Raw genomic sequence first — 111,415 nt, 5'->3', positions numbered from 1 at the left:
TCTATTGAAGGTGATATTAGATTATTGAGGGTAAATACAAATGACTAAACCTCGAGAGATATCCATTTCAAACACATATCGGGGCATAAATGTGTTACAATCACTAACTTTATACTTCATTTAAATTGGCTCAGTTACAGCAGGCCATTATTCCAGTCTAATCCATTGCCTGCCGCAGGCTTATGTGCAGATGCATCCAAGACACGCCGTGAACACATCCCTGTGGGCTCTGCGAAAACAAATAACATCCATGTTAAACGGCCAGTTAGGCATCCATGCCTCTCGCTTAGAGCGTTTCACACTGTGAAACTTCGCCATGTTTTGGTCATATTTGTTCCCTACAAATAATGACATTCCCTCCATCCTTGGCAGTCAGAAGCTCGCTGCTGCATCTACACTGGAATTATTCTCTCTTCGATTTGACTTTATTTGTTGCAATTAAAAAGCTAAAAATACCAAGAATCTAATCAGCTAAAAGACTCAATATGAATTGAGGTCATCGAGAAAAGCCGTGAGCTTGGCATGGATGCCAAGCTAGCTTTCGCGGTGCATGGATGCACCATCGGAAGCGCTAGCATTTTTGAATAAGACCGAAGCAGTCTACAAACGAAGTCAGAAGCTGGATCAATCCCCGTCGAAAATCATGCGTTTTTCAGCATTTTTCGTTGGGGTGCTGAGGGGTTGTTAAGGGCTTCTTTTGTAAAATGTGTGCGCTTTCCCCCTTGACTCTGCTCTTTGCAAAAGAAGGGGCGAAGCGCCACGACGTTAATCCAAACGGAGTTTGGAAATTAAGTGAAATCCAGCGTTATAAATCTGCTGTGAACTCAGTACCGCGACGTTGATTTATTCAAAATGGCTATGGGGCATAAACGCTTTAGCAAGCTAATATCTGCCATCAAAAGTAAGTTAGAAAGTTACTATCTAGCTTGAAAGAGATCTTGCTCTAAGAAGTCTAAACAACTGCTATAGTTAAGTTTACTGACTGATATATAGGTGACATGATGAAGTTAAAATTAATGATGTTAATAAGCGCTGTGCTTTTGTTCCTTGCTAGTCCTTCCTATGCTAAGGATGGTTATCAGATATCCACCTCAACTAGCGGCACCTTTATTAAAGCGTATCCACTGGATAATAATCAAACGGTCGTGATTGCAGAAGGGCGGCTTGAACCACGATCAATTGGTACTATGAGCATTAAATTATATGCTGACTTAAATGTGGGAGATTTTATTGATGGGCTGATTATTGCCCGAGATGGCACCATATTGTCGGTGGCTATTGAGTCTGAACCGCTTCGCAAAATAACCATTACCACAGTAACTGCAGGTAGCGGTAATTATGAAAACACGCAGCTGGTTTGTATCAATAATGACAGCTTGTCATTATGCTAATAGGGCATTTACGGCCTTTATTCCTATGTTGTATTCAATGAATGAATGAATAAATAACCAAAAAGCCACTTAAAGTGGCTTTTATTGTGTGGAGAGATAGATTTTAGCAGCCTTGTTAATTTAACAAGTCAAAGGCACACTAGCCAATAAGCCTCTAACTCATCCAGTAAAGCCCTAAGCTTGCTAAACAGGCGAGTAATACACTGGCTTCAAAAATAATTTTACTGCTTAACAGCTTGGTTTTACCTTCTTTCAAATTGGCAATCAATTCGTTTTGCTTGTACACCCGACAGGTAAGCTGTTCAGTTTGGGGATCAATAAGCAACTGCAACATGCAAGGTTTGCCATTTTGTAGCTTAATTTGGTGAGTACTACGTTGACCAAAGTTAATTTTGCTTGAAACCACTTTGTCGTTAACTAATACTCGCTCAACACCACTCCAGTCACTGGCATGCAACTCAATTTTCTCTTGATTCAGCTGATATGTAAAACTTGTCATGACCTACTCCTTGGCTGCTAAAGCTACCTTAAGATAAGCAGACAAATATGACGTTTTCCAGTTTATCAGATGAACTATTTTTGAATCTTAGACTATGTACTTGTTGAGATAAGGAAAATATTTTCTATTTCAAAAGCTGACAATACTTGTATATTCGGCGTAATACAGGGGGCCACACTTGAGATTGGTAATGATTTTAACCTCAAGGGGCGAATAAGTGGAGAGTGATATACCTGCAATCACTAGATGCCTTTTTAAGCGGCGCTGCAGCCTAAATGACAATAATGAGATAGCAGATCTCGCCAGCTTACGATTCCAATAAGCTGTTGGTTTTTAAGTACTGGTAAACAAGTTATACCTTCAGTTAGTAATATTTGTGAGGCTTGTTCAATTGTTATCTCTGGCCCTATGGTGATCGGATGGTGTGACATTACCTGATGAACTCGTTTTTGCAGTGTATCAATGTCGCGGGTTAACTCGGCAGCTGTGCCTAAATTGGGACTTATGGCGTTAAATAAATCTTTTCGTGATAAAACACCTGCAACTTGATTATGCTCATCCTTCACCACTAAATGATGAAATGGCATATTATCAAAAATGTTTTTAGCGATAGTTATTCTGTCATCCATTTCAACAGTGACAACTCGAGGACTCATTACATGTTCAATTGTTTTCATCGCTTCCTCCCATTCCTTTATTAAGTTATATCAGACAATTGCAGCGACAACAAATATCAAATTAAGATACAGTTTATGAGGTTAAATTCAGCTACTTTGAGGTGTACAGTTCAAAGCTTTCAAAGCTTATTTCTGAGTTATCGCTGAGTTAACAGCTGAGTTTAAACAGGAATTGAAAGATAAATTTAAAATTGATTCAAGATGGGTATAAAGTTAATTTATTGACCTGTCAGAAGTCGGAAACAAAAAGAGCACCTTAAATAGGTGCTCTTTAGCAATTAATGTGCGTTTAAGTATTTTTACTTAATCGGCTGCTATTAAATCAACTGCGCTAACAGTTACTTTGCGCCATTAATAATGGCACGTGCCATATCATCAGCAACATCGCCTGTGGTGCGGTTTTCTGCATCAGCTTGGCTAAATATTTTTAGAAGCGTGTTGTAGATTTCTTCAACTTTTTGAGTTGATTTAGCTGCATCATAGTCACTTTCAAACGAAACATTAATGATACCGCCAGCATTAATGACATAGTCAGGGGCGTATAAAATTCCCATGTCTTTTAATGTTTCACCATGGCGTACTTCTGCTAATTGGTTATTGGCACAACCTGCAACAATCGTTGCTTTTAATAACGGGATAGTCGTGTCATTGATAGTGGCACCTAAAGCACATGGCGCATACACATCAACATCTTGAGTATAAATGTCTTGTGGAGCAACCACTGTCGCGCCAAATTCAGTCGCCACTTTATCAAGTGATGCTTGATGAATATCAGTTACGATTAATTCAGCGCCTTCTTCATGCAGGTGTTTACATAAGTAATATCCCACATGACCCACACCTTGAACTGAAATTTTAAGGCCTTTTAAGCTATCAAGACCACGTTGATGTTTTACCGCTGCTTTAATGCCAAGGTAGGTACCTAAAGCAGTATAAGGTGAAGGATCACCACTTTTACCTTCAAGGCCTGCCATGTATGGGGTTTCTTCATGAGCAATCATGATATCGGCTGTGGTTACGCCAACATCTTCCGCTGAAAAATATTTACCGCCAAGTGTATGAATACAGCGGCCAAAAGCGCGGAATAACGCTTCACGATCTGTAGTTTTAGGATCGGCAAGGATCACTGACTTACCGCCACCCATGGTTAATCCAGCAAGTGCATTTTTATAAGTCATACCACGTGAAAGACGTAATACGTCAGTCAGTGCTTCATCATCTGAATCGTAGTTCCACATACGACACCCGCCAACTGCTGGCCCAAGGTTAGTATTGTGAATGGCAATAATTGCTTTTAAGCCACTTTCTTTGTCGTTACAAAACACGACCTGTTCGTGTTCATCAAACGAGACATGATTAAATAGAGCCACTTGTGATCTCCGCTGTGCGATTTATTAGTCGTCAACCACTGCTGATTAACGACGGCTTATGATATTTATTGCAGAACGATAGCATTTAGCGATACTCTCAACAAAGTTAGATTCATTTAATTTTGTGATCTACGTGGCAATTTTGCTTGCCACTTTACGTAAACGTAAACTTTTTAATCGTTTCGTAACATTTTGAGCTGAAAATGAGTGCAATTGTTGAATTAATGATGACAACAAATAACAATAAAATAGGAAGGTAGTATGAGTGAATCAGTGGCTGAGCCGACAACTGCGCAACAAGATCCTGAGCAATTAAGACAGGAATGGGTAAAAACACAATTTCAAAAAGCGAACCGATTTCTCGCTGAAAAAGGTGTAATACCATCAAAAGTCATTGCTGATGAAAGCCGTTATTTAGTGCCTTATTTAGCGATTTGGAAAATGGAGTCCAAGCAGCCAACTAAGCAAACATTTTGGGTGATGTCTGGTGATTTACCGTCTGATTATGTTGATGTTAAAGTTGCTGCAACTGCCCGCGATGCGATTCGTCATTTTTCAATGATGTGGCAACTTAAAGCAGAAAACCTACATAAGTCAGGGGTGACCCGAGATGAAACTCAATTGAAGTTTGCTAACTTATTAGTGTCTCGTGCTGAAAGTCTTTATAAGATGCATGGTGATGAAAAACTATGGGCTGATCAAGCCTAGCAGCTATATTTTAAAACGCCGTAATTAGCTGTTTTTAATAAAAATAACAAAGGCACTTGATAGTGCCTTTTTTGTTGCCTAATCTGCAGTAAATAATTCACGCTATAGAAAGTGGCTTATCTACTACTTACTATTTAGATGACGCAGCATTAGGTTTTGGTTTACCTGTGCCATTGATAGCTTTTGATCTTCAAGTAACACGATTAAGTGATACATTAGATCTGAAGCTTCATTGATCAATTCTTCTTTATCATTAGTGGCTGCCGCTAGTGCTGTTTCTAAACCTTCTTCACCGACTTTTTGGGCAATTCGTTTGGTGCCACGCTCAAATAAAGATGCGGTATAACTTGATTCGGCGCTTTGGCCTTTGCGAGAAATAATCACATTGGTTAAGTTATCGATAAAGCTATGGGCATTACCATCTTCCCAGCAGCTTTCTGTGCCGGTATGACAAGTTGGGCCATTAGGGATGACTTGCACAAGCAAGCTGTCTTTATCGCAATCTTGATCGATGGCGACTAAATCTAGGGTATTGCCTGAGGTTTCACCTTTTGTCCACAAGCGCTGTTTTGAGCGACTAAAAAAGGTGACTTTGCCTGTTTCAAGGGTTTTAGCCAGTGCTGCTGGGTCCATATAACCTAGCATCAAGACTTTACCGGTAAGGTGGTTTTGCACTACAGCAGGAATTAAGTTTTGTTGTTTTTCCCAATCTAACTTACTGCCATCAAAGGTAATTTGTGTTGTCATAGTGTTCTCTGTTGTTTTGTAAGTTATAGCCTGATCGCGATCTTGTGCTGGGCTAGGTATTGTTTTAATTCATTGATATCAATAATGCCTTTATGAAACACACTCGCTGCAAGGGCGGCATCGACATTCGCTTGTTCAAACACCTCTTTGAAATGTGCCATGGTGCCAGCACCGCCGGATGCTATTAATGGTACATCACATATGGCTCTGACGATGCTCAGTTGTGTAATGTCGTAACCACCGCGCACACCATCTTGGTTCATTACATTTAAAACAATTTCACCACAGCCACGCTTTTGTACTTCTTCAACCCAATCTTGGGTGTACCATTGGGTGTCTTTAGTGGCGGCTTCATCACCAGTAAATTGCTTTACTTTATAGCTGTTTGAGTCGGCGTCATAAAATGAATCAATGCCAATCACAATACATTGACGGCCAAACTCATCTTGAAGCCTTGATATCAAGCTAGGATCTGTAAGCGCTGGCGAGTTGATGGAGATTTTATCTGCGCCATAGGCCAGCATTTGCCGAGCTTGCTCAATGGTTTTAATGCCGCCAGCGACGCAAAACGGAATATCAATTTGCGCAGCAACCCGGCTAACCCAGGATTTATCTATGACCCGTTCATGGGCACTGGCGGTAATATCGTAAAAGACTAATTCATCGGCGCCTTCTTGGGCGTAACGCGCAGCAAGGGGCTCAATATCACCGATAATTTCATGATTACGAAATTGCACTCCTTTGACCACTTGGCCATCGCGCACATCAAGGCAAGGTACTAGGCGTTTGGCCAACATGTTATTGCCTCCTCAACGGTAAAGTTTTGAATAAGTAGTGCTTTACCTATGATAATACCATCGGCGTTACTGTCTCTCACCGCAGCGACATCATCAAGTGAGGCAATGCCACCTGATGCTTGCCAGTTGATGTCAGGGTAGGTGGTTGCTAGCTCTTGATAAAGCTCATTGTTAGCACCTTGAAGGGTACCATCACGGCTAATATCAGTGACTAAAGCATGTTTAAGGCCAACGGTTTTAAATTCACTGACTAAGGATTCAAGTGATTTCCCGCCACCAGTTTGCCAACCAGAGACTGCAACAATTTTCTCGCCTTGCTGGTTAATATTGACATCAAGTGCTAAACAAATGGCTTCGCTACCGTATTTTAGCAACCAGCTTTTAACTAATGCTGGTTCTTTAACTGCGAGAGAGCCAATAACGACTCGTTTAACTCCTAGCTCAAGCAGCTCTTTAACTTGCTGTTCGCTGCGAATACCGCCGCCAACTTGTATGTCGGTGCTCAGGCCCGCTACTAATTCACCAATGAGTGCTATTTGGCGTTTTTCAGGGTCTTTCGCACCAGTTAAATCAACAATGTGTAATAGCTTTGCGCCTTGGTCTTGGTATGACTGTAATTGTGCTAATGGGCTTAAATTAAAAGTGGTTTGCTGGGCATAGTCACCTTGGTACAAACGCACTACTTGGCCATCAATTAAATCGATTGCTGGAATGATCATGCTGGTTTCCCCATATTTAGGAAATTTTGTAATATTTTGGCGCCGACATTGGCGCTTTTTTCTGGGTGAAACTGGACCCCAAAGAAATTGTCTTTGCCAATGGCGGCGCTAAACTTTTCACCGTATTCTGATGTCGCGATGGTGTATTTATTTATCGGTGCCTTAAAGCTATGGACAAAGTACACGTAACTGCCATCTTCTATCCCTTCAAATAGCGGATGATCTGACACGCTTATTTGGTTCCAGCCCATATGAGGTAGTGGTAGTCCTTTACTATCAAGATGATCAATTTGTGTTGGGATTAAACCAAGGCAAGTAATATCATTGTCACTGCGGCCTGCTTCTGAGCGGCCACCGTGTTCGATAGACTTGTCAGCCATCATTTGCATGCCAAGACAAACACCCATAACCGGTTGCTTGAGCTGTTTAATAACCTCAGTTAAATCACGATTATTGAGGGCATCCATAGCAGCGCCAGCTGTTCCTACGCCAGGCAGTACTACTCTGGTGGCAGCTTTGATAACCTCATGATCACGTGACACGATAACGTCGGCATTTAAGCGTTCAAAGGCAAAGCGCACCGAGCTTAAATTGGCGCAGCCAGTGTCTAAAATCACAGTAGTGTCAGTATTCATACTCACTCCTTACAGGACGCCTTTACTTGATGGCAAAATATCACCTTCAACTTTCACGGCTTGACGAAGGGTGCGGCCCAGCACTTTAAATAAAGCTTCCACTTTGTGGTGATCATTGTCGCCCGTGGTGCTGATATGCAAGGTGCATCGAAGGCCATCAGCAAATGAGCGGAAGAAATGCGGTACCATTTCTGTGGCCATCTCACCGACCATTTCACGCTCAAAATCAGCATTGAATTTGATAAAAGGACGACCTGATATATCCATTAAACACTCACCACTGGCTTCATCCATAGGCAGACTGAAACCAAAACGGGCTATACCACGCTTATCACCTAATGCTTGGCGCAGTGCATCGCCAATGGCAAGGGCGGTGTCTTCTACGCTGTGGTGATCATCAATTTCTAAATCGCCATCAACAGTGACGTCCATTTTGAAATTACCGTGGGTTTGTATTTGATCAAGCATGTGGTCAAAAAAGCCAATGCCGGTGTTGATAACGCCTTTACTGGTGTCATCTAGGTTCACATTGACTCTAATGTCAGTTTCTTTGGTGGTTCTAACCACTTCTGATGTGCGGCCTTTATTGAGCAGTGCATCGGTAATAGCTAACCAATCTAAGCCATCGCGCTGATATTGAAAGCTGGCAATACCCATGGCATTAGCCAGTTCAATATCTGTGTGGCGATCGCCAATAACAGCAGAGGTCGTAAAGTCCACTTTACCTTGGGTTAAGTAATCTTTGACTAAGCCAAGCTTGGGTTTACGACAACTGCAATTGTCAGCATCAAAATGAGGACAGATAACCACATCATCAAATATCACCCCTTGGCTCGAAAAAATGTCCATCATCATGTTATGTGGTGCATCAAAATCAGCTTGTGGAAATGAGTCTGTGCCTAAACCATCTTGATTAGACACCATGACTAAGCGATAGCCCGCTTTTTGTAGCTTAAGCAGAGAAGGGATAACCTGTGGCTCAAACACCAATTTGTCTAAACGATCGAGCTGTTTATCTACTGCTGGTTCTTCAACTAAAGTACCGTCTCGGTCGATAAAGAGTATTTTCTGTTTCATCTTACTTCCTTCAATTTTTATCATTCTGTTTCGCAGGACGTTAACGTCTTAATTTAATGCGTTATGAGTAGCTATTTATCCAGCGATTATATTTTTAATAGGGGTTGAGCGTTTTTTGTATTTAGTTTAAGAGTGAGTTTTTAGCGTTCTGAACATAGTGATTAATCTATCGGTATCGGCTGGTGAGCTAAAACTAAAACGAATACGCGAAGCAAGTCTGTTGTCTTTGTAGGCTCTTGCGACAATGCCCGCTTGTTTTAGTGCGACGGCGACCCGTTCTACATCCTCAAATTCCGCTAAGATGAAATTGCCATTGGCAGGTAATACCTTGGCGCCAAACTCAGTTAAGGTTGCGGATAATCTATTACCTTGCACTTTTAGTGCTTCAACCTGTTGTTGCATCAAGGAGATACCATTTGCGGATAAGGCTTTTTCTGCCACTTGTTGAACAGGTAAAGGCACCGGATAGGGCGCGATGACTCGCATGATTAAATCAATGATGTCGGTATTTGCCATTAAGAACCCACAACGTGCGCCAGCCAGTGCAAAGGCTTTTGATAATGTTCTTAACACCACTAAATTAGGGTACTTAGGGAGCAGGTCTGCAACAGAATATTGGGCTGAAAATTCAATGTAGGCTTCGTCAATCACCACAATGGCATTAGGCATAGCAGCAATAGCGGCTTCAATGGTGTCTTTATCCATGATGGTGCCAGTGGGGTTATTCGGATTACAAATAAACACCAGTTTGGCATTCTCGACTTGCTGGGCAAAAGCATCAGGTAACTGATAATCTTTGGTCAGCGATAAGTTGGTGATGCCAATATTGAATGTTTTAGCACTGATGGCATACATGCCATAAGTGGGGCCAAAGCACGCAATACTATCAACCGCAGGAACACAAAATGCTCTTATTAATAATTCGATAGCTTCATCAGCCCCGCGGCAAGTGACAATTTTATCTGCGCTCACTTTTGAGTATTCAGCATAAGCATTAATCAAACTTGCTGGCTGGCATTCAGGGTAACGGTTGAGCTTATCAAGTTCATTATTGTTAAATGGCGACTCGTTAGCGTTTATCCATACATCACCTTGACCGCCAATACGCCTTGCACTTTCGTAAGGCGTTAACTCAAGCAGTTCTGGTCGTGCAAGTCTGGCTGCTATTGGCGTATTCATCGAATTAGTCATCATCCTAATCTCACTTCACTTTTATTTCACAGGCTGTTTAAACGTATGGCAACGGCTTGCTTATGGGCATCGAGTAATTCATTTTCAGCCAATACCATCACTGTCTCACCCAAGCTTTGTAATCCTTGGGCGCTCAGTTCTTGTACGGTAAAGCGGCGGCTAAAATCTGCAAGGGATAAGCTTGATACAGAGCGGCTATAACCGTATGTCGGCAGTACATGGTTAGTGCCGCTAGCATAATCACCAACAGATTCAGGGGTATAAGCACCCAGAAACACGCTACCTGCGCCGCGAACTTGTTTTAGAACTGCACGTGGGTTGTTGGTTTGAATGATTAAATGCTCCGGCCCATATAAATTAGACACTAAAGCCGCTTGCTCAATATCATTCACAATAATACTGCGACTACAGCTCAGTGCTTGAGCTGCTATATCACTGCGCGATAAGGTCTTTAATTGAGACTCAAGCGCCATATTAACTTTTTCAGCTAACGCCATAGACTCAGTAACTAACATAACTTGTGAATCAGGGCCGTGTTCAGCTTGTGATAATAAATCTGCCGCAACAAACGCAGGCTCAGCGTCTTTGTCGGCAATCACTAATACCTCTGATGGACCTGCTGGCATATCAATAGATACACTGCAGCGACCATCTTGGGATACTAAACGTTTTGCTTCAGTCACAAAGCGATTACCAGGGCCGAAGATTTTGTCTACTTGAGGAATACTTTCAGTGCCAAAGGCGAGGGCGGCAATTGCTTGTGCGCCGCCAACTTGATAAATCTCAGTGATGCCGCATACTTTTGCTGCGTAAACAATGGCATCATTAATTGGTGGCGGGCTAACTAAAACCCGTTGTTGGCATCCAGCAATTTTTGCCGGCAGCGCTAGCATCATTACAGTGGAAATCAACGGCGCACTGCCGCCTGGAATATACAAACCCACATTTTCAATAGCTTCAGAGCGAAGCTCGCAGCGGATCCCTGGCTGAGTTTCAACATCAATAGGGCTAAAGGTTTGTGCCTGATGAAAGCGTTCAATATTTTCTGAGGCCACGGCAATGGCTTGCTTCACCTCATCAGATACGCGGGCGCAGGCGGCATTAACTTGCTGCTCAGTTAACCCTAAGGTGTCGACTTCAACGCCATCAAACTTTTGATTAAAGAGCGTTAACGCTTGATCGCCGTCTTTAACCACAGCATTAATTATGTCGCGCACGGTTTGCTCAACACTATAATCACCAATTAATGGCGAGCGAGCTAAGGCTTGTTGCTGCGCCTTAGCATCAAGCTTGGTCCATTTAAGAATTTGCATTTGCTGCTTCACATTTGCCATAAAGGCTACCCCGCCATTTTTTCAATTGGCATAACTAGAATTGAACTTGCCCCTAAGGCGGTTAATTCTTCCATCGTGTCCCAGAATAAATCTTCAGTGCTGACAGCGTGAACAGCAACTCGATTGCTATCATCGTTTAATGGCAGCACAGTTGGGTTTTCAGCGCCCGGTAATAAAGCCACAATTTGATCTAATGTTTCAGTTGGCGCGTGTAGCAGGATATATTTACTTTCGCGAGCGCGAACCACACCATTCATGCGTGATAATATTTTATCGATAAGTGCTTGTTTAGCAGGCACTTGCTCTTGTGCTGATTGGATAATACAAGCCATTGAACGGTAGATAACGTCAGTTTCGTATAAGCCGTTGGCTTCAAGGGTGGCACCAGTTGAAACCAAGTCACAGATCCCGTCAGAAAGGCCTGCACGTGGTGCGACTTCAACTGAACCTTTAAGCATACAGTCACTGTAATTAATGCCTTTTTCTTGCATATAACGACGTAGCAGGTTGGGATAAGAAGTGGCAATACGTAAACCTTCTAAAGAAGTGGCATCTTGGTAGCTAAATTCATTAGGCACCGCCAGTGATAAACGACAAGCACCAAAATCAAGTTCGCGTAATTTAACGCAATCTGATGGTTTACCCAGTGATTGACGCTCTATTTGTTCTTCTTCTAGAACATTCTCGCCAATAATCCCTAAATCAACCACACCATCCATAACTAGACCCGGAATATCATCATCACGTACCCGCAATAAATCGATTGGCATGTTGTCAGCGTGCACAATCAAGCGCTGCTCATTAACATTGAATTTAACGCCACAGCTTTTTAATAGCTTTTGAGACTCTTTTGAAAGTCGGCCAGATTTTTGGATTGCGATACGTAGTCTGTTATTTTCGCTCATAATGAAGCCTCTAATAAAATTGATATAAAAAACAAATATTTAAAACCTAAAACTAAAAAACCCCTGAAATTTCTTTCAGGGGTTTGGGTATTTTGTCCACCGCCTGAAGGAAATAGTCCTTCGGCAGTTAGCATCCGAAGGCTACCGCATATGGTGATGATGATGATTTGTATTGATTCGGATGAACATAATAAATTCTCTTTAAATTAACGTATGTAATTTTTTTACAACCTATTTTGCGACAGACTGTAATTTGTGTACAAACACGTTAACCGCTTTTAAGTTTGTTTGCAATACAGAATAAACACATATTTTGTATTTTTTTGAAATAAAAAATATATCTTATATCAGGCTGATGATTACATGGTTTTTAGGCGTTTATTTGTCCAGTTTGTATATACAAGTTAATGATAAACATTAGTTTATGTAAAGCTAAGGATTTTATCGATATTTAAAAAGGGCTGTAAAATAGTGAGCCTAGATTACTGTTCGAATAGCAACTTTAAATTGATAAATTGATAAATTGATAGGCAAAGATTGTTACCCAAGCGATTAAAATAGATAATAAGCCACATATAAGTTGCTTACTATCAATGCTGAAAGAGTCAAATGTGACCACTCGATTACAAAAAGAAGTACAACTGGCTTTTTCGCCAACTGGCGCATTAGCGAGAGGGATCCATTCCTATCGCCCAAGACAAAGCCAATACGATATGGCGCTGGCGGTGAGCGATGCTATAGATCAAAAGCATAATGTGATCCTTGAGGCTGGTACTGGGGTGGGTAAAACATACGCCTATCTGATCCCGGCGTTATTAAGTGGCAAACAAATTATCATCAGCACTGGCAGTAAAAACCTTCAAGAGCAGTTATTTTTTAAAGACTTACCTTTATTACTGAAGATGTTTTCAGTAGCGCCCAAAACCGCCTTATTAAAAGGCCGTAGTAATTACTTATGCCAATTAAAATTGGACAAAAACTTACAACATATTAGCCAGATGCCACCGAAAGTGGTTGATGAACTCATTAAAATTAATCAATGGGCCAGTGTGACCAAAGATGGTGATATTGGTAACTTGACCGCTGTGGCTGAAAACTCAGCCACCATTGCCACAGTAACCAGCACCAAAGAAACTTGTACCGGTAAACGTTGCAGTTTTTATGATGATTGTTTCAATCGTAAAGCCAAAATAAAAGCACAAGATGCCAAAGTTGTGGTGGTGAATCATCACTTGTTTTTTGCCGATCGTTTATTAAAAGACACTGGCTTTGCCGAGTTATTGCCCGATGCTGATGTGGTCGTTTTTGATGAGGCACATTTGGTGCCTGATGTTTGTATTAATTATTTCGGCCAACAAATTCCAACCAGAGAGCTAGACAGATTACTTCATCGTATCATTGAGGTCTATCACAACGAGCTGCGCGATACCATTCAGCTTGAGCAATTAAGTCAACGTTGTTTAATCAAATTGGCTTCGTGGCAAAATGATTTGATTGATGCTGATGTTTCTGACTGGCGACAGGTTATTTCCAATAAATCACTTGCGAGTTCATCTTGGGAATTGTTGAAAGAATTCAATTTATTAACACAGGTTATTACCGAACACGTCGGACGAAGTGAATCTTTAGATGACATTGTAGTGAAGTTATCGACACTGGTGGCTAATCTTTATAGTTACTTTGAATGCAATGACAGTAATGCAGCTTATAGTGTTGAGCCCAGCGGGCAGCATACTATGCTACGGATCTCGCCGATTAATATTGCTAAACAATGTCAGCAATTATTTGATAAGCAAACCCAGTGGATCTTTACCTCGGCGACCTTGCAGGTTAATCGCCAGTTAACGCATTTTGCGGATGAAATGGGTTTATCGAAAGCCAAGCAAATGATTTTAGATAGCCCATTTGATTACCCCAATCAAGCCATGTTTTGCGTGCCGCGCCATTTAGCGAAATCAGGCCAGTCTGCAGCTAATGTTAATCAGCTGGTGGATGTTTGTATTCAAGCCATTAATGCGGCCCAAGGGCGAACGTTTATTTTATTTACCAGTCACCAGATGTTGCAGCAAGTGGCTATCGCATTACAAAGGCGAGTGCAATACCCCTTGTTAGTGCAAGGCTCGGCCAGTAAACAAAGTCTGTTAAACAAGTTCAGGCAACTCGGTAATGGGGTATTACTTGGCACCAGCAGTTTTTGGGAAGGTGTCGATGTAAGAGGGCGGCTACTTAGCTGTGTGATTATTGATAAGCTGCCGTTTGTTTCACCTGATGATACCTTGTACCGCGCCCGTGCAGCTAATGCTGAACGCAGTAATAAAGATCCCTTTGCCAGTATATCTTTGCCCCAAGCGGTGATCAGTTTAAAGCAGGGTGTAGGAAGGTTAATTCGAGATGAGAAAGATCGCGGGGTGTTAATATTGTGCGACAATCGCATCGTAAACAAAGCTTATGGTGAAGCTTTTATTAACTCGTTACCGCCAATGCATCGCACCCGAGATTTAGATAAAGCGTTAAGCTTTTTAAAAAGCATCCCATAAGTTATTATACTGCAGTTGATGATTTAGCTGACTCAGTGCCGATACAATGCCTTGCAGGCTTTAGGTTATTTAGCTAAATCACCATACTCAGCATTAGTTAGCCCAGCATTTTTTCCATAGTTAATGGTAAGGTAAACACGTTTTTACATGACTCAACTTCATACAGATTTAACGATTCTCGCATTAGATACTTGCACTGAATCTTGTTCAGCGGCTTTGTTACATGACAACAAACAGTATAATCGCGTGTTTGATGCACCAAGAGAGCATAGCCAACGTATATTACCTATGGTTGATGAGGTGCTAACCGAAGCCGGCATTAAAATTTCAAATGTAAATTTAATAGCCTATGGTCGTGGACCTGGCAGCTTTACCGGTATTCGTATTTGTACCAGTATGACTCAAGGCCTCGCGCTTGGTCATGATATTCCCGTGATTGGAGTATCAACCTTGGCTGCAATGGCGCAAATGGCCATCGAAACCGAACAAGCTGAACAGATATTTTGTGCCATTGATGCCCGTATGAGTGAAATTTATTGGGGACAATTTATTAATGTCGACGGCATTGCAACGCTAGTGGGGGCTGAGCATGTTTCTAGCCCTGATTCAGTTGACGTTATTTTAGATAAGCAAAAGCCAATGCATATTTGTGGCACTGGTTTTGTAGCCTATCCAGATTTATTAAATGATGTAGCGAAAAAACAGGCGACCCAGATAACATTACCCGACGCATCAGCTATGATTAAGTTAGCTATAAAAGCTCATGAGCAAGGACTTGCGACCTCAGTGGATGAACTTGCACCTGTGTATTTACGTGACAAAGTCACCTGGAAAAAATTACCTGGTCGTGAATAAATAACACCATGAGTTTACAGCAGTGATAGGGAGCTATTGTCAGCTATCACTGATGTAACAGATAAGGCCGATTGGGTTGCCATTGTCAAATGCGCCATAATGGCTTTTTATAATAGGAGTGATAACAATGAATGCTTTTTTACATACTTCAGTTCAGCCTTTATCCTCCTATAATCCCAGCAATATTAATGGGCATAAAAACGTTTCAGCTATCTCAACTAACGCTGTTGTTAAGCTTTCTGCATTACAAAATCAAACTCAACTAACTAATCAAACAGATACGCTTGATGCCGTTAAAGATGACAGCAAACAGTTACCGGCGCTAACTAGCGCAGAATTTGATTCCAAGCTTGATGCTAAATTGCAATACGACAATGACATGGCGTCAGCGACAAGAGATAAGCCATTCAAAGACCATTGTCAGACATTGGCCAGTGCTGGTGCGATACAAGAATATTTAATAAACCAACATTCTGCGCAACGAGAACATATTCAACAAATGGTAGGAATAGATTTATATGCATGATGCGCGACCTAACAAGTTATCCGCTATCCCTTCAAAAGGTCGCTTTTTTCTCGAACTATTATTTGCCTTTTTAATTACCAAACTGCCTTTCATTAGTATTCCATTCAAATGGTTTGAAAGTTATTTCCATGAAATATCTCATGGCATAGCAGCCATCTTATCTGGCGGCATAGTCACTAAAATCCAGTTGTTTCCCAATGGTGCAGGCCTTTGTTTTACTCAAGGCGGTTTTGCGCCATTGATTACTTTTTCTGGCTACCCCGGTGCTGCCTTGTGGGGCTATATGATTTTCTTGCTAGCCACTTGGCGTGCAGGGATCCGCTTTACCTTAGGCATTTTAGGAATAACCGTTATTGGTTCATTAATCCTGTGGGCACGGGATCTACTCACCATCGGCATATTAATTTCACTTGCGGTGGTATTCTTATTACCTCTTAAATTTGATCATAATGCTTTACTTAATAGCCTATTAAGGGTCATGGGATTGATGATTGTCTTAAATGCCATGGCGAGCCCTACGGTACTATTTCGAGTCGTAGGCCAAGGGGATGCAGCTAAACTGTCGCAACTGACTTGGATTCCTGCATGGATATGGGTGATTATGTGGCTGATATTCAGTTGTTTTATGTTATGGATGTGTTGGAAAAGAGTTGACGACAAAAAGCTGCCAATCGGCTAAAGTGATCGACTTAGCAACCTTTGCCGTACCAGTTGCTGATATTTTCGAGACAATTTCTTCAGGGAGAAGACAATGAAACGTACGTTATTATTATCTACCGCTATTGGGCTTAGCGTTTTAGGCTTGTCTGCTGTCACTAACACAGCAATAGCTCATAACCATGGCATGGCTGAAAATACACAGGCTGTTAAGGTTAACCCGCAACTGGCTGCAGCCGTCGCCAGTGATTTCAGAACCGAGAAAAGTAGCGCACGGGATAAATACCGTAACCCATCAGAAACTTTAACATTTTTAGGTATTCAACCTGATGATACCGTGATTGAATTATGGCCTGGCGGTGGCTGGTATGCGCAAATTTTAGCACCATACCTAGCTGATAAAGGCCATTATATTGGTGCGATTTTTGAGACCAACCCAAAAGAAGACACTAAAAGAACCCAGTATTACGCTAAAGCCGGTAAAAAGTTTGAAGCTTGGCTTGCTGAAAACAAAGCGGTATTAGGCAATGCTTCAACAGTTACATTCCAGCCGCCAGCATCATTAGCTTTAGGGGATGATAACAGTGTTGATTATGTACTGACTTTCAGAAACCTACATAATTGGGCTGGGCAAGCGCAATTAGAAAATGCCTTCACTGCATCTTATAAAGTGTTAAAAGAGGGTGGTGTGTTTGGTGTAGTAGAACACAGATCAAACCCTGGAATGTCATTTGAAAGCGGTTATATGGATCAAGCTGAAATGATTACTCTAGCTGAAAAAGTGGGCTTCACTTTAGCGGCAACCTCTGAAATTAATGCTAACCCTAAAGACACCAAAGATTATGAGAAAGGGGTTTGGACTTTACCACCGCGTTTAGCATTAAAAGAGCAAGATAAAGACAAGTATCTTGCTATTGGTGAAAGCGATCGCATGACGCTAAAATTCATCAAAAAAGCTAAGTAATCTTAAGTTAGACATTCAGATAAAAAGAGTCAATTACGTGCTTATGAATGAGTCAATTGAACAATCGCTGCCAGTTGAAGAAGTCGATTTTCAATTGGCTCATATTCGTTTAAGCGCCAAACGCTATGGCTGTAAAAATAAGCCTATTTTATTGGCTTTACATGGCTGGTTAGATAATGCTGATAGCTTTGAACCTTTAGCTAAAGCGTTACATACTCAGGGTATATTAAGCCAATTTCAACTACTCGCTATTGATTGGCCAGGTCACGGTAATTCACAACATAGACCTGGTAGTTATCCACTTCATTGGCTTGATTATATTTATGACTTGGATGAATTAATCAATCAAATAAGCCCTTCATCCCCCCTCAACATCATTGGACACTCTTTAGGTGGTATTATTGCTGCGGCTTATAATGCTTGCTTTGCACACAAAGTCGATAAGCTCATTTTGATTGAAGCATTAGCACCGTTATATGAAAAGCCAACCCATGCCCAAAAGCGGTTGATTAATAGCTTTCAACAGCATAATCGTTTTAATGGCGCTAAATCATCGATGGCAAACATAGCAATAGTTAAGCAAAGCTTTACCCTCGACAGGGCGGTTAATGCCCGTCATCAGTTAACTGGCCTTGATAAAGTATGGTGTGAGTTAATCATTAAACGTAATGTTGAAATTAAACATCAGCAATTATGTTGGAAAAGTGATCCCCGCCTTAAGCTAGACTCACCTTATCGTTTAACCTTTGAACAGGTTGACGCATTAATGAGCATGAGCGATACCCAGTGTTTATTAATATTAGGCGAGCAGGGCTTTAAGCAGTTAAAATTAGCTTTACCTCAAGCATTATCATGGTTTAGTCGCCTATCCCATATACAAATTGAAGGTGATCACCACCTACATATGGGTAGTGCAAAGCTTGTGTCCGATAAAATTAGAACTTTTATTCTAAGTTAGTATCTTGTTGTGGTGAAATCACTAGGATTTTTATTTCATTTATGTGATTATGGTCCGAATTTAAACGGCCGTATGATTTTATGGCTAAACAATAAAAATTAACGCAAACAACTTTGCTGCGACTAACAATAATAAAATTTTACGCTAGTTTTAAAGAGCAGTGATTTTTAGACCTTGCCAATATTGAAGGGCTCCTTCATAGCAATGGGCTAATTAAATAGGAGAAAATTGTGGACCATCCTTGGATTAATAATTTACCAGAAAATGTACCAGCAGAAATTGACTCTGAACAATTTACCTCTTTGGTAGACATGTTTGAAACAGCAGTGTCTAAATATGCTGATCAGCCTGCTTTTATCAACATGGGGGCGACATTAACCTATCGTAAGTTAGAAGAAAGAAGTCGTGCATTTGCTGCCTATTTACAAAACGAACTCAAGCTTGAAAAAGGCGATAGAGTCGCGTTAATGATGCCAAACCTGTTGCAATACCCTATTGCACTGTTTGGTATTTTACGTGCAGGGATGGTAGTGGTAAACGTCAATCCACTTTATACCCCAAGAGAACTTAAACATCAGTTAGTCGACTCTGGCGCTAAGGCTATTGTGGTGGTATCTAATTTTGCCCGCACCCTTGAAGAAGTCGTTGCAGAAACACCGGTAGAATCTGTGATTATCACCGGGCTTGGTGATCAGCTTAGTGCACCTAAACGCACCCTAGTTAACTTTATTGTTAAATATATCAAAAAGATGGTGCCTAAATATGATTTGCCACATGCATTATCTTTCAGACAGTCGCTTACCAAAGGTCGCCGTTTACAATATATCAAGCCTGAGATAACCACTGATGACTTATCATTTTTACAGTACACCGGTGGTACCACAGGTGTTTCTAAAGGCGCAATGCTAACTCACGGCAATGTGGTCAGTAATGTCTTGCAAGCTAATGGTGCCTATTCGCCAGCCTTAAAAAATGGCTCAGAGTTTGTGGTTACCGCTTTACCGCTTTATCACATATTTGCATTAACTGTTAATTGCCTATTGTTTTTACACAAGGGCAGTAAAAACTTACTTATTACTAACCCAAGAGATTTGCCAGCATTTATTGGTGAACTTAAGAAATATCCATTCACAGCCTTAACTGGGGTTAATACCTTATTTAATGCCTTAGTGAATAACGAAGATTTTAAAAGTTTAGATTTTAGCCGCTTAAAGTTCTCAATTGGCGGTGGCATGGCGGTACAAAAAGCGGTGGCTGATAAATGGCAGGCCATTACCAAAACGCGCCTGTTAGAAGGTTATGGTTTAACCGAGGCATCACCACTAGTGACCTGTTGTCCTTATAACCTCGAAGGTTACAATGGCTCAATTGGTTTTCCTGCTCCTTCGACTTTCATTCAAGTCCGAGATGATGACGGTAAGGTATTAGCCCAAGGTGAAACAGGTGAGTTATTTGCTAAAGGCCCTCAGGTAATGAAAGGCTACTGGCAACGCCCAGAAGAAACTGCCAAAGTGATTGATAAAGATGGTTGGTTAGCCACGGGTGATATTGGTTACATGGATGAGCAAGGCTTCTTTTTTATTGTTGACCGTAAAAAAGACATGATTTTAGTTTCTGGCTTTAATGTTTTCCCTAACGAAGTGGAAGACGTGGTGGCATTGCACCCAAAAGTGGTTGAAGTTGCTGCTGTTGGTGTTCCAAATGATGCAAGCGGGGAATTAGTTAAGATTTTTGTCGTTGCAAAAGATAACACTGTGACTGAACGCGATCTCATTAAGCATTGTCGCCAACATTTAACAGGATATAAGGTACCAAAACTGGTAGAATTCAGAGATGAGTTACCCAAATCCAATGTAGGTAAGATTTTACGACGAGAACTTCGAGACGAAGTTAAATCAGCGTAAAGTAAAGCCGGCAATAGCCGGCTTTTTATTAGCTTTATATTGGTTAAAAAGATAAAATTGGAGCGTATTTTGTTATCGTTTGAATATATCAGCGACCCAGAAAGTTTAGCGAAATTAGTAGCACAGTATCAGCAAAGTGAATTACTTGTGCTTGATACCGAATTTGTTAGAACACGAACTTATTACGCAAAGTTAGGGCTTATTCAAGCCTATGATGGTAAGACGCTAGCGTTGATTGATCCCGTTGCCTTAGCTGATTTATCAGCATTTTGGCAGTTATTGTCAGATACGAATATCACTAAACTTGTTCATTCATGCAGTGAAGACTTAGAAGTGTTCGCGCGCTATGGTCAATGTCAGCCAAGTCCCTTATTTGATAGTCAAATTGCAGCGACCTTTACAGGCCTAGGGCATGGTTTAGGTTACGCGAAACTGGTTAATACCTTTTTAGATATCGAAATAGATAAAGGTGAATCACGCACCGACTGGATGAAACGTCCACTGACTGATGCACAACTGCAATACGCTGCAAATGATGTGTTTTACCTTTACAAGCTTTACCCGCAATTGTTAGCGAAAATACAACAATCTAACCGTATGGATTGGCTACTTGAAGAAGGTGAGCGCATGACAGAAGGGCGTTTAACTCCGCCTGATGAAGAGCTTGCTTATTTAAAAGTGAAAAATGCGTTTCAACTATTTCCACAGCAGCTCGCTTACTTAAAAGTATTAGCTACTTGGCGCTTACAAAAAGCGTTGAAAAAAGACTCAGCCCTTGGGTTTATCATTAAAGATCATGCCTTAATTGCATTAGCTAAAAAACAACCTAAGACAGTGATTGAGCTTAATCAGCTAAATGATCTAACAGAGCATGAAAAACGCTTTCACGGTAAAGAACTGATTAAAGTGTTACAAACTGCTGACTTAAACAATCTGCCTGAAGCAGTAGATGTAATCGCTCTGAAAAATGGTTACAAAGCCTCATTTAAAGAAGTGAAAAATATTCTTATTCAAGTGGCTGAGCAACATGACGTTGCTATTGAGTTTATCGGTTCTAAACGTTTAATTCATGAGTTTTTAATGTGGTTGTACAATAAGCAACCTGCAGAAAAACCATTGTTATTAAAAGGCTGGCGCGCCAAGCTAGTAAAAGATGCCCTAGTTGCAATCAAGTTTAGCTAAATAGACACATCAAGTGTAAAAATTGTTGCTACAAAAAAGCCAAGAGTAAACTCTTGGCTTTTCTTTACGCTCTGTGACTAGAGAGTATTTTTTACAAGCTCAGGTACAAACTCAGGCTTATTTACCTTCAGGTAAGGTCACATTTAGTTCTAATACAGATAGGTTTTCATCATTTTGTTCTAATTGAACCGATACCTGATCTTCAGAGATATGTACATATTTTCTAATGACTTCAAGGATCTCTTGTTTCATTTTCGGAAAATAATCTGGCGCGTCACGTTCACCACGTTGGTGCGCAACAATAATTTGTAAACGCTCTTTAGCTGTGACCGCTGTGTTGGTTTTTTTGTTACTTTTAAAGTAGTCGAGTATAGACATAGTTAGCTACCAAATATCCTTTTTAGGAATCCTTTTTTCTCTTCTGTCAGAAATCTAAATGGTACTTCTTCACCAAGTAAACGTTGTACAGTATCAGCATAAGCAAGACCTGCATCACTTTCGTCATCGATAATTACTGGCACACCAGAGTTTGAAGCTTTTAGCACTGCTTGTGACTCAGGAATGACCCCAAGTAATTTAATTGCCAAAATCTCATTCACATCTTCAACACTGAGCATTTCACCTGTTTTAACTCTAGCAGGAGAATAACGTGTTAGTAATAGAAACTCTTGAATAGGTTCTAAATTTTGTTCAGCTCGACGTGAACGGCTTTGCAACATTCCCAAAATACGGTCAGAATCTCGTACTGAACTGACTTCTGGGTTGGTGGTAACAATAGCAATATCAGCAAAATACAATGCCATCATTGCGCCTTGCTCGATTCCTGCCGGTGAGTCACAAACAATATAATCGAAATCTTTGCTTAGCTCTTCTAATACACCACCAACGCCTTCTTTAGTCAGGGCATCTTTATCACGTGTTTGTGACGCGGGTAAAATAAACAGTTTGTCACAACGCTTATCTTTGATTAATGCTTGATTAAGATTGGCTTCACCATTGATCACATTGACAAAGTCGTAAACGACTCGTCGCTCACAACCCATAATTAAATCGAGGTTTCGTAAACCGATATCAAAATCAATGACGACTGTTTTCTTTCCTTTCAAGGCTAAGCCAGTCGCTATTGCTGCGCTTGAGGTTGTTTTACCAACACCGCCTTTTCCTGATGTGACAACAATAATCTGTGCCATGTTGTTATATATCCTTTTAAGTTGCCACTTACTGTGGCAATGATTCAACCATGAGTGTTTCGCCATTTAAGCGAATGCAGCCGCGTTGGTCACTGCAGTTTTGTTGCAAATGCTCAGCTAACCAATACTGCCCAGCAATAGAAACGAGTTCGGGGTCTAATGCATTGGCAATAATAATACTATTAACATCGCCAGACGCCCCGGCCATTGCTTTGCCACGTAATGCACCGTATATATGAATGCTACCATCTGCAATGACTTCTGCGCCATTGCCAACCGCACCAAAAATGACTAAATCAGCATTTTTTGCGTAAATTTGTTGTCCTGAACGGATATTTTGCTTAACTATTTTGGTTTCTTTTAATGGCGCAGGCATACTTTTAGCTTGTTTGCCTGATTTAACCACTGCAAGGCCTAATAGTTTGGCTTGGCTACTAATGCTTTCATTTGCTGATGTTACACCCACTATAATGAGTTTGTTATCAGTAAGAAGTTGTTTTAATGCGGCTAAATTAATGTTTTCTTGCTCAATTGCACTTAAATTTAAGATTAACGGTGCACCAATAAAAAACTGTGGCGCTTGGGATAATTTACTTTCTAAGTCAGCTGCAATAGCGTTGAAATCATGGGTGTTGATATGGAGTACTGAAAGCGTGAAAGAGGTAGCTTTTAACTCGAGACTTTGTGTGGCCATCCAGGCTTTACTCTCCAAAAAATGTCAGTCTAAGAACTGAATTACAATTAATTTAATCATTGTCCATGTTATAGTGTGCGTTGTTTACTATCAAGCAAGAAACAGAGGAATTTAACCCCAAGATGATTTGTACTGTATATAAAAGTAGTCGAAAAGTTGATACCTATTTATTTGTCGAGAAGCGTGACAATTTCGATGCCGTTCCTGAGGCTTTAATGAAAATGTTTGGCGTCCCCAAACTGGTGATGATGGTGCCTTTATTAAAAAGAACTGAACTTGCCATGGCCGACATTGAAAAAGTAAAAGCTGAGCTTGCTGACAAAGGCTACTATTTACAAATACCGCCCCCTGTTGTTAATTTACTGGCAGAGCATCGTAGAAGTTTAGGTTTAAATGACTAGCGATATTTTTTAAAATAGTTATAGTTTGTTTATGATATAATTATATATTTTACTATTCCGGTGCCTGCTAAAACGTGTTAACGTTTAGTTAATAAAAATAAGAATAGCAATGCTGAGTTAATTTAGGACAATTTATGATTTGGAAGATCATTTCATCTGTAATAGTTTATTTATTGGCTGTGAATTTGGTTTTTGCGCAGCAAGATATTAGTTTTGATGATTATTTAGACTCACTTAAAGATAAAGCTATCGCTGCGGGTATTTCCTCAAACACGATCGATGAACATTTCTCAAAAATCAAAGTGTTTAAAAGAGCCACAGTAAAGGGCTCTGAAACCAGTTTGAATCTAGAAAGTTACATACCTAAAAATGTACCTGAAATAACCGTCGTTACCGCAAGAGCCATGTTGAAAGAACAACAAGACGCTATCGTTGCTATTGGCGATCGTTATGGTGTTCAGCCACGTTTTTTAGTTGCGCTATGGGGATTAACCTCAGAGTTTGGTGAGCAACAAGGTAATTTTCCGATTTTATCTGTCACCGCATCCAATGCTTATTCTGGCAATCGTGAGCAATTTTACATTGATGAATTTATTGCTGCTTTACGCATCATTGAATCTAATGATGTTCAATACGAGCAATTAATCGGTTCATCAACTGGCGCTATGGGTCACCTACAATTAATGCCGTCACAGTACTTAGCTTTTTCGCAAGATGGTAATGGCGATGGCAATAAAGATATTTGGAATAATCAGTACGATGCCTTTGCAACTGCAGCATCAATGCTGCAGGCATCCGGTTGGCGTAATGATGAAACCTGGGGGCGTCAAGTTAGCTCAATTGAAGCATTAGCCGTGGAAGATACCGGTATAGACAATGCTAAAACGTTTAATGAATGGCAAGCGCTTGGTGTACGTCGCTATAACGGTAATGATTTGCCCAAGCGTGATGATATGCAAGTTGCTTTGTTAATGCCTGACGGTGAAAAAGGTCGCCAATATCTGGTGTATAATAATTTCAAACTGCTTCAAAAATGGTCTAACAGCGTACATTTTTTATTAACTGTGACTTACCTTTCTGAACGAATCAAAAATCCGCCAATCAATTAGTGGTACAATAGCGGCAATGTTATTCTATTACTATTGAACTATGTCTTTTTGGAATGAAAAAAAACTCGAAGAAATGAGTATCGTGCAGTGGGAATCACTGTGCGATGGTTGTGGAAAATGCTGCTTAAACAAATTAATCGATGATGAAACAGAAGAGTTGTATTACACCAATGCAGCTTGTCATTTGTTAGATGATGAATCTGGCGGTTGTCGACGTTATCCTGAACGCTTCAAATATGTTCCAGCTTGTACGGCCATTACTGCAGATAATGTAGCTGAATTAACATGGCTACCAGATTCTTGTGCTTATAAGCGTTTATACCAAGGCAAAACGCTTCCCAGCTGGCATCCTTTACTGACAGGTTCTAAAGAGGCCATGCATGAAGCTGGCATATCGGTGAAGGGTAAAACCATTAATGAAACCAAAGTACGTGAGCTAGAAGACTATATCGTACTTTGGCCATTAAAAGACGTTGAATAGTCATTTTTTATTTAGCTGGTTTTACTGCAGGAATGATTATTACTGCCAGTACGACTAAATAAACGATAAAAGTGACAACCATCCATTGCGCCATGCTTACTGATAAGAATGTCCAAGGCGAGTCACTGCACATGCCAGTAGGGGAAAACACTGCTGGGAGCCATTTATCCAGTGGCATCCATGTTGGAAATTCAGGGAAAAATGAGCAGGTGGAGAAAGGCGATGGGTCGACCTGTAGTTTATTAAGTTCAAGTGATAACTTTAATCCCCAGGCAGCACTGACTCCCCAAGCTCCGATAGCTATTATTCTGGTTAACCAGAATTTTGGTGCTATCAGCCCCACCATAGCGGCAATAATTAATCCTAAAACCGCCACTCTGACATAAATGCACATGACACATGGGGCTAAATTCATCACGTATTGGAAAAATAGCGCAGCAGCCTCTAGGCCAATTGCTGACATAAGTAATATTAACCAAGCGCTACGTGAACGAGTGAAACTCTGTAAACGATTCAAATCAAACTCCTTTCGATCTTATATTTATTATTAGTATGAAAACTCAACGGGATATAAAAAAGCACCCTCATTAGAGGGTGCTTAATTGATAATGTTCAAATTATTAAACATTAATGCCCGCTTGCAGCGCCAATAACGTCTTTCGCAGTATGATGAATAATGATGTGACTATCATAAAAATACTGGGTCATATCGGTTAAGAAGCCAGATTCAATAGTAACAACACCGACAATTGACAGTACAATCGTATAAGGCAGTGCCATCCAAACCATACGGCCATAGGACAGTCTTACTAATGGTGCTAAAGCAGAGGTCAGTAAGAATAAGAATGCAGCTTGACCGTTAGGGGTCGCAACAGAAGGCAGGTTAGTACCTGTGTTAATCGCCACAGCTAATAAATCAAATTGGTCACGGGTGATTTGGCCACTGATTAATGCTGCTTTTACTTCATTAATATAGACAGTACCCACAAACACGTTATCGCTCACCATCGACAATAAGCCATTAGCAATATAGAACACCACTAACTGGGCGTTACCTTCAAAGCTTAGTGCCCATTGAATAACAGGGGCGAATAAATGTTGATCAATAATCACACCAACCACGGCAAAAAATACCGCAAGTAAGGCTGTGAAAGGTAAGGCCTCTTCAAATGCTTTACCAATCGCATGTTCATCTGTCACGCCATTAAATGCCGTGGTTAAGATGATAACGGATAAACCAATCAAACCAACAGAGGCTAAATGGAAGGCTAAACCTACGACCAACCAAATACCTACAAGAGCCTGAACAACCAGTTTCATCTTATCGGCAGTGGTTCTGTTTGCATCTTCATAGGCAGCATAATCGCTTAAAATTTTATGAACCGCATCTGGCAGTTGTGCGCCATAGCCAAACCATTTAAATTTTTCAACAATGAAGCAAGTGGCTACACCCGCGATTAATACTGGCATGGTAACAGGTGACATACGAATAAAGAATTCACCAAATTGCCAATGAGCTTGGGCTGCAATGATTAAGTTTTGTGGTTCACCGACCATAGTACAAACACCGCCAAGAGCAGTACCTACACCAGAGTGCATTAGTAAGTTTCTTAAGAAACCACGAAAAGCCTCTAACTCTTCATCGCATAACTGTTCACGATCTTCTTTAGTGTGGTCATGATCTGAACTAAAGTCTTTACCTGATGCCACCTTGTGATAAATCGAGTAGAAACCAACGGCTACAGCGATGATAACCGCGATAACTGTTAGGGCATCTAAAAAGGCCGACAGAAAAGCAGAAGCGGTACAAAACATCAATGAAACAACAATTTTTGAACGTACTTTAGTGATCATTTTAGTGAATACAAAAAGTAGCAATTGCTTCATGAAGTAAATACCAGCAACCATGAAGATTAATAATAATAATACTTCTAGGTTAGCTTCTATTTCATGTAGAACTTGTGTGGGGGAGGTCATGCCTATAATTACAGCTTGTATGGCGAGTAAGCCGCCAGGCTGTAATGGATAGCATTTTAGTGCCATTGCAAGGGTAAAAATAAATTCTACTACCAGTACCCAACCTGCGATGAATGGGCTGACATAGAAAAATAATAATGGATTTATAACGAGGAACAACAATATTGCATATTTATACCATCTTGGTGAATTACCCAAGAAGTTATGAAAAAATGCATTACCAGCAGTTGACGGCATAATAGCCTCTCCAGTTGTGATTTTGTGATAGTGAAATTTACTGGAAGGAATTTCGTGACAAATAGAGCGACGTATTTACAGCTGACTTTGAATAAGACGAATTACATTGTTTCTAAACTATCTTGCTCAGTAAACAATTTTTCGTCATAGCCTTTTTTATCAGTCATTTAAACGCATTATATTTGTTAGTTTCAAAATTCGTTAGCTGTATCGCTAACTTACATCCTTTTGTTTGACGCGGTATTTTAGCGCAAACTTCATTGATTGTAATCCAAGAAAATCTATCATTCGACAAATAGCCAACGAATATAACTGCTACGTCACAAACTTATCTGCGATTGGTGAAAAAGTAACCGGTAACAAGGTTAGATCTAGGCTTTAACTGCTATGTATGGTGTGTATTTATATTTCCTCTGGTATGATCTGTCTATTGGTTAACCACGGGATGTTAAAGTTGACAATTATCAATGCAAAGGGTCCTGCAAGTTTTGCAGAAAAATGGATTGTACGTTCCATCTGGGAAAATAAGTTTCCACCGGGGTCGATATTACCCGCAGAGCGTGAACTATCAGAATTAATTGGCGTAACAAGAACAACATTAAGAGAAGTGTTACAACGATTAGCGCGTGATGGTTGGCTCAAAATTCAACATGGCAAACCAACCCAAGTGAATAATTTTTGGGAAACCTCTGGCTTAAATATTTTAGAAACTATTGCTGATTTAAACCCTGAGGGATTCCCGTTATTGGTTGATCAGCTGCTTTCAGCGCGAGCCAATGTGAGTATTATTTATTTTCGCGGCGCCATTAGAAATAACCCAGAAAAAGCTCAAGCGGTATTAGCAAAAATTCATCAGTTAGAAGACACTGCTGAAGCTTATGCTGATTATGATTATGAATTACATCATGCGTTAGCGTTTTCTTCAGGAAACCCGCTCTATGTTCTTATTCTTAATGGTTTCAAGGGATTGTATAGCAGAGTAGGTCGCTATTATTTCTCGAGTGAAGAGGCGCGAGCGATCTCACTAGATTTTTACAAAAAGCTTGAAGTTTTAGCCATTGAGCACAAATACAATGACGTTAATGGGTTGATGAAATCAAATGGCATTAACAGCGGCGTTATGTGGCAAAAGTTGCGTGATGATATGCCTGCAGAGATTGCTATCAGTAATAAATAATAGCTAATTAATACAGTAAAAAACCAACCGCGAGGTTGGTTTTTTTATGGCTTAAGTTTAATGGAACTCAATAGCAGTGATTACATGGTAGTCATCTTAGTTTCTGCTTTAGCTGGGGGGCATTGCGACAACTTAGTTACATTACCAGACTCTTCAAGTTGCTCAATGCTGACATCAAAGCCCCATAAACGGTGTAAATGCTTTAGCACTTCTTCGTGGCTGTGGCTCAGTGGAATACGTTTATTGGGGATGTAGCGTAATGTTAATGATCGATCACCATTAACTTTTACTTGTTGCACTTGGATATTTGGCTCTAGATTTGACAAGTTATATTGCTGTGATAATTTTTCTCTGATTAAGTGGTAACCACTATCATCATGAATAGCTGAAATAGATAAACGGTTACAACTATCATCATCTAACACACTAAAGAGCTTAAAATCTCGCATAACTTTTGGCGACAGGTATTGGCTTATAAAGCTTTCGTCTTTAAAGTTTTCCATTGCAAATGTAACCGTCGTTAACCAGTCGCTTCCGGCTATCTCAGGAAACCAACGTTTGTCTTCTTCAGTAGGGTGCTCACATATACGCCTGATATCAACAAACATGTTAAAGCCCAAAGCATAGGGGTTTATGCCACTATAATGTGGGCTATTGTAAGCTGGCTGAGCGACCACAGCAGTATGACTTTGTAGAAACTCCAACATAAATCTATCTGTCACAGTGCCTTGATCAAACATATGATTCAAAATGGTGTAATGCCAAAAGGTGGCCCAACCTTCGTTCATTACTTGGGTTTGTTTTTGCGGATAAAAATATTGCGCCATTTTCCGCACAATTCGAACGATTTCACGTTGCCAAGGTTCAAGTAATGGGGCGTTCTTTTCGATAAAATATAAGATATTTTCCTGTGGTTCTTCAGGAAATTTAATTTCATTTTCCGGTTTTATGTTATCAGGGTTAACTGGTACGGTTCGCCACAGGTCGTTAACCTGACTCTGTAAGTAACTCTCACGGTCTTTTTGGCGCATTTTTTCTTCTTTAAACGATATTTCAGCAGGGCGTTTATAACGGTCAACACCATAATTCATTAATGCGTGACAAGAGTCGAGGGTTAGCTCAACTTGCTCAACACCGTAAGTTAATTCGCATTCTCGGATGTAGTTTTTAGCAAACACCAAGTAATCAATAATCGAGCTAGCATCGGTCCATGTTTTAAATAAGTAATTATTTTTAAAGAAACTATTATGGCCAAAACAGGCGTGAGCCATCACAAGGGCTTGCATGGTAATGGTATTTTCTTCCATTAGATAAGCAATACACGGATCGGAATTAATCACAATTTCGTAGGCTAATCCCATTTGACCGCGACGGTAACCTTGCTCCGTTTCAATAAAACGTTTGCCAAATGACCAATGGGTGTAACCAATAGGCATACCGATACCTGCATAGGCATCCATCATTTGTTCTGCGGTGATCACTTCAATTTGATTGGGATAACTTTCTAATTTGTAAAAAGCCGCTACTTTTTCAATTTCTGCCATGTAGGTTTCGAGTAGGTCAAAGGTCCAATCAGGGCCATCATCTAAAGGCTGTTTACCATGGGCTTTAGGCTGTGATTTTTCGGCAATATTGGCTGATTGTGCCGTGTTTTGTAGCTCTTCAATGCCAGCACTTTTGTCGTCAGTAGTCGGTTTTGTCATTGTGACTCCTTAGCTAGGCTGCTTTTTGAATAATTCACGGAACACTGGATAAATATCGTCTACTTCTTTGATGTGTTGTACGGCGATATTGCCAAATTGTGCTTGTAAGGTTTCATATTCACGCCAAAGCGTTTGATGCGCTCTACGGGTTATTTCGATGTAACTAAAATAGCGAGATACCGGTAATATTTTCTCAGCAAGGAGTTGCCTACAAGCTGGTGAGTCATCAGCCCAATTATCGCCATCAGAGGCTTGTGCGGCATAAATATTCCACTCATCAGCAGGGTAACGTTTTTGCTGAATTTCATGCATTAAATTTAAGGCACTAGAAACAATGGTACCGCCTGTTTCTTGTGAGTAGAAAAATTCATGTTCGTCTACTTCTTTTGCTTGGGTGTGATGCCGGATGTAGACCACTTCAAGATTTTTATAGGTCTGGGTTAAAAATAAATACAGTAAAATATAAAATCGTTTTGCCATATCTTTGGTGGCTTGATCCATTGAACCTGAAACATCCATTAGGCAAAACATGACTGCTTGGCTAGATGGTTTTTCACGTTTGGAAAAATTATTAAAACGTAAATCGAAACTGTCTATAAAAGGCACGCTATCGATACGCTTTTTAAGATCTTCAATTTGCTGTTTTAAATCCATGATCAACTCAGCTTGGGTGCCGGGGGTATTTTCAAGCTCGTGAAGCTGCTTAATAAGCTCGGCGAGTAATTTCTTTTTACCTGCAGTCATGGCAATGCGTCTAGCCAATGAAGATCGCAGTGAGCGGACAATATTGATATTGGCTGGTACGCCGACATTAGTGTAACCAGCGCGGTATGTTTCAAACTCAACCATTTGCTTGGCGTTAGTTTGCTGTAAATCCGGTAACGCCAAATCTTCAAATAACAGCTCTAAATATTCATCATTTGAGATTTCAAACAAGAATTCATCTTTACCTTCGCCGCTATTAGAGGCTTCACCTTCGCCACTACCTTGTCCGGCTGCGCCGCCTTTGGGGCGCTCAATTTGATCACCTTTATTAAACTGATCGTTACCTGGGTGGACACGCTCTCTCACACCGCCTTGTCCTTGATGAAATGTCGGTTCGCTGATGTCACGTGTTGGGATACTGATTTTCTCGCCTTTATCGATATCTGTAACACTTCTTCTGGTTACGGCTTCACTGACTGATTTTTTGATTTGCTTTTTGTAGCGTTCAATAAAACGTTGCCTGTTGACGGTACTTTTACCTTTTGCATTGAGGCGTCTATCAATAAAATTTGCCATACACAACTCCTAATGGACTTTGCCCTTAACGGTTTTTAGCGCATAAAGGTAAGGGCAAAGTTAGCAATACTTATGACGATTTACGTACCCTCAAGTACCACTCTGAAAGTAATCTGACTTGTTTTTGGGTATAGCCTTTTTCCATCATGCGATTGATAAAGTCATCGTGTTTACGTTGATCATCTGCTGAGGTTTTCGCGTTAAAAGAAATAACCGGTAATAAATCTTCGGTATTGGAGAACATTTTTTTCTCAATCACCACTCTGAGCTTTTCGTAACTGGTCCACAGTGGATTATTACCGTCATTATTGGCTCTAGCACGTAATACAAAGTTGACGATCTCATTACGAAAATCCTTAGGGTTACTGATACCAGCTGGTTTTTCGATTTTTTCTAATTCAGCATTTAGCGCTGAGCGGTCAAATAATTGGCCAGTTTCTGGATCTCTAAACTCCTGATCTTGAATCCAAAAGTCTGCATAAGTGACGTATCTATCAAAGATGTTCTGACCATATTCTGAATAAGACTCTAAGTATGCGGTTTGGATTTCTTTACCGATAAATTCAACATACTTAGGAATGAGATAACCTTTTAAAAACTCGAGGTACTTTTCACTTAACTCTGCAGGGAATTGTTCCTGTTCGATTTGCTTTTCAAGTACATAAAATAGATGTACTGGGTTTGCAGCAATTTCAGTATCGTCAAAGTTAAACACTCTAGATAATATCTTGAATGCAAAACGAGTTGATAACCCCTGCATTCCTTCATCGACACCGGCATAATCACGATACTCTTGGTACGACTTGGCTTTAGGGTCAGTATCTTTTAACGTTTCACCATTGTAGACGCGCATTTTTGAGTAAATAGAGGAGTTCTCAGGTACTTTTAAGCGTGACAGAATACTGAACTGAGCTAAAGTTTCTAGGGTGCCAGGGGCACAAGGCGCTTTGGATAGTTCTGAGTTTGACAGTAATTTTTGATAAATTTCCATCTCTTCAGAGACCCGTAAACAGTAGGGCACTTTTACGATGTAAACTCGGTCTAAAAATGCCTCATTGTTTTTATTATTTCTAAAAGTGGTCCACTCAGACTCATTGGAGTGAGCTAAAATCATACCGTTATATGGCAAGGCAGATAAGCCCTCTGTACCGTTGTAATTACCTTCTTGTGTGGCTGTAAGCAGTGGATGCAACACCTTAATTGGAGCCTTAAACATTTCCACAAACTCCATCACCCCTTGGTTCGCACGGCATAATGCGCCCGAGTAGGCATAAGCGTCAGCGTCATCTTGTGAAAAATGCTCTAACTGACGAATATCAACTTTACCCACCAATGCTGAAATATCTTGGTTATTCTCATCACCGGGTTCGGTTTTAGCGATAGCGGTTTGATCTAAGATCGAAGGGTAAACCTTAACTACTTTAAATTTAGTAATGTCCCCACCAAATTCATGTAAACGTTTTACTGCCCATGGTGACATGATGGTTTTAATATAACGTGGTGGAATCGCATACTCGTTAGTTAGCAGCTCAGCATCTTCATCGGGATCAAATAAGCATAAAGGGTGATCGTTAACGGGGCTGCGAACGCCATTGGCACTTAAGATGTAAATAGGCACCTTTTGCATTAAGGCTTTGAGTTTTTCTGCTAATGATGATTTACCACCACCTACTGGTCCTAACAGATAGAGGATTTGTTTTGATTCCTCTAGACCTTGGGCAGAATGTTTAAGGTAAGAGACAATTTGTTCAATGGACTCTTCCATGCCATAAAAATCAGTAAAGCTTGGATAGTAAGAAATTAATCTATTTGAAAAAATTCTACTGAGTTTAGGATCTTTTGAAGTATCGATGGTTTTAGATTCACCGATGGCCATTAACATCCGTTCGGCCGCCGACACATAAGCACTTCTGTCTTCCTTACAGATTTCAAGAAACTGCTGCAGTGAGTATTCTTCGTCTAGTTTTTGCTCATAACGTTGTTGGTAATGTTCGAATATGCCCATAAGAAACCCCTTTAAACTAAGGTGAAAGTACTTGAGTGACAGCGCATTTATGGTGTTAAGCCGATTTTAATTTAAACAAAATAGTAGTGCTTTTTAATGGCCGTTAGATAAAGTCTAGGTCAGGGATTTGAGATTAGCGAATAGGGAATTGTAAAAAATTCTAATAAAAACAAAGATAAAACGTTGCAAATGCAACTGTTGCAAATGTAGTTGGTCGGTTTGAGCAGTAACGATAAAACAGAAACACTAAACATGAACCAATAAAAAAGGAGCTAATTAGCTCCTTTTATTCATCTCATTGTAAACTTGTTAGCATTTAGCCAGCGAAGTTTGCGTTAACGAATTCCCAGTTAACTAATTCCCAGAAAGCAGCTAGGTAGTTAGGGCGAACGTTACGGTAATCGATGTAATAAGCGTGTTCCCAAACATCAACAGTCATCAATGGTGTTACTGACTCGTCAGTTAAAGGAGTCGCAGCATTGCTTGTGTTAACAATAGCCACAGAACCGTCAGCATTTTTAACTAACCAAGTCCAAGCACTACCAAAGTTGTTTACTGCAGAATCAGTAAATTTCGCTTTGAATTCTTCAAATGAGCCGAAAGCTGCATTAATTGCTTCAGCGATAGCACCCGTTGGAGCACCGCCAGCATTAGGCGCTAGACAGTTCCAGTAAAAAGTGTGGTTCCAAATCTGAGCTGCATTGTTGAATACGCCACCAGTTGAAGTTTTTACAACTTCTTCTAAGGTTTTGTTTTCAAATTCAGTACCTGCAACAAGACCATTAAGCTTAACAACATAAGTGTTGTGATGCTTACCGTAATGGAATTCGATAGTTTCTTCAGAAATATGTGGTACAAGTGCGTTCTTAGCATATGGTAATGCTGGTAATTCGAAAGCCATTAGTATCTCTCCATGGACTTAGGTTATCGTTTTATATACCTTTTGGTATGACATGCTCACCCTGACATTGTACTTAAAATTTTTGTGATGTGAATCATTGTTTGATGAAATATGTCGATACAGTCAATCGAAAAAATCATTTTCTAACAAAACCCTACAAACTGTGGGATTTTGTTATGATGAAAGCTGGCGTACAATAGCCTTAGATTATTAAGTAGCACTTAGGAATAAAAATGGAAACAGTAGACAAAATTAAGCAGCAAATTAGTGAAAACCCTATCATTGTTTATATGAAAGGCTCTCCAAAATTACCAAGCTGTGGTTTTTCATCTCAAGTCGCGCAAGTGATGATCAACTGTGGTGAGCAGTTTGCTTTCGTAGACATTTTACAGCATCCAGATATCCGTGCTGAATTACCAAAATTCGCTAATTGGCCGACATTCCCACAGTTGTGGATTGAAGGTGAGCTTATCGGTGGTTGCGATATCATCACTGAGATGTACCAAAAAGGTGAGTTACAGCCAATGATCACCGCAACAGCTGATAAGTTCCGCACTGAAGAAGACGCTGAATAAGTCATTTTTTGTTGCGCCTGTAAGCGTTAGCTTCGAATTTTTCAAAGCTTAAACGCAAAATAGATGAACTTTTAAAGTAAAAACCCTTAATTTGCTTAAATTAAGGGTTTTTTGTTGCCTACAATAGTAATATGGAATTAAAACTTAATCGGCTTGAGGCTCTTTTGGCATAGGTAAGACTAAATTCATTACAATCGCCACTAAGCCACATAGGCTAATGCCTGTCAGGCTAAACTCACCAATACCAAAAGCCATTCCCCCAATACCGAACACTAAAGTCACCCCAACAATGCTGAGATTACGTGGCTCATTTAAATCTACCTGATTTCTAATTAAGGTATTTAAGCCAACTGCGGCGATGGAGCCAAATAATAAACACATAATGCCGCCCATAACGGGTAACGGAATTGTTTGCATCAATGCGCCTAATTTACCAATAAACGCTAACGTGATCGCCGTGATAGCAGTCCAAGTCATTATTCGCGGGTCAAAGTTTTTTGTCAGTGTTACTGCGCCAGTGACTTCACTGTAGGTAGTGTTTGGTGGTCCGCCTAGTGCTGAGGCCGCAATGGTGGCCACGCCATCACCCGTTAACGTACGGTGTAGCCCAGGCTTTTTAAAGTAATCCTTACCTGTCACATTTGAAATCGCTAATAAGTCGCCAATATGCTCAACGGCTGGCGCTATGGCTACGGGGATCATAAACAGTATCGCTTGCCAGTGAAATTCAGGGGCAACAAATTTGGGAACAGAAAGCCAACTTGCCTGCGCAACTGGACTAAAATCAACAATACCGAACGCCAAGCTAAAGCCGTAACCCACCAAAATACCGGCAAGGATCGGCATTAGCTTAAGCACACCTTTGGCAAAAACGGCAATTAACACAGTGGTCGCTAATGACATTAGCGCGATAAATAGTGCAATTTCTTGTTCTACAATAACGCTACTACCGTCACCTGTTTTACCCAGCGCCATGTTAACGGCCATAGGCGCAAGGCCCAAACCGATAATGATAATGACAGGCCCAACAACAACCGGAGGTAAAAGCTTATGAATAAAGCCACTCCCTTTGACCTTGACCATCAAACCTAACAGCACATAAACGAAACCTGCCACCATGAGTCCACCCATTGTGGCGGGAATGCCCCATGTTTGTACCCCATACATAATTGGCGCTATAAACGCGAATGATGAGGCTAAAAAAATAGGCACTTGGCGCTTAGTGATGATTTGAAATAACAATGTGCCAAATCCGGCAGTGAATAGGGCGACACTTGTATCAAGCCCACTTAACAATGGCATTAATACTAAGGCACCAAATGCAACAAACAGCATTTGTGCGCCCTGTAAGGGTATGAACAAGCGTTTCATATAAATCCTATGTTTATTATAAATGAGAGTTTCGAATTTAAGATAAGTGAAATTGCTAATAATGTCTGTATTTTAGATCATCTTTAACAGCCTTTTGCTGCAAATTACAGCACTGTAATGTAATTTTAGAAGTAAAATTAATATGCTACACTTCGAACACTTTTCTTAGATTGCGTTTACTTTGCCATGTTAAAACTTTTAATTCAGTTCATTGTTATTGGTTGTGTGTTTGCCCTAAACAGCTTTGCTGTTATTGCTGCTGAAATCGCTTTACTCGATGAAGCTGATGTTGTGGTAACTTCTCGAGCCACAAATGAACGACAAGTTGCCTTAAAACAAGCGCTATCCACTGTATTTATAAAGAATTCGGGCTTAACTTCAGTGCTTGAACACCCATTGATTAAAAGTCATATTAACAAGCCTGAATCCTTACTGACTCAATACGGCTACAGCCAAGTGGATGATGAGTTAGTGTTAAAGGCAAACTTTGATCATAAACGTATTATTTCGGCCCTTCGTGAAGCAGAATTACCAGTGTGGGGCCGCCAACGCCCATCAACTTTGTTATGGATGTCTATCGAAAATGCTGGCGATAGAGCTATTTTAGCGGATGCAGCTGAATCTGATATTAGAACGCAAATCGATTTAGATGCCAATAATAAAGGCATTCCAATCCTGTTACCTGTGATGGATTTAGACGATGTGATGCAAGTTAATGTCTCTGATGTACGAGGCATGTTTGCCGATGTGGTTGCCAATGCATCAAAACGCTACCAAGCGGACTATTTTGCCATGGCCGATATTGATCAAGTGGGCGGTTTTGTGCGCTTTAATGTAGCTTTATTTGATAAAGGCAATGCTAGCGGTGTTATGCAGCCTTTAATTAACCACCAAGCAGAAGTCGCGGATTACGAGCAAGCAACAGATGAAATCTTATCAAGGTTAGCGGGATATTTTGTTAGCCAATATGCCTTCGCTGACTCAGGAAACAGCGCCCAAACTAAGTTAACCTTAGTAGGGGTTCAAACTATGGCGCAATTAGTTGACATTGAAGCTTACTTAACCCAATTAAGTGCGATTAAGTCAGTGAGATTAAGCCAGTTTAAAGCTGATACCGTTACTTACAACTTATCGTTATTTGGTGATGCCAGCGATTTAGAAAAATTACTGAGTATTAATAAAAGACTGACGCAAATTGATACTGTTAACACAGTGGTTCCACCCAATTTAAACGCTGGGCAAGAAAACAGTATCAATAATGTTGATCCTAATCTAGATTCTGAAACAACAGTGTCATTAATCTATCAATGGCATTAGATTGAGTGTGTTATACTAACTGTCGCTTGTATTAATTATTAGAGAATTTTTGAGTGACCCAAAACTCACCAAAACAATTATCGTTACCAGTTTATTTACCTGATGATGAAACATTTCAGAGTTATTACCCTGCAGTAGGTAACGATGAGTTAATCCAAAAGCTACAGGCTGCCGCTGAAGGCAGCCTTGCTTCTAGTTTGTATTTATATGGTCCGGTAAAGTCTGGCCGTACTCACTTAATGCACGCAGCTTGTGCGCACGCGAACGATTTAGAGCGCCGTACTTTATATATCCCACTTGGCATTCATGCCAGTATTTCTCCTGAGCTATTTGAAGGTATTGAGTCGTTACAACTAATTTGTATCGATGATATTGATGCCATTGCAGGACACCCAATATGGGAAGAGGCGCTGTTCCATTTATACAATCGTATTGAAGAGCAGCAAGATTGTCGCTTGATTGTAAGTGGCACCTCATCACCAACTGAAGCTGGTTTTGCATTACCTGATTTAATTTCACGGATGCAGTGGGGCTTGATATATCAATTACAACCCATGGCAGACGAAGAAAAGTTAGTGGCATTACAGCGGCGTGCAGCGATGCGTGGTTTGCAGCTTTCTGATGAGGTGGGGCGCTTTCTGTTAACTCGCATGGCTCGAGACTTACGTACCTTATTCGATGTGCTTGATAAGCTAGATAAAGCTTCTATGGTACATCAACGTAAATTGACGATTCCTTTCATTAAAGAAATGCTGCGATTGTAAGTGACAATTTTTTATAATTGAGTTTTACGCTTTTATGAAAGCTTACAATCTAAAATAAAAAACCACCGATTAAGGTGGTTTTTTATTGGTAGTCACAAAAAATTGGTTAATTTCTGATTTGGTTAACGCGAGGGTATAGGCATATCTCTGTGCTCACGACCCACTTGTATTGCAGGCCTATTATCTGATGTCACAGCGTTAGCGTCTGAACTGATGTTTGACATTGTGCTGGCTCTAGACATGTTTCTTGACAGGCTGGGTGATATATCGACATTATCAAACCAATCTTGGCCGGCAATCATGTTTATTGGCGCAGGTAAGCCATTTAATAACGATTCACCATCTACTTCAGGCATCATTTGATTAATAACAAATGCAGCTCGGGTTGAGAGTTCGTCTGCGCCAATGCGGCCTCGCTGCCCCCAATCTACGATTAAGTTATCGGTATCTGTGACTGCCACATCCCTTTGAATTTGATAACGATGACTCATAAAGGCTTCTTCAAACAACATTGCGGCGTCTTCACGAGTCGACGAGTAGTTATAAAAATCATTAGCATAATCGGTCAAAAAGAAGCTAGTGACATCACTAGGTACATAGGCTTTTTGAGTTGCGTCAGCGGTTTCACCTAAAAAGCTGACGGCGGCTAAACCATACATTTCAGCGCTGGTTAATGGCTCAATATTCTGCAATTGATCAGATACCAGTGAATTGCTATTTGCTCTACGATAGAAGTCATCAATTAAAGTCGGGCCTTGTAACTGGCTATGGGTCGAACGCGGGAAAAAGTCATTAGCGTGAGCTAATTCGTGATACATCAAACTGGCTAAGCGCGGTGTAAGATCTGCAATAGTGCGCGATTGACGGATTGCCCGATCATAACTAATAGATACATAGTCATTATTTTTCACATAACGCCACGGCATAATAAATTTTAAATCGTTACCAAAGTCACTACGATAATCAGGTGCTTCATTGATGGTGTCTCTTTCCGTCGGGCTTAACCATAAATACTCAGGGTCGAGGTAAATAGCGCCCGTAGCCACCCAGTAAAATGATGGTCTAATATCATAGCTAATGACAACTGCGCTTACTGATTGTAATAACTTGATAAAATCACTGTTAGGATCCGATTGAGTTAAAAATTGCTCAAAGTTTCGGCCCATCCAGTCATGGGAAACAACCACTCTATCCATGACATCTGCAATGGTTTCTGAGTCTAGTTGTTGGCCAATTAACGGTAAGTCATTTAGCTGGCAAGTTTGGTTTAATTGATTAGAGTAAACACACCGCTGCGCGTTAATTGCATAAGGTGATGCACTGTTATAGGCATAGGTTTTAGCGATGGGGCTATCAAAGTAGGGCGAGGTGATGGCGTTTTGTTTCGTCACTAATACAAAGACTTCATCGGTTAAGGTTTCACCGGCAAAGTCTGCGGTCACTTTAAGGCCAACAAAGGTATCTTCTGCAATATTATCTGGTGCGGTAAATAGTGGCCTTTCTGCATTGGTTAAATCAAGGCTAATTTGTTGGTCTGAAAAATAACACCATTGTATGTTAGATGGCACTTGGTTGTTGATCTGACCAAGGCGCAGGCTGACATCATTACCTGCAACAACTTGATGATCGCTATAGACATTTAACTGTTGCGACATTTGCGCAGCACTGATGGAAATTTTGTCGCTGTAAGAAATTTGGCCACTGGTTGCCTCGACAGTGAAGCTATAGTCTGCAGCTTCAGGAATATAAAATGCCAGCACTGGGCTGTTTTCTGAGCTGATATCTAATGCAGGTCCTGCAGTTTGTTGCCAGTTAAACTGGTAGTCGTTGCTGTTTTGGTTACTGACCCCAACAGTAATACTGGCGGATTGATTGACGTAATATTGCTGTTCAACATTAAAATTCAATTCTGTGCCATTATTAACGGTTGTTAAACCGGAGCTGGTTTCGCAGACATTGATGGGCAATGTGGTTTCAGGGTCTCCTGGCGAAGATGAGTCAGAGCTACCGCCACAGGCTGACAGAAAAGTCACTGAGGCGAGTATAGCTGTAATAGCCATGTTATTTTTCATACACAATCTCCGTTGCTTTTGCATTCTAATCTAAAAATGTTATCAAAAATCAATATAGCATGGAGTCTTGCTTGCAAAAAGAACGGTGAAACTATTTGGTAACCTTTTCTTTACTTGTTACTTACTTATCTTTTTATCTACTTGTCACTTACTAGGTGCTTGGTTATGGCGAAGTGATTTGCTGTTTTTAAATAAAAAAGCGCCCAAAGGCGCTTAAGTAATTTAGTTTATAAGTAGCAAGCTTATATTATTGGTCTTTGGACTTTTTCTTTAAACCTAAGCCTAGTTCTCTACCACGTAGGCGGGCATAAAAAGGAAAAGCGACTAACAGTGCGCTAATAAGTACAGATTCAATAAGCGCAAAATATAATGCATCTTCTGTGACATACAGCAGGGTTAGTCCATGTAAAAGGTATAAGCATAAAATGAAACTTGCCCAGGCATAAGTGTATGGCTTACCCGTTAATATCCCTTTAATGGGCAGTAACAAAGGGGCTATCCATAACAAATTAAAGGCTAATGAATATTCACCTGTCATGCCTTGCTGGATAAACCAGCCAGTAAGCAACATTAATAATGAGACATAGCCCACACGGCATAGTTGAAATAAGGTATGTGTTGTCATGGTTATTCTCACAAAATGGCTAACACATTTTCAGGTGGTCGACCTACTGCAGCTTTGCCGTTTGCAATAGCAATAGCAATAGGGCGCTCAATTAATTTAGGGGTGTTAATCATGGCGTTGATTAATTGCTCATCGGTTAAATTAACATCCGCAAGGTTTTGTTCTTTGTATTCGGTTTCTTTAGTGCGCATTAGCTCTCTTGGACTGATTGCTAACATGGCTAAAATAGCGCTAATTTCGTCGCTAGAAGGAACGTTTTTTAAATATTCAACAATGTTTATTTGAACATTTTGTGCTTCTAGTAACGCAAGGGTTTGGCGGCTTTTTGAACAGCGAGGGTTATGATAAAGGGTAACAGTTGTCATTAGATTGCTTCTTTTTTATATTTTTGGGCATATTAACAAAAAATCTAAGCAATGGTTAGCTATCTGATAACTTAACTCACCATTGCTTAGCGGTAATTATTTGAGAGCGTCAAGCTCACGTTTAGCTTGTCTAAATTGGCGGATCCTCGCCTCAATTCTGGCAACTTGTAACGATTGGCCTTCTGAGTGGCGATAGGCATAGTTAAGTTGATCAATCGCGCCATCATAATTGGCCGCTAAGGCCATGACTTCAGCATTAGTATAATATTCAAGTGCCTTATTACCCATTTTGCGATAGGCCTGAGTTAAAATTTGATAAGGCAATATATTTTGCTTATCTAGAAATATAAGATCTTCTAATAGCGGAATGGCTTTTTCGGGTTGTTCAGCTTCCACATACACGTTGGCAAGGTTAGCTGAAATTACTTGCGACATAGGTTTAAGCTTATTGTGATGCAATAACATCTCAATGGCGCCGTCAAAATCTTTCTTTTGAACTAACAAATCAGTTTTAGTATCAATATAAAACAGATTGTTTGGCTTATTTGCTAACAAGTCATCGATAATATCTTCTGCTTCAGTAAAGCGTTTCGCTCTAAATAGAGCCAATGCTTTCCCATAAAGTGCAGCACTTTTAAAGCTATAGCTTTCTTTTTTTAGTTGCTGCTCAAACATAGATAATGCCGCTTGTTCACTGTAACTTGAAAAGCGCACTTGAATACGCGCTTTAGCAAGTTGGTAGTTTAACTGATCAGGGATATATCGATGAGGAAACTGGGTTGCGCGGTTACGGGCATCGGTAATACGTGACTCGGGTAATGGGTGAGTCAGTAGCATTTGCGGTGGCGTAGTAGTAAAGCGATAGCGTATAGCAAGCTTAGAGAAAAAATCGGCGGCGCCATTGGGGTCAAATCCCGCAGCTGCGAGCGTTTGCATGCCAATTCTATCAGCTTCTCTTTCATGTAAACGTGTGTAGTTAATGCGTGATTGTGTAGATAACGCTTGGGTTGTAGCTAACGCTGCCATACCTGCTTGTGGCGCAGCAATGGTTAATAAAATCGCCCCTAACATCCCCACAATAGTAGCAGTAGAACTTTTTTCTTGTGCTTCTAACGAACGGGCTAAGTGACGTTGCGTTACGTGAGTAATTTCATGGGCAAGTACAGAGGCTAATTCGCTTTCTGTGTCGGCATTAAGAAATAAGCCTGTATGTACGCCTACATGGCCCCCGAAAAAAGCAAAGGCGTTAATTTCATCATTTTTTAATAAGAAAAAGTAAAAGGGTGTTTTTACTCCAGTGGCGTGGGCAACCAGTTTATTGCCAAGTTCTGACATATATTGATTCAGCACAGGATCACTAACAATAGGTGCTGATGAACGAATGACCCGCATATAGGCATCGCCATATACCATTTCTTTTTCTAAACTAAAGGTATTGACTGCGGCAGTACCAAGATCGGGAAGATTGTTACTGGCAAAGCTTTTTGCCACACCAGCGGTTAGCATTAAGGCAACTGCAGTTGTTACAACACTTTTTGAGAATTGGGTAAACGATAATTTGCGCAAATGTAACCTTTATTATAATTATTTAAATAGGGTGGTAAGCAATTTAAGCTAAAGCGAATTACTTGTACTTTACTATCCTTGCTAGGATAATGGCTAGAGAATTTTTTAAGCAAATTTATAATGAAATTAATTGATTTAACTGCATATCAATGCCCGTATCCTTTGGTACAAATCAAGTTGGCATTGAAGAAGCTCAAGCTCGGTGAATCGCTATCTTTCAGTATCTCTGACTCTGGTTCACGTCGAGATGTTCCGCAGTTTTTAAAAAAAATGGGTTATCAGCTCAAAATAACTGATGAAAGCCCTAACTCTCTGTCTTTTATGGTTACGAAAGGTAACAATTTAACTGAATAATTAGGCTGACTTAAGATTAGTTAACTCTTAATATGACTCAGTCTTCTGTGACACTGTTTAAGGAACAAAATGCTTTCATTTTTAGGTGATTGGTATAAAGCGCGCTTTAGTGATCCACATGCAATTACATTATTATTTATTTTATTGGGGATCGGGCTATTAATTTATTTTGCTGGTGGCTTACTTGCGCCATTGTTTGTAGCACTCATTTTAGCTTTTTTACTTGAATGGCCTGTGGCGCAAATAGCGAAATTTGGTATTAATCGCACAGTCGGCGCCTCACTGATCTTAGTGTTATTTGTCGGCCTTATGGTATTAGTCGCATTTGGGCTTATCCCTAGCTTATGGCGTCAAGGAGTTGCCTTAGCTACGGACTTACCGATAATGATCGATACCGGGATGCAGTCACTTAAGGCATTAACGGTTGATTACCCACAATATGTCAGCATTGAACAAATTGATGCCATGGTAATAGAGCTTAAAAAGTTAGTTGATACCCAGCATTTATTTGATATAGGCAAACAACTTTTAGGTTACTCTGCCTCGCTACTGGTATTGATGGTATACGTGATTCTAGTGCCGTTATTGGTGTTTTTCTTCTTAAAAGATAAAGATCAGTTACTGAAAAGCAGTAAACGTTTTTTTCCTAATAATCGTGATTTAGCTCGTAAAGTTTGGTTTGAAATGGACCAACAAATTTTCAATTACATTCGCGGAAAAGTGATTGAGATTGTCATCATTGGTACTGTGAGCTACGTATTTTTTGCCATTATGGGACTGCGTTACTCAGCATTGTTAGGGGTGCTAACGGGTTTATCCGTATTGATCCCCTATGTTGGCGCGACCCTGGTGACATTACCCATAGCGTTAGTGGCCTTTGTGCAGTGGGGCGTAAGCCCTGAATTTGGTTATGTGATGATTGGCTACGGGATAATCCAAGCCCTTGATGGTAATGTGTTGGTGCCAATATTATTTTCTGATGCAGTGGATTTACACCCAGTGATGATTATTGCCGCGGTGTTGGTTTTTGGCGGCTTATGGGGCGTGTGGGGGGTATTCTTTGCAATTCCATTAGCGTCACTAGTAAAAGCGGTGATTAATGCTTGGCCTAACAGTAGTAATCAAAACAACAGTTTAGCTTTAGATAAAGAGACTTCGTCTGTTTCAAAATCCTAAATAGACACTCAAAACCTGTTAAAACTGAGCCAAGCTACTGCTCTAATTCAACTGGCATAGTTTGTATAAATTTAGAGAAAACTACAAAAAGCGAATGACTACTGCATATAAACAGTGTCATTCGCTTTTTTATTTTTTTCGATCAAGTCAGGCTAATTTACCAGGGCTGAAGCCTATGAGTCATACCTGATGCATCATAAGGTATTTAAGCCGGTAGTTACTTGAATTACTTGAGTTACTTGTCGTTATCACCCTTATCCGTTGGCGCTTGGTCGGTATTAAGATCTTTTACTGATTCGTCCTCTGCAGCTTTATCAGTTTTAGTTTTTGGCTCACCAAACTGCGGCATTTTAAACTTAGCGCTATATTTTAATACCGCTAAATTACTGGCAATAATACCGACGACTAAAATGATAATAAGCCAAACTTCTAAATCGTTCATGATAATCCTTAACTGGTGTTTTGACCATTAAGTTGCTGATTAATCAACAGCTAAGCGTTGTTCACATTTACGGATATCTTCAGGGGTATCAACTTCTGGTGAGTTGAAAGCGCTGATGGCGATTTTTATCTTATGGCCATATTCAAGGGCTCGTAACTGTTCAAGTTTTTCAAGGTTCTCTAAGCGACCGAGGGGCAATTTAGCAAACGCTTTAACAAATTTACTGGTGTAAGCATAAATGCCGATATGCTTGTATACCGCGTAATCCTCACTGTCATTATCACGGCAAAAAGGAATACGAGAACGTGAAAAGTACAGGGCATTAAACTCGTTATCAAAAACCACTTTTACTTGCATAGGGTCATCAATATCTTTGTCTTTATCAATTTTATAACCTAATGTCGCCATTTCGAATTCGCCTGGGTGGCGTTCAAATAAGCTGATCATTTGTTCAATTGAAATAGGGTCAATTAACGGTTGATCCCCTTGTACATTAATCACTAAATCACTGTCGTCCAATCCAAGTATATCAATGGCCTCATTGATGCGATCAGTACCAGAAGCCGCATCAGAGCTGGTCATGACTACTTGACCACCAAAAGACTCAACCGTGTCTTTTATGCGAACATCATCAGTAGCAACGTAGATATTATCTAACCCTTTAGCGAGTGCCGCACGTTCACACACATGCTGTATCATTGGTTTGCCGTTAATGTGTGCCAGTGGTTTACCTGGAAAACGACTTGAGCCATATCTTGCTGGGATTAAAAGAGTAACTTTCATCAATATCCTACTTATCTGAAACGCTAAACAAAGGGGCTACTGAGCCCGAATGTAACTTATGCTTTATTATATACAACCAATTAGCTTAGTCAGCATTTGGTTGTTACCTATTTAGTTTAATCTCTGTAAAGATTATCTGATCTGCAGAGATGGTTCGTTGGCCATATCAACATTTTTACAGCGCATTATTGGCATGCTCACTATTTACCGTGACATCTAAATCTGTAAGTAGTCCGTTATTAATGCCATATATCCAGCCGTGAATGGCAATTTCTTGGCCTCTGTCCCATGCATCTTGAACAATCGTTGTGCTGGTAACATTGGCAACTTGTTCCATAACGTTTAGCTCGCACAAGCGGTCAAAACGTTGTTGTGGGCTAAGTTGTTCTAGGTTTTTGTTGTGTATGCGGTAAATATCACGAATATGACCTAACCAGTTATCAATCAAGCCTAAACGCTCTTTGCTCATAGCCGCTTTTACACCGCCACAGCCATAATGCCCCACAACCATAATATGTTTTACTTTGAGCACTTCCACAGCGTATTGAATGACAGATAAGCAATTAAGGTCGGTATGGATCACCATATTAGCAATATTACGGTGCACAAATACTTCGCCAGGCATCAAGTCGATAATTTGATTTGAAGGTACGCGGCTATCAGAGCAACCGATCCATAAATATTCAGGATTTTGCTGTTGGGCAAGCTGGGCAAAAAATTCAGGATCTTCCTTACTAATGCGTTCAGCCCAGCGGCGATTATTGTCAAAAAGAGGCTTTAATAATTTCATTTATGCTTTATAACCGTTTTTAAGTTTACTCGGACAAACAGGAGTACTGGTTGCACTATAAATTTTTATTATTATATCAGTATATTGCAATGTACTGTTTAATCTATATAAGGTGATGAAAATGCGTAATTATTATAACTTTTAATCAAGTCGTGCAGCTTATTAGCAGTAACATTAGTTGTTTTAGGCTTTATAAAAAAGCGTGTAAAAGCTGGTTGAATTCGTCTGCCTGTTCTTGATTACACATGTGACCAGCGTTACTGATCTGCAGCTGTTTACTGGCGCTAATACAGTCTTGCATTAAATAGGCTTCTAGCGGCGTTCGCAGTTTATTTTGTGAGCCAACGAGGATTAAACATGGCAGGGTGAATTGCTCTGCTAATTCTAAGCTGTCACGTTTATAAAATACTAACGGCGCAAACAAGGCAAGTTGTTCAATGCGTTGAGCTGATAACCCCATTAGCTGTTGGTTAAAGTTAGCCATTAATGTTTGAGAATCATCGGTTGCAGCAAAAAACTGGCTGCTTATCGTATCGGCGAGTGCTTCACTGCACTGTTTAGCTGCGCAAAGCTCATCAATCCATAATTGGTATTTGGCACTATTAACCTGTGGTTCAAAGCCAATAAAACTGTTGGCTAGGACCAATTTTGAAATCGTTTTAGGTTGGGCTAAGACCATTTCTGCTGCAATAGCGCCGCCGCAACCATTACCAATAACCATACACTGATCAATATTTAAATGGGCTAATAAGGATAAGCAATGCTGAGCGACAGTGACCAAAGATGTGGTGCCACTAGGTAGTGCACCTGATTGACCGTGAGCCCATAAATCAACCGCAATACAGCGATGAGATAGGCTAAATAATTCTATTTGCGGCTGCCATTGTTGACAATCACTGAGGAAGCCGTGGATAAACAAGATGACAGGACCTTGGCCTTGATCAATAAAATGTAGCGGTTGTTCATTAATAGCAAAGGTCTGGCTTTGATTAGGCATGAATGGTCTCAATAAAGGTTAACAATATAAAAATAATCTGCGGATACTATGATAAATTCATCAGATCTAGTGTTTGATACTGATTTAACCGGCTTAAAATCACTTCGGCGCATCTGCAATAAAATACACATAGCGGTCAACTAATTCATCGAGTCGATTTATCAGCGCTGATTTTAATGAGATATTAGAATTAGACAACAGTTGTTTGAGGCTTTTGCGATCGTATTGGGCTAAATAAAGGCTAGATTCAGGAAAATAGCTTAAATGCCAAGGTTCTGGACTCACGCCGCTGCGCCCGGCTTGATAAGGTAAATAAAACCCATATTGTTGAGCATGATGTTGCAACCATACTGAAAGGGCGCCGCAAGGGCCATCAATCAAGTATTCGTCACTAATTAATTTTAGTTGTTGCCGATTTATGTTATTGCCATCATAGACATCAATGTCAGTCCCCCAGTGATGGCGTGATGCGCCGGGTAGGGCAGACCAATTTAAAATCGTATCAACAAGTTGATCGTCAGTGAGGTTTTGACAATCCAATACTTGGTTGTTGAGGTCTAAAAGAATCCGTTTCCCTTGGGCTTTCGCGTTCCAAATTGCTGCTTGTTTAGCAAAATTGCGGTGAGCCGAACAAAGCTCAATGGCAATACCATCAAGGTCTGCGTGTTGCTGCATTTGGCCAAATGCGTCAGCGGTTTTTTGAGTCAGTAAATGCCCTTGTACAGTGACAAGTTGTGATTCGTCCAGCCCATAAAGGGCTGGATTGCTGATATCAACATTTAGCACAAAAGCTTTTCCAATATAGACTCATAGCATAGGGCTAAGACTTCTAAATCTGAGACTTTCACGCATTCATTGACCTTATGAATGGTCGCATTTACCGGACCTAACTCGATAACCTGTGCGCCTGTTGGTGCAATAAAGCGTCCATCAGAGGTGCCACCTGTTGTTTGAGGATCGGTTTCATAACCAGTGACTTCTAAAATCGCGGCTTTAGTGGCTTCAAGCAAGGGTCCGCCGCCGGTTAGAAAAGGCAGGCCGTTAAACACCCAGTCAATTTCATAATTTAATCCATGGGCATCTAAGATGTTGAGCACGCGTTTAATTAGTTCCTCAGCAGTGACTTCTGTTGAATACCTGAAGTTAAACATCACCTCTAGTTCACCTGGAATGACATTGGACGCACCCGTACCACCATTAATATTGGCTATTTGAAAGCTGGTTGGTGGAAAGAACTCATTGCCATTATCCCAATGCATTTGCGCAAGCTCAGCTAATGCGGGTGAGGCTCTATGGATTGGGTTATCTGCAAGGTGCGGGTAGGCAACATGGCCTTGAATGCCATGAACGGTAAGATTACCGGTTAAGCTGCCTCGACGGCCATTTTTTACAATATCACCTAACTTATGGGTCGATGAAGGCTCGCCAACCAATGACCAGGTGATTTTTTCATTGCGAGCTTCAAGGGTATCAATAACGCGAGTGGTGCCATTGATAAATGGGCCTTCTTCGTCACTGGTGATTAAAAATGCAATAGAGCCTTTATGATCGGGATGCTTAGCCACAAAACGTTCGGTAGCAATAGTCATTGCTGCCAGTGAACCTTTCATATCTGCGGCGCCGCGGCCATGAATATAGTCATCTATAACCGTAGGTTCAAAAGGCGGGGTGTGCCATTTATTTAAATCGCCCGCGGGCACAACATCAGTGTGACCAGCAAAACAAAAAACAGGCGCTTCGGTGCCCCGTCTTGCCCACATATTTGTGGTGTCTTCAAATACCATAGGTTCAATGTTAAACCCAGCAGCTTCAAGGCGCTCAGCCATTAAGGTTTGACAACCTTCATCTAATGGAGTCACAGAAGGGCGTGAGATTAACTCTTTGGTTAATGCTAATACGTCTTGAGTCATTAGTTAAACCACGCTTGATAATCTGCTGCTTTAAAGCCAATAAGGATCTTATTATTTTGAATAAGGACGGGACGCTTAATCAAGGTTGGGTGTTCAACCATCAAGCTGATGGCCTTTTGTTTATCTATGCCGTCTTTTTGGGCATCAGTTAAGGCGCGAAAACTGGTGCTACGTTTATTGAATAATAATTCCCAGTCGGTTAATTCAGTCCACTGAGTAATGGTTTTGGCATCGATACCTTGTTCTCTAAAATCGTGAAAGCTAAAAGGTTGGTTTTCTGCTTCTAACCACTTACGGGCTTTACGTACGGTATCGCAATTCTTTATTCCGAAAATAACACTACTACTCATTTTTGTTTGATTTCCCAGTATGGTGGTGTGATAGTCATTATGTTGCTGCTAACGTTATAATTCAACGGTAAATATTACGTCTTTCCCAGCAATTACTGCGCCTTGGGCTTTATCTAAATATTGCACATCTTCCATGTTAGCGAGCACTACAGGGGTTAACAGGCTTTCAACTTGATCGGTTAGATAGTCTAAATCAAATTCTAAAATGGGTTCGCCAACTTTAACTTGTTGGCCTTCTTCTGCGAGTCGTTTAAAGCCATTACCGCGCAATTCGACCGTGCCGACTCCAAAATGCACAAATAGCTCGAGTCCTTGGTGTGACTCAATACTGAATGCGTGGTTTGTTTCAAAAATTTTACCTATGGTGCCGTCAATCGGCGCTAGGATGAATTTTCCTGTTGGGTTAATTGCAAGACCATCGCCGACAATTTTTTCGGCAAAAACTACATCCGGTACTTTCTCGATATCAACTAGCTCGCCAGAAATTGGCGCGTAGACTTTGATCCCACCAGTTAAGGTCGGTTGCCCTGATATTAATCTGCGTATACGGCTTAAAAATCCCATTACATGCAGCCTCTTTTATTATGATTATTTCGATGTTTAAAATAGTTAACGATAACACATCGCTATCGCTGTTATTAATTTAACAATTCGTTGAGCTGGTTAATATGACTTAAGGTTAATGCTTGCTCAGCTTGTTGAGTAAACTGGGCGTAATTGCCGTTACAAATAGTGGCTTTTACATCCAATAAACTGGCACTGTTAACGCTTAACTCATCAATGCCTAAACCCACCAGTAGGCTAATGAGTTTGGGTTCGCTGGCCAATTCTCCGCATAAGCAGACTTTGGTTTGATGCGCTTTACACTCATCCACCGCCATTTTGATAAATTTGATCATTGCAGGTGATACGGGGGGATAATCCTTAACCAGCTCAGGGTTACCTCGATCTGCAGCAAGGGTGTATTGGGTTAAATCATTACTACCAATACTGATAAAGTCTAACTTAGGCAATAGGTGGGGTAAATTTAATATTGCAGCAGGTGTTTCAACCATGATGCCGATATTAATCTCACCAAAGCCTTTTTCCTCTTCAATTAATTGCTGCTTACACCAGTCTATGATTTCAAATGCTTGCTCTAATTCTTCTATTTGATTGACCATAGGAAATAATAGCCGAACTCGGCCATGATTAGCGGCCCGTAACACTGCTTTAATTTGAGTACTAAATAGCGATTTATGTTGCAAACTGTAGCGGATCCCCCGTACGCCCAGTGCCGGATTGTCTTCATAATCTTGACTTAGGCAGGGTATTTCTTTATCTGCACCAATATCGAAGGTACGTATGGTCAGCACCTTTCCATTTAAGCTGTGCAGCGCATCGCAGTATAAATGAAACTGTTGTTTTTCATCAGGTACACTATCCACTTGCATGAGTAAAAACTCTGTGCGGAATAAACCGATCCCCGCAGCGCCCGCATCTTGTATTTGGCTAACATCATTTAAACTACTGACATTAGCGAGTAAGCACACAGGATGGCCATCTTGGGTGATACTGTCTTGGTCCACATACTGTTTTAGTGCTTGGCGTCGTTGAGTTTCTTGTGCTGATTTAAGCTGAAGTTGCTGGGTAATTGATTCAGTGGGATTAATGTGTAATTCACCACTAATGCCATCTAAAATAAGTGGGCTACCATCATTTATATTGAAATTGTCAAACTGACAACTTAGCAGTGCTGGAATACCGGCCGCCTTGGCTAAAATAGCAGTATGGCTGGTAAGCCCACCTGTTTTGAGCACTATGCCTTTAATTTTATTGAGTGGAATAGTGGCAAATTCAGCAGGGGTGAGGTCTTCAGCCAGCAAAATGGCATTTTCAGTTAACTTTGAAACATCCCACAGCAAGGTACCATTTACGGCAGCCATCAACCTTTTGCCTAAGCAAATAACATCATTACTGCGATTAGCCATGTAAGGGTCGTCTAGCTGAGCCAGTTCATCAGCATGTTGAGCAAATACCCGCTCAATGGAAACTTCGGCTGAAAAACGAAAGCGGGTGATATACTTTTTTAGTTCTAAGGCCAAATCATCATCTTGTAATAACATGATGTCAGCATCTATCAGGCTAAAGTGTTCGCTGTCTACGGCAAGGTATTGCTGGCAATCAGTTAAATATTGACTTAGGAAGATAATCGCCTTGGTGGCTTTTTCACATTCTTGTGGGATTTGTGCGACAGGCAATAATCTGTAGTCCACCTTTGAGTGGTGCAGATTAATATGAATAGCTTTACCAAATGCTATTCCTGGTGACACTACAATACCTGATACCGCCATATGACTTCCTGTAAATTTTATCCTACTAACTTAAGGTGATGAGTAATTCAGACACTGTCTCAACGGCTTCTTCTGCTTTATCACCTACGGCAAAGACCTTAACTGATTGACCTAAATATAATCCTAAGGTTTGTAATTTAAACAAACTTTTGGCACTGGCCTGTTTACCATTACATTCGACAATGACATCACAGTCAAAGGTTTTTGCCGCTTTTACTAATAAAGCTGCAGGTCGCGTATGAATGCCATGGGGAGCGATAATGGTAACGGTTTTTTCATAATAGATTCTATCGGACATTGAAGTTACGTTCTTAGCATTAATAATACAAATGATAATAACGCAAACCCGCTAATGTAAGTAGCGGGTTTACGTATTTTTTAGGCTTTAAATTAAAAAAAATTATGTTTTAAACTGACTCAAGGTCTGAGTCACATGTTGGCTGATGTGCTGTAATGACTGCGCGGCTTGGCTATTAGTTTCATTGGATTTAACCGCTACCTCAGTGAGATCTGAAATCGTGGTGATATTACGGCTAATTTCGGCGGTTACATGTGACTGCTCTTCGGTAGCACTGGCAAGTTGCGTGTTCATATCACTGATACTGGCAATCACGGTTAAGATTTCAGTCATGGCTTGTTGCGATTGTATTGCTTTAGTTTGTAATTGCTCAGATTGCAACTGGGTTTCAGTATTACTTGTTATGACATGTTCAACGCCATTGTGGATCTGAGTAATTATTTTATTAATTTCATTGGTAGAGGCTTGGGTACGGGTGGCAAGGGCGCGAACTTCATCGGCAACTACAGCAAAACCGCGACCATTTTCACCGGCCCGCGCAGCTTCAATTGCAGCGTTTAATGCTAATAAATTGGTTTGATCTGCAATGGCGCCAATGGTGTCTAAAATGCTGCTGATTTCAACTGAAGATTTACCTAAATCATGAGTAACGCTTTCAGCATTTTTAAGTTCAGTCACCAGTATTTGGGTTTCATGCACTGTTTGCTGCATAAACTGCTGAGACTGCTGCGCTTGTTGTTTAACGTTGTTGGCACCATCTGCAGCTTGATAGGTGTTTTTCGCCATATCATTGGTGGTGGCTAACATTTGGTTAACAGCAGTGGCAACACTTTGGGTTTCGCGGTGTATTAGCTCCGCGCTTTGGTTGGATTCTTCCACGGCCACCAATAGCTGCTGCGCATCGGTATCAAGCTCAGTACCTAAGGGTTTTAAATTTGCCACCATAGTTGAAATTTTTTCGACGAATGCATTAAAGGCATCGGCCATTTTCGCCACTTCGTCATTACCACTGTTGTTTAAGCGCTTAGATAAATCACCTTCACCTTTTGCGATATCTTCCATGGCAGCAATGGCTGCATTAATAGGTGAAGTGATTGATACATTAAGCAGTAAAAAGAAGCCAAAAATTGGGATGGAGATTATCAACATAATAATTAAGTAATTAATAATCACACTGCCCATACTCTCATTTACATCAGCGGCGCTTGCTTGAGCGATAATGGTCCAGCCCCATTGAGGATAAAAATGCGCTTCAGCCAAAATTGTTGTAACTTTACTCGAATATCCTTCACTGCCTTGATAATCCAAATGGGCAGTTGTGTTTGTTTTAGCTTCAGTGATTAACTCAATAAAGGGCAGGCTGCCATCAGCTGCAATAAATGACTCTGCGCGGCGGCCCAAATTTGACTCGTTAGCTGGAAAACTGATTACGCTGCCTTCTTGGTTGAATACAATATAGGCATCATCTGTCAGGTAGCGGATATCATTGATAATTGAGAGTGCTTGCTCGGCTAATCTTTGATGATCATTAGTGTTATTATCAACTGTTAGCTTGTTGGCGCTCAGTGCATCAAGCATCGATACCGCCGTGGAAACTTGTGCATCAAGTTGTAGATGTTTTTGCTTTAATAAATTGTTGTACTGCTCATTAATCGAGAAGCTGGCAAAAATGACAGTACCAACAGCTGCTAGGCCTAGCATTATAAAAAGGCGTTTTAAAATTGTTAATTGCCGTAAAAAGGAAATCATTTTTGACCTTATGTATTTAGGTAAATATTTATGAGTAAAATATTGTCATAAATTGTTATATAAATAACAATTTATGTGGTTTTTTGTGAGCTAATAACGGTTTCGTACAAAATGATACATTTTTAGGTGGGGAAAGGTTTAATTATATTGATCTAAACCATTAAAAATATTTGCTTATATTGAGCATTTGTTGGTGCGGGTATTTATTTTTGCTAATAAAATGTTTTAGCTTTGATTTGTTCAGTGATAAGCCTAAAATGAAGCAATTTTAAAACAAGGCAAACATTGTTATGAATTCTCTGCAAGTCGTTACTACTGATGATATTTTACTCAAGTTATGTCACTCAGTAACCCATGTCCTCTCAAGCACCAGCGACAGTCAAGTGACTCATGCCGGTATGGTGCAAAACATCACTCGCACCTGTTTAAAACCTGATCTTGGCTGTTTTTCTATATTTGATGGTGGTTTTTCTGGCTTAGTGGTGATCAATTTTACCAAAGAAGCGGCTATAGAAATTTACCGTCGCTACATGCTTAACATGGGCATGCCTGAATCTGAACTAGCCATTTCACATACATCTGATGATGTTGCCAATGTGATGGGCGAATTAATGAATCAAATTTTGGGTAATTTCATTAAAACCATTTCTAAGGAATTACAAACCTCTATCAGTCAAAGCCAGCCTAAAATGTTGACTATCAATAAAGAGCTGACTATATCAATCGATACCAATTTAGATGAGGCCGTATCTCGAAGAGTTACCTTTAGAACGGCAGATAATCATATCTTTTATCTTGAATTTGCCATGGATAAAACGGAGTTTATTAAACTTAAAGAGTTTGCCATGGATGAAGATATAGACCCTGATGCTTTAATTGAAAGCCATGGCAATCGTGTTAACAAGCAGGCAGGTTATTTGGCAGCAACAAGTGCTGCAGTTGCTGTTACAAATGAAGCTGATGATCTGTTAAGTGAATTAGGTTTATAAAAGTAATTAAACGGTGATTGTTAATGTCATTTTAGGTATAAACAATAACAGAGTACCTAAAAAACTATAATAAAGGCGTGATGCGAATATGACATCTAAAGCTACTTCAATTGATATTGCTTACAAAGCAGGTGTATCTCAATCGACTGTTTCTCGTGCGCTGAGAAATAGTCCCTTAGTCAATCTTGAAACAAGGCAACGTATTCAAGCTATTGCGAAAGAACTTAACTATAAAGTGGATAAAAACGCCAGTAATTTACGTACTCAAAATAGTTACACGCTGGCATTATTGATTTGTGAAGATCCCACTAACGATGAATCGTTAATCAATCCATTTTTCTTATCGATGCTAGGCTCTATAACCCGTGCTACGGCGCAGCAAGGTTATGATTTGCTGGTATCTTTTCAGCAGCTTTCTAGCGACTGGCATGCCGATTATGAAGACAGTAATAAAGCCGATGGCATTATTTTATTAGGTTATGGCGATTATGTGGATTATGGGCACAAACTACAAAAGCTGCTGGAGCAAAATACCCATTTTGTCATTTGGGGCGCAGAGCCTAACCACAAAGAAGTGTTATCAATTGGCTGTGACAACCAGCAAGGTGGGGTGATAGCCACAGAGCATATTATCTCGTTAAATAAACAAAACATTGCCTTTTTGGGTGATGCATCTGAGCATAGCCCAGAATTTAGAGACCGTTATCTAGGCCATGTTGATGCATTAAAAAAAGTAGGCATTAAAGCCAATAAAAATATTCAGTTTGATGCCATTAGCACTGAAAGCTCAGGTTTTGATGCGGCCATTAATTTATTGGATAGTGGCCATCCATTTGACGCTATTTTTGCCGCCAGTGATTTAATTGCAATTGGTGCGATACGCGCTTTAAAGCAACGGTGTGTGAGGGTACCTGAAGATATTGTTGTGGTTGGCTATGATGATATACCAGTGGCGAGTTTTGCTAATCCGGCGCTGACGACGGTTAGGCAAAATACAAAATTAGCCGGCGAGATCCTGGTAGAAAGTCTGCTAAAACTCATTCGAGGGAAAGAAGTGGCGCCGCAACTTATTCCGACTAATTTAGTGGTGCGTCAATCATGTGGTACTGCAGAGCAAGATCAAAGCTAATCAGATAAATACTGACGGATTCACACTTGACCAGCTATTATTTCATAGCTGGTTTGAAATTATTATGGATAATAATGTGACATTTAAAGGTGTATTTTTGCTGGTCATTGAGACTCGACACTACTGGCGCCAGTTATTTTACTGGCCATTAAGCTGGCTATTGCTCATCCTCTTACTCATCGTACTGCTACTATTTCCACTATCAATTAAAGCCCAAGACCTTGAACCGAGAAGTTACACCAATATTCCTATTGGCATGCACTTTGTTGCCCTTGGATATTTACACTCTGAAGGGGCATTATCGCCATCTCCTTCAGTTCCTCTCAAAGATGCCCAGCTCACACTTGATGCCGCGGTAGTGGGTTATGCCACAAGCTTTGCTATTGCGGGCCGTTCATCAAAACTAGACGTTTCTGCTTCACGAGTTTGTATGAAAGGCAGTGCAAATTACTTGGGCGAATTTGTAGAAGCTGATCGTTGTGGTTATGGTGATCCTAATGTACGGCTAACATGGAACTTTTACGGCGCTCCAGCCGTTGAAAAAAAAGACTTTGGGCAATATCGTGAAGGACTCGTAATGGGGACAAGCTTACAGCTGAGCATTCCTGTTGGTTCTTATGATGAAACCAAATTGATTAATGCTGGTGCCAACCAATGGGTATTTAGACCGGGCATTGGTATTTCTTATAAAGTAGGCGATTGGTATTACAGTGCCATGGGCTCTGTTCGTTTTTATAGTGATAATGATGAATTTTATAATGAGGTTTTACTTTCAAAAGACCCACAATATACTTTTCAAGGTCACATTATTTACAGTATTGCTCGTGGCCAATGGTTGTCGTTAAGCGGCAATTATTTTGTTGGTGGTGAAACGGATAAAAATGGTATTGATGCGAATGATAGTCAGGATAATTCGCGTTTTGGATTGACTTACTCATTGGCTTTAAATCAGCAACACAGTATTAAAGTGTATGCCAGTACCGGTGTTATTACCCGTATAGGCAATGATTTTGATACCTTTGGACTTGTTTGGCAATATGCTTTTAACTGATTAGTAGAAACGACAAGGAAGCCATTATGGCGGGTGCAAGCTTATTAGTTTTACTCGATGACATTGCAACAATATTAGATGATGTCGCCGCGATGAGTAAAGTCGCGGCAAGAAAAACCGCAGGGGTATTGGGTGATGATTTAGCGCTTAATGCGCAACAAGTGTCTGGTGTTGCATCAGAGCGTGAGTTACCCGTGGTATGGGCGGTAGCCAAAGGCTCTTTTAGAAACAAATTAATTCTAGTCCCGGCCGCTTTACTCATCAGCGCTTTTATTCCTTGGGCAATAACCCCTTTACTGATGTTTGGCGGCATCTTTTTATGCTATGAAGGCTTTGAAAAGGTGCATCATAGTTATGTACATCGTAAAGATAAAAAAGTGTCCGTGGCAGATGAACAAATTGTTGAAAAATCAAAACAAGATTTGGCCGCATTTGAAAAGAAGAAGGTTCAAGGTGCCATTAGAACCGACTTTGTCCTTTCTGCTGAAATTATAGCGATAAGCCTTGGTGTTGTTTCTCAAAGTAGTTTAATGAGCCAGTTTTTAACCTTAAGTGTAATAGCAATAATTATGACTGTAGGGGTGTATGGCTTAGTGGCTGGCATAGTAAAAATTGATGATTTAGGCCTTTACCTTACCCAAAGAAAAGGTGAGGGCACATTAGTAAAAATATGGCACAAAATCGGTTTTTGGCTACTTGCAGCAGCGCCATATCTAATGAAGGGCTTAACCATTATTGGCACCATTGCGATGTTTATGGTGGGTGGCGGCATTTTAACCCATGGGATTCATATCGTAGGTGAACAAATTAGCCATATCGCTGTAATGGCGGGAGAGTTAGCTTATGTTGGCGTGATACTACAAGCTATTACGCCAAGCTTGTTAAACGCATTATTTGGACTCATTGCTGGTGGTGTCACTTTGCTGTTCATAAATGCTGGCTTAAAATTAAAACAGCAATTGAGTTAGTTTCAGGAGTCTGATTTTTGTTTGGGCAAATAAAAAAGCATATTGAAATTCAATATGCTTTTTTTTACTAACTTAGCTTTGTAATCATACTCGTTGTTCGATATTAGGCGTCAGTGTTAACCGCTTTAGGATTGGCGCCATAATCATTGTCTTCCTTACTATCTAAGCAGAAGAAAACAATAAGAGCGATAATACCAACTAGTGGAATTAAACCAATTAATAACCACCAACCAGTTCGATCTGTATCATGAAGACGTCTTACAGAAACAGCAATTCCTGGTATTAAAACAGCGATAGAATATAGTGAATATATAAAAACCGTGCCTAGAGCTTGATCCGCTAACATCAACACGATGCAGAAAATTAAATTAATTAGACCAAACATCCAATACTCTTTGCGTCTTGCTCGTCCTGAAAAATCAAAATATTGTTTTAAAACCTTAATATACCAATCCATGGGTTGTTCCTTAACGTTGTTTGTTTATTGTTTGGTTTGCAACAATTTGTTGCGAGAATAGTATTAACTACTTTAGTCTTACATACCAACAATTAAGCACGATTTTTGGTCTAAGTGGATAAAAAAGCCGCAAATTTTATTTGCGGCTTTTCAATGTATGTAAACCTTTGCGGTTATTTAGCCAGTTTGTCAGCCACGATAGGGTAATAGTCCCATACGGCTTTATCTGTCATAGAGCGAACCAGTTTCACGTATTCTGCGTGTGTCCATGCAAGTGGTGTCGCTGAGTTGGTGCCATCGCCCATCGCGTAGTTATAACGCGTCGGGTTACCCACACCGTCCCAAGCTTGTTCTGGTAACATCATGCCTTCATTGGCAAAGGTTTCCATGCCTTGAACATAGGTGTTTATAAGCGCTTGATGGCTTTCAGTTGTCAGAGTGTCATTGGCTTTAGCTAACGCCAGTTCATAATGACCACGCTCACCGGTAAAGAAAGGCCATACGCGGCCACGTTGGTCTTCAGTATTCCCTTTTTCAGCATAACTTAAACCGCTAGTGATATCTTCGCCATAACCATCGTTACCATAGCGTCTAAAGCCAGGAATTAAACTGCCATCTTTGGCTTTAAATTCGTACTTAACTCTTAGGTTGTGCTCAAGGCTTGTGTCATCAATTAGCATAACGCTGTTTTGAATCACACTGTCATTAGCGACTTTCACGCCGTAACGTACTAGCTCTAAGAAACCGCCATCAAGAATGACTCTTTGATCAAGACCGGGTTTGCCATTGTTATCTAATAACTTGTCGGCATTGTTTGGGTTACCATTTGGGCTGATTCGAACATAATAAGGTTTATTGTCCTGAGTAAGCTCACCCGTTGTCGTCACCATTGTTGATTCAAGACTGGCTTCTAGCTTACGCGCCAGTTGTAGGTATTTATCAGCATCTTCATCTTTGGCCAGCTTAGCTAAATCACTGGCGGCTACCAGCCCAGCAATAACCGCAGCAGTGGTAGAAGGTGAGAAGCCCGCTTGTTCTTCCCAGCGTTCTTGTTGGGTGCTAGGAGGCGTAATACTGGTGTCATTCCAATCTAGTTTTACATTGCCGCCAGTGACCAAGAATTCTGCCGCAGGTTTAAGCATGTCGCTATACCATTGACTGATTTCTGCATCAGTTAATACGCCCGTTTGCCATAATTTCCAACCAAGCATAATTGGCATTGCCGTTTGATCAAGCTGGACGCCAACCCATTCAATTTCACCATCAACATGGGTTTTTTGTAAAAACCAGCCAGGTGTACCGACATATTCAGGTGTTTGTTGGCTGACTTGTACTTTCTTTAAATATTCAAAAGCCACTTTTGGGGTTTGTGTGTCACCCATGGCTAAAAATGCCATGGCGCACTGATAAAAATCACGCGGCCATACCGCTTTATAACCGGTGCTACCCACCTTTGCAGAAACACTGTCTCCCCAAGGGTTAGACAGTGAAGCGATTAATGCGCCTGCGTGGGTTTTATCTTCTTGAGCTTTTAACACAAGAGCACTGGTATAAAGCAATTGACCGTTATCAGTGGTATTAACACTCATGTCGTTTAATACCGGTAACGAACTTAAATAGTCTTTCCAGCCGACATGTTTGTCATCGCCAAGATAAGCACTTAATACCTTGTCATAGCCGCTAGTCAATGTGGCATCGACATTGGCTAAACTGCTTTGCTTATCATGACCAAAGCCGATAGCAATATTCATTTCTAGGGTATTGTTATCTGCTGATTTGCTTAAGGTTGGATATTGAGCAGTAAGCGCAACATTGCCAATAACACTGTTATCACTGCTGGTGGTGTTATAGAGGTTATTGAGCTGACCGTTGTCTTTTAGATCAACTAATCCATCAGATTTACCGACAAAACCGGCACTGGCTTGAGTAAATTCTACATCAGATTTGATGGTCATTACTGATGAGTCAGCATTATTGGTGTATGCCACTAACGCGCCATTTTCAATACTGGCGATATCATTGGCGCCACTATTATCTACATGTGGATTGGCATATAAGTGTGGGGTAATGCCGTCAGCAAAAGCGGTAAAGATAACTTTCATCATCATGCTGTCACGGTTTGGATCGGTAAAAATATGCTTTTCAATTTGGTACTGGCCATTTTTAGCTTTATTAATCACTTTATAAGCTAATGATAATGGACGGCCTTGATCATCTTGATGTAAATATTCGATGCTACTGATGGTGTCTTGTTTTTCAGTATCAACAAAGCCATCACCAGTAATGATGAATTGCATTTCTTTCAATTGAGCATTGTGGATCAAGCCATACATGGTTTCAGTAAGCACACCTTGGGCTATGGAAAACCAGACTTTACTCACTGGGTTGTCTGCTGTGCTTTGGTATTGACCGTTTACATAAGGCTCATAAGAGGTGCCAATACCAGTCTTACCAGAAAATGCCCAGGTTGGATCGATACCCGGAGCGCCGGGGGCGACTTGCTTAATGGTGGTGATCTCAGCCGCTGTTTCAATGGTTTGTTCTGGTGCTACTTCAGCGTCAGAGCAGGCTGATAATGCCAGTAATGAACCCGTTACAACAGCAGTATTGATCGCCTTAGCGACAAATGACTTTTTAAAACAAATTGTTTGTGAGTTATTAATATTTAACATTGCGTTCATGAATAACGTTCCCCAAATATTTTTAAATAATTTTTATAACTTAATGAGTTTTTGATTTTCTGTTTAAGCTTGTGAGCTGGGTTGATCGACAAATAACACCGCAATACCGGCAATAATCATAAATACCCCACCAGTAATTAGCGCAAAAATGGGTTCACCATCGAATAAGCCATTTAAAATAACACCTAAAACACTTGCTGCAAGTAACTGTGGAATAACAATAAAGAAGTTAAAAATACCCATAAATACACCCATCTTTTTAGGCGGTAATATGCCTGATAGCATGGCATAAGGTACGGATAAGATAGAGGCCCAAGCGATGCCGACACCAATCATTGGGATCCATAACATTTGTGGGTCTTTAATAAAGTAAAAGCTAATTAGCCCTAGTCCACCGAGTGTTAAGTTGATGGTGTGAGTAAATTTAATCCCTACGGCTTTAGCTAAAAAAGGAATCATCACAGCAGCAAGGGCGGCAAACCCATTGTATGAAGCGAATAACATCCCGACCCAGTCAGCGCCGTCGTTATAAGCTTGTGAAACAACATCAGAGCTGCCGTAATGATAAGAGGTCACCGCTGAGGTGGTATAAATCCACATGGCGAAGAGTGCAAACCATGAGAAAAATTGTACTATAGCCAGTTGATGCATGGCTTTAGGCATATGAAATAAGTCATCAACGACGTTAAATACCATACCTAAAGAGTCACGTTTTTTACCCTTGACCCCAGCAAGTACCTTAGCGCAATAGAGTTGTAATGGGCCAAAAGCAAAGATGCCAATACTAAGAATAAACAACTGTTTATCCCAACCGAGTCCATAAACTAAGCCTGTGAATATCGCGCCAAATCCCATCCATAACATCGACGCTTTTTTATATTGCGTAGCGGTGCGGCTGCGAGTTTCATCAATACGGTCTTCTTGCTTAGTGGCTTCTTCATGTGCATGGAAGGCATTGATTTCTTCTGGCGAATATTCTTTGGTGCTAACAATGGTCCAACCCACAGCTAAGAATAATACTGCGCCACCAAAATAGAAGGCATAGCGAACTGAGTCGGCAATTTCACCCGCTGGGGCTGTATTGGCAACATCAAAGTAATTAGTGAGGATATAAGGTAGTGCTGAAGCGACAACGGCGCCAATGCCGATAAAGAAGCTTTGCATGGCATACCCTTGAGTGCGTTGACTCTTAGGTAAGTTATCGCCAACAAAAGCACGAAACGGCTCCATAGCGATATTGATTGATGCATCCATAATCCACAACATACCCGCTGCAATCCACAGCGTAGGAGAGTGCGGCATGACAAATAACGCTAGTGTGGTAAAGATTGCACCAATCAGAAAATAGGGACGACGACGGCCAAGTCCATTCCAGGTGTTATCACTTAAATAACCGATAATTGGCTGGACTATCAATCCTGTCAAAGGCGCGGCAATCCAAAGAATGGGAATTTCATCAATCTCAGCCCCTAGGGTTTGGAAAATACGGCTGACATTGGCATTTTGCAGTGCAAAACCGAATTGGATCCCCAAAAAACCAAAACACATATTAAAAATTTGCCAGAAATTGAGTTCTGGCTGCTGACGCTGCTGAGTATTTGTCGATTTTTGACTCATCGTATCGGTAGACATGTATCTTCCTTTTTATAGGTCGTTCAACTTCATGGCTGAACTCTTATTATTACGTTTGCTAATGTACTAGGAAAAAAAATGGCGAATACACATCTCCCTTAGACGGGTATTCGCCAAAGACCTGGTTTGAACTCCAAAAAGGCTGAAGTTAAAAAGGTACTTAAAACCTGACACAATCCGATGAAGGTGATGCGCCAGTAACGACCTAGCCCATTTCATCCACACAAGCAGAGGAGAAATTTAGCAGGTTTCATATTAGCCTTGTGACGGATTTAGGTACAACCAATTACATACGTATTCATCATTTATGCACAACCAAAGGTGATCATATTTGTAACAGGTAAGGGGTGAATCGCGCATTAACCGATATTTGGTAGGTCAATGTAAATGAACAAAAACCTGATGGCAATGAACACAAAAAGTGAACATTGCAATACATCAGATTTTATTGGGGGAAAATTGTTGTGTTTTGTCTTTAAAGCGCTTTAAAAGGCTTTAATTTAAGGCTTTAAAACGAATCGCAGTACCACCACTTTTCGCTAAAACTAGTGAGAGGGTGTCTTTCGACGTTACTTTTTTCGTTTCAATGACGTAATCATATGGGTTGGTTTCCCAGTTCGCTTTAGCGCCATCACGATATATTTGTGCTTCATATTGTTGGTTATTATCTAAAAATGATAATTCAACATCAAAACTGCGGGCTTGTTCATCAGTGAGTGCACCTAAATACCAATCATCACTGCGGCGGTCTTTACGCGCAAACGCGACAAAATCACCGACTTCACCAGCAACCGCAATACTCTCACTCCAGTCGGTGGGGACATCTTGAATAAACTGAAAGGCGTCAAGGCGTTCAACATAATTACGTGGTAAATCCGCCGCCATTTGAATTGGACTGTATAACACCACATACAAGGCTAATTGCTTAGTTAATGTTGTTTGCACCCGATTAACTGCATCTAAGCCTTCTGGTGCGAGATTAAATATCCCAGGGGTGAAATCCATTGGCCCTGACAGCATACGAGTAAAAGGCAGAATCGCAGTATGTTCTGGGTTATTGGGCGGAGTTCCCCAAGCGTTAAATTCTTGGCCGCGGGCGCCTTCTCGGGCAATCCAGTTTGGATAGGTGCGGCGCAGGCCAGTATCTTTAACGGGTTCGTGAGTATTAATACTAATGCCACGCTTTGCGGCTTCGGTAATACTGTGCAGGTATTCATTCACCATAAACTGGCCATCATGCCATTCATGGCGGGTAATACCGTTTTCATCAACACGCTTGATGTCACCCCCATCTGCCACATAACCCGTTTTGATTTGAGTTACGCCATGCTTTTTATATAAATCATAAGCATCACTCATTTGATTACGGTAATTCGTTACAGAACCTGAGGTTTCATGGTGACCAATTAAACGTACATTGTGTTTAGCGCCGTATTCACTGACAGTATCAATATCAAAATCGTTATATGGCTTGGTAAAGCTAAAAACATCGCCGTTGTGGAACCAACTGCCGTCCCAGCCATGGTTCCACCCCTCAACTAATACACCGTCAAAGCCGTATTTGGCGGCAAAGTCCATGTAGCGTTTGGTTTCGCTGGTGGTAGCGCCGTGTTTATCACCTGAACCCCAAGTATTTTCATTAAGATGCATTCCCCACCAAATGCCGACGTACTTACCGGGCTCAACCCAAGACACATCACCGAGTTTGTTTGGTTCATTTAAGTTAAGGATTAAATCTGAATTGAGTAAACCAGTGGCTTTAGCTGCAATTTGAATGGTACGCCATGGCGTGGTGAATCCTGGTTTGGTTTTGACTAAAATGCCATCTGACCATGGGGTTAAATCCGCTTTAAGGGTGCCATCACGGCGCTGATCTAACACCATTGCGGCATAATCTGTCAGCGCAGCTTCGTGAATACTTAAATGGGTGCCTGAAGCGAGTTTGTAGGTAAATGGCGTATGAGCTCGGTCGACTTTGTTTACCGTGGTGGTGTTATATAAGTATTCATATCGATTCCAACCTCGGCCGGGGATCCACCAAGCGGTGGCATTATGGGCATCAGGAATTGAAAACTCAGTTAGTTCATTGGTAATGTTTAAGGCAGATTCTGAGGCAAGGCCTTTTTGTGTTGGCACTTGATACCTAAAGCCTAAACCATCATCAAACACCTTAAATTCTACGATAAAGTGGTAATTACCGTTACTAAAGGTGGTGGTGAGTTTATTGTGATGATCTTCAATCCACTCACGCTCACCCCAAGGTTGTTGCCAGCGAGATTGATGAGTATCAGTGCTTGATTTATTGATCTCAAAACCGCGACCAAATTCTCCCAATGACTCAAAAACCAATCCCATGCGCGAAGCCAGTACCGCATCTTCACCATTAAAGCTGACTTTGTATTCAGGTCTATCAGCATCATCAGATAAGCTGACGGTAATATTGTTACTGGGAGAGCTGATTGTCACCGTTTTTGCCTGAACTCCTGGCGTTATTCCTGACAGGACACAGCTAATGAATATGGAAAGTGCGCTGAGATTAAAAATCGACTGATATTTTGTGTTTGTTTTAATTTTAGTTACAGGTGTGGTAGCAGCTGTTGATGCCGTAATAGACGGTAAATCAACTAATTTTGATGATGCTTCGAGCATGGTGACTCCATATTATTATTCGAATTTCCCTTTCACATACTAGAGCGGTTAAACCAAATGCTGCAATTTGTTGCATACGTATTCAAGATTGAGGCGTTATTTAAGGCAAATATTTTAAATGCGTTGATTGCATTTTTTAGAATGCGTTTGTTTTTTATCCGATATTGGCCAATGTCTAGAAAACGGATATTTAATCGAGGTTTTTATATTTGTATCGCTAAAGACATGCTATATCGCCCGCTAAAAAATCAATGTGAAATACACCTGTTATCTAGATGTTTTATAAATAGGCGGCTTGGTTTGATATGCAACAAATTTAGTCGTTATGCGCAATAGTTATTTGTGATATCTGCAATTGCGATGAAGGTCAGTATTTTACTAATTGTTTGAGTAATAAGTGTTTTTTTAACAATGTTTGTTCTTGCTTAGCGCTGTGTTTGTTATGGTTTTATTGAAATAATAATAAGGGAAATACCATGGCAATGAATAGACGTAGTTTTCTTAAGGGGAGTAGTGCATTTGCATTTTCTGCCAGTATTATGGGGTGTTCTAGTGATGATGAGAATATTGAAGAACCTCCAGTAGTAGAACCACCAATTGAAGTACCACCTGAAGAAGGCATTCCAGATGGTGTTTATCACACAACGTGTCCACGTAACTGCGGTGATAGATGTAGCTTGATGGTAACCACAAAAGATGATGTGGCAATATCAATCACAGGTGATACAACACACCCTGTAACAGCGGGAACCCCATGTGTTAAAGGTCATGCCTATTTACAGTCTGTGTATAGCCCAGACCGTATTCAACAACCAATGAAACGCGTAGGACCACGTGGCCCAGGTGCAAGCTTCGAACCTATTTCATGGGATGAGGCATATAGCGCCATTGCAGGCCGCTTAAACGAGATTATTAACACCCATGGTGGTAATTCAATCATTCCTTACTCTTATTCTGGCTATAGCGGTATCAGTGCAGGCTCGGGTCCGAACCGATTCTTTAACCGTATCGGCAGTCGTAACTTGCAACGTAATATTTGTGCCAGTGCCGGTTATTCAGGAATGAGCTCTATATTGGGTGAGTTTTCAGGCCCAAGCCCAGAAGATTACGTCAATACCAAATGTTTTGTTTCTTGGGGTACCAATGAGCAAGCCACCAATATCCACCATCTTAAATTTATCAATGAAGCCCGTGATAAAGGCGCTAAAATTTTAGTGGTTAACCCTGCTAGAACACCTTTAGCGTCGCAAGCTGATATTTGGTTGCAGCCGACACCAGGTACCGATGCCACGTTAGTTGTGGGTATTAGTAAAGTGCTGATTGAAGAAGGTTTGCATGATACAAACTTTATTGAAGCCCATACCCAAGATTATGATGCACTAGTTGCACGCCTTGAAGAATTTACCCACGAACAAATTGAACAAGAAACGGGTGTTTCTACAAGCGAATACCAAGCCTTTGCTAGAGCTTATGCAGGTGCTGAATGTGCCATGATCCGCATTGGTTATGGTTTACAACGTACCTTGAATGGTGGCCGAATGGTTAAAGCCATTCCAACGCTTGCAGCGTTAACCGGTAATATCGGCAAAGTGGGTGCAGGTGTTGTGTATCTTAATACTCAAGCTGGTGGGATGTTTGATTGGGCTTATTGTAATGCGCCGCATCTAACACCTGAAGATGCAGTAAGAGACACGGTCAATATGAATGAGATTGGCAGGTCGTTACTACCTGAAGATTATCAACATGAAGACGGTCAAATTGGTCCACTTGCTTTTGGTGAGCCGTGCGATCCAATTAAAGCAATGATTGTATATTCAAGTAACCCAATGGCAATTGCCCCTAACACTGATCTGATTGAAAAAGGCTTGATGCGTGACGATTTGTTCTTAGTGGGTATTGATTTATTCCAAACCGATACCATGGATTATGTTGATTACTTGCTACCGACGTCTAGTTTTATGGAGCAATCAAATCTCATTGATAGTTATCATTGTTATTACTCTAAGCATAGTGCGCAAGCCATTATGCCACTTTATGAATCTAAACCTGACACAGTCATCTTTAATGAACTTGCTAAAGCAATGGGTTTTGAAGATGCAGAGTTCAATGAGTCGATTGATGAAATTTTACGTAATACTTGGAAAGGTAATATTAGTTACGATGCGCTATTAGAGCAAAAGTGGGATAGCCCAATTGTACCGTATCCATTCCGTAAAGATTACGACTTCCCAACGCCAAGCGGCAAGATTGAATTTAAAGACACCAGCGGCAAGTACTTTGACCCTGAAAAATTCAATCCAGTAATTGATACCGGCACCCCTGAAAGCGATGCTGCTGATAATAAAGGGATGACCGATGCTGAAAAAGCGCGTGAGTTCAGATTAATATCACCAGCGCACCCTAAATTAAGTAATTCTCAATGGGCCAATGTTAAATATATTGCTGGGACATTACCTCAACATACTGTTTATATTCATCCTTTAGATGCTGGCAGCAAAGGGATTAATGAAGGCGATCAAGTGACGTTAACTGCAAGTCGCTATGGTAACCCGAGTGTACAAATTCAATATGTAGCAAGGGTTGAACCAATGACACCTGTGGGCACATTGTTTGTTTGGAAAAATGCCTGGAAAAAACTTAATGATAACGGAAGTAATACCGCAGTTAACCAGCTGGCAAACTGTGATTTAACTGATATGAACAACTGTTCTACCTTCCACTCAACCCGTGTCGATATTGCACTGGCGTAATTATAATCATTAAGGAACTTTCTAATGACTGAACAAAAAGTTTTTGTATTTCGCCAAGAAAACTGTGTTGGCTGTGAAGCTTGTACCGTGGCATGTCAGGCTGGCCGACAAGCGAATGAATTTGTCACCGTAAGAGATATCTCTCAAGGTGAAAAAACCAATCATTTAGGTAAGCAAGTTGCGGTATTTTTATCGCAATCTTGTCATCACTGTGAAGAGCCTATTTGTGTTGAAAAGTGTCCTGTTGGCGCAATGGTTAAACGCGATGATGGCATTGTCCATATTGACGAAACGCTATGTGTCGGTTGCGGAGCATGTCGTATGGTGTGTCCTTATGATGCGCCAAAACTTGACGCTAAGCGTGGTATCTTGTCTAAATGTGACATGTGTAAAGACAGGCTTGATGTCGGTGATAAACCATTTTGTGTTACCGGTTGCCCTGTGCAAGTGTTAGATGTGATGGATCAATCTGAAGCATTAAGTTTGCCTGGGGCAAGTTTAAATGGTGATGGCCATGAAGATTTAGGTACAGGGCCAACAACAGTATTTATTAAATTAAGAAGCTAAGACTAAAGACTTATTTTAAATGCCAACCCTAGGGTTGGCATTTTTATTTAAACAACAAAGTTGATAAATGTATTTGGCAGTGTAACAACAATAATGAAAAGTGTTATTAATGAAATGGTAGGTAAATTTAAGTTATATTTAATAAAGCAGGGGCTAAACGGTAAATCTAATATTGGCGCGTTGATTTGATTTTATAATGTGTTTATCCCAGTTATTGGATAATTGAATAACTGATACAGCATGATTAATGAGTTCTTGTTGATGTGATTGATCTACCAATGCAGAAAACTCTCTGGCTAGCGCGATGATGATGTAATCATCTTTCGTTAATATTTCACCATTAAGACTGTTGTTGATCAAAATGCTGAAGCTATTGAAAAATATAGACATTAATTCCTGTTCACTCAAACGCTTAGGTAGATTCTCTACGCGTCTAAAGTCATTAATAACCATTAGGGAAATCTTTCTGCAAATGGTTTCTAGTGAGCTCCTTGGGTATGAAGAACTGACCCATACTGAGTGTGGCTTAAGGCTTACTTCTATAGCACTACTGAGTTCTGCAGCACGCCATCTTTCTTTAAAATTCATCAGTAACATAACTTTGCCTATATAAGCTGTAACACATCTATCTTACACAATATTCATAGACCGAATATTTACCTAAGTCACTTTTATTAAAATGTCATAATAATTGTTTAGATAAATAGGAACCTATCACAGATATTTATAATAACCTGAAATAAAATAATGTGAATTAAATAATTTAAACAAATGGAATTTAAACATGAACAACGATGAATACGTTAAAAATATGGCAGGAATGTTTAATTTTCTAGCTGAAGTATTTTATCAAAAACCAACTGATGAATTAAAGGAAACTATTTCAACACTAGAGTTACCCTTATTTATAACAAAAGAAAACAATATAGATAATCACTTTAGGGATAAATTAGAGGCCTTAAAAAAGTTGAGTCAAACTTTGGTGCTAGATGACATTAAACAGGATTACAATGCCTTATTTATCAGGCCAAAAGGGAAACTTGCTTATCCATGGGGCTCAGTATATTTGAGCAATAATAATCGTTTGTTTGACCAGTCAACCCTGTTATTTATGGATTTTTGTAAAAAAAACCACTTGAACTTCAATTTACCACAACATCAACCAATGGATCATTTTGGTTTAATGCTAGTTGCACTGGTGTATTGCTTAGAGCTTGACTTGCAAGACGGTCAACAAAGAGTGAAAGAACTATTAGAACAGCACTTACTTAGCTGGAGTGACCGCTTTTTAAGCTTGGTGATTGAGCATAGTACAAGTCACTTTTATGGTGTTTCAGCCCAGTTATGCCAGCTATTGTTAACTGAGCTAACACTTAGTAAGGAGCTTGAGCTAAAGCCCGTCACATTGTACAAGTAAGCTGAACTGACATTGCTTGCATCAAAGATGCTAGCAAAGATGATGAAAAAACCTGCAATAAGGTTAATTATTGCAGGTTTAAAGGCGCTTAGGCAGGTTTAAATCTTGCTAGCACGAATTAGCAGCATGAATTAGTAATACTTATTACCAGGTAATAACTAACACTTGAGATTCTAGTGGTTGCAGATTAATCGCTATGCTGGCTTGTTGCTTTACCACATTCATAGGATGTATTTCGTTAGCACCAATGGTGAGCAAGTTTTCTATTTGATAGCTACCATCCTTGATTTGGGCTTCAGTGATTAATGCCTCTGGGAGGTGTAAGTTGATACTCGCAGCTTGGCTGTCGCTAAAATTAGTGACTACCAGCATAAACTGCTCGTCGTTATAACGGCTAAAGGCAAAGGTATTATCGTTATAGCCTTGTTGATTGGTTTTTTGGCTAACAGCACGGTTAAAAGTATCAAGCTCAAAGTACTCGCCTTGCAGGGCTGGCGCCGTGTGACTTAAGTTAACCAAGGTTTGATAATAACCGCGAAGGGCTTTTTCTGCATCCGTTGATTGACCGCCATCAAATTTGCCGTTATTCATCCAGCGTTGATGGGCTGGTACGCCAACGTAATCAAAAATACTGGTACGGGTGGCTCGGCCAAAACCGGCATTTTGCACGGCTTTTTCACCGACATCTTGACCGAAATAAAGTAAGGTCGGAGAGCGACTAATGGTGGTCGAAACCACCATCGCAGGCAAGGCGGCTTCTGCGCTGCCTGCAAAGTCGCCAGTATTAATCCGCTGCTCATCATGATTTTCTAAAAAGTTGAGCATGTGCTGCTCAATATCTGCAATTTTTGCTTGATCTTCAGCAATGGCAGCCGTCGATTTTTTACCATGGATAATGTCTTTTAAGGTGTCGTATAAATCCACTTTATCGTACAGGTAATCCATCTTTCCTAAATGAATATAATCACGGTAAAGACTTGGGTTATACACTTCAGCAAGTAAAAAAGCATTGGGGTTTAGGTGTTTGATATTACTGTTGAGATAACTCCAAAATTCAACTGGCACCATTTCGGCCATATCGTACCTGAAGCCATCAACGCCTTTTGCTAGCCAGAATTCGGTGATGTGTTTAAATTTAACCCAAGAATCAGGGATATCGCTCAGTGGTTGAGTCTGCCAAAATTGGTAATGCTGCGCAGAAGACATCTGGGCATATTCACTTGGCAGAGTAGGGAAGTCGTAGCTGCCATCAGGCTTAACGCCATAGTTAACCTTAACGGTTTCATACCAATCATTGGCGTCTGGCTTGGCTAAACGTGAGCCATTACCGGTCCATTTAGCTGGTGTTTCAATAAACTGACCGTCAGCGAGGGGATGAGACTCACCGCCTAAGGGCTGATAGTTATCTTTGGCATCGGGAACAGAGAAACTCTCACCGACAATATAATAGAAGTTATTGTTTTTATCGTATTCAACAGCGGTATTGTCTTGCTCACCAAAGTTGCGATTAGCTGGAAGCGGCGCATTTTGTGGGGCAGATTGATATTGGCGAGCCACATGGTTAGGCACGATATCGATAATCACCTGCATGCCGTTTTGATGAGTACGTGATATAAGCGCTTCAAATTCAGCTAATCTGTTAGCCGGGTCATTAGCTAAGTCAGGGTTAACGTTATAGTAATCTTTTACCGCATAAGGTGAGCCAGCGCGGCCCTTTACCACATCTGGGTCGTCATTACTGATCCCAATGTCAGTGTAATTATTGATCAATGCGTGATGGGGTACGCCGGTATACCAGACATGGGTTGTCCCTAATGACTTAATGTCTTGCAGGGCAATATCGGTAAAGTCACTAAACTTGCCGACACCGTTGTCTTGTATAGTGCCCCAAGGCTTATTGGTAGTGTTGGTATTACCATAAAGACGGGTAAAAACCTGATAAACCACCGGCTTACCGGTTAAAGGTTGTGCAGCAGCACTTAGCTGCTCAGTACCGCTCTGTTTAACCGTCTCATTAATACTGGCTTTATCTGTGGCGCAACCAGCAATAACCATACTGACTCCCGTTAATACCAGGCCTAATTTTATCGGTAAACTTACGCTGAATTTTTGTAAATACATATGCTTCTCGTGGCAGATTTATATTATTTAACTAAAGGAGATTAACAAGCTTTAGTTATGATCTAGAGTTTAACCGTTATTTGATTAACTTAAGAATAATGACACCTTTTTCTTTTAATGTGAGCGGCTTAGTTAATGAATACGTTTGTTGTGTGATGATATCTTTAGCCACAGTATGTTGTTTAATCACTGGTGCGAAACGGCTTAAATCAAGCTGGTATTCTTGCTGATTTTTATTGTAAATAATCAATAAACTCTCTTTGTTGCCTGCTTGATTATATTCACGGGCTTGCAGGTAAACACCCTCTTTAGGAGCAAAGTGTTTAAGGCTGCCTTGTTGTATCGCTAATGAGTTTTTACGATAGTTTAAAAGCGCGCGATTAAAGGCAAGCGCATCTTGTTGTTGGGCGGACAAAGACGATGGCTTGAATACACTGAGTTTATCTTCAGCAAATCCGCCGGGTAAGTCACTGCGAACTAAACCGTCATTACGATCTTTTGTCGGACTTTGCATCAAAACTTCGGTACCGTAGAAAATTTGCGGAATGCGGTTACTGGTTAACACATAGGCCATGGCCATTTTATACAGGGCTAGGTCATTGTTCATCAGACTGTATAAACGGTTAGTGTCATGGTTACCTTCAAATAACACTAAATCAGTAGGCTTGGCATAAACCACATCATTGGCGAGCGTTTCATATAGATTAATAAGTCCGCTACCCCAACTTTCTTCATCAGTTAAGCTTTTAATGAGCACCTCATAAAGTGGAAAGTCCATCATGCTCGGGGTATGTGAGACATAGCCATCAGCATTGTGTTTACCCGCCTGCCAGTAGCTTACTGTAATGGGGTTATCGCTCCATTCCTCACCAACAATATTAAAGTTGGGATACTCATCCATAATGGCTTTTGACCAAGTGGTTAAAAAGCCTTTATCTGCATAAGAGTAGGTGTCTTCGCGAATACCACTGAGGCCGGCATATTCAATCCACCAAATACTGTTTTGAATTAAGTATTTTGCCATAAACTGATCACCTTGATTCATGTCAGGCATGGTGTCAGTAAACCAGCCATTTTCGAATTCTGCAGTATCAGATGGCATAGCGTATGGATCTTGAACTGTGGTTCTGCGATGGCTGGTATACATGATGTCTTGAGGGTTTTGTTGCCATTTTTGTTGGCCATTTATCCAAGTTGAAGTTGGAAAATCAGCCATCCAGCGATGCCCCGAACCCATATGGTTAACAATCACATCTTTAATAATACCAATACCAAACTGCTTCGCTTCTTCTACTAAGGATTTGTATTCTTCGTTGCTACCAAAACGTGGGTCAATTTTATAAAAATTAGTGGTGGAGTAACCATGGTAGGAATACTGGGCTTGGTTATTTTCAAGCAGCGGGTTTATCCATAACTGTGTGATACCTAGATCTTTGAAGTAGGGTAGTGACTGACGAATACCGAGAATATCACCACCATGTCGGCCATCTTTATCGTCACGATTGGCTGTTTCTAACATGTCTGGGTGATTATCGTTGTCAGGATTACCATTTACAAAACGATCAGGAGTGATGAGGTAAATAACATCTTTGTTAGAAAACCCTTCACGCTGGCGTGAATCTGCCGCTCGGGCCTGAATAGGGTATTCAAGGGTTTGAACTAGCTGATTGTTATCAAACAAACCTATTTTAATGGTTTGCGGCTTTGCATCCTTTAAGTCTAAATCGATAAATAGATGATTGTTACTTACTGACTGATGAACCGCTTTAAGTGCCACATTGGCAGATTCAACAAGTTTGACCTCATAGGCGCTAATACCTTCGCCATAGACTAATAACTGCAATTGACTGTTTTGCATATCAGCCCACCAAGATTGTGGTTCAACGGTGACATTATTGATTTCAGCAGTAGCAGCGCTAGTCATTAATACATTAACCATCAAGGCTAGCGGAGCAAGTTTTCTAATAGTCATAAGTTTACCTTTGATGAAATTACAATTTATCAATAAATTGTTGATGAGACGGCATAGCAGCAACAGCCCTATTGATGATTTGCTTAATATTGCCCAGATAATCATGTAAGTCAGCATCACTTACACTATTAGCTAACGGGTTATAGTCATTAGGCATAATGCCTTGGCCGAGCATTACCTGTATCCAAGCAGCTTCTGTAAACAATTCATCTTGGTAGCGACTGACAGTGCCAGTGGCTTTAAATAGTTCAATTTTTTGTTTAAGGCTGTCAGGTATCGCCATATCACGGCATTGCTGCCATAAATCATGGTGTGAGTCTTTTTGATTCAGGTGATAGTGCAAAATAATGAAGTCACGAATTTGTTCAAACTCAAGTTTTGATTGGCGGTTAAACTCATCAACATTAGCTTGCTGAACGCCATTGTGGGGGAACAGCTTAGACAGACGTATGATGGCTGATTGAACTAAATGTAAGCTGGTGGACTCAAGTGGCTCTAAAAAGCCGCTTGATAAACCAATGGCAACACAGTTTTTATGCCACTGCTTTTCACGGCGTCCGGTTTTAAAATTGATTTTTCTGGGCTCTGCCAGCGGTTTTCCATCGAGGTTTTCAAGCAATAACGCTTTGGCTTGCTCATCAGATAAATATTGACTGCAATAAACTAAGCCATTACCAGTACGGTGTTGCAACGGAATACGCCACTGCCAACCGGCATCATGGGCGATAGAGCGAGTATAAGGAGCCAATACTTCAGTTCGTTCACAAGGCACTGCATAAGCGCTGTCGCAGGGGAGCCAATGCTGCCAGTTTTCATAACCGACATCTAATTGCTTTTCAATGAGCAAGGCAGCAAAGCCTGAGCAGTCGATAAAAAAGTCAGCGCTAATTATCTGGCCATCTTTTAATGACACGGATTCAATGCTGCCGTCATTGGCAAGAGTTGCGGAGGTGATTAAGCCTTCGATACGTTTAACTGACAGCTTTTCACTGTAGTCACGTAATAGCTTAGCGTAGAGGCTGGCATCAAAGTGATAAGCGTGGGTGATACCAGCTAATGGCGAGCCTTGAACGCGATCCATTATGGAGAATTTATTATTTTTAGCTGCTTGGTAATTTAATGAAAAATCCCAGAAATGATTAATATCAGTGGGTTTGGATTTGTTCCAGTAATGATGGAACTGGGTAAAGCCAATATCTTTACCTACATTGCCAAAGGCATGCATGTAGCTTTGTTGGTTGTTGCCCCAATTTTCAAACTCAATGCCGAGTTTAAAAGTTGCTTGGGTTTGTTTGATAAAATCTGCTTCTTTAATGCCTAATACATTATTAAATATTTGCAGTGGAGGAATAGTAGCTTCACCGACACCAATGGTGCCGATATCTTCAGACTCGATTAAGGTGATGTAGAGCTGCTGTTTAAATAGCTTAACTAACATGGCGGCGGTCATCCAGCCGGAAGTGCCGCCACCAACAATTACAATGTCTTTTATTTTGTTGTTATTCATAGTAATCGCCTTATTAAATAATGGTTTGATATAAAGTAAAAAAGCCCCTGTAACAGGTTACAGAGGCTTATTGGTCATATATAGATTAGAACTTGTAGTTCGCGCCTAACATGTAGTTACGACCATAGTTTTGGTAATCTCGGACGAAACGAGCATCATCACCCGTGTATGAAGTAAATGGCTCATTGGTTAAGTTATTAACCTGTAACAAAACAGATAAACCATATAAGGCATCAATCCCACTTTCAGAGAAATCATAACCAATTTGTGCATCAACCACGGTTTCTGCTTTAACATTAACGTTAACACGGCTTAAGCTGATTGCAGTAACTTCACCTAAGAACTCGCTACGGTAGCGTGAACTAACGCGAGCTTCAAAGCCTGAGTTTTCATAGTAAACCGTCGCATTGAAGGTTTTCTCTGAAAGACCAGGTAAAGTTGTTGGCTCGCTATCAGAGGTTTCTTTAACTTCACTGTCGTTGTATGAACCACTTAATACCGTACCAAAACCTTCTAGCCCATCAGCCCACATACCAAAGTCCATTGAGAATGACGCTTCAATACCTTGAACATAACCACCTTCACCATTCTGTGGTTGAGTGACAACACCAATTGGGTTACCTGGCTGTTCAGGGAAAATGGATCCAAAGTCAAACAGCGACGTTTGGTCATAAACGAAGTTTTCTAAGTCTTTATAGAAAACGGCGATGGCAAAATAACCTTGATCGCTAAAGTAGTTCTCATAGCTGATATCATATTGACGCGCTAACCATGGGCGCAGACTTGTATTACCAGCGCCGCCAGTCCAGTTAACACCATCACTAGGATTAGCATCGTAGCTGAAGTTAACGTTTGCGTTCATTTTATCCATGCGAGCACGGGTCAATGTACGTGCTGCCGCAAAACGTAGCATTTGTCCATCGGCGACCGCTAAACCTAAGTTAAGGCTTGGTAGCCATTCAGTGTAACTATCACTCGCTGTACGTGGTGTTTTAATCACTTCGCCACCATCAACAGTTGCCACAGTGCCGTCGGAACTTTGATCTGTCATTACTGCTTGGACACCAAAATTACCGGTCAATGGTAAATCAAAGAGATCAGTATCTAGGTTTGCTTTAACAAACGCTGTGGTGACTTCCTCATTGATTAACCATGAGTTAGTTGCGCGGCTTAAGTCAACCGTATCCGCATTCGTTTCGGTGTAATTACCGTCGTTATAAAATGCTAAAGAGTCATAACTCAGCATGTCGCCCATACCGAAAAACTCCAAAGAAGTAGGGCTTAACAGGTATTTTTCAGGCACGGTCTGCATGTCTGGGTAATCTTTAAGGGTTAAATAGTAACCTGAATCAAGTTTACTTTTTTCACGCTCTGAGTAATTAACACCAAATTCAACACTGCGTACAGCGCCATCATCAAAAATGTACTCAGCGGTCAATTTAGCTGAGGCTAATTCATCTTCGATTTCAGGTTTGTTAATAAAACCGTCTTGGCTGTCTGGTCCGAGTGGGTCTCCCCAGCTAAATGGACCACCTAATTTCATTAGGTTAGGATCTGAATAATCAAGGTCATGGCTAAATTTGTATCCGCCTTTACCATCGTACTCAAAACCGAGTTGATCTACTGCACCATTACCGTTACCACGGCCAGTACCGCTATAGCTTTCCATACCAATATCAGTACGCTCAGATTTTGAATAAGCAATATCTGCAGTAACAAGCCAGTTGTCATTGATTGCGAACTTGTTGTTCCAACCCACTGACAAGGATTCAGCATCACGTTTGTTAACGTCGTTGCGTAGTACTACAGCTGCGTCATTAATAACGCCTTTGGTCACTAATCCATCTTCATTTTCAGTTGCTGTTACCCCGGTATTACCCCAGTCAGCACCCCATTGACCAGGAATTTCAATACCACGTAAGCGTTGGTCATCAGTAAATTTGGTATAAAAAAGATCTAATTTTGAAATATAAAAATCATTTGGAGCGTATTCGATTACACCTAAAAATCCATCGCGCTCTAATTCAGATGAACGAACAAAAGGTTTTGCGCCACCAAGTACGAATGGATTTGACTCATCGTAATCGAGGTTAGGGTAGCCCCATGCTTGCCAACGTTCTTCTTGGTTAGGTGATTGCATACGTGCATAACCAAAGGCAATACCAACAGTATCATCAACGAATTGGTCAATGTATGAAATACTGCCACGGTAACCGGTATCAGAAGAGCCACTGTTTAAAGAACCAAGGTCATTTAATTCACCACGTATACCAACTGCGAAAGTTTGCTCGCCATGGGTGAGTGGGCTTATGGTTTGCATATCTACCGTGCCACCAATAGCTTGTGCCATAACTGAGGCATCTGGTGTTTTGTATACCACAACACGATTTAATAATTCAGAAGGGTATTGGTCAAATTCAACACCACGATTATCGTTAACAGATGTTTGTTCACGACCGTTAAGGGTAGCGGTAGTAAAATCTGGCCCCATGCCACGGATTGAGATGACGTTTGCGCGGCCATCAAGGCGCTGAGCTGAAACACCTGGTAGACGTGCAAGTGATTCTGCGATACTGACATCAGGTAATTTACCGATATCTTCTGCAGAAATAGCTTCAACGATTGAAGATGAAGACATTTTTAATGATTGTGATTCTTTTAAACTACGACGAATACCAGTGACTTTTAATACTTCAATTGATTCATCAGCAGTTGCAACATCTTCTGCTTCAGCAGCGTAACCGTACATACTTGTACTGGCAGCTACCATTGCTAACGTTAGTAAGCTTGGTTTAAATAGCGACATCCATCTTTCCCCTTCTGAATGGCCAGCAGCCCTTTTTATAAGGTCGAGCTGCTAGATTTCTATTATTTATAATTACAGTCTTTATAGTATTTTTACTTCAGCTTGCTTAAATGACTGCATAAGCGCTGAGGTTTATTTCCACTTTGTTGCGGAACAGTAAAGATACTACTCCTAGCATTCTTTCATCGACAACGTTATGCATACGTATTCAAAGCTTTTGTAGACTTTAAATTGCCACTTTATTACTTTTTTTTAACATTCAAAAGATAGTTTATGTATTGGTTAAGTTATTGAATATTAGCATTTAAGTGCTTGGTTTGTATTTTTAAAATTCGTATTAATTCTTTGCATACGTATGCAGCTCTATTGAACCTGATTTCACTATTCACGTATCCTCGAGGCAATTAAATAATAATGACGACCAGTTACTAGGTCGCAACATAGGGTTAACCATGGGTGAGGTAGCTATATGGTTAATGCTTTTATTACAGAGGGCGAGTAATGAGTCAGTTATCATGGTGGCGCGGCGGAGTGATATATCAGGTATATCCACGAAGCTTAATGGATTCAAATGGCGACGGAGTCGGTGATCTACAAGGAATAATTACCAAACTTGATTACATTGCTAGTTTGAATGTTGATGCAATCTGGATATCGCCCTTTTTTAAGTCGCCAATGAAAGATTTTGGTTACGACATCAGTGATTATCTCGATGTTGATCCTATGTTCGGCACAATGGAAGACTTTGACGAACTGATTGAAAAGGCACATAAGCTCAATATCAAAATAGTCATCGATCAGGTATTAAGTCATACATCTGACGAGCATGCCTGGTTTAAACAAAGTAAATTAAGTCGTGATAACGACAAATCTGATTGGTATGTTTGGGCCGACCCTAAAGAAGATGGCACCGCGCCTAATAACTGGTTAGCTATTTTTGGTGGTTGTGCTTGGGAGTGGGAGCCGCGTCGTCAGCAATATTACTTGCATAACTTCCTAAAAAGTCAGCCTGATTTAAATTTCCATAACCCTGAAGTTCGCGCTGCAGTGCTTGAAAATGTCGATTTTTGGCTTAAAAAAGGCGTTGATGGTTTCCGCTTAGATGCGATTACTTTTTGCTATCACGATGAGCATCTGCGTGATAATCCAGCTAAACCCAAAGATCAACGCCAAGGTCGTGGCTTTAGTGAAGATAACCCTTATGCCTACCAATATCATTATTACAATAATACCCGTCCACAAACTGTCGGCTTTATTGAAGAGCTGCGCGCACTTATTAATCAATACCCAGGCGCCGTGACTTTAGGCGAAGTGTCAGCAGAAGATTCTTTAGCGACCATGGCTGAATATACCCAAGGCGATGATCGTTTGCATATGGCCTATAGTTTTGAGCTATTAACCAATGATTTTAGCGCGGCTTATATTCGCCAAACAGTTGAAGAACTGGAAGCCAGTATTGGTGACGGTTGGCCGTGCTGGGCCATAGGTAATCATGATGTGCAACGCGTTGCGACCCGCTGGGGCAAAGGTGAAACTAATCCCGCCATGGTTAAAATGCTCAATGCGATGTTGTTTTCGCTGCGAGGCAGCGTATGCAGTTATCAAGGTGAAGAATTAGGCTTAACGGAAGCGCCTATTGAGTTCAGTGAGCTGCAAGATCCATTTGGGATTACCTTCTGGCCAATGTTTAAAGGCCGTGATGGCTGCAGAACCCCAATACCGTGGTCGAAAGATCATCAACAAGCGGGTTTTTCTGACAGCAGTAAACCTTGGTTACCTATTCCTGCTGCACATAAAGCTATGGCTGCAGATGTTCAAGAAGCAGATACACAATCCAATCTACATGCTTATCGCCGCTTTTTAAAATGGCGTAAGCAATATCCTGCATTGGTGATGGGTGATATTAGCTTTATTGATGTGGATTCTAACCTTTTGGTATTTGTACGTACCTTTGAAACTCAAAAAATGCTGGTAGTATTTAACTTAGATAATAGTGCCAATACATTTGATGCCTCTGCATATGACATTGTTGCAGTTAAAGATGATCACGGTCTTGAGTCTGCATCTTTGCAAGCTGATGCTAAACTAACATTAAACGCATTTGGAAGTTTCTTCGCATTAATTAAATAATGTAACGATAAAACAGCAGCTTAATCGGTTGCTGTTTTTATATGTGTTGTAGGTTTTTAATAACAAGATTCAGTTGCCAGTAGACATGCTAGTAATTGGTGATAACAACGATAACAAGAGAGTTCATATTATGGCTTCAGCTATTCCAACGGGTTCAACAACAGTTAGCAGTACTGGCGACGGTAGTTACCGTTTCGCACTAGTATCGTTAACCTCACTATTTTTTATGTGGGGATTCATTACCTGTCTTAATGACATACTAATCCCTCATCTAAAGGCGGTATTTTCATTAAGTTACACTGAAGCCATGCTGATTCAGTTTTGTTTTTTTGGCGCTTATTTCTTAGTGTCATTACCTGCTGGCAGTCTGGTTAAAAAGATTGGTTATCAAAAAGGCATTGTGTCCGGTTTAGTTATTGCTAGTATCGGTTGTGCCTTATTTTACCCTGCTGCAGCATTGGAAACTTACGCGTTATTCTTAGGGGCATTGTTTGTTTTGGCTTCAGGTATCACCATTTTACAAGTAGCCGCTAATCCTTATGTGAATGCACTAGGCTCTGAAGAAACAGCCTCAAGTCGTTTAAACTTAACCCAAGCCTTTAATGCATTAGGCACCACTGTCGCCCCATATTTTGGCGCTGTGTTGATTCTTTCAGTCGCAACGGGTGCCGTCGGTGAGTTAAGCCATGCACAAGCTGAAGCTGACGTGGTAAAAATGCCATATCTATTTTTATCTGCCACGTTAGCAGTTTTAGCTGTGATTTTTTCACAATTAAAGTTGCCTATTATCCAATCTCATACCGCAGTTGAAACAGATGGTAAGGTTACTTACAAAGGTAAAACCAGCGCGTTGCAAAGCATTCACTTAGTATTGGGCGCGGTGGGCATTTTTGTTTATGTTGGCGCTGAAGTATCAATTGGCAGCTTTTTGGTTAACTTTTTAGGTGAAGAGCACATTGTAGGGCTGCAAGAAGCTGATGCAGCAAAATACATTACCTATTACTGGGGCGGGGCGATGATTGGTCGTTTTATTGGTTCAGCGCTTATGCAAAAAATACCTGCAGGCACCATGTTAGCCTTTAATGGTTTAATGGCTGCGACCTTAGTATTAGTTGCTATTAATACCAGTGGTGAAGTGGCCATGTGGGCAATTTTAGCGGTTGGCTTATTTAACTCCATTATGTTCCCAACTATTTTTAGTTTGGCTTTAAGAGACTTAGGCCCACATACTTCGCAAGGCAGTGGCTTTTTATGTTTAGCGATTGTTGGTGGAGCAATCATCCCATTATTACAAGGGGTAATGGCTGATACCATGGGCATACAACCGGCGTTTATTCTTCCTGTAGTGTGCTATGCATTTATCATATTTTACGGCGCGAAAGGCTCTAAAATGTAACCTTTAAGCTGACACTTTATATCAGGCAGCCTAACGGCTGCCTTTTTGTTATTTCACCGCCAATAAATAGGAATCAATACTTGCTTAAAAGGCGGTTAACTCCTATGATCCATGCGCTTTTTCTGTTTTATCTTATTTCTATAACTCGTTGAGATCCCCCAATGCTAACTTACCCGCTCTCAGGCAGTTCATCTGAACTGGTCATTAATGTGTTAACTATGGTGCTAACTGAAGGTAAACCTTTAGATCGCGCTTATTCACATAACTTTTCAGGTATGCAATATCCACCTGCGGAGCTAGCAAGAATTACTCTCGTTACTGGTGATATTTTGCGTCGTTTGAACCTTTACTGCTATTTGGTTGATATCAAAGTAGAAGATATTGAACGTACCGGTTCTAAATTATTAAACGGCTGGCATTTATTCCACGATCTTGATTTACCAAAGATGGAATATGCATTACAAGTTGATAGCGCACAGTTTGCCGAGCGTCTAGAGGTTGCAAAAGCACAACCGGCTTTGTGGGATGGCTGCCCAGAGTGGCTTGACGAGTTAGGTGCTGCGCAACTAGGCGAAAAATGGCCAGCAGAAAGAGCGGCTTTAGCAACAGCGCCAAAACGCTATATTCGCGCTAACAGCTTAAAAGGCACCCGTGAAGAATTAAAGCAACGGTTAACTAAAGAGTTGGTCGCTACTGTAGAGGTTGAAGGCGTTGAAAGTGCGTTAGAGATACGTTCAGATTCTGCATTATTCAAAACTGAAGCCTTTAAACAAGGCTATTTTGAACAACAAGATGCCGGCTCGCAGCTCGTTGCTGCTGCAATTGATGCAAAACCAGGTATGCGAGTTGTTGATGCTTGCGCCGGCGCTGGTGGTAAAACTTTGCACATTGCCGCACAAATGCAAGGTAAAGGTCGTTTACTTGCTATGGATGTTGAGCAATGGAAACTTGATAACCTCAAAATTAGAGCAAGAAGAGCAGGCGCGCATAATGTTGAAACCCGCATTATCGCTAGCAGCAAAACCATTAAACGGATGAAGTTGACTGCTGACAGAGTCCTACTCGATGTACCTTGTTCAGGTTTAGGGGTGTTAAAACGTAACCCAGATTCTAAATGGCGTGACACGCCAGAAAGATTACCGGTATTAATTGAGCTACAAAAAGACATTTTGCAAAGCTATAGCCGAATGGTAAAAGTGGGCGGTATATTAGTCTACGCTACCTGTTCAATCATGCCTGATGAAAACAGAAATCAAGTTGATGCCTTTTTAGCTGCAAACCCACATTTTACATTATTAGATGATGAATTAATCTTGGTTGCTGAGCATGGTTTTGATGGTTTTTATTTAGCAAGAATGGAACGCATAAGCGAAGTGTAAATTTATTGTTTTAAAATAAAATCATACCGAATAAAAACAGTGCAGTTAGATAACTTCACTGTTTTTTATGCCTGCGATATATAGCCAATAAATGTAGCATTGCTTTAGTGATAAATGTTAGTGACTAGTCGAAGAGATTCATAATAAACAGATAGTTACTCGCTTAGTGTTGCAATTAACCTTAAGAGTGAATAATCTGCATTAACGGTAAGTAATAAAGCCAGATGGTTTATTCTCAAAAGGAATTTTATGGATAGCGGGCAAACTTTTGCATCACAATCAGCAAACTATGATGTGTTAACAACATGTGCTTCTAATAATGACCGTTATAGCCAAATTCTTACCATGCTCTTAGCGGGTTCCCCATTACGAGAAATTCTCCATTCATTAGTCTTATCAATCGAAGCGCAAAAGATTGGCACCAGAGCGTCAGTGCTATTAATGAGCAATGACAAGAAAAGGTTGTTAACCGGAGCGGCCCCCAGTTTACCGGAACAATATAACCAAGCTATTAATGGCATTGAAATTGGGCCGATAGTCGGTTCATGCGGCGCTGCAGCAGCCACCGGCGAAAGAGTTATTGTTGAAGATATCGCCACTCACCCGAATTGGGCACCTTATAAAGAATTGCCGTTAAAGGCAGGGCTAAAAGCTTGCTGGTCAGAACCCATTATCGACTCTACTGGCAACGTATTGGGCACTTTTGCCATGTATTACGATACCCAAAAGTCACCATCAGCATTGGATCTAGAACTGATTCAAGAAGCCGCTCGATTGGCAAGTCTTGCCATTGAACGAAGCCAAGGACTACACCTACAAACACTCACCAGTAAAATATTCAGTAAACTGCCTATGGGCTTATTGATCGTTAACGAAAACAATACCATTTTGTTTATTAACCCTGAGTTTAAAAGTATCTGTGGCGATATTACTGTTGACTCAGAGAGCTTTGAACCAAAGCGCTTTTTCGAACATTCTCAGCAAGAAAATATCACGTCTTTAATGAAAAACCTTGCTATCGGTAAAACTTGGCAAGGTGAGTTAACAGGCCGCAAACGTAATGGCAAGACCTTTGATGCTGAAGTAACGGTAACCTCATTTAGGGATTACCATGGTGAACAAAATTGTTTTTCTTGGTTAATTGCTGATATCAGTGAACACAAAGATGCCAGCAAGCTTATCCATTTTCAGGCTAATAATGATGCATTAACCCGCTTGGCCAATCGTCGTTATTTTGTTGAGAAAATCTATGATTATGTTTGGCAGCAAGAGCGCAGCAAGCAAACTGGGGTAGGTTGCTCAATCATATTGATGGATATTGATAATTTTAAACTGATAAATGACAGCTTAGGTCATGAGTGTGGTGATCGATTATTAATTGAGGTAACCAAAAGATTAGCCCCGCTGTTTCCTGATATGTGCACTTTTGCCCGAATAGCAGGTGATGAATTTGGCGTGTTCATACAAGGTAAAGTGTCTGCAGACGAACTCATTGAACTTGCCAAACAAATCAATCAAGTTGTAAGCGCTGTTTTTTGGCTTGATCGTAAAGCTATCCAAACTTCTATGAGTATTGGTATCTCACGTTATCCTGAAGATTCTACTGAGGTTGATGCTTTAATTAATTGCGCCAGCCAAGCAATGCATAATGCTAAGCTTAAAGGCCGAAATGGTTATCAATTTTTTGATCAAAGCATGCAGAAAAATGCAGAAAGAACCGCTTTTTTAAACATGGAATTAAACAAAGCCTTAAGTCATGATGCTTTTGAACTGTATTTTCAGCCCATTTTGTCGGCTAAATCGACGCATGTTGATAGCGCTGAAGTGTTACTTCGTTGGCCGCTTAATGGTGAGTTCATTTCGCCAGAAGAATTTATACCTATTGCTGAACAATCAGGGCTGATTGTCCCAATCGGTAAATGGATTAGGCGACAAGCGCTAGATTTAATTTATGACTATTGGCAACAAGGACGTGCGATTAGTTTGTCAGTAAATGTCTCTACTAGTGAATTTATCACTGCAGAGTTACAACAACAATTCATTAGCTTTTTTGAAGAGTATCTGCTGGAAACATCCATAGCAAACTTTCCATTTCATTTATTAACCATAGAAATAACTGAGTCAGTAATGATGGAGCAGCATGAGAAGGTTGAACAGCTGCTGAGTCGATTAAGAAATTGGGGCATCAAAATTTCAGTGGATGATTTTGGTACCGGCTATTCTTCTCTATCCTATTTAGCTAACTTTCCGGTAGATCAAATCAAAATCGATAAAAGTTTTATTCAAAAAATTGAGCAGGGTCCTAGACATAAGGCGCTAGTGGAAGCAATTACGACCATGAGCCATGCACTTGATTTATCAGTCACTGCAGAAGGTGTTGAAACCCAAGCACAGCTGGATTTTGTTAAGCAAAACAATGTTGATGCTATTCAAGGCTACTATTTCTATAAGCCTTTGCCTAAACAGGCGCTCATCGAATTACTCGCACAATAAATTCAGCAATAGTAATACAGTAAAACTACTCTCCTTGTATTGTGACAAGTAGTTTTCTGCTGCCGCCATGATTGCGATGTTCACCTAAATACAGCCCTTGCCACATTCCTAATGCTAATTGACCATGGGTGATGGGTAGGGTTAATTCACAGCCCAGTAAACTTGATTTTAAATGGGCTGGCATATCGTCACTGCCTTCATAAGTGTGGATGTAATATGGTTCATTCTCTGGCGCCACATTATTAAAGTATGCTTCAAAGTCTTGCCGAACAGTTGGATCTGCATTTTCGTTTACAGTAATGGAAGCTGAGGTGTGTTGCAGCAATATGTGCACTAAGCCAATATCAAACCTTGCTAATTCGGGTAATTGAGTTAATACCTCTTCAGTAATTAAATGAAAGCCACGAGCTTTTGGCTTTAATGATATTTGTTTTTGGTACCACATATAAGTCTGCTTTTAATCGCTATTTTGATGATGAATTGTAGTGAATTTCAGCGATTTGACCAACAGTAGAAAGCACTAATTTTAAACATTGTAGTAGGATAATGAACTGTAAGCATAAAGTATGACTAAAATGACTCATATTAGCCATTGTAATTACTGTAACCCTTGCTGAGTGTTGGCTTGAGGTGCTCACTGGTTTTAATTAATAAACGCTAACTAAAATTGCGCATTTTATTAAGTTAGCAAAGTGCTTGCTCAGTGGTGCTGATAAAGTGAACGATTCTGGATGGATATTGCTTGTAAACAGCTTAAGATACAAATTGTTGCATAATTGTTTAATCCATAAAAAAAGCTGCTCATTGAGCAGCTTTTTAGTACTTAAACCATCAGATATTGATTAGTTTAGCAGGCTTGTTGGCTCGGTAAACTCAAGTGCTAATGCTTCAGCAACTTCTTTACAAACAAGCTTTCCGTGGATGACATTTAAGCCATTTAGTAGGTGCTTATCTTGAAGCAATGCAGACTTATAACCTAAGTTTGCAAGCTTAATAATGTAAGGCAGCGTGGCATTGTTTAATGCAAAAGTAGAGGTGCGAGCCACAGCGCCAGGCATGTTTGCAACACAATAATGAACTACATCATCAACGATATAAGTTGGTTCTTGGTGAGTGGTTGCATGAGATGTTTCAACACAACCACCTTGGTCAATTGCGACATCAACAATTGCGCTGCCAGGCTTCATACGGCTAATCATATCGCGGGTCACAAGTTTTGGCGCAGCAGCGCCAGGAACCAGTACACCACCAATGACTAAGTCTGCTTCTAATACGTGGCGTTCAATGGCATCAGCAGTAGAGTAAATGGCTTTAACTGCAGAACCAAATTGTACATTTAAACGACGTAGAGCATCGATGCTACGATCAAGCACAACCACGTCAGCGCCCATGCCTACAGCCATTTGTGCAGCATTAGTACCGACCATGCCGCCGCCAATAATAACTACTTTGGCTGGTTCAACACCTGGAACACCGCCCAGTAACATACCGCGGCCGCCTAGTGATTTTTCAAGTGCACGCGCGCCTGCTTGAATCGACATACGCCCAGCAACTTCTGACATTGGCGCTAATAAAGGAAGGCCACCACGGTCATCTGTTACGGTTTCATAGGCGATACAAACAGCCTTACTTTTTATCAAATCTTCAGTCTGTGGTAAGTCTGGTGCAAGGTGTAAATAAGTGAATAGAATTTGGTCTTCACGCAGCATGGCGCGCTCAATAGCTTGTGGCTCTTTAACCTTCACTATCATATCTGATTGAGCAAACACTTCAGCTGCGGTTGCTAAGATTTCTGCACCGGCATCAATATAATCTTGGTTAGTAAATCCAATGCCAATACCTGCATCTGATTGAACAAATACATCATGACCTTTAATTGTTAATTCACGAACGCTTGAAGGAACCATACCAACACGGTATTCATGGTTTTTGATTTCAGTAGGGATACCAATAATCATTTTGAGCCTCTAATTGATTTTTACTCGTTTTTACGAGCCAGTAGTTATTATATTCGATGACCTGAACGTGCTTATTTCAGGGAAGTCTAGTATAGTGCCCCTGACGCAGTTTATGCTGCTAAACTTTACACATTAAAAGATGAATATGTTGTTTTTGTGCTAAAGCAAGGTTAATAATATGGCAAATAATAAGAAAAATTCTGTGAAAGATTTAGATCGGATTGACCGTAATATCCTCAACGAACTTCAGATTGATGGTCGCATATCAAATGTGGAGTTATCTAAGCGTGTTGGCCTGAGTCCAACACCATGTTTAGAACGAGTTAAACGTCTTGAGAAACAAGGATACATTAATGGCTACACTGCATTAGTTAATCCTCATTACTTAGGTGCATCGTTACTTGTATTTGTGGAAATCACCTTAACTCGAGATACCCCTGATATTTTTGAACGCTTTAACAAAGCCGTTCAGTTGTTAGATGATATTCAAGAATGTCATTTGGTTTCTGGCGATTTTGATTACCTACTAAAAACCCGCGTATCAGATATGTCAGCTTATCGTCGTTTGTTAGGTGAGACATTACTTAAGTTACCATCAGTTTCTGATACTCGTACTTACGTGGTTATGGAAGAAGTTAAGCAAACTAATAAAGTTGCCTTAAATTTATTAGCTGATACTTACTAAATTTAATAACCAATAAAAATAAAGGGCATTGCCCTTTATTTTTTTTGCCAAAAATTTACAGCAAGCTTAATCTTAGGCTTAAAAGTAACCAACTTAAGCCAGATTAAAATTATTTATCTTCTACAGTCATCTATCTGAAAACATTAGGTTGAGCTTGGCATCCGCGCGTTGCATAATCACTGCATACACATTGATATTCTGTTATTGTTATCATTCTTTTTAAATCTTATTTGGGTGTTTTCGTTTGTCTCAGGGAAATAATCTTCAAACACTTAGTGGCCTTCAGCGTCTTTTGGAAGGTGGGTTGATCATTTGTTGCATGACTGCAACTTATATTCTTATTGCACTTAGCAGCTTCGATCCTAATGATCCCGGCTGGAGCCAGTCGCATTTCCAAGGTGAAATCAGTAATCTAACTGGCGCAGTTGGCGCATGGACAGCAGATGTTCTATTTTATTTTTTCGGCTTCATAGCCTATCTCATACCAATAATTATTGCTGCTTCTGGCTGGTTCATTTTTAATCGTACTCACAAGCTGTTTGAAATCGACTATTTTTCTGTCGGTTTAAGGATTATCGGTTTTTTACTGGTGGTATTTGCATTGGCAGCGTTAGCGAGTATGAATGCCGATGACATGTATGTATTTTCTGCTGGCGGAGTGGCAGGGGATGTGATCAGCCAAGCAATGATGCCTTACTTTAATAACCTTGGAACAACTTTATTACTGCTATGTTTTATCGGCGCAGGCTTTACTTTAACTACCGGTATAAGCTGGCTAACCGTTATTGAAAGTACAGGTCTAGCCACTATTTGGTGTGTTAAAAAGATCATTAGTATCCCAAGTTATTTATCAGCTAGTAACGAAACCGAAGATACCCGCGGCTTTATGTCTGTCGTTGATAAATTTAAACAGGACCGTGGTGACGATGCTGGCAACGTAAAGCATGACAAAGCTGAGCTTGATGCTGCAGCAATTGATCTCACTAGTATGCCGCATAATGAGGCTGAAATTACTGCAGCAATAGAAACTGATGAATTAGAAGAAAAACCCTCTCTTTTCAGCCGTATTAAATCGAAAGTGAAACCCAGTCGCGACAAAGAAGAAACTAATTTGGCAGGTGACTTAGAGCAAGATGTAGAGCCAAGCTTTGGCGCTGAAATAGACCATGAGGCTAAATTAACGCCACATAATGGTAGACTTGAACCCAAATTAAACGCCAGCAATGATCACCAAGACGATGATAATTTAACCCCAGCTTGGATCGCATCAGGGGATGCCCCCGCAGCTGATTTCACACAAGCGAATCATCATTTAAGTGAACAGTCTGAGGCTCATGTTAGTCATAGCGACTCGTTAGGTGAAGCATTCAGTCAAGCTAATAGCACAGGTGCAACAGCGACCTCGCAGCCAAACCCTGCCACTACAAAAGCTGTTGATCAAGCGCGTATTGTTGAAGGAATTGTGGTGTTGCCAGGCCAAGAACCCCAAATAGTTTATGGCCAAACTAAAGTTGAAATGCCGCCACTGCCAAGTATCACCTTATTAGATGTACCTGATAGAAAAGAAAACCCAATTACCAAAGAAGAACTAGATATTGTCGCGAGGTTGGTTGAAACTAAGCTGGCTGACTTTAATATTGTCGCTAATGTTGTTGGGGTATTCCCAGGCCCTGTGGTGACTCGATTTGAACTTGAATTAGCCCCTGGTGTCAAAGCCTCAAAAATCACTAATTTGTCGAAAGATTTAGCCCGTTCATTGTTAGCAGAAAGTGTCCGCGTTGTTGAGGTTATTCCAGGTAAAGCCTTTGTGGGTCTTGAATTGCCTAATAAATTCCGTGAAACGGTATTTATGCGCGATGTTTTAGACTCTAAAACCTTTGAAGAAAGTAAATCTGATTTATCCATGGTGCTGGGACAAGATATTGCTGGCGATCCCGTGGTGGTTGATTTAGGTAAAATGCCGCATTTATTAGTTGCCGGTACTACAGGTTCGGGTAAGTCAGTTGGCGTCAACGTGATGATCACCAGTATCTTGTATAAGTCTGGTCCTGATGATGTGCGCTTTATCATGATTGATCCGAAAATGTTGGAGCTTTCCGTATATGGCGGTATTCCACATTTGTTATGTGAAGTCGTCACCGATATGAAAGAAGCGGCTAATGCACTACGTTGGTGTGTTGGTGAAATGGAGCGACGTTACAAGTTAATGTCAGCGCTTGGCGTACGTAATTTAAAAGGTTATAACGCTAAAATTAAATCAGCCATAGAAGCAGGTGAACCGATAGTTGACCCATTATGGAAGTCATCTGAAAGTATGGATGAACAGGCCCCTGAGTTAGAAAAATTACCCTCTATTGTGGTAGTGGTCGATGAATTTGCTGACATGATTATGATTGTCGGTAAAAAGGTTGAAGAGCTGATTGCCCGTATTGCGCAAAAGGCCCGTGCAGCGGGTATACACTTAATCTTAGCCACCCAAAGACCTTCAGTGGATGTCATTACTGGTTTGATTAAAGCAAACGTGCCAACACGTATCGCTTTTCAAGTGTCATCAAGAATTGACTCTAGAACCATTTTAGATCAGCAAGGCGCAGAAACACTACTCGGTATGGGTGATATGCTGTACTTGCCACCAGGTACCAGCGTACCTATTCGTGTCCATGGTGCTTTCATTGACGATCATGAAGTCCATAAAGTCGTTGCAGACTGGCATGCTCGTGGTAAGCCACGTTATATTGAAGAAATCCTTAATGGCGTCAGTGAAGGTGAGCAAGTATTGCTGCCTGGTGAAGCTGCAGAATCTGATGATGATACTGATCAGTTATATGATGAAGCGGTTGCGTTTGTCACTGAAACCCGCAGAGGTTCAATTTCAAGTGTGCAGCGTAAGTTTAAAATTGGTTATAACCGCGCGGCGCGGATTATCGAAATGATGGAAACCCAGGGGATTGTCAGTACACAAGGTCATAATGGTAATCGTGAGGTTTTAGCTCCTCCGCCACCGAGAAACTAACCTCGGACCGAACATAACAATCACTGCGCTTATAGCCAGTTTGGCCAAATAAACCGTTATAATGAAGCCATTAATAATCAACCTTATAAAGAAAAAGCCCTAGTGACAAAAAGCATAGCCACTAGCCTTAAAAGTTTATCGCTAAGAATTAGCAATACAGTATTAGGAATTTATATGAACAAGCGTTTTGCTGTTGTTACAGCCTTAGCATTATTATTGTCAGGCAACGCGTTAGCTGATGAATCAGCGCAATTGCGTGATCGCTTAGCCAAAGCCGATTCATTAAAAGCTGATTTTACCCAGCAAGTTACCGATATAAACAATAAAGTCATTCAGTCAGGTAAAGGGGTATTTGCCCTTGCTTATCCAAACAAATTTTACTGGCATTTAACTGAGCCTGATGAGTCGCTCATTGTGGCTGACGGTAAAGATTTATGGATTTATAACCCTTTTGCTGAAGAAGTTTCAGTCATGGATTTTGCCGATGCTATTGACGCATCTCCAATGGCTTTGTTAGTTCATCGCGATGAAACAACTTGGTCTCAGTATCGTGTTGAGCAAATTCAGCCAGAGTCAGCTAAAGCCTGTTATTCCATTAAGCCCAAAGCGGATGATTCAAGTGTGGTGACTGTCACTGTGTGTTTCAATGAGGCAGAGCTTACTGATTTTAATTTGTTAGATGAGCAAGGCAATTACAGTCAGTTCACGTTAACAAATCAAACCAAGGTTGCGGCAGACGAAAACGGCTTATTTGAATTTACCGTACCGGCAAACGTTGATATTGACGATCAACGTTCAAGCCTAGCTCAGTAGGTTATAGTGTCTACTTTAGGTTTCGATTTTGCCCCAGACTTTCGTCCTTTAGCCGCAAGAATGCGCCCAAGGGAGATAAGTGAGTATGTAGGGCAGCAGCATTTACTCGGTAAAGGGCAACCACTGCGCCAAGCACTTGAGGCCAATCGAGCTCACTCTATGTTGTTATGGGGCCCTCCTGGCACAGGTAAAACCACCTTAGCTGAATTGGTGGCGCATTATGCCAATGCCCATGTTGAGCGGATATCTGCGGTAACCTCAGGCGTTAAAGAAATTCGCGCCGCCATTGAGCAAGCTAAAGCGGTAGCACAGAGCCGGGGTCAGCGTACATTATTGTTTGTGGACGAAGTCCATAGATTTAATAAAAGCCAACAAGATGCGTTTTTACCTTTTATCGAAGACGGTACTGTTATTTTTGTTGGCGCGACCACTGAAAACCCATCTTTTGAGCTCAATAACGCCTTATTGTCTCGTGCCAGAGTTTATTTAATCAATCGCTTAGATGGCGATGATATTGCCGCGATTATCAATCAAGCATTAATGGATACTGAGCGTGGTTTTGGTAAACGTGGTTTTACTATTCCTGAAACAGTAATGCAGCAGTTAGCTTCAATTAGTGATGGTGATGCGCGCAAAGCATTAAATTTACTCGAGTTAATGAGTGACTTGGTTGCTGATAACGGTGAATTTACTCAAGAGATGCTGACGCAAGTCGCTGGGCATCAAATGGCCGCTTATGATAAAAATGGCGATCAATTTTATGATTTGATTTCTGCGGTGCATAAGTCAGTGAGAGGCTCAGCTCCTGATGCTGCTTTGTATTGGTATTGTCGAATACTTGAAGGCGGCGGTGATCCTCTCTATGTTGCACGTAGATTATTAGCTATTGCCTCTGAAGATGTAGGAAACGCCGATCCTACTGCAATGAATATTGCGCTTAATGCTTGGGATTGTTATCACCGCGTTGGGCCTGCTGAAGGTGAGCGTGCTATCGCCCAAGCGATTGTTTACTTGGCCAGTGCGCCAAAAAGTAATGCGGTTTACACCGCCTTTAAAGCAGCAAGAATGCTTGCAAGCGAAACAGGGCATGAATCAGTGCCAGATCACTTACGTAACGCACCGACTCAATTGATGAAAAATATGGGTTTAGGGGCAGGGTATCGCTATGCTCATGATGAACCAGGTGCCTACGCAAATGGGGAGAATTACTTCCCTGAGTCAATAAAAGATAGCCAATTGTATTATCCAACCGAGCGCGGCTTTGAAAAAAGAATCAAAGACAAACTTGCCCATTTAGCAGAACTAGACCGAACCAGTGAGGTAAAGCGCTATGATTAGCATGAGCAATATCATGTTTGTGGCCCTTGGTGGTTCAATTGGGGCTGTTTTTCGTTATCTAATCTCAATTTTCATGCTTCAGCTATTTGGAAGCAGTTTCCCTTTTGGTACACTGTTGGTAAATGTATTGGGATCATTTTTGATGGGTGTGGTTTATGCCATTGGTCAAGCCAGCCAGTTAAGTCCTGAATTAAAAGCCATGATAGGTGTTGGATTGTTAGGCGCCTTAACGACTTTTTCTACTTTTTCCAATGAAACATTATTGCTAATGCAAGAAGGTCTTTTTGCAAAAGCTATTCTCAACGTGTTGTTGAACGTTGTACTGTGTATTTTCATGGTATATGTCGGTCAGCAGCTAGTTTTTTCTCGCATTTAACTATTAAGAATATAAAACATGTTAGATCCAAAATTTTTGCGTAACGAACTTGAAGTCACCGCTGAGCTGTTAGCTAAGCGTGGGTTTATCCTTGATATTAGCCGCCTTACCGCTTTAGAAGAAAAGCGTAAGTCGCTACAAGTGGCCACAGAAGAATTGCAAGCATCCCGAAATGCAATTTCTAAGTCCATTGGTCAAGCAAAGGGTCGTGGTGAAGATGTCAGTGAAATCATGGCTAAAGTAGGGGACTTAGGTGCTCAACTGGATGCGAAAAAATCTGAACTAGCTGAATTGTTAGCTGAGTTAAATGCTATTGCTATGAGCATGCCTAACTTACCAGATGACGCAGTACCAGCCGGTGCTGACGAAAATGATAACGTTGAAGTCCGCACTTGGGGCGAGCCAACTACATTTGATTTCGAAGTAAAAGATCATGTGAAACTGGGTGAAGATCTAGATGGGTTAGATTTTAAAAACGCCGTTAAAATCACCGGTTCTCGCTTTGTGGTAATGAAAGGCCAAATCGCACGCCTAAACCGCGCTGTGGGTCAGTACATGTTAGATCTACATACTGAAAATCACGGTTATTCAGAAATGTATGTGCCATTACTGGTTAACGAAGAAAGCTTATTAGGCACAGGTCAGCTACCTAAGTTTGGTGAAGATTTGTTCCACACTAAACCGGCCACTGAAGAAGGCCAAGGCTTAAGCTTGATTCCAACTGCTGAAGTACCTTTGACCAATGTAGTACGTGACACTATCGTTGAAGAAGCTGATTTACCACTTAAAATGACGGCATTAACGTCTTGTTTCCGAAGTGAAGCGGGCTCTTACGGCCGTGATACTCGTGGTCTAATTCGTCAGCATCAGTTTGATAAAGTTGAACTTGTTCAAATTGTTAAACCTGAAGATTCAATGAATGCGTTAGAAGAGCTAACAGGTCATGCTGAGAAAGTACTAGAAGGGCTAGGCCTTCCATATCGTACTGTGATTTTATGTACTGGCGACATGGGTTTTGGCGCTTCGAAAACTTACGATATTGAAGTGTGGTTACCTGCGCAAAACACCTACCGCGAAATCTCTTCTTGTTCAAACATGAAAGATTTCCAAGCACGTCGTATGCAAGCACGCTACCGTGGTGTTAATGACAAGAAACCAACTTTGGTTCATACCTTAAACGGTTCAGGCCTTGCTGTTGGTCGTACAGTAGTTGCTATCCTTGAAAACTACCAAAATGCAGATGGCTCTATTACCGTGCCTGACGTATTACGTCCGTATATGCGCGGCCTAGAAAAAATAGGCTAAGTCTTCGCTAGCGCTAAGGCGTTATCTGAGCCTAAAAAAAACCAAACATCATGTTTGGTTTTTTTGTGCCGTAAATTTAGCAGGTCTGGTTACATGATAGTTAAAGGCACTTAGCAGGTTTTGGTAAGCCTGCGATTTTAGTCGCCTGTTTAGCTGGGCCCACAGGAAAGAGGGTATAAAGGTATTTTGAATTACCTTTATCAGGCCCTAACGTCTGACCTATGGCTTTCACTAGCACGCGGATAGCAGGGCTTGTCTTGTATTCAAGATAAAAGTTACGCACAAAATTAACCACTTCCCAATGTTGCTCGGTTAATACGATATCTTCACCTGCAGCCAAAATAATTGCCATATCAGGTTGCCAATCAGCAACGCTTTTTAAATAACCTTGAGCATCAACTTCTATTTGTTGCCCATTAAATTCAATTGAATTTACCAAGTAATCACCTTCGTGTGTTTCAATGTAGCCAGTACAAACTGGTCATAATCAATAATTGAGATATTAGCGCTGCTAGGTAAAAGTGCTGTTAAGCCTCGAGCTTGTATATCTTCAGATAATATATAAATCTGTATATCTAGCAATTTTTGCTGCCAATGGCTTTGTAATAAGCAATTAATCGCATCGTCAGCAAGGATGATACTGTCTTTACTAGCGATATAACGTAAGCAGCAATTTAGCGCGTTGTCAGTGGTGGCTGAGGTTTGAATGTGATGTAAAATCATTAGTAAACCACCACTTCATCACTTTGCGCTAATAATTGCTTAATGGCATTGCTATCAGCTAATTGCGCCTCAAAATTAAACTTGTCTTCAGTGATGCCAAATTGTTTTGCTGACTGCTCACACACTAAAACGGTTTCAATATCATAAATATTAAGAGCTTTAAACGTCGATAGATAATCTTTACTGCCGACTAATTCTGGCTGCTGATTTGCTAGCAGGTGCAGCACAGCTTCATCAGTAAAAACCACGCTAACTTGTTGCTCAAAACTGGCACTGAGTAACGCAAAGTCTAAGCCTTCACGGCTGGAACTATTGCCCAACGGGCTTTGTCTGAAAATAACGCAAATTTGCTTCATGTGGTTACCTTGCCAAGCAATTTAAAATCAGCATTAAAAGCACACTAATCGATCTGATGTTTCAATACCTGTGACCAGCTCACCTAAACCACCCATTTCAAATGGGGCGCTAGAATTGAACTGTGATTTAGTGTTTTCGATGGCATCTTGCTGTGACAACACACCGCGGCGCAGCGCTGCTGACACACAATTTATCAACTGAATATTGTGTTCAGTTGCCAAGTTTTTCCATGCTTGGTGCAAGTCATATTCATCAGAGGCAGGACAGATTAATTGGCTACTATTAGTCACGCCGTCTTGATAAAAGAAAATACGCGTAACTTGATGGCCTAATGACAATACACTTGTCGTAAAGCGCAGCGCTCTAAAGCTCGCTGTTGAGCCATAAACCGTGCCATTAACTTGGATAATAAATTTATTCATAACAATAAAAAATGGCTCCTGTAAGGGAGCCATTTTAGCGTAGTAAGTTGATTAATCACAAGGTCAGAACCAAATGAATAATCAAGTAACTTAACGCCTAGTCATCATTACCCATGCCCATCAAGTGTAATAGCGCCATGAATAGGTTGATGAAGTTTAAGAACAACGAAATCGTTGCACGGATATAGTTAGTTTCGCCACCATTTACAATACGGCTTGTATCATAAAGGATTAAGCCTACCATCAACATTGCTACAGCAGCTTGAATAGCCATAAATGCAACACTGTTACCAACAAACATGTTGATCAGTGATGCGCCGATAACCACAATCAGACCAGCAAAAAGGAAGCCGCCCATGAAGTTGAAATCTTTCTTAGTGCTAATTGCATAAGCTGATAAAGAAATGAAGATAACAGAGGTTAAGCCAAACGCTTGCATAATAAGTTCAGGGCCGTTAGCTAAACCTGCGTAGTGGTTTAAAATGTATCCTAATGATGCACCTTGCATACCCGTAAAGGCAAAAATCCATGCAAGCCCTGAAGCATTGTCTGCTTTTTTCAGGGTCACCATCATCACCACGATACTACCAAGTGATAGTCCGATTGACATGAAAGGGCCAATGTTCATCATCATTGCTACACCAGCCATTACAGCGGCAAAGGCAAGCGTCATCGACAATAGCATGTAGGTATTTTTGATCAGTTTATTGGTTTCCATCGTTGTAGCTTGATGGCCCGATAAAGTTTGTTGATTCATAACAGTCTCCATAGACTCGAAAAAAACTGTAATGACGCAATAAGAGTCACTACAAAAGATATTTATTAAATTATTTAGATTTATAATACCTTAGCTTTAACACAGCTTAAAGGTATATAAGTGTCACTGTCATGTTAACTATTATTTAATGACACATGTTCATATAAAAATTGTCCTAAACAACATTTTTACTAAGAAAGCTGAACTGAACATTAAATTATCATTACAACTTGTTAATAATGTCATCAAGATGCTGGCTTTGTGGTTATGCGAGCCACTCTTGATGTAACTTATCGGTATCACCTAAGTATTCTAAAACCCACTCAAGTGCAGGTGACATCTTTTCTTGATTCCACGCTAAACAGCAAGGGCTTGCATTTCTTGGATGTTCTAAGGTTTTTTCAATTAATACCCCAGAGTCGATAAAGGGTTTTGCAAGGTTTCTAGGCATATAGCCGATACCTGAGCCATCACGGAAACAATTGAACGCTCTTATCCAGTCTGGTACCACTAATCGCCGCTGATTGGCCAGCAACCAAGTTGTGCGTTTGGGTATTTCCCTTGAAGTATCTTCTAAACAAATAGAGGGATAGATGCGTAATTCATCGTCTGTTAATGGGCGATCAATTTCTGCTAGAGGGTGGTTACGACTGACTAAAAACGACCATTGAATCTCGCGCATATCTTTATACTGATATACGCCGCCCACAGGGATAGCTGTGGTTGCACCTATGGCGATGTCACTGCGACCTGTTGCTAATGCTTCCCAGACCCCATTAAACACCTCAATACGGATGATGAGTTCAACATCGTCAAAGTGACGATAAAAGTCTGCAATTAGTACACTAATACGATCAGCGCGGACAATATTGTCTAAAGCGATAGACAGGGTGGGTTGCCAGCCATTAGCGACACGTTGAGTGCTACGCTTTAAGTCATTCATGTCACCCAATAGCTCTCTTGCGTGGGCGACAAAATGTTTACCGGGTTCCGTTAAGCTGACACTGCGATGATGCCTTTCAAACAAAATGACACCAAGTTCATCTTCGATTTGTTTTACGGCATAACTGACTGCTGAAGGAACTTTGTGTAATTGATTGGCTGCTGCCGTGAAACTACCTAAGCGAGCGACAATGTCGATCATTTCCAATGCTTGTTCTGAAAGCATAGCTTGCTATCCTTTGCTGTGAAAATTTATGAATGCAGTCATCAAAACTAAACGTTTCACATTGCTTTTGCAAGTGATTAGACTGCACGCTGATTTTTAATTAAGCCACTTTCGGACACTTTTTTTATGAAAAAAGCATCATCTACCTCTGCCAATGTGCAGTACTTTATTTTATTAGGCTACTTAGCACTGTTAAGTATGCTGGGCTTTATTGCCACCGACATGTATTTACCTGCATTTCAAAACATAGCTGACTCATTTGATACCAGCTTAAACAACGTCGCTTTTTCATTAACGACTTTCTTAGCGGGTTTAGCTATCGGCCAATTACTTTATGGTCCATTAGTTGAAAAAGTAGGCAAACAAAAAGCCTTAATAATTGGTTTAGTTATCTTTGCAGCAGCCAGCGCCTTAATTGTCGCCAGTAACTCGATTATTATGCTTAATATCGCACGTTTTTTCCAAGCGATAGGTGCCTGTAGTGCTGGTGTAATTTGGCAAGCTATTGTCGTTGAAAAATATGATGCTGAAAAAGCGCAAAAAGTGTTTTCAAACATCATGCCTTTAGTTGCGCTATCACCTGCTGTTGCACCTCTCATTGGTGCATCAATTGTTGATACATTTGGCTGGCGTGCAGTTTTCATTACTTTAGTAATACTTGCGGTTTTGCTTATCGTTATGACCAAGCTGTTAGTTGCACCAGAGAACAAACAAGCAGAACCACAAGAAAACATCAGCTATAAAACCATCTTAAAAAACACCCGATTTTTAGGTAACGTGGTTATATTTGGTGCATTGTCTGCAGCATTCTTTAGTTATTTAACGGTATGGCCAAGTGTAATGATTAAATTTGGTTATGAAGCTAAAGCCATTGGGTTAAGCTTTATTCCACAAACCATCATGTTTATCGTGGGTGGTTACATGAGCAAAGTACTTGTTAAAAAATTCGGTACCACACAGGCGCTTAACTATTTGTTGGGACTGTTTTTCTTTTGTGTTGCAACCATTGCAATAGCGACTTTGGTAATCCCAATGGAATCAATTTATCCGCTATTGGTAACCTTCTCATTACTTGCTGCAGCTAACGGTGCGACTTATCCTTTGGTCGTCAACAATGCCTTACAGCAGTTCAGTAAAAATGCCACCAAAGCTGCAGGTTTACAAAACTTCCTTCAGATTGGTATGGCGTTCGGCGCATCAAGTATTGTCGCGATGTTCGTACAATATAATGAAGTGACTATCGGTTTAGGTATCGTATTGAGTGCTGTTGTTGCTTACTTAGGCTATTTATTGTCAAAGCATGATAGTTGGGCTTCAGTAACAAATAACTTCATAAAGCCAGATCCTGCTAGCATCGCACTTCACGCTAATAAAAACAGCGCAGATTGATGCTAACTTAAGCAAACAGTAAAGAATCTTAAATTTATGCTTTACAGCAGCGAGTGAGATAGCTATTATCTCGCTCGTTCGGAGAGATGGCAGAGTGGTCGAATGCACCGGTCTTGAAAACCGGCATGGGTTTGTAGCCCATCTAGGGTTCAAATCCCTATCTCTCCGCCATATTCAAGACAAAAGGCTCATCAGTAATGATGAGCCTTTTTTCGTTTAACTTACTAATATTATTGAATATATACACAATAAAAACAAAATAGCTTTGTTGGCAGAGTTTGAAATAGCTATTTTTTAAGCACTTATCTGCCGTTTCAGGATTGACTCAGTCAATGTCCCTGCTTTTTTTATCAGTAGAGTCCCCCCAATAGTGTGTACTTCACACGTATCTGTTTAGACAAATAGTTACGCGATAAAGGCTTTCCTTATGATATTAAAGTGTCTTTGTTTACTCACGCCAGAGCTAGAGTCACATTAGTAATAAATAGACGCAATATAAATGTCGCAGGCACGCTGAAAAAATCATCAATACCATAGACCATCAAACCTGTATTAATGACTTTATTCGTTATGTTGATGAAATGATTTACACGCTCGAGCGCAGGTCCTCAATAGCTTAAGCTACCTATATAACTATTCTTGAATAAAGTCTTCCATAAACCATGCACAGAGAGTGTGGCGACCATCTACTTGAGCTTTGCTGTAAATATTGGAAGCTTGTTGGCGGACCGTTTTTTCTTTTGTGAGTCGAACTTCGGCAATCTCTTTAAAACTCAGCCCCTTTAGCAGTAAAAGAGCTACCTGTTGTTCACTTTTAGTAAAACTCCAAGAGTCAAATTGAGCTGCGATGGTTTGGCTGTATTCTTGTCTAGCAGCACGCATTTGGCCCGACATATTATTAATCTGCTTATCTGCACTCGCTAATTTAGATCTTAGGGCTTTTACTTGGCGAGAGCTTCGAATTAGATCAAAGCCTAAATAAATGCTACCGATTATTGTAAGTAGTACAAGAACACTTTCTTGTGCAATGTGCCAAGCAGGAATATCAAGCTGTAAATCAGCAAAGATGTCAAATAGTTTAAACATTGTTATCAGTAGCAATAATACAATAATGAATACATCTTTTTTCATGAGATAAATCCTACAACTCGTAACTGGTAATAAATGAAGCCCAAAAAATAGTATTTATTTTAATATAATAAAATCATTAGCTTGGGCTATGGTACATATGTACTATAAAGGCTTTTATGATACATTTTCCCCATGTGCTTTAACATTTAAGTGATTAATATGAGTATACATTTTGGGTTATAGAAATCACTTATGTTTGCTATTAAGTTTAGTATCAAGTTATGTATCCTCATCGTTTTAACTAGTGGCACCTATAGTTTTGCAACTCCTAGTAATGAATTGTCTAAGCTGCTGGAAATCAGTCGAAACAGATTAAACGTGACGCAACTTAACGGAACACCATTAAATGATGGTAGAGCGTTTGAATTGACTAGTTCGACTTGGTTAACAGGGTTACCAAGCATCAGCTTAAGTTACCTTGGTAGTCTTGATAATAGTAACATTTACGAGCAAGAAGTATCACTTAACTTACCAATCAAGTCATTCGGTTTACATAATAGTGATAAACGACTAAAAAAGTTGACGCTGGAACTTGAAGGTCAGCAAGTTGCGTTACAGAAATTGTACTTATCTGGATTACTCAGACAAAGCATATGGGATTACCGCATAGCATCAGTGAAAATAAAACAGCTAAACCGTAAAGCAAAATTATTAGACAAGCTATATGTTCAGCACAAGCAACTTTCTGATGCGGGAGAATTGCCTAAAGTGAATATATTGCTACTGGAACGAGAACATGTAGATATTGATTTAGATCAAATTGTTCTTAAGCAACAACAGAGTGAAGCTCTTTCTCTTTTTAATTCAGTTACTGGTTTGAGCGTTATACCGCAGAAAATTAATGAACAATATCGTGAAATTACTGAAGCTAATTTAAGTATCCATCATGGGATTAATGATGCATTAATCCAACATCCCTTATGGCAAATTCAATCATTACGGCAGCAACAACAACTGTTGATCATTAAAAGCCAGCAAGCAGGAGAGCAGGATTCATGGACATTATCCTTAACTGCTAAAGAAACCGCTGACGATCAATTTAATGACCAACAATTAGGTTTGGGAATTAGTATACCGATTAGCTTGGGATCAGCATTATCACAAAGTGAACTTTCTATTTGGCAAAAAGACCATCAAGAACAGAGTTTAAATAGTGAGCGTACCTATCTTGAATTAAAGACCCAAACAGAAAAGCTAGCTATGAAACAGCAAAACCTCAGGAAGCAACAGTTATTGTTACAGCGTGGTGTCTCGCTGAGTCGGACAATTACAGAAGATTTAGCCAAAGTTAAAGACCAGAGTCAAATTAGTTATGAAATTTGGCTGCGTCGTTATATGGATGCACTTGATACTGAATCACGTTTATTACTAAACCAAATCACTCAGCAGCAACTCCACTCTCAACAACTGCAAGCTTTAGGAATTTCATTATGATGGCCAAATTTGGCGTTAGCCTTGTGTGTATACCTTTGTGTTTATCTGCTAGCTTCGTGTGTGCGAAGACTATATCACTTGCAGAGTTGGGTAGTTTAGAACTTAAGTACACGCAGCCACAGAAAGGTGTAAGTTATGAAGGGAGTTCACTTCCAGCCCAAATAGAACGATTACCTGGTAATGATTATTGGGTCAGAACACCTGAAAATATTCAACAGGTAACTTACTTAGTCGCCCAGGGCCAAGCTGTGACTAAAGGGCAAGCTATTGTAAGGTTAACAGGGCCAGAAATATTTCATTTTCTTGCTCAAATTGAGGCTACCAAAAGTCTGTTTGATCTATCTAAGCAACGTTATGAACGCAATAAATCCTTATTAAAAACGAATAGTATTAGTATTGATAAATGGCGTGAGATCAGTCAAGACTATCTCAGCACTCAACTTAAATACCAACACATGCAGCACTTTATGGAACTGGTTGAAAGTATTGATACTTCTACAGAGTCATTAGTCATTAGAGCTCCAATAGCAGGTATAGTTAATCTTACTAACCTTAGTAGCTCATATAATGCAGGTGCAGCGTTATTTTCTTTGATTCCAGCAGATAGTATTCGTATTAAAATTAATGTGCCTATGAATCAATCTACCTCACTGTCGGCAGTAAATATTAACCAATGTCATGTTTCAATAGACGAAGTTTCAGCCATTGCAGATGGTGTTTTTTTAACTGCTTGGTCAATGCCAGTTCCTCTAGGTTGTAACTTATTACTAGGACAACAAATTACCGTTATTCCTGAATATCAAAAAGCAGTGTATTTATTACCTAAAACTAGCGTATTTAGTTGGCAACAAGAGACCCAAATTTTTACCAAAACAGCATCGATATTATCGGCACTCACTATCGAGGTTCTAGGTTCTACTTCTAATGAATATATAGTTGCTAGCGATCAAGACTTAAGCAATATTTATGTATTAACTCAATCTGTTGCAGCAGTAAAAGGGATACTACTTGGCTTGGGAGGCGAATAATATGCTCGCTTCCGTGATTAGATTCTCTCTCACTCAGCGCCTATTCGTTTTAATTGTTGCGCTAATATTAATATTGGCAGGCGCTAGAGCTTGGTTTTCAATTCCTCTTGACGCTTTTCCTGATATTTCACCCACCCAAGTTAAGATTATTTTAAAAGCGCCAGGGATGACTCCCGAAGAAATAGAAGCACAGATCACTGTACCTATTGAAACAGAGTTATTAGGAATACCTCATCAGGCAATTTTACGTTCCACGACCAAATATGCTATCAGCGATATCACCCTTGATTTTACTGAAGGTACTGATATCTATTGGGCAAGGCAACAGGTGAGTGAACGACTTGCTGCTGTGTGGGATAGCTTTCCTCAGGAGGTTTCTGGAGGGGTCGCACCGATGAGTACGCCGCTGAGCGAAATATTTATGTTCACACTCGAAAATCCTAATTTATCTTTGATAGAACGTAGGCAGTTATTAGAGTGGGAAGTTCGCCCATTGTTACGTACCGTAGCAGGTGTCGCTGATGTGAATATTTTAGGCGGGTACGCTAAGAGTTTTAGTATTAGCCCCAATCCTTCAGCTATGGCTGCTGCAGGGGTAAGTTTTTCGTTACTGCAACAAGCTATTACCGAGAATAACCACAATGAAGGTGCCGGTAAGCTGACAATCGGCACTGATACAATTATCGTACGTGCTGAAGGTCGAATTGATGATATAGATGAACTGAGACAATTGGTGATAAAAGCCGATAATGCCAAGGTGTATCGTCTTCGAGATTTAGCTGATATTGAAGTAGGTCACTTAGCTCGTTACGGAGCGGTGACCAAGGACGGAGAAGAAGCTGCTGAAGCGTTAATTATTGCGCTTAAAGATGCTAATACTGCCCAAGTGGTCGAAAGTATAAAAGAAAAGCTTGAACAGATAAGTACAACATTACCAGAAGGCAGTGTTATCAATACTTTTTATGATCGGGCGAATCTTATAAATACAGCGATTGATACCATATCAAGTGCATTGTTTGAAGCTGTAGTTTTAGTCATTGTGCTTTTAGCTTTATTCTTAGGGAATGTGAGGGCAGCCTTAGTGGTGTCATTGTCTTTGCCCCTTGCTGCATTGATGACATTTCTCATGATGGATCTATTCAACCTCTCAGCTAACCTCATGAGCTTGGGTGGATTAGTTATTGCTATTGGTATGCTAGTCGATTCCTCTGTGGTAGTGGTTGAAAACATGGTAAATCTCATCGCAACCAAACAGCGTTTACCTCGTTTACATCTTATCTATCGTGCTACAAAAGATGTCGCTATTCCAGTGGTCTCTGGCACTATAATTGTGATGATTGTATTCTCGCCACTACTGACATTAACTGGTTTAGAAGGGAAACTATTTACTCCTGTAGCAGTTACAATAGTGTTTGCAATGCTGTCTGCTTTAATATTATCGCTGACAGTCATCCCAGTTGTAGCCTCTTACTTGGTCAATGAAAAAAGTGCGCAGGAACCGAAGGCAATCGAGAAACTAAAAGCGACATACCTCACCAGTCTTAAAATCATATTTGTTCACAAAAAGTCTTTTATCGTTGTCGTCTTTACGCTACTGGTTGTTAGCCTAGGATTGTTTAGCTTGGTTGGAAAAACCTTTATGCCGACTTTAGATGAAGGTGACATTATTTTGCAGTTAGAGAAATCTCCTTCCATCTCACTTGAAGCATCTATCGCAATTGATAAGCAAATCCAACAGACCTTACTAACTCAGGTTCCTGAAATTAAACAGATGGTTGCACGTACAGGATCTGATGAAATTGGTTTAGACCCAATGGGTCTGAATGAAACCGATGTATTTTTGGAGCTTGCGCCACGGAGTGAATGGCGTTTTGCGCATAAGGATCAATTAATAGATTCTATTCGTACTGAACTGGTTAACTTTCCTGGGGTGAACTTTAATTTCACTCAACCTATCCAAATGCGGGTTTCAGAAATGCTTACCGGAAGTATCGGTGATGTTGCGATTAAGGTATTTGGGACTGACATCGATACACTTGGAAAACTAACATCTCAAATAGATGCATTAGTGAAAATGACGAAAGGGAGTATTGATGTCAAAATGTCTATGATTGAAGGAAGTCCTTTTATTAATTTAACCTTAGATAATGAACAAGCCCGCGGTTTTGGCATGAGTACAATAGAGTTTGCTCGATATCTAAAAAGCCAACTGGAAGGGGTTGTAGTTTCTGAAGTGCTGCAAGGTAAGAAGCGCACGCCAATATTGATAGCGAATAATAGAGACGGAATTAGTAGTGTTCATGAGTTACAAAATCAATTGTTGGTTATGCCTGATCATTCACTTAAACGTCTTACCGATGTCGCCAAGTTAAGCTATAAAGAAGGACCTATTTTAATCGAAAGAGAGCAAGGTGATCGCTTCTCAGTTATTACTACTAACGTAGAGGGGCGCGACATTGTTAGTTTTGTTGAAGAACTCAACGTTAAGATCTCGAATGAAATAAAGCTTCCTAGTGGATACAGTGTCAGTTTTGGCGGAGAGTTTGAAAACCAACAACGTGCTACCAATAATTTATTACTCGTAATTCCAATTGCAATAGCGTTAATCACTCTGATTTTATTCACAACTTTTGGTTCATTGGCTAAATCTGGTCTAATACTCGCTAACGTTCCATTTGCCATGATGGGCGGCATTGTGAGTTTATATTTCTCAGGTGAATACCTGTCAGTTCCTGCCTCGGTTGGCTTTATTGCGCTATTAGGTGTGGCTGTGCTTAATGGTGTTGTTATGGTGAGTTATTACGAACAGAGCAAACATTTGTTCAGTGATTTATTAGTCCGAGTAGAACAAGGCGCAGCTAGACGGTTGCGACCTATATTAATGACTGCAACTACAGCCATGTTTGGCTTAATGCCATTAGTATTTGCATCAGGTCCAGGTGCAGAGATTCAAAAACCCTTAGCCATTGTTGTCATTGGAGGATTATTGACATCAACAATCACCACACTTTATTTATTGCCCATCCTTTATTACTGGCTGGAGAAACGCCAATGATTACACAGCAATTATTAGTGCTTATTGCCCAAAACGATATCAAGGACGATATTGTGGATACTCTTATCGAACTAGATTTTTTATCAGGTTTTAGTCTCAGTAATATTTGTGGTTTTAGCCGTGAGCACAGCCATTTTAATATTAAAGAGCAGGTTGAAGGTTATCGTGAGTTTTATAAATTTGAAATTATGCATTCAGATGATAATCAAGAAAAATTGTTGAGCGCTTTGTCTACAGTTTGTCAGCATAACCCTTGTCGATACTGGATTACACCAATAGTAAATTCAGGTACGTTGTGTTAAATAATATTATCTAATTATCAATAGCTTAATTTTCTGCTTAGCCAAGAATGAGGTATTTAAATGAAGATGGACAAATATTTATTGATGCTTATTTTACTGGCTGTAAATGCAGTTTCTGCCAATGAGATAACTCAAGGTCGTAGTGGTGTAACGGCTGAGTTTATTGAGGCTACACCGTGCAGGATGAAAATCACCTTTGATAAGAGTGTAACTTTAGATTCAATAACTATTAAGGATAATGATGGTTTCCTGCTTGTATTAGATACTCAAGTGCCTGAGGGTGGCAATACCATATTTTCTTTTGAAATACCTAAGCTAACTCCTGCTGATTATCAAATCTTATGGACAGGACTGGAAGTAAATAACGTCCTAAAGCATGGAAATATTAAGTTAGCTATTCAAGATGATGACATATATCCGCGACCAGCCAAAATGAAGTTCGGAATATTACATCGAAAATGGAAACATTAGGCTTTATCAGAATCAAAGAAGTAACAGTGTGAGCTAAATATCATTATCTTCTCTCTAATTAAGAGCTGATTAAAACGTAATTTAACTTTGATAAAGCGAACGCTCAATTCAAGGTTACGATAAGGATGTTGTGGTCAATTAATATTGGCTAGGTTCTGAGCAATCATCAGCATTTAAGTTAGTATCCTGTTCACATAATAATTTTACAACGTCATTATTGCCTTTTTGCTTGGCGCGCATAACTGCGTTTCTACCTTTATTATCTACTGCATTAATATTTGCTCCTTGAGATAATAATAACTGCATGACAGCCATGTGTTGATGTTCAGCTGCATATAACAGCGCTGTAAAATGCTTTTTATCAAATAGGTTTACCTGTGCACCATGGGAGATAATTTTTTGCACCGTGTTAAGCTGATTTTTTTCTGCTGCGGCCATTACTGGCGAAAAGTCATCACTATTTGTGCCATTAACATCAGCTCCGTTATCGAGTAAAAGGTCAATCGATTCTTGATCGTTATATTCAATGGCAAGTAGCATAGGTGTCATCTTACTTACGCTGCTTTCTATTTCGGTTTCGGCCCCATGTGACAACAGTAAACTAACCATTTTGATATTACGGGTTGCAATGGCATATAAGAGTGGGGATGTGCCGCTATTATCCTGGGTGTTAATATCGGCTCCATTACTAAGCAAAATTTTCACAATTTGTAGGTGTGATCGATTGGCTGCCCAATTAAGTGCTGTATGTCCTGTTTTGTCATTTAAATTTACGCTTGCACCGTGTTCTAGCAGAGAATTAACCATTTCAATATGACCACTTAAAGCGGCTAACATTAATGCTGTTCGTCCTATTCTATCCTTGGCTCTAGCATCGGCGCTTGCTCCATTTTTTAGCAGTATATTTACGGTTTTTACATCGCCAAAAGCTGCGGCATGAAGTATTTTTTTACGTTGTTCATTTATCATTTTACGTGAGTTTACAATATATTGTGGAGCCTCAATTAGCGATGAGCTCATTTGTAATTGATTATTTTGCGACGGTATTGCATCAATCATTTTTGTCATAATTTGTGGTGGTTTTGCATATTGTTGCTTTTGTGGAAAAGCTGTGCCTCCTTGTTCTCGGTAACCAGGAAAACCAATACCTATACTATTTATTTGATTATGATCTTTTATTAATTCAGTATCTTGGGTATTGTCAGTCGATTGCTTTTTAGTTGAATACTCTTCATTAAGCTGGGAATTCCGTTGGAATTGGCACAACATCACTTTAGGCATATTTTTCTGATAATCGTGATAATCGTGATAATCGTGATAATCGTGATCGAGTGCTTTATTGCTTTGTTTGCTGGCGAAACGAGTTCCAGAGCTAATAGCTGAGCTTGAAGTTGGCATAGTCACTGGTGTTTTACCTAGTGTTGTTGATTGGATTACTGTTGCTGGTGACGTTTTTGATGTTTGAATTAGTTCGTTATTTTCATCCGCGAATGATGTAGTAACCGTAGAGGAGAAAATAATAGTCACGATAATGATGTTTATTATGATGCACATTAGCTATTCCTATTTTCTCTGTTTGTAATTAACATGGCCACCCATTGTTTGTAATTAACATGGCCACCCATTCTAGTTGGCTAAATGTTAAACACCCTACTAGGCTTTAGTTATTGCTCATTACTTGGTGATTGAAGATGGCCAGACCTAGAAAAACACTCGTGAGCTTAGAAGACACCCCTTACTATCACTGCTGTACGCGGGTGGTGCGCAAAGCATTTTTGTGTGGATTTGATAAGTCGACTGGTGATAACTATGAACATCGCCGAGAGTGGGTTGATTCGCGTATTATTGAATTGGCGACGATTTTTGCGATTGATATTTGTGCTTATGCCGTGATGAGTAATCATTTACATGTCGTGCTTAAAGTCGATGTGGATAAAGCCAAAGAATGGTCTGATATTGATGTACTTACCCAATGGCATAAATGCTTTAAAGGCACTCTGTTGACGCATAAATTTGTTAAAGCTGAAGTCCTTAATGAGTTTGAATTAAAGACGGTTAATGATTGTATTGGGCTATATCGAGAACGTTTAACCGATATTAGTTGGTTTATGCGTTCCTTGAGTGAACCCATTGCTAGAATGGCCAATAAAGAAGATAAGTGTACAGGCCGTTTTTGGGAAGGGCGGTTTAAATCTCAAGCCTTGTTAGATGATGCGGCCGTACTCGCCTGTATGGCGTATGTTGATTTGAATCCAATTCGCGCGCAAATGGCTGCAACACCTGAAACTTCAGATTACACAAGTATTCAGCGTCGCATTAATTCAGCTATAAACGGTGAGCAACCAAAAGCGTTGCTTCCCTTTGTGGGCAATGAGCGTTTAGATATGCCCAATGGTTTAATGTTTAGCGTCAAAGATTACATTGTGCTGGTTGAAGATACTGGGCGGATTATTCGTGATGATAAACGTGGCGCCATCAGCGCGAGTAGTCAGGATATTCTCAATAGATTGAATATACCAGCTGAAAACTGGTTAAAAATCACCACTGAGTTTGGCGCTTTATTCAAAGGTGCGGTGGGGGCGTTGCCTGCATTAACAGATTATTGTGAGCATTTAGACCTAAAACGACGACAAGGTGCAGCTAACTGTCAGCGCTGGTTGTGCGCTTAATACACCATTTCTTAATTTCAAATAAAAGCATTTCCCACTTGATAGATATCAAGCTTTTTTGCTGTGTTGAATTTAGTTTATGAGTGAATTTTGGTGATTAATGATGAAATATTCAGTCCTTTGGCAGGAATAATCCCATCAGTAAATGAATGTTGGTGTTGGCAACTCAAAATGAAAGGCGTTATGTTATAACTTCAAAATAATGGGTGGCTATGTATTATGTCCAAATAAAAGCATTTCCCACTTGATAGATATCAAGCTTTTTTGCTGTGTTGAATTTAGTTTATGAGTGAATTTTGGT

The 111,415-nt window shown here is 40.4% G+C and carries 98 protein-coding genes and 1 tRNA gene; 44 read left to right on the top strand and 55 right to left on the bottom strand.

Annotated elements, in window-relative coordinates:
* The first annotated feature begins 998 nt into the window (after positions 1–998).
* The gene (locus tag Q4546_RS10505) at positions 999–1,391 is read left to right on the top strand and encodes a PliI family lysozyme inhibitor of I-type lysozyme (RefSeq protein ID WP_102437255.1); all 393 of its coding nucleotides are present in this window, start codon (positions 999–1,001) and stop codon (positions 1,389–1,391) included.
* A gap of 154 nt (positions 1,392–1,545) precedes the next feature.
* Here Q4546_RS10505 and Q4546_RS10500 read toward each other — a convergent pair whose 3' ends face one another.
* From Q4546_RS10500 to Q4546_RS10490, 3 genes are all read right to left on the bottom strand, one after another.
* A complete protein-coding gene (locus tag Q4546_RS10500; protein ID WP_102437257.1) occupies positions 1,546–1,890 on the bottom strand; it encodes a hypothetical protein in 345 nt (114 codons plus the stop codon).
* Positions 1,891–2,144: 254 nt separating this feature from the next.
* Positions 2,145–2,567, bottom strand: coding sequence for a CBS domain-containing protein (locus tag Q4546_RS10495; RefSeq protein ID WP_102476614.1), 423 nt, complete (start codon positions 2,565–2,567; stop codon positions 2,145–2,147).
* A 338-nt stretch (positions 2,568–2,905) separates the two neighbouring features.
* On the bottom strand, positions 2,906–3,937 hold the full coding sequence (locus Q4546_RS10490) for a Glu/Leu/Phe/Val dehydrogenase (RefSeq protein ID WP_076537679.1): 1,032 nt from the start codon (positions 3,935–3,937) through the stop codon (positions 2,906–2,908).
* Positions 3,938–4,198: 261 nt separating this feature from the next.
* On the opposite strand from Q4546_RS10490, the gene Q4546_RS10485 reads away from it, so the two are divergent.
* Complete coding sequence (locus Q4546_RS10485; RefSeq protein WP_102437261.1) at positions 4,199–4,645, top strand: DUF4826 family protein; 447 nt, start codon at positions 4,199–4,201, stop codon at positions 4,643–4,645.
* A gap of 123 nt (positions 4,646–4,768) precedes the next feature.
* Here the strand turns inward: Q4546_RS10485 and hisIE are convergent, their stop codons facing one another.
* The 8 genes from hisIE to hisG all read right to left on the bottom strand — a co-directional run bounded on the left by hisIE (position 4,769) and on the right by hisG (position 12,050).
* Positions 4,769–5,392 (bottom strand): bifunctional phosphoribosyl-AMP cyclohydrolase/phosphoribosyl-ATP diphosphatase HisIE, encoded by a 624-nt coding sequence (gene hisIE / locus Q4546_RS10480; protein ID WP_102476615.1) that lies wholly within the window; start codon positions 5,390–5,392, stop codon positions 4,769–4,771.
* A 23-nt stretch (positions 5,393–5,415) separates the two neighbouring features.
* On the bottom strand, positions 5,416–6,189 hold the full coding sequence (gene hisF / locus Q4546_RS10475) for an imidazole glycerol phosphate synthase subunit HisF (protein WP_102437265.1): 774 nt from the start codon (positions 6,187–6,189) through the stop codon (positions 5,416–5,418).
* Entirely contained in the window at positions 6,171–6,908 is a 738-nt protein-coding gene (gene hisA / locus Q4546_RS10470) for a 1-(5-phosphoribosyl)-5-[(5-phosphoribosylamino)methylideneamino]imidazole-4-carboxamide isomerase (protein WP_102437267.1), read from the bottom strand. The genes hisF and hisA overlap by 19 nt, the downstream gene beginning before the upstream one ends.
* Positions 6,905–7,543, bottom strand: a complete 639-nt coding sequence (gene hisH / locus Q4546_RS10465) for an imidazole glycerol phosphate synthase subunit HisH (protein WP_102437269.1) — start codon at positions 7,541–7,543, stop codon at positions 6,905–6,907. The genes hisA and hisH overlap by 4 nt, the downstream gene beginning before the upstream one ends.
* Before the next feature lie 9 nt (positions 7,544–7,552).
* Positions 7,553–8,620, bottom strand: coding sequence for a bifunctional histidinol-phosphatase/imidazoleglycerol-phosphate dehydratase HisB (gene hisB, locus Q4546_RS10460; protein ID WP_102437271.1), 1,068 nt, complete (start codon positions 8,618–8,620; stop codon positions 7,553–7,555).
* A gap of 126 nt (positions 8,621–8,746) precedes the next feature.
* Positions 8,747–9,814, bottom strand: a complete 1,068-nt coding sequence (gene hisC / locus Q4546_RS10455; RefSeq protein WP_303446242.1) for a histidinol-phosphate transaminase — start codon at positions 9,812–9,814, stop codon at positions 8,747–8,749.
* A 23-nt stretch (positions 9,815–9,837) separates the two neighbouring features.
* Positions 9,838–11,124 (bottom strand): histidinol dehydrogenase, encoded by a 1,287-nt coding sequence (hisD, locus tag Q4546_RS10450; protein ID WP_303446244.1) that lies wholly within the window; start codon positions 11,122–11,124, stop codon positions 9,838–9,840.
* Positions 11,125–11,150: 26 nt separating this feature from the next.
* Positions 11,151–12,050, bottom strand: a complete 900-nt coding sequence (gene hisG, locus Q4546_RS10445; RefSeq protein ID WP_102437275.1) for an ATP phosphoribosyltransferase — start codon at positions 12,048–12,050, stop codon at positions 11,151–11,153.
* A 611-nt stretch (positions 12,051–12,661) separates the two neighbouring features.
* On the opposite strand from hisG, the gene Q4546_RS10440 reads away from it, so the two are divergent.
* The 8 genes from Q4546_RS10440 to rnd all read left to right on the top strand — a co-directional run bounded on the left by Q4546_RS10440 (position 12,662) and on the right by rnd (position 21,633).
* The gene (locus Q4546_RS10440; RefSeq protein WP_303446241.1) at positions 12,662–14,587 is read left to right on the top strand and encodes an ATP-dependent DNA helicase; all 1,926 of its coding nucleotides are present in this window, start codon (positions 12,662–12,664) and stop codon (positions 14,585–14,587) included.
* A gap of 147 nt (positions 14,588–14,734) precedes the next feature.
* A complete protein-coding gene (gene tsaB, locus Q4546_RS10435; RefSeq protein ID WP_102437279.1) occupies positions 14,735–15,442 on the top strand; it encodes a tRNA (adenosine(37)-N6)-threonylcarbamoyltransferase complex dimerization subunit type 1 TsaB in 708 nt (235 codons plus the stop codon).
* Between the two features lie 127 nt (positions 15,443–15,569).
* Positions 15,570–15,968: a hypothetical protein gene (locus Q4546_RS10430; RefSeq protein ID WP_102437281.1), complete on the top strand. Its 399-nt coding sequence runs from the start codon at positions 15,570–15,572 to the stop codon at positions 15,966–15,968.
* The gene (locus Q4546_RS10425; protein WP_102476618.1) at positions 15,961–16,647 is read left to right on the top strand and encodes a M50 family metallopeptidase; all 687 of its coding nucleotides are present in this window, start codon (positions 15,961–15,963) and stop codon (positions 16,645–16,647) included. Before Q4546_RS10430 ends, Q4546_RS10425 begins: the two co-directional genes overlap by 8 nt.
* Positions 16,648–16,812: 165 nt before the next feature.
* Positions 16,813–17,589 (top strand): class I SAM-dependent methyltransferase, encoded by a 777-nt coding sequence (locus Q4546_RS10420; RefSeq protein ID WP_241901057.1) that lies wholly within the window; start codon positions 16,813–16,815, stop codon positions 17,587–17,589.
* 43 nt (positions 17,590–17,632) lie between these two features.
* Positions 17,633–18,547, top strand: coding sequence for an alpha/beta hydrolase (locus Q4546_RS10415; protein WP_102437287.1), 915 nt, complete (start codon positions 17,633–17,635; stop codon positions 18,545–18,547).
* Positions 18,548–18,777: 230 nt separating this feature from the next.
* Positions 18,778–20,451 (top strand): long-chain-fatty-acid--CoA ligase FadD, encoded by a 1,674-nt coding sequence (gene fadD, locus Q4546_RS10410; protein WP_303446240.1) that lies wholly within the window; start codon positions 18,778–18,780, stop codon positions 20,449–20,451.
* Between the two features lie 69 nt (positions 20,452–20,520).
* Positions 20,521–21,633, top strand: coding sequence for a ribonuclease D (gene rnd / locus Q4546_RS10405; protein ID WP_303446239.1), 1,113 nt, complete (start codon positions 20,521–20,523; stop codon positions 21,631–21,633).
* Between the two features lie 117 nt (positions 21,634–21,750).
* Here the strand turns inward: rnd and minE are convergent, their stop codons facing one another.
* The 3 genes from minE to minC are packed head-to-tail and all read right to left on the bottom strand — an operon-like array spanning position 21,751 to position 23,517.
* Positions 21,751–22,011, bottom strand: coding sequence for a cell division topological specificity factor MinE (gene minE, locus Q4546_RS10400; RefSeq protein WP_076537720.1), 261 nt, complete (start codon positions 22,009–22,011; stop codon positions 21,751–21,753).
* Between the two features lie 2 nt (positions 22,012–22,013).
* Entirely contained in the window at positions 22,014–22,823 is an 810-nt protein-coding gene (gene minD / locus Q4546_RS10395) for a septum site-determining protein MinD (protein ID WP_076537724.1), read from the bottom strand.
* 28 nt (positions 22,824–22,851) lie between these two features.
* The gene (minC, locus tag Q4546_RS10390) at positions 22,852–23,517 is read right to left on the bottom strand and encodes a septum site-determining protein MinC (RefSeq protein WP_303446238.1); all 666 of its coding nucleotides are present in this window, start codon (positions 23,515–23,517) and stop codon (positions 22,852–22,854) included.
* A gap of 122 nt (positions 23,518–23,639) precedes the next feature.
* Between minC and Q4546_RS10385 the strand changes: the two genes are divergently transcribed.
* From Q4546_RS10385 to Q4546_RS10375, 3 genes are all read left to right on the top strand, one after another.
* Positions 23,640–23,918 carry a YcgL domain-containing protein gene (locus Q4546_RS10385; protein WP_102437293.1) on the top strand — a complete coding sequence of 93 codons (279 nt, stop codon included), beginning with the start codon at positions 23,640–23,642 and terminating at the stop codon, positions 23,916–23,918.
* Positions 23,919–24,052: 134 nt separating this feature from the next.
* Positions 24,053–25,027, top strand: coding sequence for a lytic transglycosylase domain-containing protein (locus tag Q4546_RS10380; protein WP_303446237.1), 975 nt, complete (start codon positions 24,053–24,055; stop codon positions 25,025–25,027).
* A 40-nt stretch (positions 25,028–25,067) separates the two neighbouring features.
* Positions 25,068–25,508, top strand: coding sequence for a YcgN family cysteine cluster protein (locus tag Q4546_RS10375; RefSeq protein ID WP_102476623.1), 441 nt, complete (start codon positions 25,068–25,070; stop codon positions 25,506–25,508).
* A gap of 7 nt (positions 25,509–25,515) precedes the next feature.
* Here the strand turns inward: Q4546_RS10375 and dsbB are convergent, their stop codons facing one another.
* Positions 25,516–26,025, bottom strand: coding sequence for a disulfide bond formation protein DsbB (gene dsbB / locus Q4546_RS10370; RefSeq protein WP_102437299.1), 510 nt, complete (start codon positions 26,023–26,025; stop codon positions 25,516–25,518).
* Between the two features lie 110 nt (positions 26,026–26,135).
* Positions 26,136–27,722 carry a sodium/proton antiporter NhaB gene (gene nhaB, locus Q4546_RS10365; protein WP_102437301.1) on the bottom strand — a complete coding sequence of 529 codons (1,587 nt, stop codon included), beginning with the start codon at positions 27,720–27,722 and terminating at the stop codon, positions 26,136–26,138.
* 445 nt (positions 27,723–28,167) lie between these two features.
* Between nhaB and fadR the strand changes: the two genes are divergently transcribed.
* Positions 28,168–28,899, top strand: coding sequence for a fatty acid metabolism transcriptional regulator FadR (gene fadR / locus Q4546_RS10360; protein WP_102437303.1), 732 nt, complete (start codon positions 28,168–28,170; stop codon positions 28,897–28,899).
* An 80-nt stretch (positions 28,900–28,979) separates the two neighbouring features.
* On the opposite strand, the gene Q4546_RS10355 is transcribed toward fadR, so the two are convergent.
* From Q4546_RS10355 to sodB, 4 genes are all read right to left on the bottom strand, one after another.
* Positions 28,980–30,602, bottom strand: coding sequence for a SpoVR family protein (locus tag Q4546_RS10355; protein ID WP_303413089.1), 1,623 nt, complete (start codon positions 30,600–30,602; stop codon positions 28,980–28,982).
* A gap of 9 nt (positions 30,603–30,611) precedes the next feature.
* Entirely contained in the window at positions 30,612–31,883 is a 1,272-nt protein-coding gene (locus tag Q4546_RS10350; protein ID WP_102437306.1) for a YeaH/YhbH family protein, read from the bottom strand.
* Between the two features lie 70 nt (positions 31,884–31,953).
* Positions 31,954–33,888, bottom strand: coding sequence for a PrkA family serine protein kinase (locus Q4546_RS10345; RefSeq protein ID WP_102437308.1), 1,935 nt, complete (start codon positions 33,886–33,888; stop codon positions 31,954–31,956).
* 316 nt (positions 33,889–34,204) lie between these two features.
* Positions 34,205–34,789, bottom strand: coding sequence for a superoxide dismutase [Fe] (sodB, locus tag Q4546_RS10340; protein ID WP_102437310.1), 585 nt, complete (start codon positions 34,787–34,789; stop codon positions 34,205–34,207).
* A 233-nt stretch (positions 34,790–35,022) separates the two neighbouring features.
* Here sodB and grxD point away from each other — a divergent pair, with 233 nt between their 5' ends.
* Positions 35,023–35,364, top strand: coding sequence for a Grx4 family monothiol glutaredoxin (gene grxD / locus Q4546_RS10335; protein WP_076537750.1), 342 nt, complete (start codon positions 35,023–35,025; stop codon positions 35,362–35,364).
* 144 nt (positions 35,365–35,508) lie between these two features.
* Here the strand turns inward: grxD and Q4546_RS10330 are convergent, their stop codons facing one another.
* A complete protein-coding gene (locus Q4546_RS10330; RefSeq protein ID WP_102437312.1) occupies positions 35,509–36,735 on the bottom strand; it encodes a uracil-xanthine permease family protein in 1,227 nt (408 codons plus the stop codon).
* A gap of 186 nt (positions 36,736–36,921) precedes the next feature.
* Between Q4546_RS10330 and Q4546_RS10325 the strand changes: the two genes are divergently transcribed.
* The gene (locus Q4546_RS10325) at positions 36,922–38,052 is read left to right on the top strand and encodes a DUF2066 domain-containing protein (RefSeq protein ID WP_303446236.1); all 1,131 of its coding nucleotides are present in this window, start codon (positions 36,922–36,924) and stop codon (positions 38,050–38,052) included.
* A gap of 53 nt (positions 38,053–38,105) precedes the next feature.
* The gene (hda, locus tag Q4546_RS10320) at positions 38,106–38,816 is read left to right on the top strand and encodes a DnaA inactivator Hda (RefSeq protein WP_076537757.1); all 711 of its coding nucleotides are present in this window, start codon (positions 38,106–38,108) and stop codon (positions 38,814–38,816) included.
* A gap of 122 nt (positions 38,817–38,938) precedes the next feature.
* Here the strand turns inward: hda and Q4546_RS10315 are convergent, their stop codons facing one another.
* The 4 genes from Q4546_RS10315 to Q4546_RS10300 all read right to left on the bottom strand — a co-directional run bounded on the left by Q4546_RS10315 (position 38,939) and on the right by Q4546_RS10300 (position 43,384).
* Positions 38,939–40,888 carry a hypothetical protein gene (locus Q4546_RS10315; protein WP_303413097.1) on the bottom strand — a complete coding sequence of 650 codons (1,950 nt, stop codon included), beginning with the start codon at positions 40,886–40,888 and terminating at the stop codon, positions 38,939–38,941.
* Between the two features lie 247 nt (positions 40,889–41,135).
* On the bottom strand, positions 41,136–41,513 hold the full coding sequence (locus Q4546_RS10310) for a DUF2069 domain-containing protein (protein ID WP_102437317.1): 378 nt from the start codon (positions 41,511–41,513) through the stop codon (positions 41,136–41,138).
* Positions 41,514–41,521: 8 nt separating this feature from the next.
* Positions 41,522–41,878: an arsenate reductase (glutaredoxin) gene (arsC, locus tag Q4546_RS10305; RefSeq protein WP_303446235.1), complete on the bottom strand. Its 357-nt coding sequence runs from the start codon at positions 41,876–41,878 to the stop codon at positions 41,522–41,524.
* Positions 41,879–41,974: 96 nt separating this feature from the next.
* Entirely contained in the window at positions 41,975–43,384 is a 1,410-nt protein-coding gene (locus Q4546_RS10300) for a M48 family metalloprotease (protein WP_102476650.1), read from the bottom strand.
* Between the two features lie 180 nt (positions 43,385–43,564).
* Here Q4546_RS10300 and Q4546_RS10295 point away from each other — a divergent pair, with 180 nt between their 5' ends.
* Together Q4546_RS10295 and Q4546_RS10290 are read left to right on the top strand one after the other, a co-directional pair.
* Complete coding sequence (locus Q4546_RS10295) at positions 43,565–43,798, top strand: sulfurtransferase TusA family protein (RefSeq protein ID WP_102437321.1); 234 nt, start codon at positions 43,565–43,567, stop codon at positions 43,796–43,798.
* Positions 43,799–43,867: 69 nt separating this feature from the next.
* Positions 43,868–44,974, top strand: coding sequence for an AI-2E family transporter (locus Q4546_RS10290; RefSeq protein WP_102437323.1), 1,107 nt, complete (start codon positions 43,868–43,870; stop codon positions 44,972–44,974).
* 235 nt (positions 44,975–45,209) lie between these two features.
* Here the strand turns inward: Q4546_RS10290 and Q4546_RS10285 are convergent, their stop codons facing one another.
* The 11 genes from Q4546_RS10285 to Q4546_RS10235 form a co-directional block, all read right to left on the bottom strand.
* The gene (locus tag Q4546_RS10285) at positions 45,210–45,416 is read right to left on the bottom strand and encodes a DUF2897 family protein (protein WP_102437325.1); all 207 of its coding nucleotides are present in this window, start codon (positions 45,414–45,416) and stop codon (positions 45,210–45,212) included.
* 39 nt (positions 45,417–45,455) lie between these two features.
* Positions 45,456–46,199 (bottom strand): 3-deoxy-manno-octulosonate cytidylyltransferase, encoded by a 744-nt coding sequence (gene kdsB, locus Q4546_RS10280; RefSeq protein ID WP_102437327.1) that lies wholly within the window; start codon positions 46,197–46,199, stop codon positions 45,456–45,458.
* 175 nt (positions 46,200–46,374) lie between these two features.
* A complete protein-coding gene (gene can, locus Q4546_RS10275) occupies positions 46,375–46,989 on the bottom strand; it encodes a carbonate dehydratase (RefSeq protein WP_102437329.1) in 615 nt (204 codons plus the stop codon).
* 190 nt (positions 46,990–47,179) lie between these two features.
* On the bottom strand, positions 47,180–47,986 hold the full coding sequence (locus Q4546_RS10270) for an alpha/beta fold hydrolase (RefSeq protein WP_102437331.1): 807 nt from the start codon (positions 47,984–47,986) through the stop codon (positions 47,180–47,182).
* 99 nt (positions 47,987–48,085) lie between these two features.
* Positions 48,086–48,772 (bottom strand): M15 family metallopeptidase, encoded by a 687-nt coding sequence (locus tag Q4546_RS10265; RefSeq protein ID WP_303446234.1) that lies wholly within the window; start codon positions 48,770–48,772, stop codon positions 48,086–48,088.
* On the bottom strand, positions 48,766–49,896 hold the full coding sequence (gene dapE, locus Q4546_RS10260) for a succinyl-diaminopimelate desuccinylase (RefSeq protein WP_303446233.1): 1,131 nt from the start codon (positions 49,894–49,896) through the stop codon (positions 48,766–48,768). The genes Q4546_RS10265 and dapE overlap by 7 nt, the downstream gene beginning before the upstream one ends.
* Positions 49,896–50,246, bottom strand: a complete 351-nt coding sequence (locus Q4546_RS10255) for an arsenate reductase (protein WP_102437335.1) — start codon at positions 50,244–50,246, stop codon at positions 49,896–49,898. The genes dapE and Q4546_RS10255 overlap by 1 nt, the downstream gene beginning before the upstream one ends.
* A gap of 54 nt (positions 50,247–50,300) precedes the next feature.
* Positions 50,301–50,810 carry a PTS glucose transporter subunit IIA gene (gene crr / locus Q4546_RS10250; protein ID WP_102437337.1) on the bottom strand — a complete coding sequence of 170 codons (510 nt, stop codon included), beginning with the start codon at positions 50,808–50,810 and terminating at the stop codon, positions 50,301–50,303.
* 74 nt (positions 50,811–50,884) lie between these two features.
* Positions 50,885–52,579, bottom strand: coding sequence for a phosphoenolpyruvate--protein phosphotransferase (gene ptsP, locus Q4546_RS10245; protein ID WP_303446232.1), 1,695 nt, complete (start codon positions 52,577–52,579; stop codon positions 50,885–50,887).
* Positions 52,580–52,604: 25 nt separating this feature from the next.
* Positions 52,605–52,877 carry an HPr family phosphocarrier protein gene (locus Q4546_RS10240; RefSeq protein ID WP_102437341.1) on the bottom strand — a complete coding sequence of 91 codons (273 nt, stop codon included), beginning with the start codon at positions 52,875–52,877 and terminating at the stop codon, positions 52,605–52,607.
* A gap of 102 nt (positions 52,878–52,979) precedes the next feature.
* On the bottom strand, positions 52,980–54,626 hold the full coding sequence (locus Q4546_RS10235) for a methyl-accepting chemotaxis protein (RefSeq protein WP_303446231.1): 1,647 nt from the start codon (positions 54,624–54,626) through the stop codon (positions 52,980–52,982).
* Positions 54,627–54,916: 290 nt separating this feature from the next.
* Here Q4546_RS10235 and Q4546_RS10230 point away from each other — a divergent pair, with 290 nt between their 5' ends.
* The 4 genes from Q4546_RS10230 to Q4546_RS10215 all read left to right on the top strand — a co-directional run bounded on the left by Q4546_RS10230 (position 54,917) and on the right by Q4546_RS10215 (position 58,763).
* Positions 54,917–55,615 carry a DUF3334 family protein gene (locus Q4546_RS10230; RefSeq protein WP_102476631.1) on the top strand — a complete coding sequence of 233 codons (699 nt, stop codon included), beginning with the start codon at positions 54,917–54,919 and terminating at the stop codon, positions 55,613–55,615.
* A gap of 88 nt (positions 55,616–55,703) precedes the next feature.
* The gene (locus tag Q4546_RS10225) at positions 55,704–56,744 is read left to right on the top strand and encodes a LacI family DNA-binding transcriptional regulator (protein ID WP_102476632.1); all 1,041 of its coding nucleotides are present in this window, start codon (positions 55,704–55,706) and stop codon (positions 56,742–56,744) included.
* Positions 56,745–56,820: 76 nt separating this feature from the next.
* Positions 56,821–57,795, top strand: a complete 975-nt coding sequence (locus tag Q4546_RS10220) for a transporter (RefSeq protein WP_241905004.1) — start codon at positions 56,821–56,823, stop codon at positions 57,793–57,795.
* A gap of 26 nt (positions 57,796–57,821) precedes the next feature.
* Positions 57,822–58,763, top strand: coding sequence for a DUF808 domain-containing protein (locus Q4546_RS10215; protein ID WP_303446230.1), 942 nt, complete (start codon positions 57,822–57,824; stop codon positions 58,761–58,763).
* Between the two features lie 103 nt (positions 58,764–58,866).
* Here Q4546_RS10215 and Q4546_RS10210 read toward each other — a convergent pair whose 3' ends face one another.
* The 4 genes from Q4546_RS10210 to Q4546_RS10195 all read right to left on the bottom strand — a co-directional run bounded on the left by Q4546_RS10210 (position 58,867) and on the right by Q4546_RS10195 (position 66,182).
* Positions 58,867–59,220 carry a DUF805 domain-containing protein gene (locus tag Q4546_RS10210; RefSeq protein ID WP_102437350.1) on the bottom strand — a complete coding sequence of 118 codons (354 nt, stop codon included), beginning with the start codon at positions 59,218–59,220 and terminating at the stop codon, positions 58,867–58,869.
* A 173-nt stretch (positions 59,221–59,393) separates the two neighbouring features.
* A complete protein-coding gene (locus Q4546_RS10205; RefSeq protein WP_303446243.1) occupies positions 59,394–61,892 on the bottom strand; it encodes a glycoside hydrolase family 15 protein in 2,499 nt (832 codons plus the stop codon).
* Between the two features lie 72 nt (positions 61,893–61,964).
* Positions 61,965–63,533 (bottom strand): MFS transporter, encoded by a 1,569-nt coding sequence (locus Q4546_RS10200; RefSeq protein WP_303446229.1) that lies wholly within the window; start codon positions 63,531–63,533, stop codon positions 61,965–61,967.
* A 495-nt stretch (positions 63,534–64,028) separates the two neighbouring features.
* Positions 64,029–66,182, bottom strand: coding sequence for a glycoside hydrolase family 97 protein (locus tag Q4546_RS10195; RefSeq protein ID WP_303446228.1), 2,154 nt, complete (start codon positions 66,180–66,182; stop codon positions 64,029–64,031).
* Positions 66,183–66,658: 476 nt separating this feature from the next.
* Between Q4546_RS10195 and Q4546_RS10190 the strand changes: the two genes are divergently transcribed.
* Both Q4546_RS10190 and Q4546_RS10185 read left to right on the top strand, forming a co-directional pair.
* On the top strand, positions 66,659–68,932 hold the full coding sequence (locus tag Q4546_RS10190; protein WP_303446227.1) for a molybdopterin-dependent oxidoreductase: 2,274 nt from the start codon (positions 66,659–66,661) through the stop codon (positions 68,930–68,932).
* 24 nt (positions 68,933–68,956) lie between these two features.
* Complete coding sequence (locus tag Q4546_RS10185) at positions 68,957–69,499, top strand: 4Fe-4S dicluster domain-containing protein (RefSeq protein ID WP_303413124.1); 543 nt, start codon at positions 68,957–68,959, stop codon at positions 69,497–69,499.
* Between the two features lie 153 nt (positions 69,500–69,652).
* On the opposite strand, the gene Q4546_RS10180 is transcribed toward Q4546_RS10185, so the two are convergent.
* A complete protein-coding gene (locus Q4546_RS10180) occupies positions 69,653–70,096 on the bottom strand; it encodes a hypothetical protein (protein ID WP_303446226.1) in 444 nt (147 codons plus the stop codon).
* 187 nt (positions 70,097–70,283) lie between these two features.
* Between Q4546_RS10180 and Q4546_RS10175 the strand changes: the two genes are divergently transcribed.
* Positions 70,284–70,916, top strand: coding sequence for a molecular chaperone (locus tag Q4546_RS10175; RefSeq protein ID WP_303446225.1), 633 nt, complete (start codon positions 70,284–70,286; stop codon positions 70,914–70,916).
* A 144-nt stretch (positions 70,917–71,060) separates the two neighbouring features.
* Here Q4546_RS10175 and Q4546_RS10170 read toward each other — a convergent pair whose 3' ends face one another.
* From Q4546_RS10170 to Q4546_RS10155, 4 genes are all read right to left on the bottom strand, one after another.
* Positions 71,061–73,037 (bottom strand): alpha-amylase family protein, encoded by a 1,977-nt coding sequence (locus Q4546_RS10170; protein ID WP_303446224.1) that lies wholly within the window; start codon positions 73,035–73,037, stop codon positions 71,061–71,063.
* Positions 73,038–73,113: 76 nt separating this feature from the next.
* Positions 73,114–75,009 carry a glycoside hydrolase family 13 protein gene (locus Q4546_RS10165; protein ID WP_303446223.1) on the bottom strand — a complete coding sequence of 632 codons (1,896 nt, stop codon included), beginning with the start codon at positions 75,007–75,009 and terminating at the stop codon, positions 73,114–73,116.
* 19 nt (positions 75,010–75,028) lie between these two features.
* On the bottom strand, positions 75,029–76,516 hold the full coding sequence (locus Q4546_RS10160) for a tryptophan halogenase family protein (protein ID WP_303446222.1): 1,488 nt from the start codon (positions 76,514–76,516) through the stop codon (positions 75,029–75,031).
* An 85-nt stretch (positions 76,517–76,601) separates the two neighbouring features.
* On the bottom strand, positions 76,602–79,322 hold the full coding sequence (locus Q4546_RS10155; protein WP_303446221.1) for a TonB-dependent receptor: 2,721 nt from the start codon (positions 79,320–79,322) through the stop codon (positions 76,602–76,604).
* Positions 79,323–79,823: 501 nt separating this feature from the next.
* Between Q4546_RS10155 and Q4546_RS10150 the strand changes: the two genes are divergently transcribed.
* The 4 genes from Q4546_RS10150 to Q4546_RS10135 all read left to right on the top strand — a co-directional run bounded on the left by Q4546_RS10150 (position 79,824) and on the right by Q4546_RS10135 (position 86,720).
* Positions 79,824–81,452, top strand: coding sequence for an alpha-glucosidase (locus tag Q4546_RS10150; RefSeq protein WP_102437374.1), 1,629 nt, complete (start codon positions 79,824–79,826; stop codon positions 81,450–81,452).
* Positions 81,453–81,582: 130 nt separating this feature from the next.
* Entirely contained in the window at positions 81,583–82,848 is a 1,266-nt protein-coding gene (locus Q4546_RS10145; RefSeq protein ID WP_102437415.1) for a sugar MFS transporter, read from the top strand.
* 161 nt (positions 82,849–83,009) lie between these two features.
* Positions 83,010–84,227, top strand: coding sequence for an RsmB/NOP family class I SAM-dependent RNA methyltransferase (locus Q4546_RS10140; protein ID WP_303446220.1), 1,218 nt, complete (start codon positions 83,010–83,012; stop codon positions 84,225–84,227).
* A gap of 249 nt (positions 84,228–84,476) precedes the next feature.
* Positions 84,477–86,720, top strand: a complete 2,244-nt coding sequence (locus Q4546_RS10135) for an EAL domain-containing protein (RefSeq protein WP_303446219.1) — start codon at positions 84,477–84,479, stop codon at positions 86,718–86,720.
* 25 nt (positions 86,721–86,745) lie between these two features.
* Here the strand turns inward: Q4546_RS10135 and Q4546_RS10130 are convergent, their stop codons facing one another.
* Both Q4546_RS10130 and ald read right to left on the bottom strand, forming a co-directional pair.
* The gene (locus Q4546_RS10130) at positions 86,746–87,165 is read right to left on the bottom strand and encodes a secondary thiamine-phosphate synthase enzyme YjbQ (protein WP_102519571.1); all 420 of its coding nucleotides are present in this window, start codon (positions 87,163–87,165) and stop codon (positions 86,746–86,748) included.
* 397 nt (positions 87,166–87,562) lie between these two features.
* Positions 87,563–88,678 carry an alanine dehydrogenase gene (gene ald / locus Q4546_RS10125; protein ID WP_102476645.1) on the bottom strand — a complete coding sequence of 372 codons (1,116 nt, stop codon included), beginning with the start codon at positions 88,676–88,678 and terminating at the stop codon, positions 87,563–87,565.
* A 178-nt stretch (positions 88,679–88,856) separates the two neighbouring features.
* Here ald and lrp point away from each other — a divergent pair, with 178 nt between their 5' ends.
* From lrp to serS, 6 genes are all read left to right on the top strand, one after another.
* A complete protein-coding gene (gene lrp / locus Q4546_RS10120; protein ID WP_076537850.1) occupies positions 88,857–89,363 on the top strand; it encodes a leucine-responsive transcriptional regulator Lrp in 507 nt (168 codons plus the stop codon).
* Positions 89,364–89,607: 244 nt separating this feature from the next.
* Positions 89,608–92,376 (top strand): DNA translocase FtsK, encoded by a 2,769-nt coding sequence (locus tag Q4546_RS10115; RefSeq protein ID WP_303446218.1) that lies wholly within the window; start codon positions 89,608–89,610, stop codon positions 92,374–92,376.
* Positions 92,377–92,550: 174 nt separating this feature from the next.
* On the top strand, positions 92,551–93,189 hold the full coding sequence (gene lolA, locus Q4546_RS10110; protein WP_303413150.1) for an outer membrane lipoprotein chaperone LolA: 639 nt from the start codon (positions 92,551–92,553) through the stop codon (positions 93,187–93,189).
* A gap of 6 nt (positions 93,190–93,195) precedes the next feature.
* Complete coding sequence (locus Q4546_RS10105; protein ID WP_102437389.1) at positions 93,196–94,527, top strand: replication-associated recombination protein A; 1,332 nt, start codon at positions 93,196–93,198, stop codon at positions 94,525–94,527.
* A 1-nt stretch (position 94,528) separates the two neighbouring features.
* A complete protein-coding gene (crcB, locus tag Q4546_RS10100; RefSeq protein ID WP_076537957.1) occupies positions 94,529–94,903 on the top strand; it encodes a fluoride efflux transporter CrcB in 375 nt (124 codons plus the stop codon).
* Between the two features lie 18 nt (positions 94,904–94,921).
* The gene (gene serS, locus Q4546_RS10095) at positions 94,922–96,208 is read left to right on the top strand and encodes a serine--tRNA ligase (RefSeq protein WP_102437391.1); all 1,287 of its coding nucleotides are present in this window, start codon (positions 94,922–94,924) and stop codon (positions 96,206–96,208) included.
* Between the two features lie 100 nt (positions 96,209–96,308).
* Here serS and Q4546_RS10090 read toward each other — a convergent pair whose 3' ends face one another.
* The 6 genes from Q4546_RS10090 to punR form a co-directional block, all read right to left on the bottom strand.
* A complete protein-coding gene (locus tag Q4546_RS10090; protein WP_303446217.1) occupies positions 96,309–96,647 on the bottom strand; it encodes a TusE/DsrC/DsvC family sulfur relay protein in 339 nt (112 codons plus the stop codon).
* A complete protein-coding gene (tusB, locus tag Q4546_RS10085; RefSeq protein ID WP_303446216.1) occupies positions 96,641–96,931 on the bottom strand; it encodes a sulfurtransferase complex subunit TusB in 291 nt (96 codons plus the stop codon). Before tusB ends, Q4546_RS10090 begins: the two co-directional genes overlap by 7 nt.
* On the bottom strand, positions 96,931–97,287 hold the full coding sequence (gene tusC, locus Q4546_RS10080; protein ID WP_303446215.1) for a sulfurtransferase complex subunit TusC: 357 nt from the start codon (positions 97,285–97,287) through the stop codon (positions 96,931–96,933). The genes tusB and tusC overlap by 1 nt, the downstream gene beginning before the upstream one ends.
* Positions 97,288–97,320: 33 nt before the next feature.
* Positions 97,321–97,710 (bottom strand): sulfurtransferase complex subunit TusD, encoded by a 390-nt coding sequence (gene tusD, locus Q4546_RS10075; RefSeq protein WP_102437399.1) that lies wholly within the window; start codon positions 97,708–97,710, stop codon positions 97,321–97,323.
* A 97-nt stretch (positions 97,711–97,807) separates the two neighbouring features.
* Entirely contained in the window at positions 97,808–98,467 is a 660-nt protein-coding gene (locus Q4546_RS10070; RefSeq protein WP_102437401.1) for a Bax inhibitor-1/YccA family protein, read from the bottom strand.
* Positions 98,468–98,732: 265 nt separating this feature from the next.
* Positions 98,733–99,635 carry a DNA-binding transcriptional activator PunR gene (gene punR, locus Q4546_RS10065; RefSeq protein WP_102437403.1) on the bottom strand — a complete coding sequence of 301 codons (903 nt, stop codon included), beginning with the start codon at positions 99,633–99,635 and terminating at the stop codon, positions 98,733–98,735.
* A 126-nt stretch (positions 99,636–99,761) separates the two neighbouring features.
* Between punR and punC the strand changes: the two genes are divergently transcribed.
* Positions 99,762–101,024, top strand: coding sequence for a purine nucleoside transporter PunC (gene punC / locus Q4546_RS10060; protein WP_303446214.1), 1,263 nt, complete (start codon positions 99,762–99,764; stop codon positions 101,022–101,024).
* A gap of 80 nt (positions 101,025–101,104) precedes the next feature.
* Positions 101,105–101,195: transfer RNA gene (locus Q4546_RS10055), tRNA-Ser, on the top strand.
* Between the two features lie 462 nt (positions 101,196–101,657).
* Here Q4546_RS10055 and Q4546_RS10050 read toward each other — a convergent pair.
* Entirely contained in the window at positions 101,658–102,155 is a 498-nt protein-coding gene (locus Q4546_RS10050) for a LuxR C-terminal-related transcriptional regulator (RefSeq protein ID WP_303446213.1), read from the bottom strand.
* A 192-nt stretch (positions 102,156–102,347) separates the two neighbouring features.
* On the opposite strand from Q4546_RS10050, the gene Q4546_RS10045 reads away from it, so the two are divergent.
* The 5 genes from Q4546_RS10045 to Q4546_RS10025 are packed head-to-tail and all read left to right on the top strand — an operon-like array spanning position 102,348 to position 108,445.
* Positions 102,348–103,589: a TolC family protein gene (locus tag Q4546_RS10045; protein WP_303446212.1), complete on the top strand. Its 1,242-nt coding sequence runs from the start codon at positions 102,348–102,350 to the stop codon at positions 103,587–103,589.
* Positions 103,586–104,617, top strand: a complete 1,032-nt coding sequence (locus Q4546_RS10040; RefSeq protein ID WP_303446211.1) for a membrane fusion-like protein — start codon at positions 103,586–103,588, stop codon at positions 104,615–104,617. The genes Q4546_RS10045 and Q4546_RS10040 overlap by 4 nt, the downstream gene beginning before the upstream one ends.
* A 1-nt stretch (position 104,618) precedes the next feature.
* Positions 104,619–107,672 carry an efflux RND transporter permease subunit gene (locus tag Q4546_RS10035; protein ID WP_303446210.1) on the top strand — a complete coding sequence of 1,018 codons (3,054 nt, stop codon included), beginning with the start codon at positions 104,619–104,621 and terminating at the stop codon, positions 107,670–107,672.
* Positions 107,669–107,974: a DUF3240 family protein gene (locus tag Q4546_RS10030; RefSeq protein ID WP_303446209.1), complete on the top strand. Its 306-nt coding sequence runs from the start codon at positions 107,669–107,671 to the stop codon at positions 107,972–107,974. The genes Q4546_RS10035 and Q4546_RS10030 overlap by 4 nt, the downstream gene beginning before the upstream one ends.
* 60 nt (positions 107,975–108,034) lie before the next feature.
* On the top strand, positions 108,035–108,445 hold the full coding sequence (locus Q4546_RS10025) for a hypothetical protein (RefSeq protein WP_303446208.1): 411 nt from the start codon (positions 108,035–108,037) through the stop codon (positions 108,443–108,445).
* Between the two features lie 138 nt (positions 108,446–108,583).
* On the opposite strand, the gene Q4546_RS10020 is transcribed toward Q4546_RS10025, so the two are convergent.
* Positions 108,584–109,999, bottom strand: coding sequence for an ankyrin repeat domain-containing protein (locus Q4546_RS10020; protein WP_303446207.1), 1,416 nt, complete (start codon positions 109,997–109,999; stop codon positions 108,584–108,586).
* Between the two features lie 137 nt (positions 110,000–110,136).
* On the opposite strand from Q4546_RS10020, the gene Q4546_RS10015 reads away from it, so the two are divergent.
* On the top strand, positions 110,137–111,114 hold the full coding sequence (locus Q4546_RS10015) for a transposase (RefSeq protein ID WP_303446206.1): 978 nt from the start codon (positions 110,137–110,139) through the stop codon (positions 111,112–111,114).
* Positions 111,115–111,415: the final 301 nt, after the last annotated feature.

The sequence above is a fragment of the Shewanella sp. 4_MG-2023 genome (genome assembly GCF_030548015.1).
Lineage (GTDB): Bacteria > Pseudomonadota > Gammaproteobacteria > Enterobacterales > Shewanellaceae > Shewanella.
This window is presented reverse-complemented; position numbering and strand designations above follow the sequence as displayed.

Bases quoted from the DNA above. Each gene is read 5' to 3' on its own strand.
- dapE (WP_303446233.1), bottom strand. From the start codon at position 49,896: ATGACTCAAGACGTATTAGCATTAACCAAAGAGTTAATCTCACGCCCT.
- Q4546_RS10345 (WP_102437308.1), bottom strand. From the start codon at position 33,888: ATGGGCATATTCGAACATTACCAACAACGTTATGAGCAAAAACTAGAC.
- Q4546_RS10270 (WP_102437331.1), bottom strand. From the start codon at position 47,986: ATGCCTAATCAAAGCCAGACCTTTGCTATTAATGAACAACCGCTACAT.
- Q4546_RS10070 (WP_102437401.1), bottom strand. From the start codon at position 98,467: ATGAATCAACAAACTTTATCGGGCCATCAAGCTACAACGATGGAAACC.
- kdsB (WP_102437327.1), bottom strand. From the start codon at position 46,199: ATGAAAGTTACTCTTTTAATCCCAGCAAGATATGGCTCAAGTCGTTTT.
- Q4546_RS10295 (WP_102437321.1), top strand. From the start codon at position 43,565: ATGAAATTAATTGATTTAACTGCATATCAATGCCCGTATCCTTTGGTA.
- Q4546_RS10050 (WP_303446213.1), bottom strand. From the start codon at position 102,155: ATGAAAAAAGATGTATTCATTATTGTATTATTGCTACTGATAACAATG.
- Q4546_RS10355 (WP_303413089.1), bottom strand. From the start codon at position 30,602: ATGACAAAACCGACTACTGACGACAAAAGTGCTGGCATTGAAGAGCTA.
- minC (WP_303446238.1), bottom strand. From the start codon at position 23,517: ATGGCCACACAAAGTCTCGAGTTAAAAGCTACCTCTTTCACGCTTTCA.
- tusC (WP_303446215.1), bottom strand. From the start codon at position 97,287: ATGAAGCAAATTTGCGTTATTTTCAGACAAAGCCCGTTGGGCAATAGT.
- Q4546_RS10380 (WP_303446237.1), top strand. From the start codon at position 24,053: ATGATTTGGAAGATCATTTCATCTGTAATAGTTTATTTATTGGCTGTG.
- Q4546_RS10350 (WP_102437306.1), bottom strand. From the start codon at position 31,883: ATGGCAAATTTTATTGATAGACGCCTCAATGCAAAAGGTAAAAGTACC.
- lrp (WP_076537850.1), top strand. From the start codon at position 88,857: ATGGCAAATAATAAGAAAAATTCTGTGAAAGATTTAGATCGGATTGAC.
- Q4546_RS10240 (WP_102437341.1), bottom strand. From the start codon at position 52,877: ATGTCCGATAGAATCTATTATGAAAAAACCGTTACCATTATCGCTCCC.
- arsC (WP_303446235.1), bottom strand. From the start codon at position 41,878: ATGACAACTGTTACCCTTTATCATAACCCTCGCTGTTCAAAAAGCCGC.
- Q4546_RS10315 (WP_303413097.1), bottom strand. From the start codon at position 40,888: ATGAAAAATAACATGGCTATTACAGCTATACTCGCCTCAGTGACTTTT.
- Q4546_RS10185 (WP_303413124.1), top strand. From the start codon at position 68,957: ATGACTGAACAAAAAGTTTTTGTATTTCGCCAAGAAAACTGTGTTGGC.
- grxD (WP_076537750.1), top strand. From the start codon at position 35,023: ATGGAAACAGTAGACAAAATTAAGCAGCAAATTAGTGAAAACCCTATC.
- hisG (WP_102437275.1), bottom strand. From the start codon at position 12,050: ATGAGCGAAAATAACAGACTACGTATCGCAATCCAAAAATCTGGCCGA.
- Q4546_RS10255 (WP_102437335.1), bottom strand. From the start codon at position 50,246: ATGAGTAGTAGTGTTATTTTCGGAATAAAGAATTGCGATACCGTACGT.
- hisC (WP_303446242.1), bottom strand. From the start codon at position 9,814: ATGATGACTAATTCGATGAATACGCCAATAGCAGCCAGACTTGCACGA.
- Q4546_RS10035 (WP_303446210.1), top strand. From the start codon at position 104,619: ATGCTCGCTTCCGTGATTAGATTCTCTCTCACTCAGCGCCTATTCGTT.
- fadR (WP_102437303.1), top strand. From the start codon at position 28,168: ATGTTAAAGTTGACAATTATCAATGCAAAGGGTCCTGCAAGTTTTGCA.
- Q4546_RS10015 (WP_303446206.1), top strand. From the start codon at position 110,137: ATGGCCAGACCTAGAAAAACACTCGTGAGCTTAGAAGACACCCCTTAC.
- tusD (WP_102437399.1), bottom strand. From the start codon at position 97,710: ATGAATAAATTTATTATCCAAGTTAATGGCACGGTTTATGGCTCAACA.
- Q4546_RS10235 (WP_303446231.1), bottom strand. From the start codon at position 54,626: ATGATTTCCTTTTTACGGCAATTAACAATTTTAAAACGCCTTTTTATA.
- Q4546_RS10415 (WP_102437287.1), top strand. From the start codon at position 17,633: ATGAATGAGTCAATTGAACAATCGCTGCCAGTTGAAGAAGTCGATTTT.
- Q4546_RS10210 (WP_102437350.1), bottom strand. From the start codon at position 59,220: ATGGATTGGTATATTAAGGTTTTAAAACAATATTTTGATTTTTCAGGA.
- hisB (WP_102437271.1), bottom strand. From the start codon at position 8,620: ATGAAACAGAAAATACTCTTTATCGACCGAGACGGTACTTTAGTTGAA.
- Q4546_RS10290 (WP_102437323.1), top strand. From the start codon at position 43,868: ATGCTTTCATTTTTAGGTGATTGGTATAAAGCGCGCTTTAGTGATCCA.
- Q4546_RS10225 (WP_102476632.1), top strand. From the start codon at position 55,704: ATGACATCTAAAGCTACTTCAATTGATATTGCTTACAAAGCAGGTGTA.
- Q4546_RS10495 (WP_102476614.1), bottom strand. From the start codon at position 2,567: ATGAAAACAATTGAACATGTAATGAGTCCTCGAGTTGTCACTGTTGAA.
- hisA (WP_102437267.1), bottom strand. From the start codon at position 6,908: ATGATCATTCCAGCAATCGATTTAATTGATGGCCAAGTAGTGCGTTTG.
- Q4546_RS10045 (WP_303446212.1), top strand. From the start codon at position 102,348: ATGTTTGCTATTAAGTTTAGTATCAAGTTATGTATCCTCATCGTTTTA.
- Q4546_RS10150 (WP_102437374.1), top strand. From the start codon at position 79,824: ATGAGTCAGTTATCATGGTGGCGCGGCGGAGTGATATATCAGGTATAT.
- Q4546_RS10485 (WP_102437261.1), top strand. From the start codon at position 4,199: ATGAGTGAATCAGTGGCTGAGCCGACAACTGCGCAACAAGATCCTGAG.
- Q4546_RS10200 (WP_303446229.1), bottom strand. From the start codon at position 63,533: ATGTCTACCGATACGATGAGTCAAAAATCGACAAATACTCAGCAGCGT.
- Q4546_RS10195 (WP_303446228.1), bottom strand. From the start codon at position 66,182: ATGCTCGAAGCATCATCAAAATTAGTTGATTTACCGTCTATTACGGCA.
- minD (WP_076537724.1), bottom strand. From the start codon at position 22,823: ATGGCACAGATTATTGTTGTCACATCAGGAAAAGGCGGTGTTGGTAAA.
- nhaB (WP_102437301.1), bottom strand. From the start codon at position 27,722: ATGCCGTCAACTGCTGGTAATGCATTTTTTCATAACTTCTTGGGTAAT.
- tsaB (WP_102437279.1), top strand. From the start codon at position 14,735: ATGACTCAACTTCATACAGATTTAACGATTCTCGCATTAGATACTTGC.
- Q4546_RS10160 (WP_303446222.1), bottom strand. From the start codon at position 76,516: ATGAATAACAACAAAATAAAAGACATTGTAATTGTTGGTGGCGGCACT.
- Q4546_RS10285 (WP_102437325.1), bottom strand. From the start codon at position 45,416: ATGAACGATTTAGAAGTTTGGCTTATTATCATTTTAGTCGTCGGTATT.
- Q4546_RS10505 (WP_102437255.1), top strand. From the start codon at position 999: ATGATGAAGTTAAAATTAATGATGTTAATAAGCGCTGTGCTTTTGTTC.
- Q4546_RS10180 (WP_303446226.1), bottom strand. From the start codon at position 70,096: ATGTTACTGATGAATTTTAAAGAAAGATGGCGTGCTGCAGAACTCAGT.
- Q4546_RS10175 (WP_303446225.1), top strand. From the start codon at position 70,284: ATGAACAACGATGAATACGTTAAAAATATGGCAGGAATGTTTAATTTT.
- Q4546_RS10215 (WP_303446230.1), top strand. From the start codon at position 57,822: ATGGCGGGTGCAAGCTTATTAGTTTTACTCGATGACATTGCAACAATA.
- Q4546_RS10135 (WP_303446219.1), top strand. From the start codon at position 84,477: ATGGATAGCGGGCAAACTTTTGCATCACAATCAGCAAACTATGATGTG.
- crr (WP_102437337.1), bottom strand. From the start codon at position 50,810: ATGGGATTTTTAAGCCGTATACGCAGATTAATATCAGGGCAACCGACC.
- Q4546_RS10025 (WP_303446208.1), top strand. From the start codon at position 108,035: ATGAAGATGGACAAATATTTATTGATGCTTATTTTACTGGCTGTAAAT.
- Q4546_RS10165 (WP_303446223.1), bottom strand. From the start codon at position 75,009: ATGACTATTAGAAAACTTGCTCCGCTAGCCTTGATGGTTAATGTATTA.
- serS (WP_102437391.1), top strand. From the start codon at position 94,922: ATGTTAGATCCAAAATTTTTGCGTAACGAACTTGAAGTCACCGCTGAG.
- Q4546_RS10130 (WP_102519571.1), bottom strand. From the start codon at position 87,165: ATGTGGTACCAAAAACAAATATCATTAAAGCCAAAAGCTCGTGGCTTT.
- minE (WP_076537720.1), bottom strand. From the start codon at position 22,011: ATGTCTATACTCGACTACTTTAAAAGTAACAAAAAAACCAACACAGCG.
- Q4546_RS10170 (WP_303446224.1), bottom strand. From the start codon at position 73,037: ATGTATTTACAAAAATTCAGCGTAAGTTTACCGATAAAATTAGGCCTG.
- Q4546_RS10190 (WP_303446227.1), top strand. From the start codon at position 66,659: ATGGCAATGAATAGACGTAGTTTTCTTAAGGGGAGTAGTGCATTTGCA.
- Q4546_RS10145 (WP_102437415.1), top strand. From the start codon at position 81,583: ATGGCTTCAGCTATTCCAACGGGTTCAACAACAGTTAGCAGTACTGGC.
- Q4546_RS10300 (WP_102476650.1), bottom strand. From the start codon at position 43,384: ATGCTAACCGCTGGTGTGGCAAAAAGCTTTGCCAGTAACAATCTTCCC.
- tusB (WP_303446216.1), bottom strand. From the start codon at position 96,931: ATGATTTTACATCACATTCAAACCTCAGCCACCACTGACAACGCGCTA.
- Q4546_RS10040 (WP_303446211.1), top strand. From the start codon at position 103,586: ATGATGGCCAAATTTGGCGTTAGCCTTGTGTGTATACCTTTGTGTTTA.
- lolA (WP_303413150.1), top strand. From the start codon at position 92,551: ATGAACAAGCGTTTTGCTGTTGTTACAGCCTTAGCATTATTATTGTCA.
- hisD (WP_303446244.1), bottom strand. From the start codon at position 11,124: ATGCAAATTCTTAAATGGACCAAGCTTGATGCTAAGGCGCAGCAACAA.
- Q4546_RS10325 (WP_303446236.1), top strand. From the start codon at position 36,922: ATGTTAAAACTTTTAATTCAGTTCATTGTTATTGGTTGTGTGTTTGCC.
- Q4546_RS10020 (WP_303446207.1), bottom strand. From the start codon at position 109,999: ATGTGCATCATAATAAACATCATTATCGTGACTATTATTTTCTCCTCT.
- Q4546_RS10420 (WP_241901057.1), top strand. From the start codon at position 16,813: ATGGCTGAAAATACACAGGCTGTTAAGGTTAACCCGCAACTGGCTGCA.
- Q4546_RS10425 (WP_102476618.1), top strand. From the start codon at position 15,961: ATGCATGATGCGCGACCTAACAAGTTATCCGCTATCCCTTCAAAAGGT.
- can (WP_102437329.1), bottom strand. From the start codon at position 46,989: ATGAAATTATTAAAGCCTCTTTTTGACAATAATCGCCGCTGGGCTGAA.
- Q4546_RS10330 (WP_102437312.1), bottom strand. From the start codon at position 36,735: ATGAAACGCTTGTTCATACCCTTACAGGGCGCACAAATGCTGTTTGTT.
- ald (WP_102476645.1), bottom strand. From the start codon at position 88,678: ATGATTATTGGTATCCCTACTGAAATCAAAAACCATGAATACCGTGTT.
- punR (WP_102437403.1), bottom strand. From the start codon at position 99,635: ATGCTTTCAGAACAAGCATTGGAAATGATCGACATTGTCGCTCGCTTA.
- Q4546_RS10030 (WP_303446209.1), top strand. From the start codon at position 107,669: ATGATTACACAGCAATTATTAGTGCTTATTGCCCAAAACGATATCAAG.
- Q4546_RS10230 (WP_102476631.1), top strand. From the start codon at position 54,917: ATGAATTCTCTGCAAGTCGTTACTACTGATGATATTTTACTCAAGTTA.
- crcB (WP_076537957.1), top strand. From the start codon at position 94,529: ATGAGCAATATCATGTTTGTGGCCCTTGGTGGTTCAATTGGGGCTGTT.
- Q4546_RS10205 (WP_303446243.1), bottom strand. From the start codon at position 61,892: ATGTTAAATATTAATAACTCACAAACAATTTGTTTTAAAAAGTCATTT.
- Q4546_RS10500 (WP_102437257.1), bottom strand. From the start codon at position 1,890: ATGACAAGTTTTACATATCAGCTGAATCAAGAGAAAATTGAGTTGCAT.
- Q4546_RS10310 (WP_102437317.1), bottom strand. From the start codon at position 41,513: ATGACAACACATACCTTATTTCAACTATGCCGTGTGGGCTATGTCTCA.
- Q4546_RS10375 (WP_102476623.1), top strand. From the start codon at position 25,068: ATGTCTTTTTGGAATGAAAAAAAACTCGAAGAAATGAGTATCGTGCAG.
- Q4546_RS10155 (WP_303446221.1), bottom strand. From the start codon at position 79,322: ATGTCGCTATTTAAACCAAGCTTACTAACGTTAGCAATGGTAGCTGCC.
- hisH (WP_102437269.1), bottom strand. From the start codon at position 7,543: ATGAATACTGACACTACTGTGATTTTAGACACTGGCTGCGCCAATTTA.
- hisF (WP_102437265.1), bottom strand. From the start codon at position 6,189: ATGTTGGCCAAACGCCTAGTACCTTGCCTTGATGTGCGCGATGGCCAA.
- ptsP (WP_303446232.1), bottom strand. From the start codon at position 52,579: ATGGCGGTATCAGGTATTGTAGTGTCACCAGGAATAGCATTTGGTAAA.
- sodB (WP_102437310.1), bottom strand. From the start codon at position 34,789: ATGGCTTTCGAATTACCAGCATTACCATATGCTAAGAACGCACTTGTA.
- hisIE (WP_102476615.1), bottom strand. From the start codon at position 5,392: ATGACAACACAAATTACCTTTGATGGCAGTAAGTTAGATTGGGAAAAA.
- Q4546_RS10140 (WP_303446220.1), top strand. From the start codon at position 83,010: ATGCTAACTTACCCGCTCTCAGGCAGTTCATCTGAACTGGTCATTAAT.
- punC (WP_303446214.1), top strand. From the start codon at position 99,762: ATGAAAAAAGCATCATCTACCTCTGCCAATGTGCAGTACTTTATTTTA.
- Q4546_RS10430 (WP_102437281.1), top strand. From the start codon at position 15,570: ATGAATGCTTTTTTACATACTTCAGTTCAGCCTTTATCCTCCTATAAT.
- Q4546_RS10385 (WP_102437293.1), top strand. From the start codon at position 23,640: ATGATTTGTACTGTATATAAAAGTAGTCGAAAAGTTGATACCTATTTA.